Raw genomic sequence first — 115,343 nt, 5'->3', positions numbered from 1 at the left:
AAGCAGTTGAACCTGACTGCCCCACACTTTTTGATGCTTTCCGATAAGCTTGGCGTAGCAGCTGGTTGGGGCATCGCTTTCACGAACAAGTACGGCTCCCCAAGTTGACTCGCAAGTCGGTTGCCTCTATACTGCTCCACACTCGTTGATGCTCTCCACAAACGGGTCGGGAAAATCGCGGGCCAGCACCGGGTTGGTATAGGTGCGGGCCGCGGGTGTGCGCATAGCCAGCAAAGCCAGGCCAGCGGCCGAGCCGGTCAAAAAGTGACGATGGGAGAACATGTGCGGGGTGGGAGGGGGTTAGGAGAACAGTAGGACGATCTTTGGGAAAAGTACCGCTTTCTACTGCACCAATTCGGCTTGCCGAGCAACGCTCACGCCGCCCACGATGGTTGTCTGGTACATTTCCAGCTCGCGCTGGTAAAAGGCCAGAAAATCGGCCGCCATGCCCTCTATAAAGTTGCTCACGTGCGCGGCTTCCACTAGGTTGAGGGTGCAGCCGCCGAAGCCGCCGCCCATCATGCGAGCGCCTAGCACACCGGGCCGGTCGGTAGCCAGCGCCACCAGCTTATCCAATTCGGGGCAGCTTACGGCGTAGTCGTCGCGCAGGCCGGCGTGACTGGCGTACAGCAACTGACCCACGGCGTTCATGTCGTTGGTCATCAAAGCAGTACAAGCCTGCTTCACGCGCTCGTTTTCCTCCACCACGTAGCGGCAGCGCTGGTACACTACCTCGCCCAGGGTGGGGCGGCAGGCCGCCAGCTGCGCCAGGGTAGCATCGCGCAGGCTGGCCACGGTGGGGTAGGGGCGCTGCAAAATCGCTACCCCCTCGGCGCATTCCTGCCGCCGGGTATTATACGCCGACGAGGCTAGCGCGTGCTTCACGCCCGAGTTGCAGAGCACTAAGTGGTAGCGTGCGGCGTCGAACGGAAAATAGGCGTAGTCGAGTGAGCGGCAGTCGAGCCGCACCACCTGCCCCGGCTGCCCAAACAGGCTGGCAAACTGGTCCATGAGCCCACACTGCACCCCAGCGTACTGGTGCTCGGCCGCTTGCCCCAGCTTGGCCAGCGCCAGCCGGTCGAGGCCCAGGCTCAGCAGCTCATTCAGCGCGAAGGCCAACCCACACTCCACGGCAGCCGACGATGATAAGCCCGCACCCATTGGTATATCGCCGCCGAACACGCAGTCGAAGCCTGGCACCTCCACGCCACGTTGTTGGAGCTGTGCTACCACGCCCAGCAGGTAGTTGGCCCACTGCACTGACACGGGCTGCACATTGGCAAGGGTTACTTCGTACCACTCGTTTGGGTCATGTGCCAGCAGGCGAACAAGCGCGGTGCCATTGAGCCCAATAGCAAAAATAATTTCCTTGGCTATAGCGGCTGGCAGTACTAGGCCATTATTGTAGTCGGTGTGCTCGCCAATAAGGTTAATGCGGCCGGGGGCACGCACTACCAGCGGAGCGTAGCCGAAGCGTTGCTGAAAAAGCGCGGGAATAGTAGTGGAGAGCATGAACAAGCTCTGATGGACGGGTAAGATGGGTAAGCCACTGCGAGCGATTAAAGGTGAGGAGCAGCGATTGAAAATGCAAACGTTTGCACTTTATTGTTGGCTTACCGCCGCCAGATATATAGCTAAACGTGCTCGTGGCAGAATACACTGATAATTTGTAATAGGCTTCTAGTTAGTCTATTAAGACATAAAAACCATCCTTAATAAACTCGCATTTTCTTGGTGAAAAGATAAGATGCCCTCCCAGAAAATTATGCGAGCGAATGTGCGCTAGTACCAGCAATACGCGTCCTAGGCCACGTCTAAACCAGTAGTCAAACTGGGATAGCAAGGCGCTAAGGGAAACTGTTAACTTTAATTAAAAACTGTCGGGTTATTTTTTGTGAAAAAACTACAGCCAAAAGAAAAAAAAGCAGATTATCAAAAATTCTCTTTTTAGTATTGCTTTTTTCTAAAAGTCCGCTACTTTTACGCCGCAAAGTGCTGGGTAGTAGGTGTGCCTTTCGTCCTCGTAGTTAGTGCCGGAGCCAAACTAAGTACATTTAGTGAAGTCGTATGTGTTATCTCGACTACCCCGTCGCTAGCAGTTTAGGCTTCCCCACTAACTGCCTTTTGCCAGCGTCACCTTTTTTTTGCATCCCAATGCAAACGATTGCACAAAAAGGCTGATTCTGCTTGCGTTGCTCTTCATTTCCACTTCAATCCCACCCGTATGAAAAAGCTGATACCCCCTACTGGGCGGTTGCTGATTCCCGTTTTGGCGTGTTGCCTTCCGTTAGCGACGGCCTCCGCTACGCCCTGGTCAATACCCGCACCGCTGGCCCACGCCGGTGCCAAGCCCGCTGCCCCCATTACCGGCCGCATCACCGATGCAAAGGGCGAGGGTATTCCGGGCGTAACGGTGCTCGTGAAAGGCACTACCACCGGCACGAATACTGATGCCGACGGAAAATTTTCGCTCGATGCGCCCGCCGGGGCCACCCTGGTGCTGTCCTCCATTGGGTTTGTAACCCAGGAAGTACCGGCGCCGGCCGACGGCCGGGCCCTGGCCGTGACGCTGCAACAGGATAATAAGCAGCTCGATGAAGTAGTAGTGTTGGGCTATACCACTCAGGACCGGCAGAACCTGAGCAGCGCCGTGAGTACCGCCAACGTGGCGGAGGCCAAAAAAGCCCCTGTAGCCACCATCACCGAGGCTATTCAGGGCCGCGTGACGGGCGTGCAAATCAACAACGGCGGTAACCCTGGCCAGAACCCGAGCATCACTATTCGCGGCCTGGGCAGCATCAACGGGGGTAGCGCGCCGCTTTACGTAGTGGACGGGTTGTGGACGGACGTTATCCGTGACTTGAACCCGGCCGACATTGCCTCCCTCACGGTCCTTAAGGATGCCTCCGCGACGTCTATCTACGGTTCGCGGGGGGCCAACGGGGTGATTATCATCACGACCCGCAAGGGCAAGCCGGGCAAGCCCACGGTGGGCGTAAATGCCTACGCGGGCGTGCAAAACACGGTGAGCCGCTGGAAGCTAACCAATGCTGCCCAGTGGGCCGCCATTGAGCGCCAGGCGTACACCAATGCGGGCCTACCCTTCCCTGGTTCGGTGGCCAACCCCGAAAACTACGCCGATACCGATTGGCAGAGCGAGATTCTGCGCACCGGTACGGTGCAGGATTATAACGCCAACCTGTCGGGTGGCTCGTCGGGAGACAAGTACAGCACCAACTTCCTGATTTCGGGCGACGTGTTTAGCCAGAAGGGCGCGCTGATTGGCACCGACTTCAACCGCTACACGCTGCGCCTCAATTCGGGCCTGACATACGGCAAGTTCAAGCTGAGTGAGTCGATGCAGCTGGCGCACGCTTTTACCACGCTCGCCAACGGTCAGCCATTTCAGGATGCCATTCGTCTACTGCCTACCATTCCGGTATATAACCCCAACGAATCGCCCTACACGGCGGGTTACGGCTACGGCTCGCCGGCGGCCAATACCTTCGGCACCAACCCGGTAGGCTCGCAGACGATTGAAACCCGTACGCAGTATAATAATCGCCTGCAGGGCAGCGTCACCGCCGAGTATGCCTTCTTCGACTTTTTAACCTACCGCCTCAACCTGGGGGTAGAGTCGCTGGACTATACGGACCGCGATGCCCGGCGCTTCGGCCGCATCTCGCAGAACGCGCCGACTGACCCGTCGTTCCTAACCGAGAATCGGGGCGACAATACCTTCCTGCTGGCCGAGAATACCCTTAATTTTAACAAGCGCTTTGGCGACCACGGCGTGAACCTGCTGCTGGGCTACTCGGAACAGCGGGGTAAAAACACAAACGCTGGGGCCACTGCCCGTAGCTTCGTTAATAACGCGCCGGGCGCGCAGGATGGCTACGTACTCGACGCGGGCACCGGCACTACCAACGTGTTTGGCGGTATTCAGGAATATTCCAAGCGCTCCTACTTCACGCAGCTGGCCTACGACTACAAGAGCCGCTACCTGGTGACGGGTAGCTTCCGGCGCGACGGCTCGTCGCGTTTTGCCCCGGAAAACCGCTACGGCAACTTCGGTGCGGCCTCGGTGGGCTGGCGCATCAGTGAGGAAGAATTCTTCAAGCAGGCGGTGCCCGCCATCAGCAACCTCAAACTACGGGGCAGCTACGGGGTGAATGGCAACGACAACCTTGGTAACTACGCTTACCAGGGAGTTATTAACCAGAATGTTAATTACCCGTATTCGGGCCAGGTAGTCACCAACGGCCAGATTCAGACAGCCCTGCCCAGCACGGGTATCAAGTGGGAATCGCGCTATACCACTGACGTGGGCCTGGACATTGGGGTGCTCAATGACCGCCTGACGTTTTCGGCCGACTACTACAATTCGACCACCAAGAATGCGCTGGTGAACCCTACGCTGCCTGCTTACCTGGGTAATTTTGGGGGCAACCCGTTCGCCAACATCGGCAGCCTGCAAAACAAGGGCCTGGAGTTTCAGGCTACCTATCAGGAAAGCCGGTCGGCCTTCACCTACGGCTTCTCGGCTAACCTTTCGACTGTGAAAAACCAGGTGTTGCAGTTGGCCCAGGAAGGTCAGGTAATCGGCAGCGGCGCGACCCAGACGGCGGTGGGCCACCCGGTGGGCGCTTTTTTCCTGATTCCGTTCGACGGCATTTTCCAGACCCAGGACGAGGTAAACAGCTACACGAACGCGGCCGGTAAGGTGATTGAGCCCTTTGCCAAGCCCGGTGACGTGCGCTACCGCGACACCAACGGCGACGGTCAAATCAATGACGACGACCGGGTGTACTATGACACGGACATTCCGAAGTTCAATTATGGCTTCAGCGCCAACGCGGCCTATAAGGGCTTCGACCTGTCGTTCCTGATTCAGGGTTCTTATGGCAATCAGGTATTTAACGTGGCCCGCGCCACCATGGACCGTACCGACGACCCCAGCAACTTCCGGGCGGACTTCCAGCCCTGGACGCCTGACAACCCTTCGACTACTACCCCCCGCGCCCTGCAGGCCGGCGGGGCCACCAGCGACTTGCAGTCGGCGGCCGGCTCTAACTCACGCGGCAGCTCGCGCTTTTTGGAGGATGGCTCCTACGCCCGCCTCAAGAACGTGACCCTGGGCTACACCATTCCCAAGGCGGTGCTGGGCCGGGTGAAGGGCTTTAGCAGCCTGCGCGTATACGTGACGGGCCAGAACCTGATTACGGTGACGAAATACGGCGGGCCCGACCCTGAATTCGTCAACGGCAACTTCTTCGAGCGGGGGGTAGACTTCAGCGCCTTCCCCAACCTGCGCACCTATACCGGCGGCATTCAGCTTGGGTTCTAGCCCCACCAGTAGCTCAGCTTTCAACTTAATGCTTTACTCATCATGAATTTTTATAAAACAACCGCTACCCTGCTGCTCGGCACGCTGTTGCTGAGCACGGGGTGCCAGAAAGATTTGCTTGACAAAGTCAATCCCAACCAACCCACGGTGGGCAATTTCTGGCAAACCCAGGCCGACGCGCAGGCGGGCCTCACGGCGGCCTACTCGGCGCTCCAGTTTCCGGGTACCTACGCCCGCTGGATTCACTTCGCCAACGATATTCGCTCGGATGAGGGCTACAGCCTGAGCCCGTGGACGGACCTGGCCAACTTCACGCGGTTCGTGCAGTTCGACTACAACCTGGAGCCAACCCGCGTTATTTACGAGGACCACTACCGGGGCGTATACCGCTGTAACCAGCTGCTAGCCTACGTGCCGACCATCAAGATGGACGCTACGTTGCAGAAAACAATACTGGCCGAAGCGCACTTCCTGCGGGCCGTGTATTATTTCAATCTAGTGGAGCACTTTGGCAACGTGCCCATGCTGCTGGAGCCGTCTACCGTCACGACGACTACCACCCAGGCCACCGTAGACCAAGGCCAGGTCCAGGTAGAAAAGGATTTGCTGGCCGCCATTGCCGATCTACCCGTGAGCAACGACGTAGGCCATGCTACCAAGGGCTCGGCCGAGGGCCTGTTGAGCCGCCTCTACATGCAGCAGCATAAGTGGAAGGAAGCTTCCACGCTACTCGGGGCGATTATCGATTCCAAAAAGTACTCGCTAGTGCCCAACTACTTGGATAACTTTACGGTAGCCAACGAAAATAACAGTGAGTCGGTATTTGAGGTGCAGTTTTCGAGTGTGAACCAGGGCGGCGGGCAGGACGTAGCCGGCGCGAGCGAAGGCTTTGAGCGAGCCCAGTTCTTTGGCCCTCCCGGCATTGGTTGGACCGATGGCCGCGCCCGGCCCTGGCTGGTGAATGAAATTAACGAAATGACGGTAGCCGGCGTGGTGGACCCGCGCCGCGACATTACGGTATTTCACTCGCCCATGCTGCTGTTTAACCAAACCTACCAGCAACGTGGCGTGCCAACTACCGACACATTCTGGCACAAGTATGAGGATGACCGGACGCAGGATTTTGAGAACTACTTCTCGGGCATCAACTTCCGTCTCATTCGCTACGCCGACGTGCTGCTAATGCAGGCCGAGGCTCTCAATGAGCTTGGACAGACGAGCGCGGCCGTACCGCTCATCAACCAAGTGCGCACCCGCTCCTCGGTGAACTTGGCCCCGCTAACGGCCACTTTCGACCAGGCTGGAATGCGTACCCAGCTCATGCATGAGCGGGTATGCGAGTTGGCAGGCGAAGGCACCCGCTGGCTCGACCTCAAGCGCTGGGGCTTGCTGAGTACCCAGGCCAGTATCGACGTGCTGAAAGCGCCCAGCCACGACCCCGACTTCATCAACTACGTAATTGGCAAGTCGGAGTACCTGCCCATTCCGCGCAACGACCTCACGGCCGACCCCAAGCTGAAGCAGAACCCCGGCTACTAGCCGCCGGTGGGTAGCTTACCCAACCCCTAACGGGCCGCCGGAATTGCTGAATTCCGGCGGCCTTGTCATTAGTGGTACTTCCAGTCTTCTTAAAAAATGTGTATGGACTTATCATTTAGCAGGCGCGTCTGCTGGCTGGGCAGCGCACTCCTGCTGGCTGGCGCGGCCACGCCGGCCGCTGCCCAGCGGCAGGCCCGTGCCGCGGCGGGCCCCATCCCCCTTACGTACACCAACCCGGTATGGGACGCCGACTTTCCCGACCCCACCGTCATTCACGCCCGCGATGGGTACTACTACGCTTACGGGACCGAAACGCGCCGGGCGGGTAAAGTGCTCAACATCCAGGTGATGCGCTCGCCGGACCTCGTGCACTGGACGCTGCTGGGCGACGCGCTGCCGGTAAAGCCTACCTGGGCCCATACGACCGACTCGTTCTGGGCCCCGCACGTGAGCGAGGTGGGCGGTACCTACTATATGTACTTCTCGGCGAAGCCCGACAACGCGGTGGATGGCCTGAACCCCGGCGCGGGCCTGTGCCTGGCCACGGCCACTGCCACTTCGCCGGCCGGGCCGTTCCGGCCGACCGCCGAGCCCTTGCAATGCGGCCCAAGCTTCATCAACATCGACCCTATGCAGTTCGATGACCCCGCCACTAGGCAGCGGCTGCTGTACTGGGGCTCGGGCTTCGGGCCGCTGAAGGTGCGGGCGCTGGCCGCTGACCGCCTGCACTTCGCGCCAGGTAGCCAGGTCAAAGACCTGCTATTTCCCGATTCCAGCCGCCGGGCCGATAACTACCAGAAGCTGGTGGAAGGCAGCTGGGTGGTGCGGCGCAACGGCTGGTACTACCTCTTCTACTCCGGCGACAACTGCTGCGGCGACCAGGCACACTATGCCGTTCAGGTAGCCCGCTCGCACAGTGCTACCGGGCCGTTTGAGACACTGGCGCAGGCTACGGGGCAGCCGGGCAGCACCCTGCTGGTGCGCAACGAACGCTGGCTGGCCCCCGGCCACAACTCGGTGGTGACTGACGCGGCCGGCCACGACTGGCTGGCCTACCACGCCATCAGCGTGCGCAAAAAGACTTTTAACGCCGTGAACGACGAACAGCAGGACGCCCGCCGCGTGCTGCTGCTGGACCGGCTGGAGTACGTGGGTGGCTGGCCCCGCGTGGTGCCCAACAACGGCACGCCCTCCGTGGAGGCAGTACCCGCGCCGATTACCCGACCCTAAGGACGACACAGTTAATTACTTTCCTTTTCCCACTCATTCCTTTTCCATGAAAAATCTCTTCACTGGCCTACTGATGGTGGGCCTGGCGCTGGTAGCAGCCGTTAGCCAAGCCACCACCTTTTACCAAAGCGCACCGAGCAACAACTCGGCCTTCCAAGCGCTCGTCAATCAGGCGCAGGCGGGTGACATCATTATCCTGCGCGCGGGCAGCCACTACGTGACCACGCCCATCCAGCTGCCGCAAGGCAAGAATAGCATCACCATTCGGGGTGAGGCGGGCGCGGTAGTACGAAAAGCTGCTAACGCGTACAACGCCGCCGCCTTTGAAGTCACTGGCAACTACAATACGATTGACCTCATTGAGCTGGACGGGGGTAACCTGCCCGAGGCGGGCATTATTATTTACGGGCAGCACAACACGGTGTCGAACAGCAGCGTGCACAACTGCGGCAACTCAACGGCCGTGGGGGCGGGTATCCTGCTCGACGGGGGCCACACGGTGTGCGCCTTCAATACGGTGATTGGCTGCAAAGTGTACTACAACTACATGGTAGGCGTGTCGCAGTACGGCCATTCGGACGGTACCATCCGCGACAACCAGATTTACGAAAACGGAGCCGAGGGCCTGACCGTGGACGTGAACAGCCACAACGGCTACGTGTACAACAACTACATTCACCTCAATAACACCGGTAACCGGGGGGTAGGCGGCATTGGCACCGATGCCACTAACGGGACGCGCTTCGACAGCAACACCGTAGACTACACGCACTACAAGAGTGGGCTGACCTTTCAGAACAACATTGGTGGCTGCGACGGCGTGATTGTCAGCAACAACCACTGCAACAACAACGACGGCTACGGTATTCTGGAGCGCTTCACGCAGTATGCTGATACGCACATGACCTTCACCAACAATGAGTTGCTGAACAACAAGCTGGGCGGCCAGGCCATTCAGTACGCCGACCGCGTGACGCTGGCCACGGCTCCAGCCGCCGCGCTGGCTAGCCTGGGGCTCTACCCAAACCCTACGGCGGGGCCGGTACAGCTCGACCTGGGTGCTGACTTTACGGAAGCCCGCGTGAGCATCCGCGACTACCTGGGCCGGCTAGTGCGGCAGCACACGCTGCGCGGCACCGGCCCGCAGCCGCTGCCCGGCGCGGCCGAGCTGGCCAATGGCAGCTACTTCGTGACGGTAGCCACGGCCACCGCCACTACCACGCGTCGGCTGACGGTGGCGCGCTAGCCAGTGCGCAGGTTGCTATTTATTGATTTTCAAGTACCTATTATGTCAACACTGCGTACTCTTGCGCTGGGCCTGCTGCTGAGCTTGAGCCTGGGGGCCTGCCAGAAGGATGGCGGCTCTACCCCCGCCCCAGCCCCCGCGCCGCCTCCTACGCCGGTCAGCACCACGTTCACCAATCCACTGCTGGCTTCCGGCCCCGACCCGTGGGTGTACCAAAAAGATGGGATATACTATTTTCTGAGTACGAGCGGCGGTGACGTGCGCATTCGCAAAACGGCTAAGATGAGCGAGCTGGCCAGCGGTCCCATCGTGATTGCCTGGATGCCCACCAGCGCCGCCAACTCGCACGATGTGTGGGCCCCCGAGCTGCACTTTCTGGATGGCAAGTGGTACATCTACTTCACGGCCGGGCCGGGCAGCTGCTGCGGCGGCCAGCGCCTGTGGGTGCTCGAAAATGCCAACGCCGACCCCACCACCGGCACCTGGACCGAGAAGGGCCGCATCTACAACTCCACGGCCGATTTTTGGGCCATCGACGGTACCGTGTTTGAGCAGGGCGGCAAGCGCTACCTGCTCTGGTCGGGCCACAGCACCGATACCAACGATACGCAACGCCTCTACATCTCGGAAATGAGCAACCCGTGGACGCTCACGGGGCCGCGCGTGGAGCTGAGCAGTCCGCAGTATACCTGGGAAAGATCGGGGCCGCTGCCGGTGAACGAAGGACCGGAAATCATTCAGCACGGCGGCAAAACCTTCCTGGTTTATTCGGCCAGCCATTGCTTTACCGACGACTATTGCCTGGGGATGCTAACGATGAGCAGCACCGACGACCCGCTGAAAGCCAGCGCCTGGACTAAGACGCCCACGCCGGTTTTTAGCACCAACGCGGCGGGCGGGGCCTACGGGCCGGGCCACAATGGCTTCTTTAAGTCGAAGGACGGCACGGAGGACTGGCTGGTGTACCACGCCAACAACCTGGTGGGCCAGGGTTGTGGGGATAACCGCAATCCGCGCATCCAAAGGTTTGCCTGGAATGCCGACAACTCGCCCAATTTCGGCACGCCTACCCCCATTAACGTGCCGCAAATCCGGCCGGCCGGCGAGTAAGCGCGCTAGTTAATTAACTCATTATATTTCTGAGTGATGAACAAGTTTTTTCGTGGCCTCCAGCTGACTTGGTTGCTGGCGCTGGCCGGGGTAGCCCACGCCCAACAGGCGCTTGACCTGAGCCGGCCCAACTACTATCCCCGCGTCATTCGGCTAAGTCAGGGGGCCAACGCCGGCCGGCTGCTGGCCAGCTTCGACGCGGGCAAAGCCGGGGCCATTTACGAAAGCCCCGACAATGGCAAAACCTGGCAGCACCTCACCGATGTGGCCGAGCCTACGCCCCCGGGCATGTGCTGCTCGGGCCTGTTTGAAGTGCCTAAGCAAGTGGACGCCACTCCGGCTGGCACGCTCTTCTGGGCCACGTCGGTGGGTACTGATAAAGGCGGGCGCGGGCCGTGCAGCATCCGCCTTTACCGCAGCCTCGACGGGGGAGGCAGCTGGCAGTTTTTCAGCACGCCGGTTAGTGGCTTTATTGGGCTCTGGGAGCCCGAGTTTGGGCTCGATGCGCAGGGCCGGCTGGTAGTATACTATTCGAGTGAAGAGCGCAAAGCCAGTGGCTACAACCAAATGCTGGCGCACAAAATCTCGACTGATGGCGGCTTGACCTGGGGCGAAGAAGTCATTGACGTGGGGAAGGCCGATGGCCACCTGCGGCCCGGCATGGCTATCGTGCGGCGCCTACCTAGTGGCCGCTACGTGATGAGCTACGAAATCTGCGGCCTTGGTTGCGATGCTTATGTGCGCACCTCGCCCGACGGCGTGAGCTGGGGTGACCCCGCCGACCCCGGCCAGCGCATCGAGTCTACCGAGGGGCACCACTTTGCCCACGCGCCCACCGTGGCCTGGGCGCCGCAAAAGGGCAATCCCCAGGGCCAGCTACTGGCCATTGGCCAGATGCTGCTCAACAATACCGACAACGGCGTGGCCCCCGCCAACGGTCGCGTGTACATGGTGAACACCCAAAATGGTACCGGCCCCTGGACCGAAACGGCCGCCCCTGTGCCCGTGCCCGATGCCAAGGATAACCCCTGCCCCAACTACAGCTCGCAGCTGCTACCCGGCGTCGATGGCCTCACGGTGCTCGAAGTAGCCCTCAAGTTTGAAGGCTCCACCTGCCAGGCGTTTTACCAGACGGCCCCGCTGCCTGCCGCGCCCAAGCCCGCGCCGCCCGGTCGCAAGCGGCGCTAATATTCCGCTGACCTTTACCGTATGCAGCTTTCGACTATTTCCCGCACCCTGCTGGCGGGCGCGCTGCTGCTGGCAGTACCCGCCGCGGCCCAGCGCACTACTTCAAAGGCTAGAGTGTCAAAGCGCCTGGCCGCGCCTATCCCCACCGCCATTGCCAATCCCGTGCTAGCCGGTGACTACCCCGACCCGTCGGTGACCCAGGTGGGGAACACATACTGGGCCACGGCCACTTCCTCTAACTGGGGCCCCACATTTCCGCTGCTCAAGTCTACTGACTTGCAGCACTGGGCTTTAGTGGGCCACGTTTTCCCCGGCGTGCGGCCGGCCTGGGCCGACTACTACTTCTGGGCGCCGGAAATCAACTACGACGCGAATGGTAAAACGTACGTCTACTACACGGCGCATATGCGCGGTGGCAACCTGGCCGTGGGCGTGGCCAGCGCCGACCGCCCCGAAGGCCCCTACCGCGACCACGGCCCGCTAGTGGGCCAGCCCGACGGCAGCATCGACGGCTTCCCAATGCGCGATGAAAACGGCCAGCCCTACCTCATTTGGAAGGAAGATGGCAACAGCATCCATAAGCCTACCCCCATCTGGGCACAGCGCCTGAGCGCCGACCGCACCACTTTGGTGGGTGAGAAAACCGAGCTGTTTCGCAACACCGCCGCCTGGGAGGGCAACCTCGTGGAAGGCCCCAGCGTGGTGCGGCACGGCGGCTACTTCTACCTGTTTTACGCCGCCAATGGCTGCTGTGGCGCCGGCTGCACCTATGCCACGGGCGTGGCGCGCGCCAAAAACCTGCTCGGCCCCTGGGAGAAATACGCCCGCAATCCCATCCTGACCAAGAACGACGTCTGGACCTGCCCCGGCCACGGCACGGCCATCGAGCGAGGCGGCCACTGGTACCTGCTGCACCACGCCTACCAAACCGGTAGCTTCCAGAACGTGGGCCGCCAGGGGGTGCTCAGCGAGTTTACCTGGACCAAGGCTGGCTGGCCTGAATTCTTGAATAACAACACTACCCCCACTTTGGCGGCCAAGGTGCCCGCCACCATCGCCGATGAGTTTGCTGGCGCTGTCCTGGCGCCCGCCTGGGAATGGCCAGTAGAGGACAAGCCGCAGTTTGCGCTGCAAAACGGCCAACTCCGGCTCACCGCCCGGCCCGATAAGGGCGGCGCGGCCCTGGGGCGCCCCACGCTGGCTGCCAGCTACTCGGCTACCACTACCTTGCTCAACCCCAGCACGCTGTCCGCTGGCGTCACCGCCGGCCTGGCTGCCCTCGGCGACCCCAACAACTCGCTCAGTCTGCTAGCCGGCGATGGCAAGCTGCAAGTGCAGGAGCGCCGCGACGGCAAAACCCGCACCCTGGCCGAGGCTGTCCTACCCCCCGCCACAACGTTGCATCTGCGCGTGCAGGACCAAGGCGGCAGCCACTACCGCTTCGCCTACAGCCCCGATGGCCGCACCTGGACCGAGCTGCTGCCCGCTGGCGAAAGGGCCGATGGCCAGTTCCTACCCCCCTGGGACCGTGGCGTACGCGTGGGCGTGGTTGCGCAGGGGCCAGCTTCGGCCACAGCCACCTTTGAGCGGTTTGAACTTGATAATAAATAACCACTATTTACCAGGTGCAGCTGCACCGGTCAGTTTGTTGCTCAGCAGTTGCATAAAGTAGCCACCCACTACCGAGCGGGCCTGGAAGCCCGCCTGGCGGGCGTTGGTGGTTTCGTGCCAGTCGGTGAGGGGCACGCGGCTGGGCGTGTCGTTGGCAAACTGCCACACCGGATTGATGAGCGCTGCAAAATCGGCCTGGCTGCCGGCCAGCGCGGCGGTCCACAGTATCCAGTCCGACTTGGTATAGGTCTTGCGGCTGTCGAGCGGCAGGCCGTATTTCTGCTGGTGCCGCAGGTAGAAAGCCAGTTCCTGCTGCGCCACCTCGGGCGGAAACACATTCAGGACGAGTACTTTGTCCCAGACCAGGTTGTACTTCTGGCTCCACGAGCCGGCGGGCTTGTCGAAAGTCAGGGCGTAGTGGTCGCCGTCCTGAGCCATCGCCATCCAGCGCTTGGCTAGGTCGCGGGCCAGGGTCTGATACTCGTTGGCGGTTTTGGTGTCACCGAGCTGGCGGGCCAGCTGGCCGTAGCAAGCAATGCCCATAATGGCCTTCACTGAGAGGTTGGTGTTGCGAGCTAAGTGCCCGGCAAAGTCGTCGGTGCTGAGCTGGTTGGCCGGGTCAAAGCCATCGCGCTTCAAAAAGCCCACCCATTTGGTAAGCGTAGGCCAATGCTCGCGGGCAAAGTCGGCCTTGCCATCCATCTTCACGACAGCAGCCGTGATAATGAGCATGTTGCCGGCTTCTTCCACGGGCATATCCTCCCCATAGGTCTGACCATTGGCTAGGGGGTAGGTGCCCACGTCGTGGGCCGGGAAATCCTTTTTCCAGCGGCCCGACTCCGAGTAATCGAAGATGAAGCGCAGCATCCCCTTCGCCAACTCGTTATTCATAGAGCAGAAATAGCGGCGCTGAGGGGTAGGTGATGTCCACGGTGCCGATGGAGCCGTTGGAGAAATTCTCCTTTGAGAAAAAGAACAGCTCGCCCTTGGGCCCGGCCACGATGCTGTGCGCCGCAATGGCCTGGCGATAAGCCAGCTGGTACAGGTCGGCGTATTTCGGGCCACCCGCCGCCTGAGCATCGGCCACTAGCTTTTGGTAGAAGGCCGTGGCTTTCTGGCGCAGCCGGGGGTAGTCGGCCTCGGCGGCGGCCAGGGCTTTTTCCATCGTCATGGCCGGGTCGCGGCGCCACTAGGGCCGCAGGTTTTGGCCAAAGTACTGCACCGCATACTGCTCGTCGTAGCCTAGTAGTAGGTGCTGCTCGGCGGGCGTGGCGGCCACGGCCCCCAGGTCGAGCACGGCGGCCTGCGCCACGCGCTGGGCCTGGCCCTTTGTGGGCGAAGCGGGGGACAGGGTACCGGTTTTAGCAAAGGCGGTTTTGAGCGTTTGTGGGTCGCCGTTAGCCAGGGTGGCCGCGCCGGACGTGGCCAGATAAGCGTAGCCCCAGTCGATACGCAGGTTTTCGCCGGCCTTGGCCAGCATGGGCTGGGCGGCAGTGCCCACGGCCTGCCAGCGCAAGCTACCGGCCGCGCCGGGCCGGGTAGCCACCTCCTGGTAGGGCGTATTACTGGCTAGCGTGCCGGCCTCGGTCAGGAGCACCTGGGTAGGGTGGGGCTGGCCGTCGGCCGCCGTGGCGGTGCAGGTAACGTAGCTCACGGGCTGGGCCACGGTTTCCAGCTCGTCAAGCAGCAGCGGCGATAAAAAATTGACCGTCAGGGTCACCGGGCCGGCGGCGAAGGAGTAGGTCGTCTGGGTGGCAGTCAGCTTCACGCCCGTTTGGCGGGCCCGGGCCAGCGGGGCGGGCGTAGGCAGCGTTTCGTAGAGGCCGGCGTCCAAGTATTCGCCTCCATGCGGGCTGTTGGCGTGCAGTGCCAGCACGTTATCGCCCGCGCGCAACGCCTGCCGGGCGGCGGGCGAAATAGGAAAGAAAGCGTAGGTGCTATTGTAGCCGGCCTGCTTGGTTAGCAGCACGCCATTCAGGTACACTTTCGCGTCGTCGTCGTGCTGCATCAGCAGGCGCAAATCGCCGGTGGTTTTGGGGTCGGCCACGCGCACGGTGCGCCGCACCCAGATGTCGCCGCCGGTCCAGCTGGTGCCGTGCTCACTTTTATTATCGGTGAAGGGCGCGGGGCCTTCCAGCCAGCTGCTAGCCGACGCGAAAGCAGCTTTTTCCCAGCCCGCTGCCGGTTTTTTGAACGTGTAGCGCGCCCGGTAGGGCTGTTCGCGCACCGTGGGCACTACGGCCCGGTACTGCGGCCCGGCCTGGCCCAGAAACTGGTAGGCCTGCCCATCGACGCGTACCACGCCCTCCAGGCTCTGCGCCTCACCGGTCCAGTGCCGGGTGGGCGCCGCCGCTAGCTCCTCCTGAAACGCCCATACGCTGAAATACGGGTTGTGCGTTACGAGCGGGTAGGCGGGGGACGCAACGTTTGGGCCTGGGCCACGCCCACACCCAGCACGCTACCTAACCAGAGTAAACAGCCTGTCCGTAAAAGCATTGTTTGAGGAAATTGAGTACAAAGCCTGGCTGCTTCGATAGCGACCAGCAAGAGCAATTAGAGGGGTAGTGGGCCTAAACTGCCCTGCTACTTGCGCACCCCAAACCGGTATTCCGTTACCGAGCGAAACGTTTCACCCGGCCGTAGCACAGTACTTGGGAAAGTCGGCTCGTTGGGCGAATCAGGGAAGTGCTGGGTTTCGAGGCAGAAGCCGTAGTGCTGGGGGTAGGCCACGCCGCCCTTGCCTTTTAGATTGCCTTTCAAGAAGTTGCCCGAGTAGAACTGCACGCCCGGCTGGTCGGTGTACACCTGCATCGTGCGGCCGCTGGTGGGCTCGTACACGGTGGCCGCCAGGGCGGGAGCGCTACGCATGCTGTCGGCTAGTACCCAGTTGTGGTCGTAGCCGCCGGGGGCCGCGCCCGACACCTGCTTGATGCGCTCGCCAATGGCGTGTGGCTGCCGAAAATCCATCGGCGTGCCGGCCACGGCTTGCAGCTTACCCATCGGAATCAGCGTGTTATCCACCGGCGTAAAGCGCTCAGCGTTTAGCGTCAGCTCGTGGCCCAGGATGTCTTTATCCTGCCCGTAGTTGAGGTTGAAGTAGCTATGGTTGGTGAGATTAAGCACCGTGGGCTTATCGGTGGTGGCGGTGTAAGCGAGGCGCAGCGCACCCGAGTTGGTGAGAGTGTAGACTACTCTCACGCGAAGGTTACCGGGGTAGTCCTCCTCTCCATCCTTGCTCAGATAAGTAAGCGTCAGCGTTTCGCCATCGGCCGAGGTGCCGGGCATAGCCGTCCACACGCGCTGGTTAAAGCCGCTGGTGCCGCCGTGCAGCGAGTTGGGCGCGTTGTTAAGAGGTAGTTGATAAGGCTTGCCATCCAGCGTGAATTTACCCTTGGCGATGCGGTTGCCGTAGCGCCCAATCAGGGCCCCGAAATAGGGATTTTCCTTCCTAAATAGGTCGCTGGTATAGCCGGTCAGGTCGTCGAAGCCAAGTACTACATCGCCCATTTTGCCGTTTTTGTCCGGTACCAGCAGGCTGGTCAGCGTGCCGCCAAAGTTGGTAATGGTGGCCTTCAGGCCGTGCGCATTCGTTAACGTGAAGAGCTGAGCATCAATACCTTCCTTCGTTTTGCCGAATGGCGTGGAGGTAGCCACGGTAACGGCGTGGAGCGAGTCGGCAGTCATGGGGATAGTAGGGGTGGTAGCGGCCGTTTGGGAAGCAGGCTGTTGCGAGCAGGCAGTGGCGGTTAGCAGCAGGCCAGCGAGGCTGCCCGCCAGCAGCTGGCGGCGGAGGGGGTGGGACATGGAAAAAGGAAGAAAACGAGGCGTGACCAACCGGGTACGCCAGAGACAAGGTGGCGCTTTCGGCGGCGCAAGGTAGAAAATGATGTTGATTCATGCAAACGTTTGCATGAAGGAAATTTTTATCCCGTATTGGCCGAAGCTGCCTTATCCTGTGCAACCTTTGCATTAATCTTTGCACTAACTATTGCGGTGAGCGGCGTGGGCTACAGCCAGTGCGGCCTCACTTTACTTCTATTTCGTGGCTAAAAAACGCGCCTCCATTACGGACCTAGCTCAGCAGCTCAATATTTCCGTCTCGACGGTATCGCGAGCGCTCAGCGGCCACAGTGCCATCAGCGAAGCGACCGTTAAACGGGTAACCGACCTAGCCAAGGAGCTTGGCTACCAGCCCAATAGCCTGGCCTCGGGCCTGCGCAAAGGCCGCAGCAACATGCTGGGGGTGATGGTGCCACACATCGACGGCAATTTCTTTTCGCAGGTAGTCAAAGGCATTGAGGCCGCCGCTAGCAAGGCCGGCTACCACGTGCTCATCTGCCAGTCGAACGAGGATGTAGTGCACGAGCGCGCCAACGTGGAAATCCTTATGAATGCCCAGGTGGAAGGCATTCTGGTGTCGCTTTCGCGCACTACCCGCGAGGTAAAGCACTTCGAGAAAGTGCGCAAGCGGGATATTCCCCTGGTGTTTTTCGACCGTATTCTGGCCGGCTACGATGTAAATGCGGTGGTGCTCGATGACCGCGCTGGCGGCTACCGCGCCACCAAGCACTTACTGGAGCAGGGTTACCGGCGCATCGCGCATTTCAGCGGACCCCAGCATTTGAACATTTATAAATATCGCCGCCAAGGCTACGAAGACGCCCTGCGCGAGTACGGTCTGCCGGTGGCGGAAGAGCTTACCATCTTAGGCGATATGAAGATGGATGACGGCAGTGACGGGATGCGGCAACTGCTGGCCTTACCCCAACCGCCCGATGCGGTGTTTTCGTGCAGCGACCTTTCGGCGGCCGGCGCGCTGCAAGTGCTCAACGAGCGTGGCCTGCGCGTGCCCCAGGACATGGGCCTGGTCGGTTTCAGCAACGAACTATTTTCGTGCCTTACAGTGCCCCAAATTACCTCCATCGACCAACACTGCGAGCTAATGGGGCGCTCGGCTACCCACCTGCTACTGCAAGTAATGGAGGAGCGCGAACAGCACTATGCCCCGCGCCATGTGGTATTGCAGCCTGATTTATTTGTGCGGGCCTCGTCTTTGCGCCTCGGCCAAGAAGGATAGGACAACTAAGCTAGCCCCGGAGCCCTGGCGCATTTTTTCTGAAAAATGTGCAAACGTTTGCACTTGCGTTTGCTACCTTCGCGCTGTCTTTTCCCACTCGTCGCGCTTTTTTATGACTTATCCGCCCCGTGCCCGCTGGGGACTAGCTGCGCTAGTGCTGTGCGAAGCCAGCGCCGTGGCACAACCAGCTACCGCCCCCGCGCCGCTGGCCCCGCTAGCTTACCGGGAATTAGCGCCCGGTGCCATTCAGCCTGCCGGCTGGCTGCGCACGCAGCTGGGCATTATGCGCGACCACAGCACGGGTCACCTCGACGAAACCTACCCCAAGCTACGCGATAAAAACGGCTGGCTCGGGGGCACCGGCGACGGTTGGGAAGAAACTCCCTATTGGCTTGACGGTGCCATATCGCTGGCCCACCTGCTTCAGGATAAACCCTTGTTGGCCAAGGTACAGCGCTACGTGGACTGGTCCATTCAGCACCAGCGGCCCTCGGGCTACTTCGGCCCGCTGACCAAGGCCGAGCAAGCAGCCGGTAAGCTGCTTGATGTGCAAGGAACTCAGGGCGAGGATTGGTGGCCGCGCATGGTCATGCTCAAGGTGTTTCAGCAGCACTACCAAGCCACTCACGATGCGCGAGTGCTGCCTTTCCTGACCCGCTACTTTCGCTACCAGTTGGCCAACCTGCCGGCCGCACCGCTGGGCCAGTGGAGCGAGTGGAGCACCGTGCGCGGCGGCGATAACCTACTGGTGATCTATTGGTTATACCGGCAAACCGGCGAGCCGTTTCTGCGCGAGCTGGGCGAGTTGCTTTACCAGCAAACCACGCCCTGGACGGCCCTGTTCGCGGACCGCGACTGGGTGATGGAAGCTGCCGCCAACCAAACCGATGCCCACTGGATGAACCGCCACGGTGTGAACGTGGGCATGGGCTTGAAGCTGCCCGTGGTGTACAGCCAAGCCCACCCCGAACAGCCTGCGCTGCCGCAGGCGCTACGTACTGGCTGGCAAGACATTATGACGCTGCATGGCCTGCCCACCGGCATGTTTTCGGCCGATGAGGACTTGCATGGCAACTTGCCCACCCAGGGCACTGAGTTGTGCGCGGTGGTCGAAACCATGTACTCGCTGGAGCAGGCTGCCGCCATTACCGGTGACGCTACCTACCTCGACGCGCTGGAACGCATTGCCTACAACGCCCTACCTACCCAAACCACCGACGACTACGAAAGCCGCCAATACTTCCAGGTGGCTAACCAGGTGCAGGTGCAGCGGGGTGTACTCAACTTTTCGCTGCCCTTCGAGTACGGGATGAACAATGTTTTTGGGCCCTATGCCGGCTATACCTGCTGCACGGCCAACATGCATCAGGGCTGGACCAAATTTGCGACGCACCTCTGGTACGCCACGCCGAGTCAGGGTGTAGCGGCCTTAGAATATGCGCCCAACGTGCTGACGACGAAAGTAAATGGTAACGTGCCGGTGACCATTCGGGAAGAAACTGCCTACCCCTTCGGCGACGAAATTAACTTTGTTTTCGACCTGAAAAAGCCCATCGCATTTCCGTTGGTGCTGCGCGTGCCGGGTTGGTGTGCCGAGGCCACGGTGCTGCTCAACGGCCAATCGCTGCGCACCGACAAGGGCGGCCAGGTTATCACTCTGGCCCGCACCTGGCGGCCCGCCGACCACCTCACGCTGCGCCTGCCCATGCCGGTGCGCACCAGCAGCTGGGCCCGCAACTCGCGCACCCTGGAGCGCGGCCCGCTGGCCTACGCCCTTCAAATTAAGGAGCAGTGGCAGGAAGGCCAGCAGGCCCAGGAAGGTCGCTACTTTACTCTCACGCCCGGCAGCCCCTGGAACTACGGCCTGCCCCACGCCGTGGTCGAGGACCCCATTCTCGCCACTACCGTGGCCGCTAAGCCGCTGGCGGCCAGTGCCAACGGATTTTACTGGAACGCGGCCAATGCGCCCATTACCCTCACCGTCAGCGGCCGGCGCTTGCCCGCCTGGCAGCTCGATGAGGGGGTAGCCCCGCAACCCGTTACGCCCCGCGATGGCCTCTATAAGGGGCCCGTGGACTCCACCCTTGAAACGCTCACGTTTATCCCCTACGGTTGCACCAAGCTGCGCGTGGTGGCCTTACCCATTATTCCCTAGCCTATGGTTTCTGGTAAAATATTGTTCGTGAGCGCGTTGCTAGGTATTAGCCACCTGGCGGGCGCGCAGGCCCCGGCCCCACGCACCTTTACGAACCCGCTGAAGGTGAATGGCCCCGACCCGTGGATTATCCGCCACGGCGGCTATTACTACTACACCAATACGATGGGTAAGAACCTGACCCTCTGGAAGTCAAAACTCCTGGAAGGGGTGAAGGACGCGCCCGGCGCGGTGGTTTGGACGCCGCCGGCCACCGGCCCCAACTCCACCCAAATTTGGGCGCCTGAGCTGCACTTTTTCGCTGGGAAATGGTACCTCTACTATACGGCCTCTGACCAGGCCAAGGCGGGGGATGACACGCGCTACGTGTTTGTGTTAGAAAATGCCAGCCCTGACCCCACTACCGGCACCTGGGTAGACAAGGGCCGCGTGAACACGAAATACAGCGGCCTCGACGGCACCGTGTTTGAGCACGGCGGCCAGCGCTATTTTGTGTACTCGGCCTACGTGGGGCCGCAGAGTGTGCTGGCCATCGCGCCCATGAAAAACCCCTGGACGCTCGACGCCGCCCGCGAAACGACCATTGCTACCCCCACCCAGAGCTGGGAAAAGGGCGGCGGCCGCCAGATTTTGGAAGGCCCCGAGTTTCTGGCTGGTAAGAAAGGGCAGCTCTTGCTGGTGTATTCGGCCAGCGCCTGCTGGGACGATAATTACGCCCTAGGAATGCTCACGGCCCGGCCCGGCGCCGACCCGCTCCTGGCCGCCTCCTGGGTAAAATCGCCGGAGCCCGTGTTTCACCCATCGGCCGAGAATGGCGTGTGGGGCACCGGCCACAACGGCTTCACCACCTCGCCCGACGGCCGCGAAAGCTGGATTATCTACCACGCCAAGGCGGCGGCCGATGGCAAGTGTGAAGGCCGCAGCTCCCGCGCCCAGCGGTTCAGCTGGCGGCCCGATGGCTCGCCCGATTTTAGCGTGCCCGCTGCGCTAGCCACGCCCCAGCCCGTGCCCTCGGGCGAGTGAGCCCGCTAGTTTGCGCGGGCTACCGGTGAGCAGCTCGCAGGTTTCGGGCGTCTCCTTGCCACTACGCCGGGGCGCATTGCACCTACTTTATTTCCTACCCCCCTCTTTTTTCCTCTTCCCACATGAAAAAACTATCCATGCTGCTGCTGGGCTTGTCGCTGCTCGGCGCCCCGCTGGCCCAGGCCCAGAAAGTTAAGACCAAAACCAAGGGTACTGCCGCCATGCTTGCCCCCAGCCAGGCCGGCCGCTGGTCGGCCGACAAGGCCAACGCCTGGTACGCCGCCCGGCCCTGGATGACGGGCGCCAACTTCATCCCCAGCACCGCCATCAACCAGCTCGAAATGTGGCAGGCCGCCACGTTTGACCCCGCCACCATCGATAAGGAGCTAGGTTGGGCCGAGGGCATCGGCTTCAATACAATGCGCGTGTTTTTGCACAGCCTGGCCTGGAAAGAGGACCCTGCGGGCTTCAAAAAGCGGATGAACGACTACCTGGCTGTCGCCGATAAGCACCACATTGGCACCATCTTCGTCTTCTTCGATGACTGCTGGAACAAGGACTCGCACATTGGTACCCAACCCGCGCCCAAAACCGGTATCCATAACTCGGGTTGGCTACAGGACCCCGGCGACCCGGCCTCGCGCGACTCGGCTACTTTTATGCAGCTGCGGCCCTACGTGACCGACGTGCTCACCAGCTTCGCTCATGACAAGCGCATTGCGCTCTGGGACTTATATAACGAGCCTGGCAACCAGGGCAAGAGCACTGCCTCCCTGCCACTGGTGCGCAACACCTTTGCCTGGGCCGAGGCCGTGCGCCCCGACCAGCCCTTAAGCATGGGCATCTGGAACCTGGATTTCCAGGCTCTCAACACTTATCAGGCGCTGCACTCCGACGTGATTACCTACCACAACTACGACGAGGTGCCGGCCCACCAGCGCGAGATTGAACTGCTCGAAACCCACGGCCGGCCGCTCATCTGTACCGAATACATGGCCCGGCCCCGCAACTCGCGCTTTGTCAATATCTTACCCCTGCTCAAAAAGTACCGCGTAGCGGCCATTAACTGGGGCCTCGTGGATGGCAAAACCAATACTAAATACGCCTGGGATACACCCCTGGCCGATGGCTCGGAGCCCAGCGAATGGTTCCACGAAGTTTTTCGCAAAGACGGCACGCCTTACCGTCAGGACGAAACCGACCTGATTAAGAAGCTGAACAGCAAGCCCTAATAGCTGGTGCCCAGCAATAAGAAGCCCCTACCCTCCCTTTCGGTCAGGAAGAGAGGGTAGGGGCTTCTTATTGCCGGGCCACCGCCGCCCCAGCGCTCAGCTATACAACGCCTGCTGAAACGCGCGCCGGTACTGCAGGGGGCTGTGCTGCCGCTGCGCCTTAAAGAGCTTGTTGAAGTACGAAACGTCGCGAAAGCCGCTGTCGTAGCAAATTTCAGCCACCGCCTTATTGGTGCTCACCAGTTGCTGCGTGGCGTACTGCAAGCGGTACTCAATCATCACTTCGACGAAGGTTCTGCGGGTCAAATTCTTGAAATATTTGCAAAAGGCATTAGGAGTAAGATGGGCTACCTCTGCCACCTGCGCCAGGGTGAGGGGCCCCCGAAAGTGCTCGACCAGGTAGGCCATTACCCGGTGGTAGCGCTCGCGCTCGGCGGGTGCTAAGGTGCCCACCCGCTGCTGCGCGTCCAACACTTCGTAGTGCGGGGTACTAGCCAGCGCTTGCAACAGGCCCAGTAGGGCCTGCAGGCGGCGAAAAGGATCAGGCTCCTGCCCGAGTTGGCGTAGCGCGGGCCGCAGGTGCTGGCCGGCATCGGGAAAGTGTAGGCCATTGGCGCTGCGACGCAGCAGCTGCGCAATGGCGTGCATTTCGGGCTTGCCGAAAAACACCTCCCCCAGACACTCGTGGGTGAACTGCGCCACGACCGACACCGACGCGGCCCGCTGGAGGCCGGCCGGGGCCGTTTTCCAGCAGTGGGGCAGCTGCGCGCCGACCAGCACTAAATCGCCGGGGCCGTATTCGGCCACGTGGCTGCCCACGTAGCGCCGGCCCCGGCCCTGCACAATGAGGGTCAGCTCATACTCGGGGTGGTAGTGATAAGGAGCTGTGAAGACCTCCTCGGCAAAAGTGCGCACCGAAAAGGAAGAGGCCGCATTGGGGGCGACGGCCTCGTAAGCAGCTTTGAGCATGGGTGTAGAAGGGTGAGAAAATGGGGTAGGAGCGGGGCGTCAGGATAATATACACCAAGAAATGGCCAATAAAGTTATTTTTTTTCGGTGAGAAATGCCGGTGCTTTGCCTTGGTAAAACCCAAGCAATTCACTGGCTATGACTATTTATCCCGAAGACCTGCCCGCCCTGGCCGAGAGCAAGCGTCTGAGTACCACTCAAATTCAGGAATTCCGGACGCTGGGCCACACCCTCACCCGCGGCGTGCTCTCGCCCGCCGAGGTGGCCGCCTACCGCCCGGTCATTGAGCAGGCCGCCGAATGCTACAACACCGAGGCCCGGCCGCTGGCGGCGCGCGATACCTACGGCAAGGCTTTTTTGCAAATTATGAACCTATGGCGCGCCGACGAGCGGGTACGCCGCTTTGTGCTGGCCCGGCGCTTTGCCCAGCTGGCGGCCGACCTACTGGGCGTCGAAAACGTGCGTATCTACCACGACCAAGCGCTGTTTAAGGAGCCCGGTGGCGGCCCTACCCCCTGGCACCAGGACCAGCACTACTGGCCCCTCGACACCACTAACACCATCACCATGTGGATGCCGCTGGTGGACATCGATGCTGACATGGGAATGCTCACCTTCGCCTCGGGCTCGCACCGGCGGGGGGCAGTATTCGACCACGAAATTTCCGATACCTCGGCAGCCGAGTTTGACCGCTATGTGCGCGAAAACGACTTCCCCGTGACGCGGGCCGCCACCATGCGGGCCGGCGATGCCACCTGGCACTACGGCTTTACCATTCACCAGGCCCCCGGCAACCAATCTACCCAAATGCGCGAGGTGATGACCATCATTTATCTCGCCGACGGGGCCCGCGTGGTAGCGCCGCATCACCAGGCGCAGCACAACGACCACGCCCGCTGGCTCCAGCACCTGCCCGCCGGCGCGCTAGCAGCATCGGAGCTGAATCCACTGGTTCTGTAGGGTTTGGCGATTAAAAATTATCAACCAATAAGTTACAAACAAAGAACGTCGTGCAGCTCGTCTTTTTTTGCCCACACTGGGGCCAGGAGCACCTGCAGCCCGCCGAGTTTGTGGCCCGCGTGCAGGCGGCGGGCTACGACGGGGTGGAGATGGTAGTGAGTCCCAACCCGGCCGAGCGGGCACGCTGGCAGCGGCTGCTGGCCGACCACCACCTGCTCTTCATCGGGCAGGTGCTGGAGGCAGGGCGGGGCAAGGGCTTTACCGAACACCTGGCCGAAACGGAGCTATACCTGCGCAACGCCACTACTATGCAGCCGCTGAAAATCAATTCCTTCACCGGCCGCGATTACTTCAGCTTCGAGCAAAACAGCGCTCTCATCCGCCGCACTACCGAGGTGGGGCAGGCACTGGGCGTGCCGGTGGTGCACGAGATTCACCGGGGCCGCTTCACCTACAGCGCGCCGGCACTGCTGCCCTACCTGGCTGCGTTTCCGGACCTGCGGCTGAACGCCGATTTCTCACACTGGTGCTGCGTGAGCGAGTCGTATTTGCAAGCGCCCGAGCTGGCCCACTGCGTGCGCCAGGCTCTGGGCCGGGCTGATCACCTGCACGCCCGCGTGGGCCACCCACAGGGCCCCCAGGTGAGCGACCCGCGTGCCCCCGAGTGGGACGAGGCGCTGGGCATTCACCTGGCCTGGTGGGACGAGCTGGTGGCCCGGCACCGGGCGCAGGGCACCGCCTGCTTCACCATTACGCCCGAGTTTGGGCCCGCCCCCTACCTGCCCGCGCTGCCCCACACCCAGCAGCCCGTGGCCGACCAATGGGAGCTGAACGCCTGGATGCTGGCGCTGCTGAAGAGCCGCTACGCCCCCGAAACAGCCGTTCCGCTGCCCGCTGAAATAGTGAAAAAAGCGGAATCAGCTCCACTGGCCTTCCCCTAAGCGCCGGGCGCTGCCTGATTGCCTCTGGCAAACTCCCGATTGCCTTCCTACCCTTGCCCTCCCTTCCCACCCACCCTATGCGCAACTTTACGTTATTCAGGCTAAGCCTTGGCAATAAGCATTTTAACTTAATTAAAATCCTCACGGGCTGCTGGTTAGTGCTACTGCTGGCGGGCAGCCGGCCCGCACTGGCGCAGGCCGTGGCCCCGCGCTGGTCGCCGGAAAAAGCCGCCGCCTGGTACAACCAGCAGCCTTGGCCCTGCGGCTTCAACTACATCCCGGCCAACGCCATTAACTACACGGCCATGTGGGACAAGACTAGCTTCTCGCCTGAAGTGATTGACCGCGAGCTGGCGCTGGCCGCCACCACGGGCTTCAACTGCGCGCGGGTGGTGCTGCAATACGCCGTGTGGGCCGATGACCCGGCGTATTTCCGGCAGACCTTCGGCCGGTTTCTGGCCATTGCCGATAAGCACCACATCCGGGTGATGCCGACTTTGTTCGACGACTGCGTGTTCAACGACCAGGTGGACCCCAAAATCGGCAGGCAGCCCGAGCCCGTTATCGGCTGGTACGCCTGGGCGTGGTCGCCGAGCCCCGGCCACACGCTGGTGGCCGACACGACTTCCTACCCCCGGCTGGAAAAGTACGTGAAAGACGTAATGACCACCTTCCGCACCGATAAGCGGGTGCTGCTCTGGGACTTGTACAACGAGCCCACCAACGGCGGCCTGGGGGCCAAAAGCCTGCCGCTGGTGCGCGGCGTGTGCCGCTGGGCGCGGTCCGTGGACCCGGTGCAGCCCATCAGCATCGGCTACTGGTCGGACAATGCCCCGCTGCACCGCCTCATCGAGGCCAACGCCGACGTGACCACCTTTCACAACTACGGCACGGCAGCCAAGATGCGCGAGGAGATAAGCAAATTGGCCCAGCTGCACCGCCCCCTGATTTGCACCGAGTGGCTGAACCGCCCCCGCGGCTCGGACGTGGAAACCGTACTACCTATCCTCTACGAGCACAAAGTGGGGGCCCTAAGCTGGGGCCTGGTCAACGGCGAAACCCAGACCCACCTGCCCTGGGGGCACCGCCCGGGCGGTCCCGAGCCCACCGTGTGGCAGCACGACCTGTACCACAACGACCTGACGCCCTACCGACCCGAGGAGCTGGCCACGTTTGCCCGGCTCATACAGGATTCCAAAACCAAGGCTTACCGGCAGCAGCACGCGCAGGTAGCGGTGGCGCCAGGGGGGTAGGGCCCTCGCCGCCCTACCCCCTGGCGTGGGCGCTGCTTTAGTCCCGTTTTTCCCATTTCACCCTTCTTTCCCCACCCATTTATGAAAATAATTGTATCCGCCGTAGTGCTCCGCCTGAGCCACCCGCTGGCGGTGGGCGCCGCCCTCAGCGGGGGCCTAGGCCTGGTAGCGCCCCTGGCCGCCGTGGCCCAGACCACCCGCACGGTCAAGGGCACCGTAACCGACGAAACCGGAGCCGGCCTGCCCGGCGTGACGGTGGTGCTGAAAGGCACCTCGACCGGCGCCTCGACCGATGCCGAGGGCAAGTACTCCATCGCTTTGCCCAACGGCACGGGGGTCATCCGCTTTTCCTTCGTCGGCTACACCGAGCAGGAACTGGCCATTAACGACCAAACGACGGTGAACATCAAGCTCGTGGCCTCGTCCAAGGCGCTCGATGATGTGGTGGTGGTGGGCTACGGCACCCAGCGCAAGGAAGACCTGACCGGCGCGGTAGTCAGCGCCAATATCGAGTCTTTCCGCAACCAGCCCAACACCAACATCACGCAGTCGCTGCAGGGCACGGTGCCGGGCCTCAACGTGGGGCAGATAAGCGCGGCAGGCGCCAACCCCAGCATTCAGATTCGCGGGGCCACCACCATCAGCGGCAATGCCAACGTGCTGATTGTGCTCGACGGCATCATTTTCACGGGCGCGCTCTCGTCGCTCAACCCCGACGACATTGCTTCGGTTGACGTGCTCAAGGATGCCAGCTCCACGGCCGTGTACGGGGCGCAGGCCGCCAACGGCGTGCTGCTCATCACCACCCGGCGCGGGCGGGCCAATCAGAAGCCCCGCTTCAACTATTCGGGTTACATTGCCGGGCAGCGGCCCACCGTGAACCTGCACCCGCTCAACCGCGACCAGTACTTGCAACGCATTAAGGACCTGACGTATCTGCAGGCCTACCTGCCACCCGACTACACCACGCCCAACCCGGCCTACAACCTGGCAGCCAACGTGGACCGCTCGGCCCTGGATGCCAACAACCAGATATTGCCCAATGACTACGACTGGTGGGGGGCGGGCACCCAGACGGGCTACGTGCAAAACCACGAGGTGAGTATTTCGGGGGGTAGCGACAAAACAACCTACCTGTTCTCAGCGGGTTACAACAAGCAGCGGGGCTTTATCAAAAACGACGACTTCAACCGCAAAACTGTACGGGTGAACCTCGAAACGCAGGTAACCAATTGGTGGAAGCTGGGCACGCAGTCGTTTGCCTCCATCAACGACTACAGCGGGGCCGAGCCCTCGCTGGCCGACCTCGTGCGGGCCTCTCCCCTGCTCACGCCCTACGATGCCAACGGCAATATCATCCCGTTTCCGGACGGCACGGTGAACCCCAACCCGTTCAACACCTACAACGTGGCCGACTACGATAAGCGGCTGAGCTTTTTCGGGAATTTCTTTTCCGATATCAGCGTGCCGTTTGTGAAGGGCCTGAACTACCGTACCAACTTCGGCAACAACTATCGCAACGACAGCCACTACTACGCCAGCCAGTACGACGCCGGCCTCACCGGTCGCGCCTACAAGGATAACAACCAGTACTACGAATCCACATTTGATAACATCGTTACCTACAACCGCAACTTCAACGAGAAGCATGACTTCACGCTGACGCTGCTCTACAGCGCCATCAAGCGGCAGTCCAACCACACGCTGGCAGATGCCATGGGCTTTTCCAACCTCACGCTGGGCTACAACAGCCTGCAGCAGGGCGCCATCCAGCGCAACTCTTCCGATGGCTACCAGGAGACGCTGAACGGACAGATGGCCCGCCTCAACTATAAGTTTCTGGACCGTTACCTGCTCACGGCTACCATCCGGCGCGACGGCTTTTCGGGCTTTGCCACGAACAATAAGTACGGCGCGTTCCCGTCGGCGGCCCTGGGCTGGATTATCACCAACGAGCCTTTTTTCAAGCAGTCGTGGGTGAATTTTTTGAAGCTGCGGGCTGGCTACGGAGCCAGCGGCAACCTCACCAGCCGCTACTCCTCGCTGGCGCAGGTATCGGCGGGGGCCGCCTACGTGTTCGGCGACGGGGGCAGCACGCAGTTTGGCCAGCAGGTGCAAACGCTTTCCAACCCCAACCTAAAGTGGGAATCGACTAAGGGCTTCAACGTAGGCCTGGACTACGTGCTGCTGAAAAACCGCATTTCCGGCAACGTGGATGTGTACAGCACCAAGACCAGCGACCTGCTCTTCGACGTGAACATCCCCGGTATCACGGGCTTCCAGACGGTGCGCACTAACGTGGGGCAGGTCAGTAACAAGGGCATTGAGGTGACGCTGACAACCGCCAACATCGCTACCCCCGCCTTCAAGTGGAACACGACCTTTAACGTATCATCCAACCGCAACAAGATTCTGAAGCTGGTGGGGCTGGGGCTCGATGCCAACGGCAACGGCACGGAGCAGGATTTGGTCAACAGCAACCTGTTCATCGGCAAGCCCATCCAGACCATCTACGACCTGCAGGTGAACGGCATTTACCAGCTGGGCGACAACATTCCGGCCGGTTACTACCCCGGCACCTACCGGGTGGTAGATGCCAACGGCGACGGCAAGTTTACGCGCCTCGACGACCGCGTGTTTATTGGTAACCAGGAGCCCTCGTACCGCTTCAGCGTGCTGAATACGTTTGACTACAAGGGCTTTACGCTCACCGCGTTCATCAACTCGGTGCAGGGCGGCAAAGACAGTTACCTGGGGGCCAACTACAACGGCATCGGCAGCGTGCTCAGCGACAACTCGCGCCGCTTCAACTACTTCAGCGACATCGACTACTGGTCGCCGAGCAATCCCAATGCCGAGTACCCGCGCTCGGCCGTGGGCCCGGCCCTGGCCCCGACCGTGTACCGTAGCCGCAACTTCGTGCGCCTGCAAAACGTGTCGCTGACCTACCATTTCGGCAAGGCGCTGACCAGCAAGCTATCGGCCGACAATTTAAGTGTGTTTGTGAGCGGCAATAACCTGATTACCTGGACGAACTGGAAAGGCTGGGACCCCGAAACGGGCGTGGGCCTGGTCGACAACTTCGGCGCATTCAACAATGCCCGCCCCGTGCTGCGCACTTATTCGACCGGGGTAAACATCACTTTTTAACGGTTTAAAACCATGAAAACCCGCTACAAACTGCTGCTGCCGTTGCTACTGCTCAGCGCCACCGCCTGCAAAAAAGAGTTTCTGGACGAGCAGCCCTTGGACTTTCTCAGCACCACCAATTCTTACAACACGCTGGCCAATTTTCAGGCCGCCACCAACAACCTCTACAGCCTGGTTCGCATCGAGTTCTACACCCGCAACGAAACCGCGCCGATGGATTATCTCTACGGCACCGATATCGTGTTTGACGGCTCGCCCTCGGTGGACCGCTTTACCAACTACGCCGCCACACTCGACCCTTCAGCCACGCTCGCCAACACTCATTGGCAGGGGCTGTATAAAATTGTGGCCGAGGCCAATACGATAATCTCACGGCTGCCGACTTCAGCCGTGGGCGATGCCGACCAGAAAGTGGTGGAAGGCCGGGCGCGGTTTTTCCGAGCCTTCGCCTACCGCACGCTCACGTATATGTATGGCGACGTGCCGCTGGTGACGGCGGAGGTAACGAGCGCAGCCTATAACTACACCCGCGCGCCGCAAGCCGACGTGTATAAGCAAGCCATTGCCGACCTGACGATTGCGGCGGCTAACTTGCCTGGTCCCACAGCCGTGCGCGACGGCGAAATTAGCAACGCCGCCGCCCAGCACCTACTGGCCGAAGTGGCGCTGGCGGCCGGGCAGTACCAGCAGGCCGTGACGGCCGCCACGGCAGTTATTGGCGACCCAAATATGAAGCTGATGCGTGCCCGCTTCGGCTCGACTGCCGGGGTAATGCCCGGCGACGTGTACTACGACCTATTTCGGCGTAACAACCAGAACCGCTCGGCCGGCAACACGGAAGGCATCTGGGTGGTGCAGTTTGAAACCGACCTGCCGGGCGGCAGCGCCACCTCAACCGGTTTCCTGGGCTCGGCCCTCTATGAGCGGCACTTCGGAGTGGGGCTGGGTAGCTTCGTAACGGGTGGCGTATCGCCCTTCCGCTGGCCCACCGGCGACTTGCACGGCGGCCGAGGCGTGGCACTGGGCCTCTCGACCAAGTACTTCTCCAATACCATCTGGGCCAGTGACTTCACCACCGACATGCGCAATGCTAACCACAATTTTGTGCGCGTTTTCACCTATAACAACCCCGCTACCCCGGCCTACTACGGCAAGACGGTTTCGACTGAGAGCCCACCCGCCGACGTTGTTGTGCCCAGCCGGCCGTTTTCGGCCTACCAGTCGAAGGTGACGACGCCGGGCCAGCACCCGGCCGCTCTCTATATCGACCCGGCTACACTCTACCTCAAGTCGAGCGCCGGCGGCACCTACGCCGACCAGTACATGTTTCGGCTGCCCGAAACGTACCTGATACGCGCCGAGGCCTACCTGAAGCTCAACAACCTCACCGCCGCCGCCGCCGACCTCAACTTCGTTCGGGCGCGGGCCAATGCTTCGCCCGTGGCGCCCGGCAGCGTGAACATCGACTACATCCTGGATGAACGGATGCGCGAGCTGGGCGTGGAAGAAAAGCGCCGCCTCACGCTCATGCGCCTGGGCCTGCTCTACGACCGGGTGAAGAAGTGCAACCCGTACTACGCTGATATTCAGCCCCGATTCAATTTGCTTCCCATCCCGTCTTCGGAGATTGAGCGCAACCGGGAAGTGAAGCTGCCGCAGAATCCGGGCTACTGAGGGGTAGGGGCACTATTGGCCTAGGGCGCGAAAATATTCACAACTAAGTGCTTAGATGATAGTTAATTTTGAGTGGCCGCTTACTCGCCTGCTCCGGCTCCTGGTCAGCGCCACGCTGGCTTGCCTGGCCACGCCTACCCCCGCCCGGGCGGCCCCCGTGCGGCCCATCGTAGTCAACGCCACCACCGACGGCACGGCCTTCCGACTGGCCCAGGGAGGAAGGTCAGCCCCCATTTTTGTGGACACCGCCGATGCCGAAGTAGTGCATATTGCCGCCCGCTGCCTGGCCGCCGACGTGGCCAGCGTGGCGGGCACCCAACCCACCGTGTCAACCCAGCCGCCCAAGCCGGCCGATTACGCCGTTTTTATGGGCACGTTGGGTCGTAATGCGCTGATTGACAAGCTAGTAGTGACGCATAAAATTGACGTGGCCGGCCTGAAAGGCCAGTGGGAATCCTACAACATATTGACGGTGGAAAACCCCGTGCGGGGCATCAAGCACGGGCTGGTGCTGGTGGGCAGCGACCGGCGCGGAACGGCCTACGCGGCCTTCACGCTGGCCGAGGCCCTGGGCGTGTCGCCTTGGCAGTGGTGGGCCGACGTGCGGCCCGCGCACCAAGCGGCGTTGTGGGTGCGGGCCGGCGCGCACCCGCAGCCCGCGCCGGCAGTGAAGTATCGGGGTGTGTTTCTCAATGATGAGGACTGGGGCCTGCAGCCCTGGGCCGCCAAAACCTATGAACCCGAAACCAACGACATCGGGCCCAAAACCTACGCCAAGGTGTGCGAATTGCTGCTGCGCCTGCGGGCCAACTACCTGTGGCCGGCCATGCACCCCTCCACTAAGCCATTCAACTCGTTTCCGGGCAATAAGGTGGTGGCCGACCAGTACGCCATCGTGATGGGGGCCTCGCACCACGAGCCCATGCTGCGCAACACCTACGAGTACGACGAAAAGCAGCTAGGGCCCTGGAACTACGCCCGCAACCGCCAGCATATCTACGACTTCTGGGACCAGCGAGTCGTTACCAACGGCAAGTACGAAAACCTCTACACCGTGGGTATGCGCGGCCTCAACGACAGCGGGATGCCGGGCGAAAACACCACCGCCGCCAAAATCAAGGTGCTCGAAGAGGTGTTTGCCGACCAGCGCCGGATGTTGGCCCAGCACGTCAACCCCGACCCGACCAAAGTGCCACAGGTATTCGTGCCCTACAAGGAAGTGCTGGACCTGTACCGCAGCGGCCTTAAAGTGCCCGACGACGTGACCCTGATGTGGGTGGATGACAACCATGGCTACATCCGCCAACTCTCAACGCCGCAGGAGCAAAAGCGCAGTGGCGGCAGCGGCGTGTACTACCACCTCTCGTACTGGGGCGAGCCCGAAGACTACCTCTGGCTGAGTACTACCGCCCCCGCGCTGGTTTGGGAAGAGATGACCAAAGCCTATGACTACCAGGCCCGTACCGTGTGGTTGGTGAACGTGGGCGACCTCAAGCCCGCCGAAATCGGCACCGAGTTTTTCATGCGTCTAGCCTGGGACCCGGACCAGTTTCGCCACTTCAACCAGCTCCACTACTTGCAGGCGTGGGCCGCGTGCACCTTCGGGGCGGCGCAGGGGCCAGCTATCGGGCAGGTGCTGGACGAGTATTACCGCCTGAACTCGGTGGCGCGGCCCGAGATGCTGCAGCCCACCCGCACCGGCTTCAGCGCCGTGGCCTACGGCGACGAGGCCGGGCAGCGCCTCGCGGCCCTGGCCCGGCTGGTGCGGCAAACCGATTCGCTCTACGCCCAAACCGAGCCCCGGCTCAAAGATGCCTTTTACGAGCTGGTGGCCTACCCCGTGCGCGCCGCTAGCTTAATGAACGTCAAGACCTTGCAGGCCGAACGCAGCCGCCTCTATGCCGCTCAGGGCCGCGCCAGCGCCAACCGTTACGCCGCCGAAGCCGAAGCGGCATTCGCCCAAATCAAGCGGGAAACTCAGTTTTACAATACCCAGATGGCTGGCGGCAAGTGGAACCACATCATGTCGTACCAGCCTCGCGACCGGGCCGCCTACCAAATGCCGCCCGTGGGCCACGTAGCGCCCGGCCCGGCGGCCGGCCTCAGGGTGGCCGTGGAGGGCACCGAAGCAGTGGCTACCGCGCCCAGCACGCTACCTTCCTTCACCGCCGGGCTAGCCGAACAGCATTTCTTCGACGTATTTGACACCGGCCCCCCGCCGCTGGCCTGGCAAGCCACGGCCAGCGCGCCTTGGATTCAGCTCAACCCAGCCAGCGGCACCGCGGCCGACGAGGCGCGGGTATGGGTGCGCGTGGACTGGGCCCGCGCGCCCGCTGGGGCCACCCTGGCGGGCACCGTCACGGTGCGCGGCGCGGGGGCCAGCCGGGTAATCAGCCTTACCGCCAACCGGCCCGTCGGACTAGTTGATTTCAAAGGTTTTATCGAAGAAAACGGAGCAGTGGCCATTGAGGCCGCGCACTTCTCGCGGGCGCGGCCGGGCGCGGCCGCTGCCTGGACGGTAGTGCCCGGCCTGGGCCGCCTGGGCGATGCCGTGACACCGCTGCCGGCCACCGCGCCCAGCCTCGACACCACGGCGGCGGCCCTGCGCCAGGCCCCGCGCCTAGAGTATGACTTGCAGTTGTTTACGCCCGGTCCGGTGGCCATTACGGCGTATTGCCGGCCCACCCATACCATTCATGCCGGGCGCGGGCTGCGCTACGCCATCGCCCTCAACGACGAGCCGCCCCGCATTGTCAGCCTCGAATCGGAAGAATACAGCCAGGTGTGGGCGGGTAATATCCTGCGCACCGCCGCCCTGGGCCAGAGTCAGCACCGCGTGGCCGCGCCCGGCCGCCAGGTACTGAAAATCTGGATGGTGGACCCCGGCGTGGTGCTCGATAAGCTGGTGCTGCGCACGCAACCGCAACCGCTGCCGCCCAGCTTCCTAGGCCCCCCCGAAACAGCCTACCCCGCCGCCCGATAGCAAGTCAAGGGCGCGGCACCCTAGCGAATGGTTATTTTTAGAATCTTGGCATCCAATATGTTAATCAGAATAATTGCCTTCCTGATGCTGCTTGCGGGCGCGGCCCCGGCCGTGGCCCAGCAGCACCCGGCCATGTATTACAGCGACAGTACCCACCGGGCCAATCCCACCGCCAAAGACCCCAGTGTGGTACGCTTCCAGGGCCGCTACCTGCTGTATTATTCCGTGCCCGTCACGCCCGAGCAGTGGGGCATCGGCATTGCCGCCTCCACCGACCTCACCCACTGGACCAAAGTCGGGGAGATTCCGCCAACGCAGGAGTACGAGAAGAAGGGCCTCTGCGCGCCCAATGCACTAATTATTAATGGAAAGATAAATCTGTTTTACCAAACCTACGGGACCGGCCCCAAGGATGCCATCTGCCACGCCGTCTCTACCGATGGCCTGCACTTCGTCCGCGATGCCTCCAACCCGGTTTTTCACCCCACCGGGGCCTGGACGGTGGGCCGCGCCATCGACGCAGAGGTGGTCGCCTTCCGCAACCGCTACTTTATGTACTTCGCCACCCGCGACCCCGCATACCAGATTCAAATGCAGGGCGTGGCCGCCACCAGCAGCCTGCAAACCGACTTTGGCCATGCCGCCTGGCAGCAACTCGCCGACTCGTCCATCCTGCGCCCCCGGCTGCCTTGGGAAACCAAGTGCATCGAAGGCGCTACGTGCTTGCGGCGCGGCAAATGGCTCTACATGTTCTACGCCGGCGGCTATAATAATGAGCCCCAGCAGATTGGCGTAGCCCGCAGCCGCGATGGCGTGCGCTGGACCCGTCTCTCCGACCAGCCTTTCCTACGCAACGGCCCGCCCGGCTCCTGGAACTCCAGCGAGTCGGGCCACCCCGCTATTTTCCGCGACGACGACGGGCGCACCTACCTCTTTTATCAGGGCAATAATGACCATGGTCGCACCTGGTATTTTTCCAAAGTGGAAGTAAAGTGGCAGCACAACCAGCCCTATTTGGCGGATGCTGGGGCAAAATAGTCGCCCTGCCTGGTACCTCACCCCCGCGCAGTAAGATTCCTCTATATAAGTCCCCCCCAATGCGCCCAACCGCCCTCCTCCTGCTCCTCACCAGCACCAGCACCTTATTACTAGACGTGGCCCGCCCCTCCCCGCCGCTCTACAAAAACCCCCGCGCCCCCATTGCCGACCGCGTGCGGGACCTGCTTGGCCGCATGACCCTGGAAGAGAAGGTGATGCAGATGGTATGCATTAACTACGAGCGTAAGGACACGCTCTTTACCAAGGAGCGCCGGCTGGATGAGGGCCGCATCCGGCGCGGCTACCCCGACGGGCTGGGGCAAATCGCGGTGGCCAGCAAAATCCAGAATGTGGAGCTGGGCGCGGCCGAAAATGCGCGGGTCAGCAACGAGCTGCAACGCTACTTCGTGGAGAAAACCCGGCTGGGTATTCCCGTGGTGATTCACGAGGAGGGCCTGCACGGGCTGGCGGGCAAGGGCAGCACCAGCTTCCCGCAACCCATTGCACTGGCCGGCACCTTCGACCCCGCCCTGGTGCGGCAACTCTACGCCGTGGTGGGCCAGGAAACGCGCAGCCGCGGCGCGCACCAGATACTCTCGCCGGTAGTGGACGTGGCCCGCGAGCCGCGCTGGGGCCGTTGCGAAGAAACGTTTGGCGAAGACCCGTACCTGGTGGGCGAAATGGGCGTGGCCGCCGTCAACGGCCTGCAGGGCGACGGCACGTACCACGATAAAAAGCACGTGCTGGCCACCCTCAAGCACTTCGCGGCCCACGGCCAGCCCGAGGGCGGCACTAACACGGCCCCCGTCAACGTGTCGGAGCGCCTGCTGCGCGATGTCTTTCTCTACCCCTTCCAGCAGGCCGTGGAGCGCGCCCACGTAGCTAGCGTGATGGCCTCCTACAACGAAATTGACGGGGTGCCCTCGCACGCCAACCGCTGGCTACTGACCGGAATATTGCGTCGCGAGTGGGGCTTTAAAGGCTACGTGGTGGCCGATTACTTCGGCGTAAAAGAGCTGAACTGGGGCGACGGCCACGGCCACAAAGTGGCCGCCGACTTCGCCGACGCGGCACGGCAGGCGGTGAACGCCGGGGTCAATATCGAGCTGCCCAACCCCGAAGCCTACCCCTCGCTGGTGGCGCTGGTGCGCAGCAAAGCCGTGCTCGAAGCCCGCATTGATACGCTGGTAGCCAAGCTGTTGGAATACAAATTCCGGCTGGGCTTGTTCGAGGACCCCTACGTGGATGCCAAGGCCGCCGAGCGGGCCAACGGTACGCCCGCCGCCACCCAGCTGGCACGCCAGGCCGCCCGCGAGGCCATCGTGCTGCTCAAAAACGACCAGCAGGTGGCCCCGCTTGATTTGGCTAAGTACAAGACCATCGCCGTTATCGGCCCCAATGCCCGGCGCACGCTCTTCGGCGAATATAGCGGGCAGCAGCGCTACTTTGTGAACGTGCTCGACGGTATCAAGCAGCGCGTGGGCTCGCGGGCTAAGGTGCTGTACAGCGAGGGCTGCAAAATCACCGTCAGCGAGGGCTGGTTTGAGGATAAAGTGGTGCTGCCCACCCCCGAGGCCGACCGCCAGAGCATCGCCGAAGCCGTGAAAGTGGCGCAGGAGGCCGATATTATCGTGCTGGCGGTGGGTGGCAACGAGCAGACTTCCCGCGAAGCCTGGTCGCTCACGCATATGGGCGATCGCGCCGACCTCGACCTAATTGGCCGCCAGAACGAGCTGGCCGACGCGCTGGCCGCCACCGGCAAGCCCGTGGTGTCGGTGGTTATCAACGGCGCGCCGCTCGCCTTCGTCAACCTCAGCCAGAAGTCCACTGCCCTGTTCGAATGCTGGTATCTGGGCCAGGAAACCGGCAACGCCATCGCCGACGTGTTGTTTGGCGACTACTCGCCGGCCGGCAAGCTTAGTATGTCCATTCCGCGCTCGGCGGGCCAGCTACCGGTGTTCTACAACTACAAGCTCACGGCGCGGCGCGGCTACGCCTTTGCCGAGGTGTCGCCGCTCTACCCCTTCGGCTTCGGCCTGAGCTACGGGCAGTTTACGTTTAGCAAGCCTCAGCTGACCCGGCCCGAAATCGGCCCCGCGGACTCTACTACTGTGTCGGTAACGGTGCGCAACGCGAGCAACCGGCCGGCCACGGAAATCGTGCAGCTCTACATCCGCGACGAGGTCAGCTCCGTCACTCGGCCCGTGAAGGAGCTGAAAGGCTTTCAGCGCGTTACGCTGCAACCCGGCAAGAGCCAAGTAGTTACCCTGCCCATCACCCCGGCCCGACTAGGCTTCTACGACCTGAACTACAAGTACACCGTGGAACCCGGCGAGTTTACATTGATGGTGGGCAACTCGTCGCGCACGGAGGACTTGCAGACCACGACGCTGCGCGTACGCCTAACGGATAAGTAGCTCATCTACAGTCTTTAGTCCATGCTGTACCCAGCCGGTCCGATACACACATCAGAGTGCAGCGCATGGCAATTGCTAGGTCAGGAATGTTCCGGCCTAAATGCAGGGCGATTAGCTGTAGGCCAGTTAAAAAATAACGACGAATGAATGAATAATGTGGGTAGCTGGAGTTGAAAGAATAAGCTCCCAACGGCTACTGCACCAGCGACACTTGCTGGGCAGTGCTCACCCCACCCACGATGGTCGTCTGATAGGTTTCCAGCCCGCGCTCGTAAAAACCCTAAAAATCAGCCGCCATGCCTGCCACGAAACTGCCCACATGCGCTACTTCCACCAGGTTGAGGGTGCAGCTGCCAGAACCACTGCCTATCATGGGAAAACCACTGCCCATCAGAGGGTGTTGTAAAACAAATGGGGTAAAACCTCCGACTCAGGCGCACCGCTACTTAATTTTTATTATTAACACTCTGTTTGAAAACATGTTACCTGGTATGTGACCGAAACAATAGTCTTAACGTTCGTTTTAACTAGCTTTTTTCGATAGCATTAAGGGACGTGTAAAACTATCGTCCCCCGCGAACGGCAGAATCTGAACCAGCAGGCCACCCGACTTAAAACGCAACGGCATGCCTACCAGCATAGGTATCAGCCGGATGCGCGCACGCTGGACCGGTTAACGGCCCGAGTACAACTACTTGAGCAGCACTTGCAAGCAGTAGACCAAGACTAAGCCGCCCTGCTGGCTGCCGAACTGGAATTGACGCACAAGTTGGCTTACCTAACCAGCGTACCGGGTATTGGCCTCACCACGGCTATCGTGGTGGTCGCCGAAACCAACGGATAGAAAACGAGCGTCAACTAGCTTCCTACGCTGGGCTAGACATGGTGCAGCGCCAAAGCGGCCTCTCGGCTGGGGCCACGCGCATATCCTGCCGCGGTAATGTACGCTTGCATACCACCCTCTACTTGCCCGCCGTCAGCAGCCTACGCTTTAATTCGCAGCAAATCGCCTTTCACGCCCGGCTACGGGCGCGCCAGCCTAGTGGCAAGCCCTGTGTCATTGCCGTCATGCGTAAACTACTGTTACTCCGCTACTCACACTGGAAGAACGACTGTGCCTATGACCCGCATTATCATCCGGCCCATTGCTTAGAAAAAGAAGTAGCCCCGACCAGTTGAAAGGCCGAGGCTACACAGGATGAATCGACTGGCTCTCCTTAGAAGAATCTAACGGTAAAAAACTTGCCCAATTCTTTGCTTTTTATCACAGTATCTCCTATTGCACCCGACTACCTCATAATCAAGCTCAGCAGTGTTTTATGTACTAGGAGGGGGTGATTTCTAGCATTTATTAAACGAAGTACTACTTGCCGTTAGAAGCTGCTCTAGGAAGCTACTTCGCTACGGGCGTTAGCCGGATAGATTGGAAGAACGGTTCGCTTCGGCGCTGGGCCTGCAGAGGGGGAGTACCCGGTGCCGGAATAAACTGGAGCACGTAGGAGTTTTGGTCTACTAGCAAGCAATGGAAAAAGACAAGCTTAGCCTGGGAAGTATCTGGCCCGCCCATCAGGAGGGTGAAGTCAATCCCCTCATAGCTACTTAGCGTAAAGGGCGACCGCTCTTGCACTGTCCCGTTGCTACTCTTGCGGGCACCCTCCACCACCGAATCAAAGTAGTGCTTTCGTTGGGCCCCTTGAAAAGCTGCCCCTATTGGGGAGATAGTCACTTGGTAGGTACCGGAGGCATCGTGAGCCGAGCGCATTTTTGCCGGAGCGGGCACCGCCGTTTCTTGGGGCTGGGTGGGGAACAGCACCGAAACCCGCTCATCTAGTTTTACTACCACCAAGGTAGCAGGACGCCCGGCGAGCAGGCCGAAGCAAAGGAGCGCTAGCCAAGCTAGCGAAAGGCTGTTTTTCACGCGGTAAAAGTAGGGGTGAAGGCGAGTGGGGTGCGCTTATAAACAACTAGGGAAAAACCGCCGACTTGCACGCACAACCGCCTGATTTTCAGGAGTAGCGCTTTGTTTGACAATAGGTTACCTAGCATGCGGCGGAAACAGTAGTCTTACCGTTCGTTTTCGCTATTCTCTTTCGGTGTGTAATACTAGCGCTTTTTGCTGCTCTTACCGCGCTGTAGTACCCTAGCACGCGCAACTACCCTAGTCAGACTCGGACGCAGAGGTTTTCCCTATGTTGTTTACTAACACCCAATAAAGTGCACTTTCGGGGGCTCAGAAAGTAGCTCGCAAAGCAGGTGGCTCAGAAAGTCTGCCCAAGGTGCGTTTCCAGCGCGTGGCGGGGGTTAAGCCAGGCGAAAACGGGGGTATCAACATGGTGCACCTTCTTGACCGGCACTCTGCAAACCACTGGCTCATCTAAGCGCCAAGCTTACCGTCTGGACTCAGAATAGCTTCAAGTAAAAATTATCAACTTAGTTCAGGACAAGACATCCCAGCCCGTCCAGCTTTTCTCAGCCGATAGTTTCGATCCCTGCGCTCGTGCGAGCCGCATTGCACAAGCGCTTTAACTGCTTACGCGGCCTAAGCCCCACTCGAACTTAGGTTATCGCCGTGGCAAAAGAACCCAGCTATCTTTCCCCGTGACCAGACGCAGCTCACCCGCAGCCTATTCCGCCTGATGCCTGGTCCGCCACCGGGGCGCATCCATTACCAGCGTGACGAGCAGGGCGTGGGGCAGCGTAACGAGGGAGGCCACTACCAGCGCCAGGCTAAACCAGGCGGCCCCATTGGGCAGGCGGGAAGCCAGCAGGCGGCTCAGCACCAGCAGCGCCGCGCAGCTCAGCAGCAGCAGCGGGGCTGCCCGGCGCAGAAAAAATACCAGCTGCGGCCCCAGGGCCGGGCCGGCACCCCGGCCCGCGCCCGGCGCGTAGCCCAGCCAGCCCACCAGTCGCAACACGTGCTGCAGGCTGTGCCAGAACACGAAGTACACGCCCACCGAGAGCTGCGGCGGCAGCGCCAGCAGCAGGCCGGTGAGCACCAGCACTTCGGCAGCCTCCGTGCGCAGCAAAGCCCAGCGGTGCCGGCGGGCGTAGCCGGCCCACAGCGTCAGGTGGCCAGCCACTACTACCATGCCCAGGCCCGCCGCCGCCGCCGCAAACGGCCCCGCCGCCACGGTAGCGGCTCCGGCAAAGGCCAGCAACCCGTTGACGACGGCCCCCGTGGCGACGGGCCAGCCCCAGGCGGGCACCGCAAACAGCAATAAGCCACGCAACAGGCTGTGCGCCAGCCACAGGCCACCCGAGGTACGGGTTCCGCCCGGCATATCGGCCGAGCCCCAGTGCCATACTGTGAGCAGGAAGAACAGGCCCACGGTGCCCGCCGGCCAGCCCCACCACAGGCCCCCCACCAGGCCCGCCAGCCCCAGGTAGCCCGCCAGAAAGACCAGCCAGTACCGCCAGCCGCCAGCCGGGGCAGTGCGGGGCTGGCCGGCGGGCAGCACCAGCTGGTCGCAGGCCCCGTGGGCCACGCCCAGCAGCACCATGCCCACGGCCAGCGGCGGCCCCAACAGCGTCCAGGCCGCCGCCGGAAATACCGCGCCCAGGCCAGCCAGGGCCAGGACAGCCACGTAGGAGTAGCGCCGCTGGGGCCAGCTGGAGGTAAAGTCAGGGTCGGGGGCGAACATGGGGAAAGGGGGTGAAAACCACAACAGGCCGTTGCACGGCAAAAAAGCGGTGCAACGGCCTGTCGAATGGGGCCGCCTAAGAACAGCTAGGAGTTTAAGCCACAACTTTTCCCCTCGCCCCGGCCACCACGTCTTGCTGCGGGTGGGCCTGCACCACAGACTCGCTGCGGGCAATGCTATACACAACCAGGCCGAAACCGATTTTATTAATGGCGTCACCGAGGTTATAGATCAGGTCGAGGCTACTCGTCTTAAGCAGGTTGAGGCCGTCGGGCCCAAGCAGGCCGCCGGGCATGGCCATGTAGCCAATGGGGTAGATAGCCCAGCCCACGAGGATAAACCAAGACAAGTAGCGCACCCCTTTCCGCACGGCCACCGAATCGGACTTGGCCGCCAGCTGCGCAATCTCCCCGTACCAGGCCGAGTACAGGATGTAGAGGTAGCCCAGCGTGGAGAGCGACCCCCACAGGTTGGAATGAGTTTTGGAGCCGTCGGTGAAGGCCTCGCCGATGTAGCCGCACACGAGCATGAACACGGCCGCAAGGACCAGTTTCCAAAGCAGGCCGATTTTGGCCCCGGCGGAGCGCACCAGCAGGTAAAATTCTATTACCATGAGCGGCACAGTCAGCGTCCAGTCGATGTAGCGCAAGGCCACGGGCGTCGAGTGGGTACTGATGTAGTAATCGCGCATGTAGTAGTAATGCACGGCCGCGATGCCGGTAATCATGCCCGAAATAAGAAGCGAGGTTTTCCACTTATCGGCCACGGTACCGCGCTCAAACAAAAAGAACACCGAGGCGGCAGCCATGGCCATGTAGCCCGTAAAAAACGTGAACGCAACTGGGTCGTCAACCGGAATTTTCATGACGTCGAGTAATACGGTCTGCATGGGTGGGGAAGATTAAGTTGAGGTGTAGAATTATAATTGATAACTGAGGACCAATGTTTTTCACTCGGGTATAAAAATTATAAAAACACGACTTTCTGGTAAAATGCCGTAGTCTCTCCCCGTTTGGGCTCACGCAGCCGCGGCGCAGGTCCACCCGATTTGCCAGGAGCTCCTCGTCCCGAAAGTAGGCAAAGATTCTAGCCTTGGTTAAGCGTTTGGGCCAAGGATTGAGCGGTGAGTTGCGTGAGAGATACCTATTCTTACGAACTCGTCTGCACGTAGGGGCAAAAGGACCCAGTTAGCTTTACCTACGTCCCGGCTCGCCTTACGCTAAGACTATATAGCTAGCGTCAATGAACGTTAGCGCAGTTTCTAGATCAGTGTATGGACTTGCGGTAGCGTGGCGCCTCCCCTGGCCCCTTCTCCGAAAGGAAGAGGGGGGTCCCTAACGGCAACGGCCTGTTCACTGATTATAAATCCGCTCTAGGATCGTAATTTTGGCCCGTTGCTGCGTAGTCCATTGTCATCCACCGTACTAGATAGGTAAATAAGAAAACTTCGCGGCTGAGTCGAAGCTTTTCCCCTCTTTGTTTAACAACACCCAGCTATGGACGTTTTGCAAGAAAAAGTATTCGAGGCAGTACGCAAGCAGGCCTGGCACCGGCGTGACCTCGCGCTTACGCTCGCGACCAAGCTGGCGGACGAGTTGGAGTTTGACTTGTTGGCGCGGGTACAGCTGGGTATTCGCCTGGAATACAGCTTACGAATTGAAATTCCCGATACTCAACTAGGCCAGTGGCGCACCGTGGCCGACGTGCTGGCCTGCGTGCGGCGCCAGCTGCCCACTGGCTCCCCAACTGGAACCTAGAGCGGTTTCGGAGTATGTGTACAGTAGCGCGGACTTTTAGTCCGCGACTGAACGGGCTATTCCACTCGCGGACTGAAAGTCCGCGCTACTCCTGCCGCTGTACACTTAGCTTGACTTTGGCCTTTTGGGTCGCTTAACGAAGCTTGCCGAGCAGGGCGCATCTAAATTTAGGTAACCATACTCGAATCAAGATGCCATCCCTACCCAGCGAGTTTCTAGCCGTACTATTACCCTATACTGGCCTGTTCTGTCGCCGCGTCTTCGCCCACGCGCAACTACTGGTGGTCGGAGCGATTCTGGCGCCGGGCAAGCGCACCATTACCTCAGTTTTGCGCATTGTGGGCCGTCAGCACGCCCGCGCATTTGGTAAATACCATCGGGTCTTGAGCCAGGCCCGCTGGTCAGCACGGGCAGCGGGGCGGGTGTTGCTTACCCAACTGGTGGTCGCATTTGTCGGTACCGGCCCGGTCCTAGTCGGGCTGGATGAAACGCTGGAACGGCGCTGGGGTGCCCAGATTGCCGCCCGCGGCATTTACCGCGATGCGGTGCGCAGCAGCCGCGACCACTTCGTCAAGTGCAGCGGTCTGCGCTGGGTCAGTCTGGTACTGCTGGCGCCTATTCCATGGGCGGGACGAGTCTGGGCGCTACCCTTTCTGACGGCCTTAGCCCCTTCGCTACGCTGGGCCCAAGCCCAAAAGCGGCGCCATAAAACCCTCCCCGACTGGGCGCGCCAGTTGCTGTTGCAAGTCACGCGCTGGCTGCCAAGTCGAGCGGTAATTGCCGTGGGCGACAGCGGCTACGCCGTGCTTGATTTGCTCCACGCCGTGCGCCCTTATGTGACTTTCATTACCCGCCTGCGGCTCGACGCAGCTTTGTATGCGCCCGCGCCGCCGCGCCCGGCGGGACAGAAAGGGCGTCCCCGCCTCAAAGGCGCGCGCTTGCCGCTACTGCACCAGCTGGCCACCCATGCCGCCACCCGCTGGCAGGCGCTGGTGCTACCCGCCGATGCCAGGAGCCGAGAACGGGCTGTCGAAGTAGCCACTGACACCGCCCTCTGGTACCACGCCGGCAAGCCCCCGGTGCCCATCCGCTGGGTGCTGGTGCGCCAAAGTAGCCCACAGGGCGAGCAGCTGAGCGCCTTTCTGAGCACCGACCTCACCCTTGAGGCGGCCGCTATTGTCACCTACTTCAGCCGACGTTGGGCCATCGAAACCACCTTTGCCCAGGTGCGGGCGCACTTGGGCGTCGAAACCCAGCGCCAGTGGAGCGAGCAGGCGATTGCCCGCACCACGCCCGTGTTACTGGGCCTTTTTTCGCTCGTCACCCTCCTAGCCCATCGCCTCCACGCTCACGGCTTGCTGGTGGCGCAGACCAGTAGCTGGTATGTCAAACCGCACCTGACCTTTAGTGATGCGATAGCCGCCGTGCGGCGCCACTTATGGGCCGAATCCCTTTTTTCAACATCTGACGCCGACGCCGTCACCGTAAAATTGACTCGTCACCAGTTCAGCATCTGGCAGGAGGCGTTAACGTGGGCGGCGTAAGGCCAAAGTCAAGCTAAGTAAAGCAAGTATGGAGAGCATCAAACAGTGTGGGGCAGTAGGGGGCAGCCGCTTCTGCGGCTAACTTGGGAGGCCGTACTCGTCGGTGAAGACCATGACCCAACCACCTGCTGCTTCAACTCTTGACCGCCTGGCGGCCGTCTACCAACTCAAGATTCATCTACTGGGCATCAGCCCGCAAATCTGCCGGCGCGTGCTCGTGCAGGGCGATACGACCCTGGCCGAACTGCACCACGCCTTCTAAGTGGTGATGGGTTGGGAGAACTGGCACCTGCACTGCTTTCATCTCTGGGGCAAGGACTACGGCCTGAGCTACGCGGGCGGCACGTGGTATGTCGAGGATGCCCGGCGGGTCCACCTCGGCGATTTTGCGTGGCGGGCCAATGATAAGTTTACGTATACCTACGACTTTGGCGACTACTGGCAGCATCAGGTGCGGGTCGAAAAACTACTGCCGCCGACGGCCGTGCCGGCTACTCCGGGAGAGCATCAAAAAGTGTGGGGCAGACAAATCAGATTACCTTCCGTGGTACCTTGGCCATCATCATGAAGAACCTGGCCAATCGTTTATTGCCACCTAACTGCCCCACACTTTTTGATGCTCTCCAACTCAGGCGCACTGGGTAGTCACAGCTAATCCCGCGTGATAGGTGCCGGGCCGCCAACACGGCTGGGTGCCGCCGATATGGCGCAAAATAGCGCACGACCTCCGTGTTGTAAGTAGACGCTGCCACCTGAGCAGTATCAGACAGCAGGTGAATGATTTGCAGTAACTCCGTGCCCGGATGCACCAACACGCGGACTGGGGCAGAGGATTGTGCCTTGCTTGGCAGACCGGCGGGGAAGAGAAAACCCAGCGTAGCGGCAACTTGGAAAAAGCGCATAAGTAGGAAGCAGTTTAGGTGCTAGCGGGGATACCGAGTGAGCGGAGGTTTTGCTACCGCAAAAAATAAATAAAGTCACTCGGCTTCATCTGAAAAGGTATCATCCGGGTGGCTAGGTGAGCCGTTACCTCGATAAGAGTAAGTCAGCGGTTTCCCATGCCCCCCATAGAGTTACTCTTTAAGCTACTGTAAGACGGTCGGAAAGCCGCTGCACCTGCTTTTGGTTGAAGGTCCCCCCGCGCGGGGCCGTAAAGCCGAGCGCATTGAGTTCACTTGCCAACTGGCGAAAACTCACCCCCTGGGCCCGCCGGGACGTAATGAATGCCGCCGCTTGGCGTAGCCCCGGATGTTGAGTAATTTGCTGTCGCCGCACCAAGAGGCTCTGCTGCCGGGCCGCGGCCGTCAGATTGGCCGGCGTGCCCAACTGAGCCCCCCGTGCTTTCTTCGCCGCGAGCGCATCCTTCGTGCGTTTGGAGATGGTCTCGCGCTCGTGTTGGGCGAGCACGGCGAAGAGGCCCACGGTAAGGGTATTGGCATCGGGCATGTCGCAGCAAACGAAATCGACGCCCGAGTCGCGGAGCGCCAGGATGAAACTGGCGTTGCGGGAGAGGCGGTCGAGTTTGGCGATGAGCAGCGTGCTACCCACCCGCCGGGCGTCGGCCATGGCGGCGAGCAGCTGGGGGCGCTGGTTCTTCTTCCCGCTCTCCACTTCAATAAACTCCCCCAGCAGCTGAGCCGGGTCGGCAACGAAAGCGCGGACGGCGACTTGCTGCGCTTCGAGCCCCAAACCCGAGTTACCCTGCTTTTGGGTGGAGACCCTATAGTAAGGCGTGTAGGTCCGCAACGGGGTCATGGTACAAAAGGCAAGTACAAAAGGACGTCTCAGCCAGAATTCGCCCGAAGATAGGGGGTATAGTCATTTGTTAAACGCTCGTTTAAAGCATGTGAAATTAGGTAAACAAGGGGTACTTTTGTCCGAGTACTGCCTCGTTCATGAAATCCTACGTCAGCTACCTGCGCGTCTCCACCCAGAAACAAGGGCAGTCAGGGCTCGGGCTGGAAGCCCAGCGAGCGGCCGTGGGGGCCTTCGTCCAGGCAACGCCTTTAGCAGGAGAATTCGTCGAGGTAGAGTCCGGCAAGAAAAATGAGCGGTCCCAGTTGGCAGCGGCTATCGCCCTGGCCAAAGCGCGCGGCGCAACCCTGCTCATCGCCAAGCTCGACCGGCTCTCGCGCAATGCGGGCTTCATCTTCCAGCTCCGCGACTCGGGCGTGGACTTTGTCTGCTGCGACATGCCCGATGCCAACACCCTTACCGTGGGCCTATTCGCAGTGCTCGCGCAACACGAGCGCGAAACCATCTCGAAACGGACGAAGGATGCGCTCGCAGCCAAGAAGGCGCGGGGAGCCCAACTCGGTACCCCAGCGAATCTCACGCTGGCGGCAACCCAAAAGGGTCGGGACCGCAACCAGGCGAATGCGCTGACCAGTGAGCACAACGAGCGGGCGGCGGCGCACATTTTGCTGCTGCACGAGAAGGGGTTCAATTACTCTCAAATTGCCACGAAGCTGAATGCGCTACGCTTTCTGACCCGCACCGGCAAGGCCTTTCGGGCCGAGCAAGTCAAGCGCTTATATTGGCGGGCAACGGCTCTAACGCGGAATTCAGAAGAAACCTGAGCCGTGTTATCGCTCGAGCATAAACTAGATTTATGCAACTACTTCTCTTGCTTAACACTGAAGAAATAAGGCCTTATTCTGTCTGGCTTCACTCGACCACCTCGTTCCTAATTTGGGTGGGACGGGGCATATGCCATCTAGCTACTTAACTCTGCACTCTCGTCTATTTCTACAAGCTCTTCTATAATGCATTTACAACTGATGACTTGCCCGCTGCACTTAGGGCATTGCTCATGGTCGCAACCGTTTGTGTGATACATGGCCTTTTTTACTCCACAATCCCCGCATATATCTTGACTAAATAGCTCAAAATTATCGTCCTTACCAAAAGCTACTCTTTTAAATATTTGGGTTTCTATTCTATAACCATTAAAAAACTGAGCTTCTACAATTGATAATGGATGCTTGTTATCCATATCTTGACCATGATATATAATAAATCGCTTCTTAAACTTACTTAGTAATTCAGCTTCCGTATACCTCAGTTCTTTATCAATGATATCTTGCAAATCAGAATTTATATGTTTCCTATAGAAGAAGTGTATGAACTCAAATAATTCACAATATATTGCTTCTGCTTGTTTTTCATTTAAATCATATTCAAAATGGACAATACTATTTCTGTACTTAATGGCGCTTATAATAGCCCGTTTCTCTTTCTCCTCAATAGTAATTGAATCAAAAGAAATAAGCCTGTCTAGCCCTTGTTGTAGTGAAACTGTGTTTTTAGGATTATCAATGTTTTCATACACTAGCATTTTATGATTAGATGCTAACAAATGTTTAATCAGTAGTTCAAGTCCTTGTATAAGATGAAGAATTGCAAAAGACCATTTACTAGGTTTGTCTTTGGCTCTTTCAACATCATATATAGACTCTTCGATAAAATTCCGAGCATTTTCTAGTAAGTCGAATTTTCTTTCAAACACATCCATTTTAATGAAACTTGTTGAATGTTGCAAGACCTTTATTCAAACCGGATTCGACACCAGTTTATACAGTGTAAAAGGGTAAGTAGGCCAGAACGTTGAAGATAAGCAAATGGCTTTAAAAACACCCTCTCTCGCCCTGACTACTATCCGCTTTTACAGAACCACTCCACATATCACAACCAGGTAATTACTCAAGGAAATCTCCGTTGCTGTTACTAGTGTCATAGAATCCTTGGAAATATTTTTTGCTAATTTTTGTGGTAAAAAACTGTGCTGATGTCATATTCTCCACTATAATATTGTTGTCATCCACTGCCACAACGCCACTGCTTAGGTGTAGCGCCTCTCTTACAAAAGACTTATATCGGGCCTCTGTCCAGTTCCCAAGAATAGTATTGACAACCATTTTCTTGCCTTCTTTGGAAGTCAAGGCTTGAGTAATAATTCTATTAACGTGGTCATCTGCGAATCCATACCCTGCTACTAAAATCACATCTGCACCCAGGCAATATTCACGAAATTCATAAAGTGAGAACAAGTAGGGATCATAAGATTGCATTTTATGCTGCAACCCAAAAATTATTTCCAATTGATTAGTCTCTATTCCTGATGTAGAGTCTGAATAAGTTAGCCTTCCATCTTCTCTTCTCATCCAGTCAATGGAACCGTGAAGTTTGTAGAGGTAGATAGTAGGCGAAATTTCTAATTCTTTGGTCTGGAATCTAGTATAATCCCAGAACCGTTCATCAGTAAACCCCCTCTCAACACGTTGTCCTGGTCCCTTGCAATTCTCTTCTATACATAAATCGTAGTTTAAAGAGAATACCCGTAGAGGTTGTTCCAGTTCTTCCGCAAAGCTTACCATTTCTTTGTAATAGCTAGACGTTGATTTGTCTGCTAAAGGAATCCATTTGTCTCTAAGCTCCCTAAGAATTAATTCTTTAAGCTTAACAACATTTTCGAAATTAGTACCCACCGCCGAAGGCATATCCTTTTCCCAACTGCCAACAAACCCATATATGCCATGGCTTTTGTTTTTGATCTTCACAAGTTCGTTAAGGACCGCAACTAAAGATTCAATGTTAAAATTGACATCACCTTTAGCAGCCTGGGTTGAATAGATTAAGCTTTTAATATAATAATAGAGCTCTTTATAATCACTCCATGAATTATTGAGCTTTTCCTGAATCCGCTCAATCATCTTATTAGAATGAGGAATTCCAGCGTCTACACTAGCCCCTGCACCCAAGAGAACAATAATCTTATCTGAAGCGAAATGATAAGCCATATTACAAAAACCAAGGGAAATCGTTATCGAAACTTACCTTATCTAAATTATATTCTTCAAAGTGCTTTAGAAACTCTGCTATTTCTTGGCAGTAATACATTGAAACTGGGACATTCTTAGCCTTGAATCCTTTCCAGTTCGCACCCGATAAATTAATGCAGTCCTGAAGGTAAAGTTGCCGATGCTCTTCATTGAAGTCATTTATATTACTATGAAGAAAGCTAATTGATATTGGCCCTGGAACTCTTTTCGAAGCTTTGGGACTACCTTTTTTTAACCCTTCAAACCATATCAGGTATTCTCCCCCTGAAATCTTCACATAGCTGCTTTCGTAGGGAATTAGTGTATTGCCTTTAGTGTGGTATCCGAAAAAATCGTTTTTCTCATTTATTACAATAATTACTAACTCAATTCCTCTAATACTGCATTTTGCCGATAGCTTATCCATCGTTTCCCTATTCAATCTGAAAGGTGTATGAATCGCAATTTTAGTAAAACTTGCCATTGATTCTCCCAGGATGGATAACAAGTTTCTTTCCAGTTCACTCAAATATCTCTCATCTGTATTATTGGCTAAAATCTTAATCGACTTAAATATCCCACTAGAATCCGTTAGAACAGAATAAGCAAGAGTTTTTTTAATAACTCGTTGATTTTCTTTTGTTTCATAGCGGTAGGATTGGCCTAGACCTACTATCAAACAATTGTCATTACTGGGTTCTATTTTCCAGGGATATCCGCCTAGTTTGCAGAAAATCTGCAACGCAATATTGGCAATCGAGTATTCGAATGTTTTACCATTAGATATTACGGGTTTCGTAATAAGCTGAAGTGGCATTTTTTCATTCGTAAAATAGTACTTTAATAAATAATATTTTCTATTATTATCAGGGTGTTCTTTACTTGGTAAAATCCCTATAGTTATAATTTTACCACTGGCTGAAGCTCGTATTTCTTCTATCTTATTTAGGATACCCTCTGCGCTCCAATCGTGTAGATAGCTAGCTTTGAAGTTCTTACCGACAGGTATTCCAAAGAAATCCTCTATGCCGGAAAAAACGTTAGGAAAAGCAGATCCTTTAAGACCTTCGAGTACAGACTTAGCATACTCTCCTTCGCCCTGTTCATATAAAAAGTAAAAAGTCACTTCATCAGAGACCATTTTTAAAGGTTTTGCTTGCTTTTGCTTCAACCCTAAGAAAGGATTTAATACTTTAACATCATCACCTATCAGATATACTCGTTCATTTAATAACTCAGCATCAAATGTTGTAAGCTTATTAGAAAATGAAACGCCTTCCACCAAATCAGTAAGAATGGAACCAAAGAAATTATTTAAAAACCCCTTGATCTTACTTAAGTTATCAATGTAGTAATCCTTATTGCTAAACCCCCTAGCATCTAAACTCAAGCTTAACTGTTGAATTTTTCTGCTTGACTGCTCTGTCTTGTTAATGAACCTATAATTAATTAAAACCCCAAAGCTGTTTCCTGTACTCATGTGATAAGGGCGAATATCTATACATTCAGCGCCTTCAGGATAAAACTTTGTATAAAATAATACACCAATCCCAAACTTGCCTTTATGAGTGTCAAAATTCTTACCTCCATAAACTGAATCTATTCTTTCGATCAACTTGTATTCTATAAATCTATTAGTCAAACTATAGTTACTTGCACTGGAACATTGATAAGGCACAGACTTATCAAAACCAACAAAGCTTACCCAATATTTATCGTATTCGCCGTCGTCATTAGGCAAGTTGTAAGAGTATATTCCGTTAGCTTTCCTATAGTCAATATCAAAATCAAAGAGAATTTTTTCTACGATATAAATCGTAAAACTAAATTCTCTTTGCTCGATTCTGAGGAAATTCAGAGCGATTTTATAGTCTTCAGCTTGTTCCAATGCAGTCTAAACTTTTAAATTAATTAATCATCTTGAAATAAAACAATTACTGCCAAATTCCTAACTTAGCTTTCAGAACATTAATAGGGGTGCAAGCCACCTTATCCAGATTGACATAGCCACGATTCTTTTGCTCTTAATCAGTAAGCGTCTTGAAAATGTCTTTCATCACCCGTTCGAAGAGGAGCTGTCAGTGGCTGGCACCGTAAGGTTGAGGTAGAGGTGCTGGCAGGTTTTGAAATGCTGGGATATGGTCGGAAATAATTTAAAGTAGTTTTAGTTGGCAGTCCATTCGAACCGAGCTGCGATTTGCTGGTAATCAAACAGGTGTACGTGGAATCGAAACGGCTTTTTAAGACGTGATTCAAAGTCCCGAAGCAGGTTGCCGCGCCAAGTTAGCTCAGCTGCCAGCCGCTTCTGCTCCCTTGGCGGCAGCTGTTTCACATTGGTTTGGTCAGGCATCGGGTCGGTAGCGACTAGTAACGTTGCGCGTACTTCTAGATTCGGGTTGCGGAAGGCAGGCTCTAAACCACGTAGCTCGGACTGCTGCCCGTGGATGCCCGCAAACAAGCCCGCAAGGGTATCCAGAAAATTGCTCATTACCTCCACGCCCAGGCTGCCCGAAATCAAGCGCTTGCGGTTTTCTACTTCGTAGCCTCGAAAATCCTTAACTTCAATCAGCCATAAGCGGCTATTGTCGCCTGTAGCGGCCACAAAATCAACGGCCGTCATACCAGCCCCTATCGGCTTGATGCAGCGCTGGTAGAAATACGGGCCTGGCTGGTCGTATTTTACTACTACCCACGAATCGGGAAATGACAATTCTACTACATTCGACCCCTCGCCTTCTGTAAAATGTTGAGCCATGCTACTCGTCGTCGTTTAGCACGTCTAAAAACTCGCCTGCTTGAGCCAATTCTTCATCCAGTGCCACAATGTCGGGCAGTTCTGCAAAGTCATTGGTGGTAGTTACTACAGTGGATTCACCAGGCTGAGCATTGAGGCCGAAGTAGTGGATAGGCAATGGTATTGACGTCTTCTCATGATTGAGAATATGCAACTGCTTTAATAGAAATGAGCTATGCGTAGCGAGAATAATCTGGAATCCCTGCCGGGCCAACTCGGCCAGAACAGCAGCGAGTTTCTTTAGCAGGGCTGGATTAAGATTAGCTTCGGGCTCATCCCAGAATAAGGTGGATTTAAGTGTGAGCCTGCCGTTCGCCAGCAATTTTTGCAGGGTGCCAAACTTGCGCAAGCCCTCAGCCACCATATTCATTTCTAAGCGCTTTTCCTTTGGAAAAACTAAATAAAAACGGCCGTTATCTTCCTGCACTCCACCCCCGAGAATAGTGGTTAACTGTTGCAAAGCGGCTGCGGCGGCAGGTTCGGGCTTGCGTAAGGATAGACCACTTAGTTGTTTGAGTAAATCCAAGTAGGACTCATCCAGGGACAAAACAAGCTGGTCATAAGCTGGCACTATCCAGCCTAAGGTAAGTATTTCCTTTGCTGGAATCAACACGGGCGCAGCTAGGGAATCACTTACACGCATTAGAATGGGTGTAGTTAAATTTTCAAACGACGACCCATCTGACTCACCTGTTCCAAAATTTAAGTTGCCAGCTATAAGCGGCTCATCACTTAGGCTAAAGCGGATTGTGGCTTCTGCAGGCTCTGCACCACGTCGGACCAACTCACTCAAATCATTAGGAACTGGCCCAAATACCCCCTTCAACTTCTCCTCCAGCTTCACAAAATCAAAACTTCCTGAGACAGCAGTTTGCTTGCTGTGAGCAGCCATATTTCTTAACTCCTTCAATCGTGCTGCTGAGTTAAACAGCACAGCATATCCCAACTTCAGCACGTGGCTTTTGCCTGTGCCGTTGGTGCCTACCACCACGTTCAGCCCCGACCCAAACTCAAAGTTGGCCTCGGCGAAGACGGTGAAATTCTTGACATACAAACTTTTTAACATGAGTCAAAGCTAGTTAGTGGCCCACCTTATCCAATTGCTCATTCAGCAGCCGTTGAATGTCCTTTTCTTCCAGTGACTCATTGCGCACCATCTTCTCGTGGTAAGCTTTGAGCACCCCGTATAGCCACCCGGATGGGAGGCCGGCGTCATCGGCAAGCCGAGGGCACGAAAGGATAGGGTTGCTGTAACCGGAAAAGGGGCAAGATAACAGTTTGGCTACGCAAGTGCAGACGAATGATGCATCTTGCCATCCCAATGAGTGGCAGCCCTCTTTTTTATCCGTATGTCCCCGAATTCGGCCACTCCGGCCACCAAAAAGCGTAATTACTGGACGGCGCAAGTACAAGCCAGCCCGGAGGCATGGTCGCAGTTTCGCCAGCAGGGCGTGGTGCGGCCGCTGTTCAATCAGCTGCTGGCCAGCCCCGCTGCCGATGGTAACGGCGACGGCTCGCAGCTGCTGGCCCAGGTGCAGCCCGGTGACATCGTAGTGGTGACGCGGGGACCACGGTGGGTATTGGGCATAGGTCAAACCACCGGTCAATTTGCCCACGATAACGAGCAGCCGCCCCACTACTGCCCGGTAGAGTGGCTAGTGACCACGGGCGTGGAGTTGACTGGTACGCCCTTCAACACTGGCAGCATGGTCTGGAATCGCACCAGTCAGTGGGACAGCATCCTGGCGGCGTACGCGCAAGAGAGCCCACCCCTACCGGGCTTGGAAACCTTGGTGCAGTACGGCCCACCCGAGGCCAAGGAGCCGACCTCAGACTATGCTACGCCGCCGGCCGAACCGAGCTTTACCCCTAATTACTGGGCCATTGGGGCCGGCGAGGGCGGCACGTTTTGGAAAGCCTGGCAGGCCGAGGGCCACATGTCCGTCGGGTGGGAAGCCCTGGGCGACCTGCGCCAGTACCCGAACGACGAGGAGTTGCGGCAGGCGCTGAAACAGCACTACGGCGGCGATACTACCCACAACAACAATATGCTGGCTTGCTGGCAGTTTTGTCACGAAATCCGGCCCGGTGACTACGTAGTGGTGAAGATTGGTCGGCGTAAGATTCTCGGCATCGGACAGGTAACAGGTGACTATACTTTCGACACGGCACGGACTGTGCACAACAATATACGCCCGGTAAACTGGCTCCTAGAGGGCTGGATGGAGGACAAGGCCGGCCCCGGCGTGCCAACCAAAACGCTCACCAGCATTACCAGCTACCATACCTTCCTGAAACCCATACTGGCCGAGCTGGCTGAGGCAAAACATCTCAGGAAGATTGGCCAACCGCAGCTCCTGCCCCCGGTAGTGAAGCCAATAATGCCGCCCCCTCCCCTGCCCTACACCTTGGCCGAAGCAGAGCAAGACTTGTTTCTCACCACCAATCAGATTCAGCACCTGCAGGCGGCGCTTAAGCGCAAGAAAAACATCATTGTGCAGGGCCCTCCCGGCGTGGGTAAAACCTACGTAGCCCGCCGCCTGGCTTGGCTGCAAATGGGCGTACAGGACAACCCCCGTGTGCAACTCGTACAGTTTCACCAGAGCTACAGCTACGAGGACTTCATCCGGGGCTGGCGGCCGACCGCATCCGCCGGCTTTGAGCTGGCCGATGGCGTGTTCGTCGACTTCGTACAACGCGCCCACGCCGATCCTAAGCAGGAGTATTTCTTTCTCATCGATGAAATCAACCGCGGCAACCTGAGCAAGATCTTTGGGGAGCTGCTCCTGCTGCTGGAAGCCGACAAACGCAGTTCCACCTACGCTCTGCCCCTCACCTACCGCAAGCCCCACGAAGCGCCTTTCTTCATTCCGCCGAATCTGTACGTCATCGGCACCATGAACACCGCCGACCGTTCGCTGGCCCTGGTGGATTACGCTCTGCGGCGGCGCTTCACCTTCGTGGATTTAGTACCTATGCTGGGCGACAAGCTCCGCCAGCAGCTCATCGAAGCCAAGATTCCTGAAGAAATGGCCGCCGATATTCTAACGCGGGTGGCCGCCCTGAACCTAACCATCAAGGATGACAAGAATCTGGGTGCTGGCTTTCTGATTGGGCACAGCTATTTCTGCACCCCACTGGGCGACGAAACGCCGGCCGACTGGTGGGACGCCATTGTAAGCCACGACCTGGCCCCACTGCTGCGTGAGTATTGGTTTGATAGCGAAACTAAGGCCAGCAAAGCCATTGCGGCCCTGCACGGCCCGGCATGAGCATTCCGGTTCAGAACCTCTACCACCTACTCACCTACGCCTGGGACCAGCTCGACGAGGCCGAAGAAGTAGCCGTAACGGCAGAGCCCGCTGACTCGATGCTCGACCTGCTGGCACGGGTGCTGGTGCAGGGCACTACGCACGTGCTCAAGCGCGGTCTGGCCCGCGACTACGTGCCCGAAGTGGAGCTGACCGGCCGGCTGCGCGGCAAGCTCCTTCTCAGCGAATCCATCCGGCAGCAGACTCTGATGACGGCTCGGGGTTGGTGTGCCTTCGACGATCTGAGCCACGACGTACCTGTGAACCGGCTGCTAAAGTCCGCCCTGCATCACCTACTCACCGCTGAGGAGCTAAATAAGGGGCTGCGTCGGGAGATTCGGGCTTTATATATCCGCTTAGCCGATGTGAGCCTGATAATCGTGCCCGATATCCGGATATATGATCAGGTAGTACTACACAGACATACGGCCCACTACCGGTTACTGCTCAGCATCTGCCAGCTGGTGCACGAGGAAGTGTTACTCACGCAGGAAGCTGGCGAACGGCTGTTCCGCAACTTCACGGGCAACGACAAGCGCATGGCAGCTTTATTCGAGCGGTTCGTGCGCAACTTCTACTTGCGGCGTCAGAAGCAGTACACCGTAGCCGCAGAGACGCTGAAGTGGGCAGTGAAGCCGGCCACCAAAGAGGCTAAAGCAGTGCTACCCATCATGCAAACGGATGTGTCGCTCACCAGCCCCACTCGCAAGCTTATCATGGACTGCAAGTACTACCGTAAGGCCCTTAAGCAGAACTACAACAAAGAGAAGATTATTTCAACCCACCTCTACCAGCTTTACGCGTATGTGCAGCACGCCCAGCGTCAGGAGCTTAGCCGGCCCGTAGATGGTCTCTTGCTTTACCCCGTGGTAGATGGGGAACTGCGCCACTCCTATCAACTCCTCGACACTGCCCACCGGCTTCGGGTGGCCACGGTAAACCTGAACCAAGGCTGGCAAGCGGTAGAGGCAGAACTACATGGTCTGCTGGATTGGTGACTGTTACAGAAAATCAACTGCTTATTCAACCCCATAGGGTGTTTCTTTACTTTCTTAACTGCTAGCCGCATGCCCACCAAAAAACCTGCTTCCACCAAGAAAGCCACTCCTGCTGCGGTCAAGAAATCTGTCCCCATCAAAAAGGCATCTCCTGCCAAAAAAGTCCCGCCAAGAAAGGCAACCGTTGCCCGCACTGATGTATTCATTAGCTACAGTCAGCGCGACAAGGCTTGGATGGAACGCTTGAAAACACACCTCAAACCACTAGAACGAACTAATCTGAACGTGTGGGTGGATACTAAACTGCGAGCTGGAGATAAGTGGCGGGTCGAGATTGAAAAGGCGCTTGCGCAGACCAAGGTGGCGATTCTGCTTATCAGCCCCAATTTTCTCGCGTCCGACTTCATCGATACCAACGAGCTTCCCCCTCTATTGAAAGCAGCCGAAAAAGAAGGCACTACTATTTTGCCGTTACTCTTGAGTACCAGCATGTTTCCATTGACCGCGCTAAGTGAGTTTCAAGCCATAAATGGTCCCGAGCACCCACTGGATTTGCTTTCGGATGGTCAGATTAATCAAACACTGTTTCAGGTAGCGAAGCGCGTGCACGAGATTTTTATGGCTCCTGCCAAAAAGCCCGAGGTCAAGTCCGTAGCCAGCGTTAAAAAAGCCTCAGCCACGTCAACAGAGCAGCTGGACGCAGCAGTAAAGAAAATAGCCGCTTCCTCTTCCTCAAAATCAGCTTCAAGGCCAGCATCGCCCAAGTCGCCCGCTGCTAGCATATCGGCCACCCAGCAGGCACTATTGGTGCGCCGTAGCGGGGAATGGGAGGTCATTCCGGTCCACCAAGCCAAGATTGGCAAACAGTTGGAAATGGCCCTACTACCAGCTACTTCATCCCAAGTGGCTTTTCTCACCACCTTGCGCCAGTCTTCGCGTGATGGCCTGGCCAGCCTGGTCTTCCGGGGCCACTCCTACCGTTGTACCCAGCAAGATTTGCATGCCGTCACCGAGAATAACCGCGAAACGTGGCATCTGACTGCTGATATGCAAGAACTGCTCGCCCATACAGAGGTTACTTACAGCAATCTCACACCCGATATGCAAGCGCAAGTCCGCGCCGAATTGCTCTTGCTAAACTCTCAGCCCCCGGAGCAAAGTCCCATGCGGTGGCTTTCTAATAGCGGGTTTACCGATTTAACTGCTTCACCATTGCCAGCGCTTTTTCAGCAGGTGAGAAGTTCCCCAGCCCGCTTCAAGCAGGTGGCCCCCTTGGTTATTACATGGTTTCTGCATTTCACCAACACGGTGCAGCACATTAAGCGTTTGATCCTAACCTTAAAAGGCCGAAACTTAGTTATCGATTTTGAGGGCCAACGTGATGCAGTCCACCGAGAGGCACCTATCATCATTCGCGTAAAGGGTAACTGCTCACTTGGCGGAGCTACAGAAAATGCTGTCCTTCTCGGGCCCGTCCGCTCGTATTGACCCTCATGGCTAGTACTTAGAAGCACATTCGGTTAGGAAACCTGGCAATAGTAGTAAAGTAGCGCTGGAAAGAGCCAAACCACTTGCTAAATTTCGATGTGTAAGCCCTGATGCAAAAGTACAGTCGTCCTGACTGCTCCTCCGAATACCAGCCGTTGTGAGCAGTCCAACCCTACCTGAAAGTACAGCCGAAGAGCATTCCAATAAAGGTCAGGAAAATACGGCTCAAAAAAGTGCCTCCAAGCGCTGGAAACGCCCTTGTTAAAAGCATCCAATAAGGGCCCAATTAGATGGTTCGTGACTTTTGCTAAACCATTAAGTCCAAGCGGGAAAATACCTTTGCTCGCCAGTTCAGTGCCACCTTGTTGCCTATGCTTCGTCCCATCATGTTTGTCGGCACCGCTTCGGATGTGGGCAAGAGCACAGTAACGGCCGGCTTTTGCCGGATATTCCGGCAGGACGGATATTGTCCGGCGCCTTTCAAGGCGCAGAATATGTCGCTCAACAGCTACGCCACGCCTGAGGGCCTGGAAATCGGCCGGGCGCAGGCGGTGCAAGCCGAGGCAGCGGGCATCCCGTGCCACGTGGATATGAATCCGGTGCTGCTCAAGCCTACCTCCGACCAGGCTTCGCAGGTAGTGCTCAATGGCCGGCCCATCGGCACGCAGTCGGCCTACGACTACTTTCGGGCCAATGACCGGCACGAGCTGTTTGCGGCGGCCACCCAGGCGTTTGACCGGCTGGCGAGCCGCTACTCGCCGGTGGTGCTGGAGGGGGCGGGCAGCATTTCGGAGCTGAACCTCAAGCGCCGCGACATCACCAACCTGCGCATGGCCCAGCACGCTGGGGCCGCCACCTACCTTATTGCCGACATTGACCGCGGCGGCGTGTTTGGGAGCGTCTACGGCACGCTGGCTCTGCTGGAGCCCGAAGAAAAAGCCTGCAACAAAGGCATCATCATCAATAAGTTTCGGGGCGATGCGCAGCTGTTTAGCAGCCAAGGACCAAGCGGCTCCTTTCGAGAGGACGCTCCTGCCCCGGCCTTGGTTCGAGTGTCAAGTTGCGCATACTTTTACCGGGACTGAGGCTCAGGCCGCGCACGCCACGCCGGCGGATGATGGTCCGCTACTTCGCCAGCGGATGCCGCAGCCATAGCAGCCCCAAAGGCAGTAGCAGAAAGGGGATTTCCAGGGCCGCAAGGCGGAGATTGCCCGTCTGCAGGGCGTAGCCCATAATTAGCAGAATGCCGGCGGCATTGAGCAGGTTGCCCGCTAGAAAAGTCGCGGGAAAGAGCAGCAGCCCCGCCGCCAGCAGGTTTAGCCAGCTCAAGCCCAGCATGAAAGATTGGCTAACTCCCAAAGGTTCAAAAAATTGCTTGGTTTGGGGGGTGATAGTACCGCTCACGCTCGCCCATCCGTGCCGCAAATTCAGAACTACGGAGAGGAGCAGTAGGAGGCCGCTAATGACTTTTATGAACATCCTGGTTGACTACTTGGTGGCGAAAAAGGGGTAGTTGCCCGGGGCCCCGGTTTGGGGCGGTTGGCCTAGGACCGCCTGCGGCTGGCCATACTCTTTCTCGACCAGCTTGCCCAGTTGGCCGAGCAAAAACTGCGGGGTCAGCCAGCTCACGAAGCGGATGACTTTGGCCAGGCCGGGGTAGGCTTCGGGCTGGTCGTGCCGCACGGCACGCAGCGCGGCCGCCACGAGCTTGTCGGGAGCCATCAGGCCGGAAGTCGTCCCCAGGCGGTCGGCAAGCGGCGTTTTCGCGGCCGGGGCCACCAGCTCAAACACCCGCACGGGCGTGTGCTGGAGCTGCACCCGCAACGACTTGGTGTAGGAACGCAGGCCCGCCTTAGAGGCCCCGTACATCGGCGTCAGGGGGAAGGGCGTCAGGGCCAGCCCGGAGGTCACGTTCAGAATGGCCGCCGCCTTTTGCGCCTTCAAGTGGGGCAGGAATTGCTGCACCATGCGAATGGGACCCAGCAAGTTGATTTCCACCTCCCGGGTCAGGTCGAGCAAATCCAGCGCCGGGTCGTTCAGGTTGAGCTTGCGCATCTCGCCGGCGTTGTTAATCAACACGTCGAGCGCGGGAAACTGGGCCAAGACTTGCTCGTGCAGCTGCGCAATGTCGGCGGGGTTGCGCACGTCGCTTTGGAAGGTGTGCACCTGCGGCAGGAGTTGCTTGGTCGCCGCCAGCTTGGCCGAGTCGCGGCCCGTAATGAGCACCGTGTTGCCCAGGGCCAGCAGCTGCCGGGCAAATTCAAAGCCCAGGCCGCTGGTGCCGCCGGTGATAAGGATGGTGTGGTGACGTAAGTCCATGACGTGGGGAGGCTTGGTTGACCGGACAAAGGTCCCCTACGGTTGCCACCGCTCGTTTGCGTCCGCCAATCCATCTACTGCAAAAATCAATCATGGCTCTAGGCCCGGAACGCCCCCGGCGAGAGCTCGGTGTGGCGCTTGAAGAAATTACAGAAATGGGCCACTTCCGCAAAGCCCAGGCTGTCGGAGACTTCTGAAACGGTCCAGTTCGTTTGCTTGAGCAGCAACTTGGCTTCCTGGACGACACGGCCGCCAATCAGCTCGGTGGTGGTGCGGCCGGTGCTCTCTTTCAGTACTTTGTTCAGGTGATTGACGTGGACGGCCAGGCGGTCGGCGTACGCGGTGGCCGTGCGCAGCTGCAATCGCTGCTGCGGCGATTCGATGGGAAACTGCCGCTCCAGCAGCTCGCCAAACAAGGAACTGACCCGGGCCGAGGCACTGTGGGCGGGGTAGAGGGCCGTGGCGGGCTGAAGCTTCTGCCCGAAATGAATCAGCTCCAGCACGTAGTTGCGCAACAAATCGTACTTGAAGGCATAACCCGAGCTGATTTCTCTCGTCATCTTCTGGAAAATGGCCTCGATTTCCACGCATTCCTCGTCCGTGACCGTAAAAACGGGGTAGCCGCCTGCTCTAAAAATCGGCAACTCATCCAGGACCACCCCGCTTTTGGCCGGTAGCAGAAACTCGGACGTGAAGATGCAGAAGTAGCCTGTCTGGTCCATCTCCAGGGGGAGCCAATGGTAGGGCACCTTGGGGGTAGCAAAGAGCAGGGCATTCTGCTCAATGTCAATTACTTTGTCGGCATACTCGGCCCGGCTGCGCCCGCGATTTAGGCTGATTTTGTAATACGCCCGCCGGTTGTAGGGGCTGGGCGGCGTCTTCCCTTTTCCGAGTCGGCGGAACAGGTCGGCCACGTTAAAAATATTGAAATGCCCGATTTCCCGCTGGATATCCGGCGGGAGCAGCGTGCTGGGTTCGGCATCAACGGCCGTGGCCACCGCGGTATAAAAATCGGCGAGGGAGGGACCTTTCATGACGGGTGGCGGTTGCGGAATTCAAAGATAGGGGGGGCACCACATAGCCTTAAATGGCACTAGAGCAAGCTCAGAGCGATGTTTAACACGTCTTCAAAAGCTAGTTTGCCTGCCCCGGCCTGGGCCATCACGCGCAAGCCAGTCAGGGTGACATGGAAAGAGCGGGCCAGCGCCCGGGCGTCGTGCTGGCTGCGGATAGTGCCCAACTGCTGGGCTTTGCGGAATGCTAGGAAGAAGGCTTCCTCCACGGCCTGCATACTCGCGCGCACTAGGGTGCCCACGGCCAGGTCGTTCGTCGCCAGTTCGGTGGTGGAGTTCACCATCAGGCACCCGCCTTTCTCTCCCAAATGCTCGTTCTGCTGGATAACCAGGTCAAACAGCTGACGCAGCGTGGCGGGCAGGTCGTCGGCCAGGGCTAGCAGTTCGATGATCGGCACGAAGGCGCGTTGGTTGTACTGCCGTAAGGCTCGCAGAAACAGGCCCTGCTTGTCGCCAAACGTATCGTAGAGGCTGGATCGACTGATGCCCAGCGCCGCCACGAGGTCCTGGGCTGAAGTACCGTGGTAGCCCGTGGCGGTGAAAAGCTGAATCGCTCTCTCCACTATCTCGGTTTCGTCAAATTTCTTACCGCGTGCCATGCTGAAAAGCTCCGTAAAACTACCCTGCAAAGCTACCCCGCCGCTCGGCGTTGCGGCCGGGCAGCCCCAGGGTTCGGAGTACCCCGCCCGTCCTTAAAAGAAAAACTGCTCCTGCACAATTTTCCCGTCCGCCACCTGGTAAACGCAGATTTCGCTCACCTGCTGGCGGCCGGGGCCGCGCAGGGTCATATCCATTTGCATGGCCACGCTGAAATACCGCTCCCCCAGCAAGGGGGCCGAAACGACCAACTCGTGCATCGTTTCTACCAAGTTCAGGAAGGCGGCCCCTTCCGCCTGAATGGCCTCCAGGCCCCGCACGGGGCGGAAGGTGCCGTTTTCCGGCTTGAGGCTCACGGCCGTGTCGGCGTACAGCTCGGCGCGGGCCTGCGCGTTCAGGCCCTGCCGGCAAAGATGCACGAGGCGGTCGGCCAGTTGTTGGGTGGTCATATGAAAAAACGCTAAGAAACTGATTTAAAGGCTATTTTGGCTACTGATTCGTCCTACGTCAGCGAGATACCCCCGTCCACAGTCAACTCGGTGCCGGTGATGAACGTGGAGTCATCCGAGGCCAGAAATAAGGCCGCTTCAGCAATCTCGACTGGCTCCCCCATGCGGCTGAAGGGCACCTGCACCTCGTAGCCCGCCACCTGTCCCGGCGTCAAACCGGCCACAATGGGCGTGTTAATGGGGCCGGGGCTGATGACGTGGAAGCGAATTTTGCGGCTTTTTAACTCCAGCGACCACACGCGGGCAAACTGATGCAAGGCCGCTTTGCTGGCGCTGTACGCGCTCAGGCCGGGCACCGCTTTGGTAGTGGCCATTGTACCAGTCATGATGACCGAAGCCCCGTCCTGCAAAAGCGGCAGTGCCTTTTGCACGGTAAAAAGCGTGCCTTTCGCGTTCAGGTTAAAATTTTGGTCGAAGTGCGCTTCGGTGATGGTGCCCAGTGTGGGGCCGGGCGCGGCATAGCCCGCGCTGGCAAACAGGATGTCCAGCTTGCCCCGCTCGCGCCGCACAGTCTCAAACAGTCGGTCGAGGTCGGCGAGGTTGGCCGAATCGCAGCGCACGCCGGTTACGTCGTGCCCAATGACTTGCACGGCTGCGTCTAGTTCCGGCTGCCGCCGCCCTGTGATAAACACGGAGGCTCCCTGTTCCACAAATAATTTCGCGGTGGCCAGGGCCATACCGCTGGTAGCGCCTGTGACGACGGCCACCTTGCCGTGGAGTTTTTTCATGAACTGTTGGAATGTTTGTTCCACAAAGCTAATTTATTTGGAACGATAATTCCTAATTGGTTTTAAGGATTGCTTTTTGAAAAAAGGCGGATTTGCACGTTAAGATGCCACACTGGAAAAATACCACATTGTTCCCACACAGGTCGGCAATCGGAAACCGCACATATTTCCAGAGTTGTCCGGGAAGCAATCTTACGTTAAGGAACTTTTCTCAGAATTAGGAGGGGAAAATGCACCTACAACTACCCCAAAATCCTGTTTATCTAGGCCGAGAAATTGCCGGTAAGTACTCAGAGCCTGATGCATCTGGAATTAAGGTTCTCGCTATAACGGGGCGGCAAGTTCCGCTATCCCCAACCCAACCGTTTTTTAAGCTAACCGGCTGCTGGGCGACCAGCGCATGCTTTTTGGCCAACTAACAACTTTCGGCCGGTTGGCTTGCTTTTCTAGCTATGAAAGAGTTCTTCGCTTATTTACTGCAATTCGGCCGCTTGACCCAGCCCCAGCAAGACCTAATAGCTCACCAAGCTTCCCGCGTTACCTTGCGCAAAGGCGACTATTTCGTGGCGCAACAGGTGGGCTTCGTAGAGGCGGGCGTGCTGCGGGTGGGTTCCTATACCGAGCAGGGGGAAGAGCTTACCAGCTACTTCATCGAGGAGCAGCACCCGCTGCTGGACATCCGGCCGCCGGAAGCCGCCGGCACCCCTTCGCCCTGCTTGGCGCAGGCCCTCACCCATTGTCAGCTCGTGGTCTTCTCTGCGCAGCAGTGGCAAGCCTTTGCTCAGCTTATTCCCGGCTGGGAGGTTATCACGCAGAAAATTCTTGCGCAGGCGCTACGAGTGAAGATGGAACGCGTCCTACCCCTGGTGGTCCAGGATGCCGCCGCCCGCTATCGGTCTTTCCTCATTACGTATCCGCACCTCGCTAACCGCGTGCCGCTGGCCTACGTGGCCGCTTATCTGGGCATGACCCAGTCGTCCCTGAGTCGGATAAGAAAGAACATCTAGCAGCAATCCTTTTGCCATTTGGCAAAAAGTCGCTTGATTGGGGACGGGACCTTTGCACCGCTACTTCAGCTTAACCAAGTGACCCTCACGAAGCCGGTCGCGTTACCCCAGAACCATATATGCACCCCCAACTTGTTGCCCTGGTTACCGGGGCCAACCAAGGTATTGGCCTCCAGATTGCCAAGGACCTCGTAGCGCACGGCTACACCGTACTGGTGGGCTCGCGCAGCCTCCAAAACGGCAAAGACGCGGCGCAGACCATTGGCCCGGCGGCTCATGCTCTGCAACTCGACGTGACACAGCCGGCCTCGATTGCCGCCGCCGCGGCGCGTATCCGGCACGCGTTCGGCCGGCTCGACGTGCTTGTCAACAACGCCGGTATTGCCCAGGCGGGCCAACCAGGCCGCTCGAACGAAGCAATCATGCAGGATAGCCGTGCGAGCAGCGCCTCGCTCGACGAGGTACGGGCCGTCTTCGAGACGAACGTGTTTGGGGTAATTGCCGTCACCCAGGCTATGCTGCCGCTGCTGCGGGAAGCGCCCACCGCCCGCATCGTCAATGTCGGGAGCCCGCTCGGCTCGCTTACCTTAAACGCGGACCCGGCCTTCCCGTACCGGCAGGCGTACAGCGTGGTGTATGCCGCCTCGAAAACCGCGCTCAATGCCGTGACGCTGGCCTTCGCCATTGACCTGGCGCAAACCAACATCAAAGTCAACATAGCGAGTCCGGGCTCGACGAAAACGGCCATGAACAGTGCCGGCACTGATACGGTTGAACAAGGAGCTCAATACATCGTGCGCGTGGTTCTCGACGAGACCGAGCCGACCGGCACCTTCACCGGACCGGGTGGCTCGCTGCCCTGGTAGCCGCTGCTGTTCCGCGACGACCATTGCCGATATGGTCAGCTGGCCTGCCCACGCCGCTTGCGGTCTACTTTCGTGGAGTACTCAATTTGGATAAGTGATAAAAGCCCTGCTCGGCAAGCTGTCAGTGGGGCTTTTTAAGTGGTGTTTTTTGAAATAGTCCATCAACCCAGTATTCCTTAGCGTTGTTTTACGCACCCAGGGTGTTGTTAAACAAACAAGCCACCCCCCGACTCGGCCACTCATGTGTGCGCTTATCTTAATTATTATCTTGTCTGACAATGTATTGCTCAGTGAACAAATAAAATGCTACTCTTGACGTTCGTTTTCGCTAGCCACTTTCAATTCCGTTAAAGGGCAGGTAAAACCATTGAAAAACCGATGGTTTACAGCGTTTTGGCTCCTTATCAGGAGCGACCATGCCATTTGGCCACGGACTCGGAGGTTTTACCCTACTTGTTTCATAACACCCATGGATTCCCGCCCCCGCAAACCCTTGGCCCCTGCCTCGGGTTAAGCCGTTGGACGTTCGACTTGGTGTACTGAAGTAATTCGATGGATAGATCAGTAAACGTGAACGACGGAACCCTGGGGAGTGACGCGCGCCTGTTCCGCCTCGTGGCGCCGGTGGCGTGCCTCGTCTACCCGGCGTTGGTGTCGCGCATCTCGGGCGTATCACCCTTCTTTTTAGTGCCCGTTCTTCTCGTTCCGGTTTGTTGCGCGTACGTGGCGTTTCGCACCGCGGGCACTGGATTCTTGAACGCGACCGCAATTGCCCACTTCGGCGTTGGTGCGCCGGCCTTGTACTCGCTCATGGGGCAGTGGCTCGACTCCCAAACGCTATGGGCAATCCACGCCGATGAAGCATGGCTCGGCCTGTGGGGTTTGTTGACAGCCGTGTGCTTCCTGGATAAGCCAGCGGTGTGCCTTCAAGCCGAGACCTCTTCTCGTCTCGCGACCATGCACGGGGTTTCGGCGCTGCCAATCGTGCTCTTCGCGTTGCTCCACCTAACCAATCACTTGGCCGGGGTGTGGGGCGGGCAAGCGCACGCGGCCTTCATGCTGCAAGCCCGTCGTCTTTACCGCTACCCACCGCTTGAAATCGCGCTGGTCTGCTGTTTTGTATTTCAATTTGTTACCGGGCTCGTGTTGACGTGGCGGGGCATCGCCAGGGAGCTCGCCGACGATTGGCTGAAACGACTCCAGAGGATATCGGGCGCCTATCTGGCCGTCTTTCTCCTGTCGCACGCCAGTGCCATCGCCCGTGCCCGGTACCTTCAGCACACGGATACCAACTGGGTTTGGCTTACTTCCTACAACCTGCTAACGGATAAGTGGAGCGCTCGGTTGACGCCCTATTACTTCCTGGGCATCGTTGCCTTGAGCCTACATTTAGCCTGTGCTGCGCGCTTCGTGCTGCTGGCCCACGGCACAAAATCAACGGCCGCCAACCGGGTCTTTGGCCTCGTCGCGGGGACAGGAGCTATTGCGGCGGTCGCCATCATGGTCGGCCTCGTTCGAGGGTCCATCCACGTGTGACGGTTACGCCCTTGCGCACGACGGGCACGGCTATAGGGCGGGCCCGTTTGGTAAGCACTGGGCGATAGCGAGCCGATGCAGGTGCTTTGCCGCGTGCTACACGCCAGTGTGGCCGGCTATTATTAGTGGCTGGGTCGGGCAGACCGACCGGCACCTGGTTGGGAGCACGCGGCTACCGCGGCCTTCTCGCGCCACGCCCAGCGCTACGGCACCCGGTGCTTACGGGCAGAATTGCGCACCGGTGGCCACGCCGTGGGCGGTTCTGCGTTGGGTACCTGGCTGCGTCGTCGCGGTCTACGCGCGTTGAGCACCCGGCCGCACCACCCACGCACGATGGTGGCCGACCCAGCGGCTATCGTGGCTGAAAATCTGCTGTTCGGCCAGCCGGCACCCACTGCCTTTCATTAAGTGTTTTTAATGGGCCATCCCAATCTTGGTTAAGAGCCTGTTAAAATTTACGGATGAGGTGTCGGATACTGGACAAATACATGATTGCCTCGGTACTGCTGGTTTCGCATTCGAAGTCGCGACTTAAGCGCCGGTCCCATTGCAGCCAGCTAATGGAGCGCTCGACGACCCAGCGCACTGGTTGGGGTATGAAGCCGCCGCGGCCGGTTAGGCCCGGTGCCGTTTCCAGCCGCCAGCCGCAGTGGGCCTGGACCCAATCGGCCAGCGGGCGGCCGTCATAGCCGGCATCGGTGAGCACCAGCCTTAGCCGTTTAAATTCCTGCTGGTGTAGTTTTTCGAGTACCGCCCGGCCGCCGGTGCGGTCGTTCTCATTGGCCGGCCCGACGTGGGCGGCCAGCAGGCGGCCGCCGGTATCGACGGTGAGTTGGCGCTTGCGGCCTTGGATGTATTTGTGCCCATCAAAGCCCTTGTCGAGCACGCCGCGTTCGCTGCATTTGACCGACTGCGCGTCCACGATGGCCACGCTCGGACTGGCCTGACCCGAGGGAGCCGACTGCTGGCGGTCCTGCTCGACCAGCACTTTATTGAGGCCGGCCCAGCGCCCGTCGGCCTGCCAGCGGCGGAAGTAGTAAAAGCAAATTGGGTAGGGTGGAAAGTCGTGGGGCAGCAAGCGCCACTGGCAGCCGCTCTTGGCCAAATAAAGCAACGCGTTGACAATGAGGCGCAACGAATACTTGCGGCGGCGGGCAACGGGCAAAATAGTTTCCATAACTTGCCACTGGGAATCAGTCAGGTCCGTTTCGTACATCTTCGGTCGGATGAAGAAATTACGGTAACCTGGCTGGTTTCTTTTTGTCTAACAGCTACTTGTGAATTTTAACAGGCTCTTATCTGTCGTCCGCTTGTCGAGTAATACATGCAACGAAGCGGTAGGGCGGCTTCGACAAGGGGCTGGTACACCACCGGCATCGACCCGCTGGCCACGCGCAACGAAGCGGTAGAAATGCTTCGACAAGCGGACGCCGGAGGAGTAGAACAAATCACAAAAAATCAAGCATTTAGCCGTAAATTACGTCTGCGCTGGTACGAATTTGCGCTTCCCCCTCATGACCGACCTTAAAAATCAAATTGTTTTAGTCACCGGGGCCACTTCTGGCATTGGCGAAGCCACGGCCACCGAGCTGGCCAAAAGGGGCGCGCACGTCATTATTTTGGCCCGCAATGCCGAGAAAGCCGCCGCCACGCAGCAGAAAATCAAAGCCGCCGGCCCGGCCCCGGTCGACATTTTGCTGGCCGACCTGGCCGACCTGGACCAGGTGCGCCGCGTTGCCGCCGAGTTCAATGCCCGCTACCCGCGCCTCGACGTGCTGGTGAATAACGCCGGGCTGATTCTGGGAGCCGAGCGCCAGGAGTCGCCCCAGGGCTACGAGTTGGGCCTGGCCACCAATCACCTCGGCCCATTCCTGCTCACCAGCCTACTTTTTGAAAAGTTGAAGGCCAGCCCGGCCGGCCGCATCGTCAACGTGGCAGCGGTGGTCTACGGCATGGCCAAGCCCAATTTCACCGATTTTCAGTCGATGGAGAACTACGGGGCGCTGGCGGTGTACGCCAACACCAAGCTCTACAACATCATGTTCACGCAGGAGCTGGCCCGACGGATGCGCGCCCACGGCATTACCAACGTGACCACCAACGCGCTGCACCCCGGCGTAGTGGCCAGTAGCTTCGGCAGCGGCGCCCATGGCTTGTTGAGCATCTTCGTGAAGCTGGCCCGGCCCTTCGGGCTTTCAACCGCGAAAGGGGCTGCAACCAGCCTTTACTTAGCTTCCTCGCCCGCTGTTGCCACCACCAGCGGCGGTTACTTCAACGAGAAAAAGCCAGAGGCGGTGAAGCACCGCTTTAACACACCCGAAAATGCCCGCCGCCTCTGGGAACTGAGCGAGGCGCTGACGGACACGAAGCTGCTGGACTAAGCGTCCATCCGAAAAGGAGCCAAGGGCGGCCCGAGGAAGTGAGCGGGGAGGCCCGGTCCATGGCTTTCCGCCCGCTTACCGTTCGAATACGCGCTTCGCCGCCTCCAGCCGGGGCACGCTGATGTGGAGCCGCCGCGCTTCGGCCAAGACCTCCACGCAGCACGACTTGGCTTCCGCTACTGCAATCGGGCCGGCAAAGGCGGCCTTAAACGGCGGGCTGATTTTGAGCAGCGCCCGCAGGGCCAAGCTCGCCAGCCAGGGTGGTAGCCGGTAGAGAAAGGATTCCGAGGCATTGTTGCTCATGTTGACGCCCCGCGCGGCTACCACGCGCAGCAACTCCTGGATGTGCCGCACGGCTGCCTTGCCCTGCGTAGGGGAGGTCATCACTTGCGCCACTGCCCCTCCGGCGAGCGCTTGCGCGTAAAAACCGGTGATGATGGCAAAATGCAGCCACAGCCAGCCGCGAAAATCTGCATGTTCCTCCAAGGTGAAGCCGCTGTGCCGAAACAGTTCGCGCACGACTACTTCCCGTGCCGTAGGGACCGTGCCGAATGTACCAAAATGCACCTTATTGAACAGCGCCCCCACGAGCTCGCCCTTCGCCGTGATGCTCCCGCCGGCCTGCGGAAAGCCCCAGGCCAGCTGCCCGGCGGGCAGCGCCGACGCTGCTTGCTGCGGCTCCTGCCAGAAATTATTGAAGACAAGCACCGTCGCGTTGCCCACCTTCGGAGCCAAAAAAGTAGCTGCTTCGCTGAACTGGTAGTGCGGCACGCTGAGGACAATTAACTCGTAGTCGTGGTCGCCCGGCAGGTCTTCGCGCAGGCGAATGGGCCAAGGCTGGGCCACGCGCACGCCGCTACTTTTGGCACGGGCATCCAGCAGGTCAAGGGTCAGCGTGGGGCCGAAGTGCGCGGCACGGCCCGGCCGGACATAGAACTCCACGGTGTGGCCGGCTTGTTCCAGCGCCCAGCCGTATTGCGAGGTGATAACGCCTCGCCCAAACAATAGTATTTTCATAAAGACTTTCGTTGCGTCGCCAAGTTGGACTTACCCGCAGAGGCTATCTGGGTGGGCCAGCGCTATACCTGTCAAGCTGGACAGCCCGCTCCGTTTTGGGCGGCGATCTCAAAAGTATCTTAGCCGCCAGTTGCCGGCAAGAGGGCACCCGGCCGTCTATTATGCACCAACTGGTAAGAAATGAGCGACAACGCGGTGAACGACCTAAAAAAAAGCGATTATTTTGAAAATTTGCAGCAACGCTTAACCAATCGCTGCGAATCAGCGGACGGTGGGGCCTTGCAGGAGGCCTACGCCTTTCTGGCCCACAAGTGGACGCTGCTGGTGCTGGGCGCGCTGGCCCACGGCCCCCGGCGCCACGGCGAAGTGCAGCGGCAAGTAGTCGGCATTTCGCCCAAGATGCTGACCCAAACGTTGCAAAAACTGGTGCAGTACAACCTGGCGACGCGCACGGTCTACCCGCAAGTGCCACCGCGGGTGGAGTACACCTTAACTGCGTTCGGGGAAAGCACCGCCGAGCCCATAACGGCCGTGCTAGCATGGTACACCCGCTGGGAAACGGAAATTCTAGCGGGCGTCCAGCCAAAAGCCGCCTAGAGAGCGGCTCGCGCTTGTTGCCTCACGCCGTCGCGCCGGTGCGCCGAAGTCTTAGCTTTTCCATGCACGTTTCCAAGGTCTTGGGGTTGACGTCGAGTCGCCGCGCCTAAGGCCTTACTTCTGTGCTCGCCGGTGCGGCCTAGGGCCGCCAAAGTGTAAGCCTGCTCCTGCTTGCTAGGGTTTGCATAGCGGCGAGGTCTTCGGCACAACGCACGCGTGAGGCCCCCCACTGTACGGGAGAGTAGGGCGAGCGCCGCGTAGCTGACCCCGTACTAAGGCTGCGCTGCTCGCGGGCTTAAATAATCATTTTCGAGATATTGGCGCTATTGTTTGTGCCCGGATGTGTGGTAATAGCCCCTAGAATAACCGCTCACTTCGAAGAAAATGACGGCCTCGTGTACAATTCATCTACAACCCCTACTTGCTTAATAGTACCCTTTGCGTTTTTATTTTAGAATGATTGTTCCATTATTAAAATTGTCTCGTACGTTTGCAGAACGATTGTTCCAAATTAATCTCCCTTTTATGAATCGTTTACAGGGCAAAGTAGCCGTCATCACCGGCGGCAACAGCGGCATTGGCTTCGCCACCGCTCAAGAATTTATTGCTGAAGGCGCGCGGGTCGTCATCACCGGCCGTAATGCGCCGGCCGTGCAGCAAGCCGTGGCCCAGCTCGGTAGCTCGGCCGTCGGCATCGTCTCCGACGCGGTAAGTATGACCGACTTGCGGCAGCTCGCCGGCCAAGTACAGACGCACCACGCCCGCATCGACGTGTTGTTTGCCAACGCCGGCGTCTCGTACGCTGCCCCGCTGGTCCAGGTTAACGAGGCGCATTTCGATGCGCAGTTCGACATCAATGTCAAAGGCGTCTATTTCACCGTGCAGCAGCTGTTGCCGTTGTTCAACGACGGGGGCTCCATCATTTTAAACGGTTCGACCACGGCGCACCGGGCGTTTCCCGGCATCTCGGTTTACTCGGCCACGAAGGCGGCCGTGGTGGCCCTGGCCCGTAACCTTTCGCTGGAACTGCTCGACCGCCGGATTCGCGTGAATGTCCTTAGCCCCGGCCCAGTAGACACGCCCATCAACCACAAGATGTTCACTAGGCTTGGGATGTCGCCCGAAGCCGCGCAGCAGGCGGCCGCCAGCTATGCGGAAGTAGTACCCATCAAGCGCGTCGGCCAGCCGAAGGAGATTGCCACGGTGGCCACCTTCCTGGCGTCCGATGATTCGTCGTTTGTGCTGGGCGAGGAAATTATCGCGGGCGGCGGCATCGCTACGCTTTAGCTCCGGGAGCCTGGCTTGGAGGTCCGCCAGATGCACTGGCCCAGTACCGCCCCTGCTACGCCAGTGCATCTGCGCGTGGGGGTAGCTTTCGGCCTCAACGAGTGATACAACCTCTTTCGGCACAGTATCTTCGGCCCCATGGTTTACTATTTGACAAGACCGCCTGATGGCCCGTCCCCGCGCGTTTGATGAAGCCGTAGCGCTGCAAAAGGCGCTCGACACGTTCTGGCACCGGGGGTACAGCGCCACGTCGATGGAAGACCTGGTGGCGGGCACGGGGCTGAACCGGGCCAGCCTCTACGCCACGTTTGGCGACAAGCACCAGCTATTCATGCGGGCCCTGCGCCAGTATCAGCAGCAAGCCTACCAGAACTTGACGGCGCTGACGGCCGACCCCGACGTCCCGGCGCTCGACCACGTACGCCAGATTCTAGCGCTAACGGCGGGTCTGTGCTTCGCGGACGAGCAGCAAAAAGGCTGTTTTATGGTGAACACCATCACCGAACTGGTGCCCTACGATGCCGAGGCCCACGCGGTAGCAAGCCAGTACCAGCAGTTTTTTGAAACCCTACTGACCACCATCCTGAGCCGGGGCCAGCAGCGCGGCGAAGTGCGGCCCACCGCCCCGCCCCAGGCGCAGGCCCGTCTGCTGCTGAGCGTGCTCAACGGGCTGCGCGTGCTTTCCAAGGCCAATTCCGACCCTCAGCTGCTACAGGATGTACTGAACACGGCCCTGCTGGCTCTGGCCTAGAAGCTACCCGTACCTGACAGCGCTGACGCTGGCCAGGCGCCCAGCCACCGCCCCGGCATCCGGCGGCGCCACGCCCCATTCCGTGCTTTCCTGCCCTGCCCATGCGAGGCAGGCCAGGGAAAAGCGGCGTTAAATCTCATCAGCGAATGCCTTTGCTGCCCCGAACGGCTGCCTAGTGGTGGCGGGGCGTGTTATAAAATCACCTTTTACCCCACTCAAACCATTATGGAACTACGTCATCACACTACTCTGATAACTGGCGGCAGCAGCGGCCTAGGCCTGGAGTTTGCCCGGCAGCTACTGGCTCTGGGCAACACGGTGCTCATTACGGGCCGCGACCAGACCCGGCTGGACCAAGCGAAGCAGCAGTTGCCGCAAGTGCACACCTTCCGCAGCGATGTGCGCGACCCCGCCGCGATTGCGGCTCTGCACGCACAGGTGGTGGCCCGGTTCCCCGCGCTCAACATCCTCGTCAACAACGCGGGGGAAATGCGTAAGCTGAACCTGAACGACCCCACGCTGTCGTTGCACGACGTGACGCAGGAAGTAGAGGTCAACCTAAGCGGGCCGATTCGGATGGTGCAGCAGTTTCTTCCGCACCTCAAAACCCAAAAAACCGCCGCCATTCTCAACGTAAACTCCGGGCTAGCACTAGCTCCCTTCCCGATTTCGCCGGTGTACGGGGCCACCAAAGCAGGGCTTCACTCCTACACTCAATCATTGCGGGTGCAGCTCAAACCAACAGCCGTGCAAGTGTTTGAGCTCGTCGCTCCGGCGGCCAATACCCCCCTTAACGACCGGCTGGGCGACGTCGTGGACAAGAGCCAGCTGATGGGCCTTGGTTAAAAGTTTGGTACAAATGTTACATGGGTTGCGTTGGGTCATCCGTTTCCCACTCGACGGTCAGCAACGCGTCTAAATCAAACTGCAATGCCTGCGTGAGGGCCTCGTCGGAGAAGTCGAACTCACCTTGCAGATTGATATGCTGCCAGCTCACGGGCGACATGCGGGTGATGACATCGGCCAGGGCCTGCCGCTCGGTCGGCGAAGCCTGAAAGAGTTGCTGATTGAGGTAGAGGCAGTTCCAGCACACAATCACATTCTGCACCAACCGTTTGCAGGCATCAGCTACCTGCTGTTCTTCCTTGCCAGCGTAGCGAAACTGGCCGTTCTGGCCGTAGAACACGGCCCGGGCGAAGGTATGCGTGCTTTCGAGCTTGTCTAACTGGTCGTCGATGCGCTTGCGCAGGTCCTGGTCGTCCATGTAACGCAGTAGGAACTCGGTGCGCACGGCCCGGCCCAACTCCCGCAGGGCCAGGTAGAGCGGGTGGTGCTGGGAATAGGAATTAAGGCGCTTGAGCACGGTGGAGGCTGTCACATGCTTCTGCTTGAGGCTGACGATAAGCCGCAGGATGGTCTCCCACTGCGCCTCGATAAGCCCCCGGTCCAGCGGCTTGCCTAGCCGCAGGGCGTAGGCGGTCAGGTCGGGCACGGCCATGCCGACGAAGGCGTAGAATTGCTGGTCCTGAAAGGATTGAATGCGCGGGGCGAAGGCGACTTTAAGCAGATACGTCACGGCGAAGTTGACCTCAGTAAAGCCGTGGGTATCGGTGCTGTGAATGGTGGACTCCACGACCTCGTTATACAAGAGTCCGTCGACCATATAAGGCGCTTCCCGTGTTGCGGACGTGAACGTGGTTGAGTAAAACAGCCGGTGCCGGTCATCCAGGAACCCGTACGACACGAGGCCTTTTTCCTGCCCGAAGTACTTATAGGAGTAGGTGGCGTGAATGGAATCCACGGCCACGTGGTATTTCTGGCCATCTGACGAAGTGTGCGTCTGGCCGGGGGCGCGTTGAAAGAGGCGGCTGATGGGCAGCTTGCCCATTAGGGCCAGCACCGCGTCGTTGGCCCGGCGCAGGTTGTCGAGCGAGAAGTACCAGTTGACCGTGTTTTCCAGCGTGGACTGCGCCACGTGCTTGGTGGCGTGGGCCATGCGCGTCAGGCCCAGGTTGCAGCCGTAGGCCATGACGCCGGCAAAGAACACCCGGTCGGCCGGCCGGGGCGGGCGGTGGCGCGGGCTCCAGTGGTCGAGGCAGTCGGTGAAGCGGCATTGCTGATTGACCGTGTGCAGCACTTCGTGTAGCGAAATCTGGCCCGCGCCAGGAAACAGGGGCCGGGGAGCCGGGGCTTCCTCGTCCGGCGGCCGGGCCGGGGTCAGGAAGCGCGGCCGGCCATCGGCCCGCTTGCGCACGGCCGGGTTGGTCCCCGCGTTCAGGCGCTCGAAGGTGTGGGCGAATGCGGCCGCCAGTTTGGCTTGCAGCGCGTCCAGGAAAGGACCGGGCTCCCCTAGGTCCAGCAGATTGGTTTGAAACAGTAGTTCCGCTCGCTGGGCGGCCCAGGTAGTGGCATTGAGCAAATAGGTGTCGAAGGGCCGGTAGCTCAGCGAGTGGACCAGATTGAGTTTACCCGCCTTCAACTGGTCGGCCACGTGGCCTGCCAGCAAGGCTTTGTAGAGGGAAATTGTGCTTTCCGCTTGGTCCAGGGCCGTGCGCTCGGCCGCTTTCAGAAAAGAGGCCGGGAGCTTGCTGCCCAAGCTCCCGGCCCGGTCGCGGTACTGCGCCAGAGCCTGGTCCAGGGGGCTATTGAGCACTCCTTCGTACCGGACTAAGCGCAGAATATCGCTTAGTCGGTGTTGCAGGGCGCGGGAGCGCTCCTCCACGACCTGGTAGTACGGCCCGGCCACGTTGCCCCCGCCGCCCTTGCGCAGCTGCTGGGCGGTCTGGCGCAACTGGGCAAACGCTGTCACGGCCGGGGATTGCAGCCAGCCCAGTAGCGCGGTGACTTTTTCCGCGTTGGTGCGGGCAAACGAAAAGGCGACCTGCTCCAACTCGACCAGCGCCGTGCCGTGGGTCAGCACGCCGTCGAGGAGTTCCCGCAGCTGGCCCGCCGTGTCCTGCTGCTGGCGATACACGCGCTCCTGCGTTTCCCGCTGGGCCGCATTGCGGTGGGTTTGTACGGCCTGCAATAGGGTCTCCGTCAGCAGGTCGCCCACCTGGTAATACTGCTGCACCACGAAGCAGAGCACCATCAGGTATTTCTTGTCGGTTTGCTGCTGCACCTGGAATACCTGCGCCCGCTCCACGTAGCGGGCATAGTAGCGCACCAGTTCTTCGGATAAGTCCAACGCTGCTACCACCGGCTGCACCTGCGCAAACAGGGCCTGGAGCACCGCGTAGTCCCGCACGTTGGCCCGAATAGCCGCCGGGCGCATCAATTCCAGGCTGCGTTTGAGCGTGGTCAGCCGGTAAGGTCGGTGGGCGTGCGCCGGCTCGTCGGCTTCGGTGGTGAACAACGCATCCAGTTGCTGGCGCAGCGCCGGGGTCAGCAGGTGGGCCACTTGCGTGGTCAGCTGCTGCTCCACGGTGCGGAAAGCTTCGGTGACCACGCCCGCCAACGCCGCGTAGGTCGGCACCTCCCAACGGTGGGCCAGCAGGTAATCGGCCGCCGTGCGGAATACGGCCACCGGATTCATCTGCTGCCGAGCGAAATGGGTGACCTGCTGCACCACCTGCGACTGGACTTCTTCAAACGAGGCGACGCCAAAATGGTGGAGCAGCAAGGTCCGGTGCCGGAAGCTGGCCACGCGTTCGTACCGGGGCCACGCTACCTCGCCCAGCGCATACCGGTGCTGCACGTAGGCGCGGTCGGCCGCCGCAAACCGCTCGGTGGAAAAGAAGCGCCCGCTGGCCTTAAAGTAGCCCAGCTGTAACAGGAAGCCCCCGCGCATATGCGGAACAGTCATCGTGCGCAGGAGCGGCTCGGCCCATTCAGGGAGCGAAAAGAAGAAGGACCGCTGCGGGGTGGTGAACTTGGGGGGAGAATCAAACTCGCGACGCTGAGCCGCGTCGAGCAGCGGGAGGGTACGGGCCATAGGAAAGGGGGGGTAAACAAACGTCCCTTTTCCGGTACCACCCGCCCCAGCGCTCAATTGGCCCCCGGTACAAGAAAAAGCGGTACCTGAAACTGGTTTCCGCAATCAAGATACCCTAAATTTGCTTTTCGCTTCTTTCCGGTACCACCGAGAGCGATTTGTTGCCCTTGCCTCTCGCAAGCCTATCTGATTACTTTCATTTCGAGTGCCCCATGGAAACCCTGGACTGGACGGCCCAAACCAATCAATACGACCTGCGCGTGCGCCGGCCCGGCGGGCCCGTTGAAGTCAAAATCATCTTGGACCGGCCCCGGCAGGGAGTCGACGCCGATTTGGAGTTTGCTGCCAACTGGGCGACGGCCGATGCGAATGAGGTCAGTGAAAACTGGCACATCCTCTCCGTTACCGATATGGCCCTGCTCGTGACTTATTTGCCTTCCACCCTGGCGGATTATCCGGCGGGTCCCTTCTTTTATAACCGGGACCATTACGTCGTGCCGGACCGGCAAGACAACCCCCGCTTCTACGAGGCCACGCTCCTGCATAAGCAACAGCCCGGCCTGCAGCGCGGCTATAGTTTCGTTGTCAACAATCCCCTGCTGCACCCCAGCAGCATCGGCGAAGAGCTGCGGCAGCACGGCTTATTGCGGGGCGATTGGAAATTAGCGCCCGGCAGCATCCAGGAAATCGGGTTGGAGCAGCACCACTACCTCACTTGGCAGCGCCAGCAACTGCCGAATTATTACCGCTGGCAGGAAGCCCTGGCCGAGCCGCCGTTGACCCTGACGAAGCAGCAGACCGCTTTACTGTTGAACTTAGTGCGGGCGGGCTATCTCTTACGCCATGGCCCCCACGGCTGGGAAGTAGGCCAACTGACCGCGCCAAACAAATCCGCTGAAAGCACCTATCAGACGCTCGTTATCGGACAGGCCACGCCGGCCGAAGCCATTGTGGAAGCGACGAAACGCTTGTTGCCCTCCTCCTAAGCGAGCCGCTACACCTTCTACGCTTTCCCCATGAAACTTGGCTACGCCCGCGTCAGCACCAGCGAACAAGTGCTGGACCTGCAACTGGATGCCCTGCGCCAGGCCGGCTGCGAGCACCTGTTCACCGACACCGTTTCCGGCATGCAGGCCCATAAGCCCAGTTGGGCGCAACTGCTGGCGTACGCCCGCCCCGGCGACACCGTCGTTATCTGGCGGCTGGACCGGCTGGGCCGCTCCACCAAGCACTTAATTGACGTCGTCGAGGACTTGAGCCGCCGCCAGCTGCACCTCATCTCGCTCCAAGACCCCATCGATACGACCTCACCGGGCGGGCAACTGGTGTTCCAGATTTTCTGCGCCCTGGCCGAGCACGAGCGCAACGTGCTCGTGCAACGCACCCACGCCGGGCTCCAGGCGGCCCGCGCCCGGGGCCGACAGGGCGGCCGGCCGCCCGGCCTGGCCCCGCGCTACCAGAAAATTGCGCCGGCGGTCAAGGAACTCTACGAAGCCGGTCAGCAATCCACGCGCCAGCTCATGGCTTATTTTGAGATTGGCTCGCGCCGCACCCTCTACAAAATCCTGCGCTTTGCGGGTTGCCAGATTAATGAACAGCCACTGCTGCCGAAGGGCCAGGCAGTCGATGCGCCGTGAGCGGTTCGTAGGTAGGCCCCAAGCCCCTTTTAGGGGCGCCCGAGCCTGGAAGCAGAAAACCCCGCTCCGGAATGTTAGTCCGCGTCGGCTGGGAAAAGCAAGGGCCTTATCTTGCTGGCGCTAGCCTCCTCGTTATGTCCCCCACTGCTTCCGCTGGCCCTGGCCAGCCCGTTTACGCCACCGACCCGGCGCAGCTGCCGGCCCTGTTGCAGCAACTGGTCACGGACCTGGCCGTCCCAACCATCTCGTACCTGCTCGGTGGCCACTACTATGACCGGACGAATCACCCGCGCACTCGGCACTTTCCCGCCGTGTTTGCCCTGCGGCAGGACGAAGTAGCGAACGTGGAAATAGGGTCGGATTTCGTGGCCTTCGATGCGGAGCTGGTCCGTTACCCCGAACGAGGCGAACCCCACCACCCTGGGCCATGGGCCGACCACTTCCGGGCCACCGTGCCTTTCGCCCAACTGTATCAGCTGTGTCGGAAGGTGCTTTCGCCGGTTGAGGAAACGGCGGACGAGGTAAACTACGGGCCCGAGACCATTATTTATTATAACGCGGAGGTCTATCAGCGCTATCCCACCCCGGCTGACCTCAACCAAGTCTACGCGGCCGCCCCTGCCTCCGGGGAACACCCCCTGGTGGCCGTCCTGACGGCGGTGGAAGCGGGCCTGGCGGACCCCGGCAACCACTACCTGATTCATACCACCGCTTTTGAGAGCCCAGCCGGCCCGGTGTTGCTTGGTGTGCTTCATTTACAGGCCGATACCGTTCAGGACCTGGTCGTAGAAGCCGATGGCTTCACCTGCTCGGTGCACCTGGACCCGGATGACCGCCGGCGGTGGTCGCCGGTACGCGTAGCCTTTGCCCAAGTCTGGCAGGTGCTGCGCAGCGATAGCCCCCAGGTAGATATGGAGGAAGTCGAGGAAGCCGGGGGCCTGCTCTACGACGCTCCCGACGTACTGAGCGCGTATGCCCGGCAGGGCCGGGCGGCTTAACTTCTTTGCGGATTTCCAATGGAAGAACTCCTGCAACCTCGCCACCCCCTCGACCAATATCACCAGTCGCAGCTGGCCCTTTTGGCGACACTCCCACCCGAACAACGGGCTTATCATGCCCGGCTGTTTCGCTTGGGCAACGCCAGCTACCGCTACCAGCAACAGGCTGAGGGGGAGGTGACGGAAGACGATTTTCACGACTGGCTCGAAGGCTTGCCCGAGAAGATGCGGGCAGCCTTGGTGCGTGCTGGCTTCGAAGCGAGCAAAAATAGCTGGCCGCTCCGCCGACACGCCTTGGAACGGCGCGACCTGGGCCAGGATGCTTTTTTGCAAGCCATCCTCTCGCCGGAAGATTGGGCCTATCAGCAGCAGCTAGCCCTGTCATCAGCTCCAGCGAGTGAACAACAGGAGGTGACAGAAACGGACTGAACCATTGTCGCACCTCGAATCTGGGCATGTAACATTTGTACCAAACTTTTAACCAAGGCCAGGCCTGCGCCAGCGGAAGGACTGCCTGCGCCTCGACCAGCCGGGCATTGGCGGCCGTGAGCGTTTCCACCCGCATGTAGTTTTGCTGCACCCACCCCAGGCGCGCCAGCGTCAGGGCCGGCACCTCGGGCCGGGCCACCGTTTTCAGGCCGATGTTGCAGGCCTGCGCCAGCAGCACGGCGCAAATACTCAGCGGCAGGTCGGCCGCGGCGAGCTGACCATCAGCGACATGGGTAAAGGCACTGGCGAACCCGGTAAACGCTTCTACTTCCAGTAGCAGGGCCGCCAATTCGACCTGGGGCAGCGCGTTGGCCACCTGCGCACGCAGGCGCGCCAGACTGGCGGGCTCGGCTTGCGCGGGCAAGGGGGTGAGCACGACCGTCGGCGTTCCCTCCTGCTGCACCAGTTGCAGGGCCGTGTTATGGGCTAAGTTCTCGCTCACTTCCGTGTACGCCGCCCGGAGCTGGTGCTGGAGATGCGCCAGTTCCACGGCCGGGTCGAGGGAGCGGTCCAGGGCCCGCGCCACCGCATCCCGCGCCGTTTCCCAGGCCACCCCGCGCAGCAGTTCGGCTCGCGGGTCCGCGTAGCGCTCGCTGGCTGGCACGAACACTTCCCGGCGGCGCAAGGCCTGGTGCAGACGCTCCAGTACGCACAAGGTGTAGGCCTGGACGTTGACTTCTGCTTTGGCCGGAAATACCCGTCGGGCCCAACTAGTGGGCACGACCGCGCGCGGGGCCGCTGCCCACTTTGGGCGACCCCGGCCGCCGGCCTCTTGTCGCTGCAAAAACGACCACGCTTCCAGCAGGGGCTTCGCGGCGGGAGTGCCCTCGAAGGTGACGCCCGCCAGCAAAGCCGGTAGAAACCGGCGCACCGTGGCGTAACTGCCGCTCAGGGCTTCCAGCAGCGGGTCATCGCCTGGCGTAGCCAACTCCTGCACGGTCGCCGCCGCGGCGCGCAACCGCTCCTCGCCAACGGCGTCGAGTACCTGCTGGCGTAGCTCCCCAGCCGGGAGGGCGTCGTCGAGTAGCAGCAGCACCGCTCGTTGCAATACCAATGCCGCCTGGTCCAGGTCCTTGAGGGAGCGGAGGCGTTCGCGTCGGCGCTTCGTTTCCCCGCGCAGGGCCAGGGAGGTCAACAAGTTGTCGAACAGGTCCAGCAGGTCATCCGTGGCCGTGCGCTCCAGCGCCTGCACGAAGACCAGCAGCGTGGCCAGGCGGCGCTCTTCGCCCATCCGGACCAGGGTCTGCGCCCACACTAAGTGGGCCTGGCGGGCCAGGCGCGCCAGCCGGGCTTCCGGCAAGTCGGCTACCGGTATGGCACTGACCCCGAGCGCGCGAATCTGGTCCACGCGGTGCAAGGCGGCCACCAGGGCGGGCGCAGAAACGCGGGTCGGCGGGGTACGCAACAGCTCTAGCTTAGTAAGTCGCTCCCCGGCCGGCACGGTCAGGAGCGCTTCCAGCACCGTTCGCTGGGACCCGGTGAGGCGCGCGTGCAGCTGGCGGTAAAGGTGACGGCCCGTGCGTTCGCGCACCCGCGCAATCAGACGGGCCAGCACCGTCACGCCGGGTAAGACGACCCGCTGGGCAATCAGGTGCGCCGTGGCCAAATCAACCAACACGCTGGGCCGCACCGTGCTGGTCAAGGCCTGCGCGTAGAGCCACCGGGTGAGCCGGAAGGACTGCCGGACGTCGTAGGGCTGATAGCCCAGGTGCGCCAGAATGAGAGGCTGGTGCTCGTGCCAGGTGTTAGGGCGCTTGCGATAGCCGGCCAGTTCGGCGGGGTCTACGCCCAGCTGGATGGCCAGAACCTCCACCACGACGGCCGGTACCTGGGTAGGCTCGGGTAGAAACGTGCCCAGAAACCGGAGCGTCCCCAGTTGAACGGCACAGCCCAGCTTATTAGCTGCCCGGCGGCGCTGGGCCAAAAACTGCGCATCGGCCGGGCTGAGGTAGAAGTAGCGGGTGAGCTGTTCCGCGTTCGGGTCCGCTTGGTAGCGCCCGTAGCGGGCCGCTTGCTCGTCGCTGAGAAACTCTACGGGCATCGCAGTTAGGGCTTAGGCGATGGCTGGTGCTGGTACCTCTTGCTGCGCACGGGGCAACAGCCGGTAGACGGTGCTCTTGCGAAAGAGCTGGCCCCGCCGGGTCCGGTAGCCGTGGGTATTCAATTCGTCGGCGATGGCCGCCAGCGTCAGGCCGTCGCGGCGCAGCAGGACCGCCAGCCGCCGGGCTTGCTTGTTGGCCACGTGCTCCCGGGCGTTGCGCTGCACGGCCGCCCGGCCCAATGCCCGCGAGTCGCTGGTAAAGTTCTGCGGGTTACCCAGCTCAAAGCCGCGCGCCTTCTTCGCGGCCAACCCGCGTTTTGTGCTATCGGAAATATCTTTAGCCGCTTTCTGCGCCACGGCCGCCAGGATGTTGATGGTGAACTCATCGGCATGGGGAATGTCGCAGGCCTTGAAGCGGACCTTCTCCTCCATCAGCTTCGAGGTGAAGTAGACGCTACGCGCCAGACGCGACATTTCAGCCACCAATAGGATGGCGCTGGCGGTGCGCGTGTCCACGATGGCCTTGGCCATCTCCGGCCGGTTATTCTTACGCCCGCTCTCCACCTCGATGTATTCGGACAGGATGCGGTCACCGGGCTGCAAAAAGCGGTGCGCAATCAGCCGTTGTCCTTCCAGGCCCAGCCCGCTCAGGCCCTGGCGCTGCGTGGAGGCCCGTAGGTAAAGTACATAATCCATTAAATTCGCTGGTTCTTTTTCAACACGTGCTGCGTAATCTGCTCACAGCGAGTCGAAAACAGGGCAACCTATTGAGGTCATCGGTTCTAGTATAAGGGGTGGTCGGAACCGCAGGATGCGTCGGAAAGCCCAAGGGGAGCGTAGCGGGCGGGCTCATCGCTGGGTTAACCACGCTTCCGCTGCCGGCTCGTTCGGTAGTTCCTGCCACTCAAAAGCGCCCCAGTCTACCTCCGCCGGCAAACTGGCCTGCCAGTCGGCGAGGGAAAGGGGCGGGGCCACAACCGCCACCCGGAGGGCCGCATCCGGCGCGAGTTGCAAGCTCGCCTGCACGAAGCCATCCACCAACCCCCGGCGTAGCAGGGGCACGTTGATGTTCTCCACGTGCCGCAGGTTGACCAGCCAGCGGGCGCAGCCATGCTGCAAGGCCAGTTGCCGCATCGTGTTACCCAGTTCGCGGACTTGGTAGTTCGACGTATAGCGGCCCAGCGAGCCCCGCACCACCCCTAGCTTTGCCGAGTAAGACGCCGTAATCTGGAGGCGGTTGCGCTGCCACGCTAGTTTGCCGTCTACCAGCTCGACTGCTTGCCAGAGGCAGTATCGGCTCCAGTCAGCCGGCGCGAGCTGCTGGCGCAGATACCAATCCCGCACGTAGAGGCGCCAGCTCGCGTAGAGGTTGCTGCCCCAGCGAACCGATGCCCGAAGGCCGGCCACCGGTGGGGAATCGGGTAGGCCGCGCCGCACCCAGTCCTGCCGTTGGACGGGTTCCAGGTAGATGGCAAAGGGCGAAAAGCCCGTGCGCAGCGCGTACTGCCAGTGCGCGAATAAGCCGGCCGGGGGCGCGTGAACCAGCGCCCGAGCCTGCTCGTCCAGTTGCTCCAGGCGCGTTACCAGTTCGGGGGGCAGCGGCCCTGGGTCCGCCGCAGGCACGTCGGGATGGGCCACCACGTTGGCGGCATAGTGTTGGTAGTAATAAATGCGGCCCACCGTCGTCAAGCCATATGTTGGCCACCCCTCCACCAGGCGTTCGTGATTCGCTTGCCCGAGCACCTTTTGCACCGGGACGCCCCGTTCAAGCCGGTTAAACACGTCGCTGTTGGCGTAGTCCGGCGGCTGGTGCGTAGCATTCGGGTCGCGCTGCCACAGCTGTCCCAACAGTTGCCAGGTAGCCCGGGCCAGCACGTTGCCCGGCTTCTTGGCCCGCACTTCGCCCACCAGCTGCCGGGCCAGCTTACGGCCGGCCAGGGTCAGGCGGATATGCGGCAAGTCATAGTGCATGCCCTCGGGCAGGTCGGCAACCAGGTAAGGCACTTGGTCTTCGACTTCCAGCAGTCCTCGCTGGGCCAATGCCCGCCAGGTGCTGCCGGCACCCTCACTGATGAGTTTGGCGTCGAGGCTCGCCAGTTGTTCCCGTAGGGGCGTGGGTGGCCGACCCATCCAGTGTTCCCAGCACCCGTAGGGCAGCCAACGCCATTCGGCCGCCGGCCGTCGGTCGTTGGTGCCACGTAGGTAGTCGCGCTTGCGCTCGGCTTCCGTCTGCTGGTCGGTCTGGTAGGCCGCCAGCAAGTATTGGCACTGCCGCTGGTTGAGTGCCGGCGGGAGAACAGGAGGTTTTTTAGCAGCCATCAAGGGCTAAAAGTAGCAGGTTTCATGCTAAGGACGACCATCCTTAACATGAAACTTTGGCCCCAAAACGCTATAGCGTCCCCCAAAACTAGTCGTCGACCACTGGTTTTTCCCTTCTCGCGGCGTCAGTGCTCGGGGGCCGGGGGTTGCGCCAATTCCTGCTGGTAGGCCCAATCCTCGGGCGAAAGAATGGATTGCAGGAACGCATCGTAGCCCAGGTCGCGGCGCTCGAGCGCGTGCCGCCGCAGCGGCAAGCTGTTCTTGCTCGCCTCGAAGCCATCGCGCTCCATAGCTACCCGCATCTTCTCGGGTAAGCCTTCGAGCCAATGGTGGAAGTCGTCTTCCGTTACCTCGCCCGCGGCCTGCTGCTGGTACCGGTAACTGGCGTTGCCGAGCCGAAACAGCCGGGCATGATAGGCCCGTTGGGCTGGTGGGAGGGTCGCCAAAAGGGCCAGCTGCGACTGATGGTATTTGTCCAGCGGGTGGCGCGGGTGCAGCAATTCTTCCATAGGGAATTAGCAAAGAAGTTAAGCCGGCCGGCCCTGCCGGGCATAGGCGCTCAGCACGTCGGGGGCATCGTAGAGCAGGCCTCCGGCTTCTTCGACTTCTTCCAGGTCCACCTGGGGACCATCGCTGTGCAGCACCTGCCAGACCTGGGCAAAGGCCACGCGTACGGTCGACCACCGCCGGCGGTCATCCGGGTCGAGGTGCACCGAGCAGGTGAAGCCATCCGCCTCCATGACTAGGTCCCGGACGGTATCGGTCTGTAAATGGAGCATGCCGAACAACACGGGGCCGGCGGGGCTCTCGAAAGCAGTGGTATTAATCAAGAAGTGATTGGTGGGGTCCGCCAGGCCCGCCTCCACCGCTGTCAGGACGGCCACCAAGGGGTGTTCCCCGGAAGGTGGGGCCGCCGCGTAGGCCTGGTTGATGTCGGCCGGGGTGGGATACCGCTTATAGACCTCCGCGTTATAGTAAATAACGGTGTCGGGTCCGTAGTCAACCTTTTCTGCCGTTTGCTCTACGGGCGTGAGCTGCTTGCGGCAGAGCTGATACAGCTGTGCGAAGGGCACCGTGGCCCGGAAGTGGTCAGCCAATGGCCCGGGGTAGTCTGGTTCGCCTCGTTCGGGGTAACGGACCAGTTCCGTATCGAAGGCCACGAAATCCGACCCGATTTCCACGTTCGCTACCTCACCCTGCCGCAGGGCAAACACAGCAGGAAAGTGCCGGTAGCGCGGGTGATTCGTGCGCTCGTAGTAGTGGCCTCCCAGCAGATAGGTAACGGTGGGGTCGGCCAAGTCCGCGATGAGCTGCTGCAACAGCGCGGGCAGTTGAGCAAGGTCCGTGGCGTAGGCAGGCTGGTCGGGAGAGGTGTACATAATGGAGATGCTGGCGCTAGCAAGATAAGTCACTTGCTTTGCTCAACGGACTACCAACTACAAGAACCTGCCAAAATTCCTTAGCGGGGTTTTCTGTTCCTACTCTAGTGCGACCCCGATTATCAGCCACATAGTTATTCGCAATTTCCGTTCTCTGGACGAGTGTCTGCTAGAGCCCCAAGACTTAACACTACTAGTTGGACGCAACGACGCTGGTAAATCCAACGTGCTGCGGGCGCTGAATTTGTTCTTCAACAACGAAACTGAGCAGGGTAAAAGCTTTCTTTTTACCCGTGACTACTGCGCCTTTGCCCGAGAGCGAGTTAACAAAGCAAAGGAAATTATTATTAAACTGACGTTTATCCCACCTAGTCACTTTAAGAATGCCAAGCCTATCAATTGGCAGAAGGTTTGGCGTATAGGGGGGCTACATAGTAGTGAAATCAATTTTGCCGATGGCGGCAGTTTGCCTAGCAGGGGCAAGCTATCTACTTGGTTGAATAACATACAGTTTAAGTATGTACCGGCTGTGAAAAGCCAGGCGTATTTTCAACAGTTGCTAGGTGATTTACATGATACACTCACATCTACTATAGAGGCAGAAATCAAGGATGCTGGCACACAGTTTATTGATAAAATTCGGGATAATACAACTCAAATAACGGCGGCCACGACGCAGCGCTTGGGTATGGAAAGTATTATTGGATTGCCAAGCGACTTGAAAGGTTTGTTTACAACGCTTGATTTTCAAACCGTAAAATCCAATACTTCTTTCTCGTTAGACACACGGGGAGACGGTATTAAATCTAGACACATTCCTATTATTTTGCATTTTTTAGCTGAACAAGCTAATAAGAATAAGTTGCAAGGCTCAGTCAAGGTCAGCACCGTATGGGGCTACGAAGAGCCAGAGAACAATTTGGAGCTAATGACTGCATTTGCACTCGCCGAGGAATTTTTGGAGTATGCCCAAACTATTCAATTGTTGGCTACTACCCACTCACCCGCGTTTTACTCTTTGGCTGGTCGCGAGCACGCCTGTGGGTATTTGGTTGAAACTACTGAGACTAATTGCAGCCGGATAACATCACTCGTCGCCGGCACAACAGAGGTTGACCAGCATATGGGCTTGTTGCCTCTGATTACGCCATACATCAAAGAACACGCCGAGAAGGCTATTGCAGCTGCTACGAGCCTAATCCAAGCGCAGGAACGCATTGAACATTTGGAGCGGCCAGACAAGTCCACACTATTTTTAGAGGGTGTGACTGACCAAACTGTACTTGGCCATTACCTACCTCTGGTGCCGGGTGGCATCCCCGATATTGAATTGCATTCAGAGCACAGTGGTGGCTATAATTGGGTGGCCGATATGCTGCTGGCCTGGGCCTACTCGCGCAAGCCTCAGCAGGCAGGCGGTCTACTGGATGCTGACCGTGATGCAATAGCCTGCAAAGAGAAGATTCGCAAGGACGTAAAATTTAGCACCCAACAGCAAAATCGGCGGGTGAAGCTTTTTGGTTTCGTGAAGCCACCACATATTAAAGAAATATATCGCGCAGGCTTTGAGCTACCGTATGCCCTGGAGGAATTATTCCCACCTGCCGTATGGGATTATGCTGAGCAGCACGGCTGGCTTCAGGAACGGCCAAATTGGCGAGATATAATACCAGCAACCAACGCTTTCGACAAGTCTCCACTTACCCAGTGTCTGGAGAAAGGGTTGTCCGAAAACCAGGTGCGATACATCCGCTGCTGTGTAAAACCGGAAGATAAAGTAAAGTTTGCTCGTTATGTCACCACATTATTAGCTGATGACGCAAGCCATCTGTACTTCTTACAACACACCGCTACGCAGCTGGCCAGGGACCTGACAGCTTTTTTCAACATACCAACCGCTGCTTCATCGACTACTTCACCATCCACTTGATTAGCTACCAGTGTCACTAACTAGTCATTCGTAACCGGCTCTTGTAGTCCCGCTATCTGTAAGTATTTCATAACTAGGCCACTTCAGAGCCCCCTACCGTTTCGGCCGTCGACGCGTCGCCTTGGGGGCTTCTATCTGCTGCACTTCCGTGGTCGGCACAGTCTTTCTTCTTGATTCTCCTGCCGGAGCTGGGGGTATCACGATGAGCTGCTGGCTCTGGCCAGCATATAGTAGCGCAGCCTGGTCGATGGCACGGCTAAATCGGTCAAGCTGCGCCTGGCCGTTTCCAACCTTAGCTGGGGCCTGCGCGGCATCCTCGACCTGCCGGTGTAGCGCGGGGGCTAGCTGGGCAAGGGCTTCTGGCTTGGGGGTAACATGGCGCTGAAGGTTCATGAAAAGCGCGTTGTGCAACGGGTCGCCCTCCTTAGTCCGGCGCAGCTCGTTCAACCGAATATTCACGGCCTGGCTGGCGGCTTTCAACTCGCGCAGCGCCTCAATGCGGACTACTGCAAGCGTGGGCTCAGCCAGTGGCCGCGCCTGGCTCGGGTGCCGGGCTAGTTCGGCTTCCTTCCCAGCGCGGGGCTGCACGAGGCGGGCCAGCAGACCTTCCAAGCGCCCCATATTGTTGCGCAGGTTGGTAGATTCCGCAATCAAGGCAGTATCGCGGGCAGGGTTGAACTCGCGGTACTCCGGGGTAAGGTCCAACTTATAGCCCGCCTGCTTGCCTAAGTCAAAAAACATCGCCTGCACCGTGCGGCCATTGCCCTCTCGGAAAGCGTGAATGTGGTTGTAGTGGTCCATGTAGTAGGCGGCCCGCTTCACAAATTGGTCTTTGTCAAGCCCTTTTAGGTTATTCTCCTGGCTCAGCTGTGCCGATACGGCCGCCAGGTCGGGGCTAATCTGCCGGTAGTGCGCGTAGCTCATCAGGTAACCCTCGCGGTCGCCCTTCTTCTGGCCCTGAAAATTGCGGTCGGCGCGGGTTTCGCCGGCCCACGGGTACACATCTTGAAACAAGTAGCTGTGTATGTGCCGGGCGTACTGCTCGTTGAATACGGCCGGGGTCGACGGGGCGGGTACGTCGGGTGCCGGTGCGTTGCTCTTAGGAAACCTGTACTCGGTAAACCGGCCAATAGAAAGCTGCTTCTCTAGGTGGTCAAGGTGTGTTTGGCTAGTAGCCCCTACGATGTTGTAAAGCAGCCCATCGGCGGGGTTAGTGAAGTCTAGCGGCGGCTCGGGGCTATTCATACGCGCGAAAAAAGCCCGGCTAGGGCCGGGCTAGCTAATGGGGGTCAAGCGGCTAGCCAATCCAAGGTTGCTCCATGTCTATCTGCTCATACTGCTGCGGGGCGGTCTCCACGAGCACCGGATAGTAGCGGTCGGGCTGGCCGTCCTTGTAGCGGGGGTCCGCCGTGGGCTGCTTCGGATAGAGGCGGGTAAGCTCAGCTCGGATAAAAGCCAAGTCAATTTCACCGGCGATGTAGCGTTGGTACAACGCGGCCAACTCAGGCGACGCGCTGCCGCCTTGGCTCATGGCCACGCCCACGGCCCACTTCACACCCTCGCGGCGCTGCTGCGGGGTGCGTTCGTCTTCGGAGAATTGGGGGGTGTAGCTCATGAGGGTAGAGGGTAAATCGGGTACTGGGGCAGTGTACCTGGGCTTCGACAATGAGCTTGGTTCTACGGCGGAAACAGCTAGCCCGCCAATAACTCGTGGCTAGGCGTGCATCAGCACAAACTCGGCGGGAATGTGCAGCTTGGTGTACAGGCGCCGGCCCAAATCCATGTTCACGGCTCGCTTGCCATTGAGCACCTCGCTTAGGCGGCTGTTCGTGATGCCGAGCAGCTGCGCCAGTTCGTGCTTTTTCAGTCGGTGCTCAAACATATATCGCTCCATGCGGAAAACGAGCGAGTCTGGCCGTACCGGCGCGTGCCCGTGGCTGTCCTCAAATGCTTCGAGGGCGTTGCCCAACGCTTCCATCTCGGCGAGGTTAGCGGGGTTGTTACTATCGAGGGCTTCCAAGCGGCTCATACCCACTTGGTATTCTGCATCAGTTTGGATAGTCATTTTACGGTTTTCTAAAGTTTTACAGTTGACTAGGAGGCAACTCCTTGGCTTATAGATTCGCTATGTCGGCAATGCGGTCATACTCCGCGTGGGTGCCGATGAAGCGGATAAAAATCTGGCCGGTAAAGGCGGGTAGTTGCGAGTAGTTAATCTTGACTACCACGCGGTAGCGGTTGCGCAGCAGATTGAAAACCCAGCGGCCGTTGCCTACGTGGGTGGCGCTCGGGTCAAAAGCCTTTATCTCCGCCGCATTGGCCCAACTAGCAGCTTTCATATCGTCGTAGAGTTCCAGAATGGCAGTTGCTACGTCTAGATGCTCAATAGCATATCTTCTTATCTTTTCTTTAGTCAATACATTCATAATCTGTCTATTATTTTACCTCCTATCTCATAGCTAGTTTTTTAGTGGCTAACACGACAAAGGTGCAATAAATTTACCATAATCGAAAATAATTTACTACTAGCAAAAATGTCTGCACTTATTGTCTACCTCGACTGCGGCTTATCGTTTTGCAATTGCAAAGCACTTCACTGCGCATCCTGACCAGGAGTCTGCAACTGCTGCTGCATAAATTCCCAATCCTCACGGGCTAGCATTAATTGCATAAACTCGCCATAGCCGATGTTACGCCGCTCCAGGATGTGGCGGCGAAATGCCCAGCTACCCGCTGCGGCCTCCAAGCCGGCCTGCTCCATCTGCTCCTTCATGCGGGGCGGTAGCCCGGCCAGCCAGTGCTTAAAATCGGCGGGAGTCTGGTGGCCATCGGCCAGCGCGTGATAGCGGTAGGCAGCATTACCCAAGCGCAGCAGCTGCGCCTCGTCCTCACGCTCCTGCTCGGGCAGGCCCGCCAGGCGCGCTAGCTGCTGCTGGTGAATAGCTGCTTCGGGATGGGATGGCTCTAAAAGCTGCTCCAGTTCCATATAAAAGTCGTTTAAATCGGAAATGATTGAGGCAGGAGTTAGGCTAGCCAGCGCTAGTGCTGACGCGCTGGGCGACCTAATATGGGCGCGGGCGGCTCAATTGGGTTGTTGATTTGGTACTCGGCCAGCGCGGCCACCACCGAAAGGTCAACGTGAGCCAGGCCAGCCACCTTCAGCAGCTCGCCCACGGTGAATGTGGCTGGGTCCTGCATCCGGGTGAGCAGGGTGCGCGGGTTGATTTCGAGGGCCTTGGCCGTTTTGCCGCGCTCGCCCAGCGAATGGATAAGCTCGGCCAAAGTATCAAAGGGGACTTTTTTAGTAGACATCGCGCAGAAAAGCAGGGATAATGTTGCTGAAAATCTATGTATTTTTAGCAACATTACGGCCTACCTGCTCCACGGTTCCGCCTATTCAAAAAAGGAGGGGGCCGCTAGTCGCACCAGCTCCTGCCCATCCGGCTCGGTGATGCGGTCAAGGTACACCAGCACGTTGCCCTGCCGCGCCTGGCGCTCGTCAGCTCGCTGCCAAATGGCGTACAGCGCGGGGTAAGGGAAGAAATTCATCTGGTCGAAACCGCTGGCAAAGCCCTGCATCATGTCCTGCACGCGCTCCCGCTCCTCATGGGAGACGTGGTTGTACACCCAGCGTAGAAAATCCACGGTATCGGCTGGCAAATCGAAGTAGGCCAGCGTTTGCGGCACGGTGTGGCTACCCATGTACAAAAGCAGCTCCCAAAGCGCGTAGTGAGCTTTTTCGGCCTGCCAGTACGGCACGATGTCTTTCCGGCCCTTCCCAACCGCTGCTCCCCCAAACGTCATCGTGCCGGGGTCAGCTTCGAGGGCTTTGCGGAAACCATAGTCGGTCACCCAGTCTTTTTTCGGGAGGCTTTGAAAGTTGTGCATGGACTGAGGCGGGGAGAAAGGGGAATACTACAACTGAAAAACCACTTTTTATAAGCGCTACTCGGAACTTGTATCTTCCAAAGCCGGGGCTAGCGCTTTCCAATCGCGGTAGCGGGTGGTATGGCGGTCGGCAACAATAGCCAGTCGCCCGGTTTGGTCGTCACGCTTTAGCCAGACGTGACTGCTGCCGCAGTGGACCAGGTAGCCCTCCCCCATCACCTCGCGGGCTAGGCCGGCAAAATCCCGTAGGTCCGCTACCTCGGGTGCGGCCTGAATAAGCTGCCGTAGCCGCGTCAGGCGCTCTGCTTCGGTTTCGTCAGCCGGTTGCTGCTCTACGGCTAGATAAGCCGACTGCGGGGCAGAAATGGGGGTAATTGGGGCATTCTGACGGGTGAGGCTCATAGCAAAAGGAACAAAAGGAACAAGAGGGAAAAGACTACTCGCCCTGGGTCGGGGTGCCGGCCAACGTTTTAGCCAAGTACATTACCTGGGCGTTGTGGAATGCTTGCCCGAATAACCCGCGCTGGTAGTCGGCAGCGAGCTGGCCCACGTCGGTAAACTGGTAGTCGAGACCAGTAGCACCGAGCGGCAATAGGAACTGGTCGGTCTCGTAGGCATTGAAGCCGCCGACGTTGCGCCCGTCGCTCAGCAGTAGGCCCACGCCGGGACGGGCTTGCGGCCCGTCAACGTAGGTGTAGGTTTCGTAAATGATGCCAACGGCTCGTTTCCGCGCATAAAAAACGGCTTCGCCTACGGCTAGATTGTGGGGCGTTTCCATTGGATAAAAGCTGATTTTAGAAAAATGGTAGACTGCAACGAGAAGATAAAAATTAGAGCAGCAAGGCATACTGGCCGCCTTGCTGCTCGCGGGTCCTGCGCAGGCCTTCGCGGGCAATGGCGCGGGTAGCCTTCACGAGCTTAAGCAAGGCCTCATATCCATCAGGGGTATCAATCGCTATCCCTAGCCGCTTGGCTACCTCCTCAGTCAGCACCTCGGAATTGATGCCTTTATCCCGCTGCTGCATCAGCACTTCCACGTCGGCAATTGCTGCTATTATGCGGCCCCGGTAGGCGTTCCACGTCGGGCTTTGAATGGTAGGGGCTTCGCTGGCTTTCATGCTGCTTAACTATTTGACGAGGGCCTGCGCTAGCGCCTCCCACAAGATTAAAACGTCGGATTCTGCTTGTGCCAGTTCGCTGCTGGCCCCTTCCGTACACTGCTCCAGCTGCTCTAAATAGTGCCGGCGGTCCCAACCCGTCCCCCACTAATTGCGTGAGACCTGGCTCAAAGCTTTCGCGGTACGCATGGCCGCGCCGCAGTCTTTCAAAAATGCGTTTACGGCGCTGTGCAAGGTTTTCAAGTCGGCACCCATTGAGGTATGGATTAGGAATTAATAGGACAAATGGAGTCATTTTCACTAGACAGATAGTCAGTGTGTTAATCCATTTTTTTCTTTAAAAGCCTCACCTAACTGAAAATGCTCAATGCGGCACTTCAAGGCAGATTAGAAGAAAAGGCTGGCCTGGGCACTAGCGTAAGCTTTGCCTTGGGAGAGTACCAGAGCCGCGGCGCTGTGAATCGAAGCCTGGTCCTCAACGCGGAAAAAGTGGCCGGCTTGGTATGGGTTGTAGGATATGGGCTCGGTGGCCGTGGGCTGCGCGGCGCTGGTGTAGGTGCCGATGGCGTAGGCGTGAACGTTGCGCTGGCGCTGGGCAAGTACCCGCTGGCGGGCGCTCTCGCTCACTTTGAAGCTCACGCCGCGAAGCTGCACCGTGGTAAGGTGGGCCACTACTACCCCCCCGAACTGCACCGAAAAAAGGCCATTTTCAGGTTTCTATATACTTTCACCTGCTGGCCTTCTAGGTCGATGGTAAGGGCTCGGGGGGCTGGCATGGCGCGGCGCTTAGAGGTGGGTATCGTAGCCAGTAACCGACGTAAAGAGGGCGGGCAAATCCTCGCCGTATACCATTTCAAACGTCTTTTGGTGGCTGATTTTCGGCTCCCAATCGACGAGTACCTGGCGGTAAAATTCCACCGTGTAGGTATCGTTAGGCATGAGCGTAATTTTCAGCCGGTTTACCTGGGCCTGGTTCTTGCGCAGATCCATGCGCAGCCAGGGGTTCGGGTTGTGCTCCGTCCGGCCCGCTGCCATCAGCTTATCGGCTCCGGTCATTACCAAAAACTTATTGCCGCCTAGCTGCATCAGAATGGTATAGGCTTCTTCAACTATTGCGGGCTTGGGGCTGGGCGTGGTGCTCATAAAAAAGGGCTCTGGTATGCGTTGCTGATACTTATTAAACGCAAAACACTCCTATAATGTTGCATAAAATACATCTTTATTTACGCATTTTTTACACTTTTTTCTGGCACGGAAGATGGGTTTTTTTCCTTTTGTTCCTTTTTACAATTGCAACGCGGGGCAGTTCGGCCGGCCTACCCACTAACTTTTTACAATTGCAAATTCCTCTTGTTTGCGGCCCCGCCCGGCCTGGCCCCTCTCCCCCCGTAGGGGGGGCAACTGCCTTATGCCAGCCAGCTACGCTCTGCCGCCTCAAATTCGTGGTCGGTGCGGTCCTGGCTGGGGTCGGCTAGCCATTGCATCTCGGCGGCGTAATACTCGCGGTCGGTTTCGTCGGACGTGGCCACCGGCTCAACCACTGGCGCGGCCTGGGTGCTGCCGGCGCTACGGGTGCTCAGTGTCAGCTCGTCGCCAACTTTGGTAAGGCGCACGGTGTAGCCCTGCACGGTCAGGGCCTCGGCAAACCGCTCTAGGTCGCCGTGGCTGCTGGTGCTGCTTACGGTGTAGGTATCGGCGTTCTCGCCCCAACTCGTCTGCATCTCGTAACGCTGAGCGCGGTGCCAGCTCTCGAACGCGGCGAACTGCTCGGCCAGCGTTGGGGCCTGGCACAAGTTCAGCGAGTTCAGGAAAAAGCCATAAGCTGGCGAATAACTGCGGCTCTCGCTAATGTACTTGGCCCCGTAGCTCATGCGAAAGAGTTTGCCGGTGCTGTCGATAGTCGTTGCCTCGCGGCTGTACTCGTAAATTTCCTCCTGGCTGTTGTACTGGCCACTCTCTAAAGGAGCGTACACTTGCTCTACCTGCCTGCGGCTCGGCCCGTCGGTGTAAGCAATGCTTACGCTGGTGCCGTTGGCGAAGCTATCTGAGGTTACGCTGAACTTCACGCCTGGAAAAGCTGCTTTCAGGGCCTCGCGGATAAGTTGCGCGGTGCCGGTGACGGTGTAGCTGCGGCAAGTTACCTCGCCCTCCTGGCGGTCATGGAAGGGGGCGCGGCTCTTCTTGCGGTCCTCAGCCTTCAGCGCGGCCACCTTGCCGGCCTGGGTTAGTAGCTCGATGATACGCTGCTCAGCCTGGGCCTCGTCCTTGGCGCTGTAATGCTTGGCGGGCTTGGCCTGTTTGCCATAAAAAACAGCATAAGAAAACTGGTTGCCGTAGTGGCGCACGTAGCCCACCGCTACTGCGTCGGCTACCCCTTCTACCTGCACCTGCCGGGCATTATCGGTGAAATACTTGCGAAGTTGAGCAAGGCCTTGGCTGGTGGCTTTCATAACTTAAAAGACTGATTTTGTGCTTGCTACTTATATCTATTAAACGCAAAACCCCTCTTCAATGTTGCATAAAATACATCTTTATTTACGTATTTTTTACATCTTTTTATTAGTGCGGTTGATGTTTTTCCCCTTTTGTTTCTTTTTCTGGTCAGTTTAGGGCGTTGTCGCCACTAATTTCTGCCGTTGGTTGGGGCTGGTGCGTTTCCTTTTGTTCGCGGCAGGGATGGCTAGGGAGTTACCAACGGGAGTTGTCTGAAGGATTGGAGCGCCGCGCAGCCCTGGATAGTCTGGCTGCTCGCTCAACTTATTCTCAAGTACAAAGCACTAGCTGGAGATGGGTACTAACCAATATTAAAATAGTAGCACAAAATAGTAGAAAAGTGCAATCCCGGTTTTTGCGGTTTATACTAATTTGGACTGTTTTGTTTGTTCTTTTTCCGAGGTTATCCACACTTCTTAATGCCCCTTTTTTTTCGAGACTAAATAGTTAGGAAAAAAACTTGATTGTCTTTTAAAAACGACAAAATAGTTTTACTATAAGGAGTAAATGGCATTAAAAGGACAAATACAGTCATCCTAGGTGGGTATTAAAAGGACAAACACAGTCATCCTAGGTGGGTATTAAAAGGACAAACACAGTCACTTTCTTCCGATTAAAAGGACAGATGCAGTCACTATTTAGGACAAGTGATTTAGCTTGTCCTTTTTTACTACTATCTTCGCCTTGTCCCAGGAGCTTCGGCCTCTCTGGTTTCTATCTATCCCACCCAGATTCAATCCGCCATGAGCAACAAAAACAGCTCCCTTGTTACCCTCCCCCTGGGTCTGGTTTATGAGCCGGTGCACAAGCATCTAGTCAAGCAGCACTGGAATGTTACGTTCTCGCGGCAGAGTAAAATGAGCGTCGCGGCCAAGCGGATAATGGCGCGGGTGCTCGACCAGATTAGGGACGATGATTACGCCTTGCGGCCCTTCTACCAAATGCGGATAGAAGATGTGGTAGAGCACACTGGCATCACGCGGCGAGCAGTTTACAATGAGGTGCAGGGGGCCATCGTGGAGCTACTCACGACGGTTTGGTACTTTGAGAGCCCCGACAAGAAGGAGTGGCGGGGCCGGCACCTGCTGGATACGACTAAGGAGGAAACGGCGGGTTACAAAGATTCCATAATTACCATACCACTGAACCCGGCGCTGGCAGACTACTTTATCAACGTCGCGCACTATACTTCCTACGAGTTGACGCAATACATGCGCCTCAAAAGCTGGTACTCGATGCGCTTCTTCGAGATATTGTCGGCCTTTAAGGACACAGGATTTTGGGAGGTAGATATCGAGGACTACCGCCTGCTCATGGACTGCGGCCCGGTGCTCGACAAGCGCCGGCAGCCTAAGAAGGACAAAGACGGGCAGGTGCTAATGAAGTACCCGCTGGTGAAAGACTTGATTCTACGCACCAGCACCGAGCCGCTCGCAGAGCTGGCCGATACCGACGTGGCTTTCACGATGAAGACCATTTCCGAAACCGGCCGAACGCTGCGCGGCCGGCCGAAAATCGTGCGCCTGCGCTTCGAGCTGGTACATAAGCAGCAGAATAGAATCCCAGATTCCTGGCTCAACAACCCCACTACCAAGAGCATCATCGAACGCCTGCGGTCTTGGAAAGTGACGGATAAGAACATCGCCCGCTGTGCCCCTACCCTAGGCCGCGAGGGTGTGCTGAAAATCCTGCACGAATGGGATTTGAAAGCAACTCACCCGACCGACCGAATCAACAGCAAGGAAAAATACTGCAATACGGCTCTTACACGGGCCGCGAAGCAGGTTCTGGACCAACAGAAAGCCGAAGCGCTGGAAGTGCGACAGGAATTGCAGCTGGGCCTGTTTGGTGAGGCTGATGAGACGAATTAATTTAGTATATTATATATAATCAGAATACGCACAAACTCCAGATTAGTCATTAATCGGTTTTGAATTTGTATCCGAGTCCGAATGAAAGCCACCATTTTCCTTGATATGCCCAGTTATTTTGCTTATCAATCATGGCATCACGACCTGCAAACAATCCTACGTTAACTTTATTTATTGTCCATAAAAGACCTCCAGTATAATAAGTTATGGCTACCCCATCTTTTTTATCAGAATAAGTGCCGTCACTTTTTTGGTAAAAGTATTTCGTAGAACCTAATCCAAATCCATATGGTATAATCGTAAAAAAGTTTTGCTTATATGGTATTGAGCTGGTTTTTAGGCGTAAGCCGAAAGTATATCCCACCGTAAAATCTGTTGTAATGGATGCTCCGTCTCCTTTATCTTGCAGTCTCAGTTTATAAGGAAAAATAAGGGGCGTACCAACAATTTTTTCGCTCAATATAATTTTTTGATTTAAACCAAAATCCTTCGATTTTATATAATATACATAGTTCGCTGCATTATCATCTTCATTGGATGGGTCTTCAGCCGTGATAGTATTATCACTATTAATCTTAACTATTGGTAATAATTCGATTATTGTATAATCACCATCTATACCAGCAATTTTATACCTGATAGTTAATCCAGACGTAGGTTTTAAAACAACTTCTTTTGGCACGTCCAATAATTTACCATCATCATCAGAGAATTGAGTTAATTTCAAATCTACTTTAGTATAGTATACATTAGGATTTAAGAAAATGGCTCTTAAGTACGGAATGGTTTGTGAGTAGGCTAAATTAGAAACGAGTAGCAGTACCAGAATCAGTAAGCTTTTCATAGTTACAAAAATTATTAGCCAAAATTATTTCTGGCCACAATGCTCTGCATCAGTGTCAGCACTGAATTTTAGACATGATTCTTTACGGCTGATAATGGGGGTTCTCGTTACAACGGGGCGAGAAATTACGGTAAGGGTCTCGTTATCTCACTAAGGAACCCCGAGGTGACTCGTTGATTTGTGAGACGGCAATAAAAAGCATAATACAAGCCACTTTTTTTCCTAACTACTCCGCGCCTCTTAAAACGAACGTTTTCTGAGGTATTAGCAAAATGAGTTGATAAACAGTACTTTATGGATTATGATAATTTTTCGGTCCGTTGCAACGAGAACCCCTACCTGCTGCTGGCGCATACGGACTGAAGCGTGGGCGAAATTGCGTACAGCTTAGGGTTCGAGTACCCTACCTACTTCAACAATTTCTTTAAAAAGCATACCAGCGGAACGCCGCTTACCTTCCAGCGGGCACAGGTACCGGTAGCCTAGGAAGCAAGTAGCTAAGGTTTACCACTCAACAAAGCCAGGCCGCCAGCGCTCACCTGCCTGCAAACTTTCCATCAGCTCCGCGCTTGTCAGAGAATCAGTATGATAGGCTGCGGCAGTAACTCGCCCCGGTAGAGGCGCTGGCTGGGGTTTTCCTCTATTTCGACGCGGGCCGTGGGTTTGCCCGCGTCGTAAACCCGGTAAATGGCATAGTGCTCCTGGTGCGCAAACAGCCACTGCCACTCCGCCGCCGAGAAGTAGCACTCCGCCTTACTGGGCGACGGGGTGCCTTTTACTTCCAGGAATTTTTCTACGCCGTTTTCGACTACCCGGAAGTCGTAAGGTAAGCTGCTTTCCGCGTGTTCATTCACCCACTCCACGACGCTGTAGCGGCCCGGCTCACGCACGAGGCGGTCCCGCACGAACTCCTCGCTCCAGCGGCCGATGGCGTTGCGGTCTTCTTCGCTGGTGAGCCGGTCGCTCGGGTAGCTGACACCGGCGGGCTCCGGTAGGTCAACCATAGCTGAGCGCCAGCTGCCTGCACTCATTGGCCCACCGGCGCTGGCTGCTTCGCCGGGGGTGGCAGCGGGCTGGAACGACCAGCCTGCTACGGCCGGGGGCGGCGGTGGTAGGGCGGCCTCCGCTCCCGACACGGCTACGTAAGCGGGCACGGGGGCCATCACTGCTTCCACGGTGGGTGCCTGGGCTGCTACCGCCAGGCTGCGGGCCAGCAAGGCGATGACTTCGATGCCCTGCGCGGCCAGCCAGGGCTGGGCTTCAGTAGGCGAGAGTTGGAGCAACAGGTGCAATTCCTGGCGCAGGTGGGGCAGCAACAGCAAGTTTTCCAATTCGGGGAGCAGCCAGTACAAAGCCAGCGGACTTTGCCAGGGAGCCGTGAAAAAGAACGCTGGCGGCTCATGCAGCACATCCAGCGGATTGCTTTCTATAAGCTGTCCTTTGTTGGTAAAGCACAGCCGCACCGAGGTAGCCTGGTAGAAGGTAGTGGAAAGGAGTTGCTGCCGGGCCTGCTGGTAACTTTCCGTAAAGTCCACGTAGCGCTTTTTCTCGTGCAGGGCGACGAGCGCGGGCAGAATCGCCAGCAGCTTTTCCCGCAGGCTGAACTCGGGCTGGGCGCCCAGCACGTTGGGCGTGTAACTTTCCACGATGCGGATGTCCAGCGCTTCCAGCAACGCGGCAAACTCTTCCGACTCCTTCTCGATGGTCGTGGGCACGTACACGCTTTTTACCTGCCCGGCCAGGTCAGCAAAGCCGGCCAGCCTGATGAGCAGCAGGTCGGCCGGCCGCTCGAAGGCCAGGGCGCTGCTGAGCAGGCGATTCTGCTTCGCCCATTCCCGGATGGTAATCTGGGTGTCGGGCGTGCCGCTGTGCGCGATGCGGCCGAGTTCCTTGTACACCAAGCCGATAATTTTGAGCACCCGCGAATTCGGGGGGCGCTGCTCGCCTTCGGTGGCAATGCGGCTGAGGATGGTGAGATAGTCAGTGGTCTGCAGCTGCACGCGCAGCTTCAGCACGTCGCGCCAGTGCTGATTAGGGCGGATGGTGCAGTCGAAAATGGGCAGGTAGTGCCGGCCTATTTCCTCAATGTCTTTGTTATTAATCAGCACCTCCCGCGCCGGCCGCAGCTCGCCCAGGGTAGTGGGTATGCACGGCTGCTCGGCTACAAACCAAGTGAAGTACGTGTCGATGGCGGCGGGATAAGAATTTTTTCCCCGGCCCATCCCGTAGTAATATGTCACCTTGGCGATGAGCGGGGCGGGCGTAGCTTCCTGTTTGAGCAGGGTTTGCCAGAACAGCTTGCTGTAAGCCAGATTGCTGGCGGTCAGGTTCAAGAACGACGGCAGGCGCAGGCCCGTAATCTGGTTATGCGGGCCAAATCCGAAGCCGCCGTAGGAGCTGCGAAAGGCCTGTGCCTCGGCGGCAGTCAACCAAGCTTGGTTGGTAATGGGTGCCAGCGCCGTCAGCGTGTTGTTGGCCGTGATGGCCTCCAGTTCGATGCGGTCCTTGACTTTTAAACGCCGGAAAAACTGCTGCCACTCCAGCCAGCCGGCTCCGTTAGCCATGTAATCGTCGCTTACAAACTCCAGGTCTTCGATAACCGGCTCCAGCGCCAGCAGTGGGTGGTAGGCGCTGGCCAGGTAGCAAAGCTGCGCCGCGACGAACTGCCCCTCGTTGGTTTTCAGCGGCAGTTCGCGCAGGGCCTCTACCAACTCGCTGCTCAGCTTGCCTTCCTGGTTGAGGCGCAGCAGGTAGTTGGTTACCGCTAGGTAGTTGTCGGCCGTAACTACCGTCTCGCCGGCCCGCAGGGCGGGCACCAGCACGTTCGTAATGTAGGCCAGCTCGGAGGGCCGCTGCACGCCTAGCTTTTCCAGCCACTTGTGCAGCGGGGCATCTGCTTGCAGCTGGGCAGCTACCAGCGGGTGAATAACGGGAATGGCTCCCAGCTCGGTGGAAGCAGTACCGACTTCGGCCGGAAAGCACACCCCCGTAGCCGGTACGCGCAGTACCTGGTTCTCATCGTAAATGAAGGGCAGCTCGGGCAGTGTAGCCAGCCAGTCGCCCGTGGCATCCGCCTCGGCTTTCTGCTTGAAGTAGGCAATCAGGGCAAAGTTGTCGGCGACGACATGCTGCGCCGTGAAGGCGGCCGACCGGAAGAACGCCTCAACGTGCTCTAACTGAAAGCTAGCCAGACCAGAAGTCTTCAACCGGGTGGCGTGCGCAAAATCAGCGTGCACGAGGCTGACTGGTGGGGCATCGCCGGCCGTGTGCGCCGCCCAGAAAGTAAGCAGCGTCGCCGGCGCTAAAAAAGGCAGCGTGGCCAGGCCGGTTTCATCCAGCAAGCTCTCCTTAATCGTGCTGGGTTTTAAGTCAGTCCCTACCACCAGCTTCCGGTGCCCAATCGCCCCCTCAATCCCCTGGTCGAAGCGCTGCTTGAGCACCTGGCCACCGCTGTTGAAGCGCTTGGGCAGCAGGGTAAGCAGTTGCAGGGCGTAATCAGTGCGGGCCAGCAGCTCCAACCAGTCGAGCAGCTTGACGGCCAGCACGCCGAACAGCCACTGGTTCCAACGCGAGTCCGTGTGCAGCGCCTGCCGCGAGGAGGTGGTCAGAAACGTACCGTTGGCTAAAAAGGGAAAGCCAAAACCGAGTTCCTCGGTGGGCAGGTACGTGTAAAGGCGGCTCTCGTCGGGGGGCAGCGCCACCAACTGGCCGTCCGCTACCCGAGCGGCAAAGGCCACTTCCGTCATGGTAGCCAGCCGGAGCTTTTCCGGCGTTTTTTCGTCCTTGGCCAGCAGCTGCCGCAAGTCGGCTGGCACCGGCAGCTGGTCAAAGGTCTTCAGCAGCCAGGTGGTCGGGCGCTGCTGCTGGTCGAGCAGCTCCAGTTGCTGGTAGGCCGGCAGCGTCTGGACGCAACGCCGCGTTACCGCGTAGGCAGGCTGCCCAGGGACCGCTACCGAGATGCGCCGCACCCGCCGTAGAAACAACAACAGTTGCGGGTCAAGCAGCCGGGCTAAATCAGCCTGCAAGTCGCTGGTGTCGGCCAGCGCCAGGCAGGTGTACACCGAGTAGCTGCCCTGCGCCACAAAGCCCGCCAGCTCCGTGGGCAGTTCGTCGGCCTCTACCCAGATGGGAATGACCTGCCAGGGGTAACCCGGTAGATTGACCTGCTGGTCGAACTTGAATTGGTAGCCGCCCGACCAGATGAACACCTGCTTGGAGCGGGCAAACACCGACTTGAAGCCGATGCCCTTGTAGCCCGTCTTGGTCGGATCGGCCGCCTTGGTGCTGGCATCCGCATCGGTGATGGCCTCAATATCGGCCTCGGCAAACGGCTTGCCCCGGTGGCAGGCCACCAGAAATCCTGGCAGGAATTCAAAGTGTAATTCGTTTTCCGCCCCCAGGGCCGCATCGTCGGCGTTCTGAATCAGCTCGAACAGGAAGCGGTAGCTTTCCGAGTAGATGTCGGCGGACACCGTTTTGAGCATGCGCGCGGCCGTGTAAGCCTGGCTGGGGTATTTGTAGTCGGAGCGCTGGTTATAGATTTCTTGCAGAAAAGCTTGCTGGCTCATGCTCAATAGGGTCGGATTAACAGAACGGAAAAGCAAGTATAACCATCCCGACCAGTTGGCGCGGGCACAGGAGCCGCCCAGCACTGCTGACAGTAGCTTGACTATATGCTACGTAGCCATCAGTACGTTGGGCGGCTCCCTGCCGGTTGCCGCGCCCTGGCCCTACTGCGCGGGTCCCACGTCGTAGCGCAGCCACACGTAACCGCCGGGCAGTTGCTCGACATGGCGCAGGCGCAGCGGCACTGGTGGGCTGGGCGGCTAGTTTATAGTCGTCGTTGAGCAACGAAAATAAAATTGTTCCGACTTGTCACATTCAAAACTGCATTTCCAGCACGTAGAGGCACATACTAGAACTAAAAACTGCTCTTATACGCTGGAAATGCAGTTTTTCTTGTCCTATTTTCCCTCCTTGGTCGTGTATTCTTTTGTGGTGCCTTTCACTAAATGGGCAACGCATGAAAACACGAGCAAACTGGAAAAATCAGATAGAACTACTCGCTAAAATAGCGGCTGGGCTAAAAGACCTAGCTACCTTAGGCGCTTTGTTGTGGGGGCTATTTAGGCATCATCATTGACCTGTCCGGATAGCCTTCTCGCTACCGCCTCATTGTTCAGCATGGAAAACGGTTACACCTTCGCGGATGCCGCCCGCATCATTCAGCACTACTACCAGCGCCTAATCGGCAAGCAGGTGCGAACCGACCGCACGCCGAATCTTCACTGGTTGGAAGGTACTGTACAAGGCTTTGTTGCCTTGCCCTTCCACCCAGCCACAGAAAGCTATGAAAGCTTCTTGCTGAGCTACCAGATAGCTCCTCATAAGGAGGACTGGCTGAAAGCTCGCCAACGGGAGTCACATCGCTGGTTACCTTTTATCAATATAGCTGGTCAATACATTCCCTTGGTACCCGTACTGCTAGGTTTGCATCTTTGGGGCGATGAGTGGCGAGCGCAACTTTAATCGCATTAAAACCGCCAAGATTCAGTTCTAAGTCACTACTCGCCTTGGTTCTTGCGCCTAGCGGCAATTACGCTAGCGGCGACTGCGGCCAACATGGTAGCACCGCTGAACATGGCCAAGTGTAGCATGATAGGCTTCGGCCCGTACAAATTCTGCATTTCCTTAAACAGCTTCTTGCCCTGCTTGGGGTTGGCACTCATCCAGTGGGCCACATCGGTGGCGGTTACGAGCTGGCCCCCAACGATAATTTCCATGCTCGGGCTCAGGTCGGGGGCCGGGGCCTCGGCCGGCTGCTGGCGTAGGCTGACGAATACCGCGCCCGCGCCCTGGGGGTTGGGGTCGGTGGTTACCCAAGTATCAGTGCCGGCGCTACCGTAGCCCTGCACCATCGCGGCGGTGTAGCCCGCGGTGGCCGCTATGCTGCCTGCCTGGCGGCTGGCCTCGGCTACGAGCTGCGAGCTGGTAAAGAACTCGTAGGCGGCCGGGAACTGGTACGGCAAGGGGTGCTGGCTGCTCAGGCGCAGCTCGCCTATCAGATTGCGGCAAGCGCCGCCCATCCAAACGGCCTGCACCTGGCCGTTGAGGCCAGAAAACTCACGGATGGGCGCGGCCGTGTCGGGGGTGGCGGTGCTCATGTGAACGTAGGCACCAACGCGAAAGCCTTTCTCAGCAGCTTTGGCCGCTAGTTGCTGGGGGGTGGGGTAAGTCATAACGAAAGAACAAAAGGGAGAAAAGAGGTGAAACACTGTCCGCTGGGGCTAGGCGGCAACCTTCGCCGGCTCGGCCATAGTGTGGGCCTCGGGCATAGGCGGGTGGTTGCCTGGCGCTTCTTCGTAGAAGTAGTGCCACTGCGTCTTGCCGTAGTTCAGCCGGTCCTTGTACAAAGCCAGCCCGCTTACCGTGTGGGGCGCGGGGCCGCTGTAAAAACGTACCCGGTGGCCCACTAGAAACTTGGGGGCCGGGTGCTGCTTGCCGGTGCTCACGTAGGCAAGCTGGCCAACGATGCTGCTCACGGCCTGCCCGCGCCAACGCAGTTCGTCCACCGGGCCGGCCTCGGCCCGGTGATTCAGATACTCGACTTCGCGGGCCTGGTCGCGCAGGCCGATGGTGGCCGCGAGTAAGGCAATGGCCTGCTCGGCGCTATCGGCAAAATATATCCGGTCGCCCTCCTCTGGTAACAGCACCTCGAACTTGCCGCTAAGTACCTGCTGGGTGTTCGTGTTGACGTAGTTAAAGCCCTGGTGCGTGGTCGGGGAAAGTAGTTCGTACTGGCCCGCTTCGTCGCTGTAGCGGTTATTTACCTCGATGGTGTAAGCGTAGCCGTTCCAATAAATGGCGGTCACTAGGCCCTGCACGTCGCGGTAACGAGTGCTGCGCACGGTGGCCCCAAGGACGATGCGGCCGGCGCGGGTTTCGATGGCGGGAAGGTTCGGTAACATAGAGCTGTGTTTTTGCAATTGTAAAAAGTTGGGCTAGGCGGCCTGCTGGTGGGCCTGGGGCGCGGGCTGTTCCTGCACGGCGCGGGCGGGGGTGAGTCGAAAAGCGGCCCGGATGGCTTCGCTACGAGTAGCAGCTGAGCCGGCGCGGCGGCTGGTAGTGGCCCCGCGCCCCTGGCGCACTTCCCACGTCCACCGGCTACCCTGCCAGCGAACGTGGGCGCGGAATGGCAGCATCGGTTAGTCGCGCTGCTCGTTCTGCGGGTGCTCCGGGTGTTCCTCGCTGTCCTGGGGCGGGTAGTCGGGTATCCAGTCGTCCGACCGATTAATGCCGGGGTCGTTGCCGTTGGCTTCCTCGGCCAACTCGGCTGCTCGCCTGGCGGTGGCTGTGGCTTCAATGGCCCACGCTAGCACCTGCAACGCGGGGGCGCAATACGATTCGCGCAACGCCTGCTGGCTGGCTTTTGGGAAAATCGTTTTAGCCTGGCGCTGCTGGCTCTGGTGGTTTTGGCGGGCGGCTTTTTCGCGGGCCTCGCAAACCGAAAGCTGCTGCGGCTCAACCTGGCGGGGCTCTAGCTCAATTCCGAAAAAGTGCCCCTGTGTTACGCCGTGGGCCTCCAAACGAGCGGGCATCTTGTCCGGCTGGCAGATTACGCCCAAATAGCCGTCGGCGTGAAAGTAGGCTTTCACCTCGGCCGGGCCGAAGCTGTTCATGTGGATATAAACGCGGGCACCGATGGCTGGCACCTCGCCCTTGCCCGACCAAATAAGGTCGGCGGGCAACCCGGTACGGGTGGGAAAACCCACAAACTTGGGGCACTGGCCGGGGTCGCCCACCCAATCTAGGGGGCTGATTTGGGGCTGCTGCGGGGCGGGGGTTATCATGGCTAGGTTTTGCAATTGTAAAAAGTGGGGGTGCGGCTAGCTAGTAGTCCTGGCCCTCGTCGTTGTCTTGCTGCAAGTGGTACTGGCGCAACCCTTCGGGCATCCGGTCATAGGCCAGCACGTAGGTAAAGAGGCCCAACCCGGCGAACATGATTAGCAGGTCGCCCTTTTCATTTGCCCACTGCGAGTAGCGTAGCCCGTCCGGGCTGGTAACCCCTCCTCCGCCCACCTGGGCAAAGCTGGCCGGTACATCAACCTGGCCCAAGCAGGTAGTAATCGTGATAAAATGGCTATGCTGTATGTTCTCCTGGGCCAACTTAATAGCCTGGTCGAAGGTCAGGGCGCGGGTTTGGGGCTGCATGGCGGCGGGGTAATAAGGGGGTAGGAAAAGGACTAAGCCACTAGGGCCAGCTGGCTGCCGAACACGCACCCGGCGCGGGGGCTGGGCTTGCGGCTGGCCCGCTTCACCGGCTGCTGCACCTCGACTACCAACCCCAAAAAGCCCGCTGCGTGGCAATAAGCCTTTACTTGGGCCGGCTGGTTGTGGCCTTCGCGGCTCACGGTAACCGTGGCCCCTACCTGCGGGGCCTGGCCCTGGCCCGACCAATGCAGCCCACCGGGCAACATCGTAAGCCGGGGCACGGCCTGAAACTCAGGCGTAGGGCTCACGAGCTGGACTAGTGCATCTTGGCGGGCTAGAAAAGCAGCCTCGCGGGCCTGAGCGGCGGCGGCGGCTTTGGCTCTCACGCGCTCCAAACGGGCGGTGGGAATACGACGGGCGGGGCGGGTGGTGGCTTTCATGATGCGGGACTGGTAAGGAGTAGGAAAAAAGAGACTAGAACCAAGGGTTAGCTTCCCATGCGGCCACGTCGGCGGCGCTTACCTGGGGCGGGGTTTGGTCGGCTGCGTCGGCTGGGTCGTGGCGGTCGGCTGACACTTCACCGGGAGCGAGTTCGCAAAAGTCAAAAGCCATAGCTAAAATGCTGTTTATTTGCTGGTTGCTTATACATATTAAACGCAAATAGCCTCGTTAATGTTGCATAAATTACACTATTATTTACGCATTTTATACATCTTTTTTATGACATTAAGGGTGGCATTTTCCCTCTTGTTTCGCTTTTACAATTGCAAAATCATTTGCTGCCGGTGGCATACATTCTACTTTTTGCAATTGCAAATTCTTCTTTTCCGGCCACCCTAGGTCCGGCCGGACTGCTGCCCCTAGCCTACTCGGGGGCCTCGGTGGTCTCGGCTGCCTCGCCGGCTTCGTAGCTGGGCACTACCCCTAGAATGTGGTTTGCGGCCTTTTGCGCTTGGCTGGCGGCGGAAATAATCAGACGCTTATCGTTGCGTAGGGCCTGCAACCAGTTAGCTATATAGCTGGCGCTGCTGGGCAAGGTCAGGCTCATATCAATACCGGCCGCGTTGCCCAAAAAAGCGGCGCTCAGCTCGGCTACAAGTTCTTCCTTGGCATAGGACTCGCTCCCAAAAGCGGCCTTCTCGGTAAGCGTGGCGCGGTCAAGGCGCTTGCTATGGCCGGTGCTGTGGGCCAGCTCGTGAAAGAAAGTCAAATAGTAGTCTTCGGCCGTGTGGAAGTTGCTCGCCTCGGGCATGGTTACTAGGTCGGTGCTCGTGCGATAAAAGGCTTCGCTACCGTCGTGGTTGATGCGGGGGCCACCCACGTAGCCGGCTAGTATTTGCTCGGCGGCCTCCTGGGGCGTGTGCTCCCGGCTGGGTAGCTCGGGTAGTTGCCACGCTACCCCGTCAATCTGCGCAATGTTAAAGACGGTGGAATACTGCAAGATGGCTACCTTTTTCTCCTGGCCTTTGGCGTCCTCCTTCTTGCCCACTTTGTAGAAAACTACCGGCATTCCCTTCTCGCCCTTGCGCACGCAGCCGCCCAACTCGCGGGCTTGGTTAAAGGTGAGAAAATACGCCTGCTCGTATTTCAGCATCCCCAACAGAAAGGCGTTGATGCCCTGGTAAGCGTGCTTACTCCGGTAGTTGCGGGGCGCGTTGTGGGCTGCGTTCCACCCCTGTTTCCACGGTGTAACCCTGTTTTCTAGGGCCAAGATAATGCGGTTAGTTATTACTTCGTAAACATCGGCACGGGGGGCGAAGGGAGCGGCGCTTTTCATGACTTAAAGAGTTGGTTTATTGCTTGCTGCTTATATTATTTAAACGCATGCTGACTCTTTATTGTTGCACAAATTACATCTTTATTTAAGTAATTTTTACATCTTTATTGTGGCACGATGGGTGCATTTTTTCCCTTTTGTTCCTTTTAAAAAGCACAGTGCTTTGGTCTGGCTTGCCGCACATCGGTAAAAGCATGGTTAATACTCGCCACCAGCGCACGCTGACCGAAAATATGCGGCTGACTGTGCGGGTATAAAAGCTTAAAGCACCGCTCACCACTCGTTAACATCACGTTGCTAAGCTTTCCATTTTGTTCGCGACAGGGATGGGAGGGGTTTAGTCCATAGGACCGTAGGCGCAGCCGGAGCCCCGCACAGCCCGGCCCGCAGGGAGTCGCTCAAACATCTCCAGCAAGTACATTTAGCTGCTCTTTGCGAAATTCACCTTGTTGGTACTGAGTTTGCCCAAACTGCCTGTAGAAATTAATAGCGATGAATCTTACGGCTGAGCAAACCGCCATTTTGGCTTTTCAAGGGCACCTGAAAATCAACGCAGTAGCCGGGAGTGGAAAAACCACTACGATGGTAGAATACGCCCGCGCTCAACCCGTCACGGCGCGCATCTTGTACTTGGCTTTTAATAAGACGGTGCGGCAGGAAGCCATTCGCAAGTTTCAGGCGGCCGGGCTACCTAACGTGGTCGTTGAAACCGCTCATTCGCTGGCTTTTCGCTACGTGATGCGGGGCAGCCGCTACCAGGGGTCCTCTCAGAAAACGGAATAAATAGCACGTTAAGGCCTGTGAAGGGGCCGTAGGGGCTGAAATTTGCCAGTCGCCCGTTTGGTGCGCCACGAATAATCCCCGGTCAGGTTGATGTGCTCCCAGCCCAGCGGCGATAAGTAGGGCAACAGCGCGTCGTCCACGGGCTGGCCGTGGGCGCGTAGGGCCTGCACGGCGCGCTGGAGATACACCGTGTTCCACAACACGATGGCGGCCGTAAGCAGATTCAGGCCACTGGCGCGGTAGCGTTGCTGCTCGAAACCCCGGTCCCGGACTTCGCCCAGCCGGTGGAAGAAGACGGCGCGGGCCAACGCATTGCGCGCTTCGCCCTTGTTGAGCCCGACCTGCACGCGGCGGCGCAAGTCGACGCTTTGCAGCCAGTCCAGAACGAACAGGCTCCGCTCGATGCGACCCAGTTCGCGCAGGGCCACGGCCAGCCCGTTCTGGCGCGGGTAGCTGCCGAGCTTGCGCAGCATGAGCGAGGCCGTCACGGTACCTTGCTTGATGGAGGTGGCCAGGCGCAAAATTTCTTCCCAGTGGGCCAGGATGTGCCGCACGTTAAGCGTCCCGCCCAGCAGGGGCTGCAAGGCCTCGTACGCCGGGGAGCCCGGTGGCACGTACAATTTCGTATCGCTCAGGTCGCGGATGCGGGGGGCGAAGCGGTAGCTCAGCAGCGGCATCACGGCAAACAGGTGGTCGGTAAAGCCGGCCGTATCGGTGTAGTGCTCGGCAATGCGCAGGTCGGATTCGTGGTAGAGCAAGCCGTCGAGCACATAAGTCGCATCGCGCACGCCGACGTTGATGACCTGGCTGCTGAAGGGCGCGTACTGGTCCGAGACGTGGGTGTAAAACAGCCGGCCCGGCTCGGCCCCGTACTTGGGATTGATGTGGCCGGTGCTCTCGGCCCGTCCCCCGGCCCGGAACCGCTGCCCATCCGATGAAGAGGTGGTGCCGTCGCCCCAATGGGCCGCGAACGGATGGCGCAGCTGCGCGTTGACCAGTTCGGCCAGGGCCAGCGAGTAGGTATCATCGCGGATGTGCCAGGCCTGGAGCCAGGACAGCTTGGCAGGGGTACTACCGGGACAGGACTCGCCCATTTTGGTTAGGCCCAGGTTCAACCCATCGGCCAACAAGGTCGTCAGCAACAGCGCCGGGTCTTTGGCTGGAGTCCCGGTTTTCAGGTGCGTGAAATGGCGGCTGAACCCGGTCCACTCGTCGACTTCGAGTAGCAGGTCCGTAATCTTGACGTGGGGCAGCAGGCGGGCCACCTGGTCAATCAAGGTCTGGGCCGCGTCCGGCACGGCCGCATCGAGGGGCGTAATTTTCAGGCCGGCCGCGGTCAGACTCGCGTCCGGCAATTCGCCGGCGGCGGCCAGGCGATTGACCGTTTCCAGCTGCTGGGTCAGGTGCGCGAGTCGCTGGTGCAGGTACCGTTCCCCGCTCGGTTCCACAGCCAACGGTAGCTCGCCGGCCCGGAGCAGAGCGGCAAACGGCTCTGCCGGTACCAGGTACTCCTCAAAGTCCTTGAACTGGCGCGAGCCCAGCACCCACATATCGCCCGAGCGCAGCGCATTTTTGAGTTCGGCCAGAGCGCACAGCTCGTAATAGCGGCGGTCCAGCCCCTGGTCCGTCAGTACCAACTTCTGCCAGCGCTTGCTGATAAAGGCCGTCGGCGCATCGGCCGGCAGCTTGCGGGCCCCCGTCGCGTTCATCGAGCGCAGTATATCAATTGCCGCCAGCAGACTCCTCGCGGCCGGGGCCGCCCGCAGCGGCAGGGCGGCCAAAAATGCGGGGGCGTAGCGACGCAGGGTGGCGTAGTGCTCGCCCACGCGGGGCAGAAAGTCAAAATCGGCCGGTTGGGCCAGCTGCTGTGCTTCGTCTACGCTGGCAGTGAATTCCTCCCACGGCAGCACCGCTTCGATGGCCGCGAACGGGTCCGTACCCGTCGTGCGGGCCGTGAGCAGGGCCTGCCCAATGCGCCCGAACAGGCGCACTTGCTGGTTAATGGCCTTGCCGGAGGCCTGAAACTGCTGCTGGTGCTTGTTTTTGGCCGCGTTGAATACCTTGCCCACAATGCGGTCGTGCAGGTCGAGCAGTTCGTCCAGCACGGTGGCCGTGCCTTCTAGGGCGAGGGCCACCAGCGTGGCCAGGCGACGCGCTGGCTCAAACTTGGCCAGGTCCGCCGGTGTCATCTGTGCCCCTTCCCGGGCGATTTTGAGCAGCCGGTTTTGGTGGACCCGCCGCGCCAGCTCCGCCGGTAGGCCCAGCTGTTGCCACGCCGCCAGGCGGGCCAGGTGTTCGAGCAGCTGCCGCGAAGTGGGGGCGGCGGGAGCTTGCCGGAGCCACGCCAGCCACGTCAGGGCACTGCCCTCGCGGCGGGTGAGCAGGGTTTCCAACGCTTGCCGGGTTTCCGGGGTCAAATCCTCGGTCAGCGTCTGATAAAGCCAACGATTGGCCCGCGTTAAGGCCTCCGCGCTAAGGCGTTCGAGAACGGCAATGGAAGGCAACAGGATGCCCTGGCGGCGCAAGTGCCCCAGCAGCGCCTGGACCAGCACCACGCCTTTGTCCGTTTGCCGGGCAACTTCGGCGAGCCACGGTACGGCGGCCCGGTAATGCGGCAAACCAAACGTCTGGAACCCAAACGCTGCTTGCAGTTCCAACAGGTGTTCGCGCCGGGTTTGCTCGCGTTGGCCATACACCGCCCAATCGGGTACCGTCAGCTTCAACTGGGGGGCCACAAACGCGAGCAAGGAGGGGGCCGGCAACTGGTCCGTGCCCAGCACCACGCCCGGAAAACGGAGGTAGCAGAGTTGCACGGCAAAGCCCAGGCGATTGGCCGCGCCGCGGTGTTGATTAATCAGCGACAGGTCGGCTTCACTGAAGGTGTATTGTCGGATGAACTCCTCGGGGCTTTCGGGCAACGCCAGCAGGTGCTCCCGCTCCGTCGCCGAAAGAATAGAACGACGAGGCATGGGCAGCGGGAGCGTGGGGTAATCGGTCGGCTAAAGGTGGTAATTCCGTTCCATTCGGCCAATACGAGCCCGATTAGCCGCTACCCACCCGTATGCAGTTGTTCAAAAAACAACCGTTTCACTGAACAGGATTTCCCCTAAAAACGAAAATTATAAGCTCCCTCAGTATACCATAACGGTCTCTTCCTGGTTATAGTAGGAGATAAAAACTGTTGCTTCACTACGATGCCCTTGCCGCTAAAAGTATTGTCCCGCAAAGACGAGATAACCGCCGATTTTACCCGCTTGGTTGCCCAACATTTCGATGACGTACTGCACGACCGGACCGACACTATGCTGCATACGAAGGAGTTTGCCGACCGGCTCTTTATCCATCCCACGCACCTGAGCAACACGATTAAGCTGACGCTGGGCACCAGCCCTTGCGACTTCATCGAAGCCCGGCTATTGGCGGAAGCCCAGCGATTTCTGTGCGAAACGGCGCTCTCGGTAGCCGAAATCGGCGAGAAGCTGACATACAGCGAGCCCACCAACTTTGTGAAGTTCTTCAAGCGCCTGAGCGGCACTACACCCCTGCGCTACCGCCGGGCTTGGCTGGCGCAGGCAGCACAATAAATACTGAGAAGCAGACCATTTTTCGACGGCCCCGGTGTCGGAATTTTGCAGAAACTAAAATTCTCCGCAACATGACCCCAACCTCCCTTGTCGCCCTCGTTACCGGCGGAAGCCGTGGCCTCGGCAAAAACATGGCCCTCGCTCTGGCCCGCAAGGGCATTGACGTACTGCTCACCTACAACAGCCAGCAGGCCGAAGCCCAAGCCGTGGTGGCCGAAATCGAGCAGCTAGGCCGCAAGGCTGCCGCGTTGCAGCTCAACGTAGGCGAGAGCCAGAACTTTGCTGGCTTCTTCGCCCAGGTGCAGGCCGTGCTGCGCAACACCTTCCAGACGGACAAGCTCAACTTTCTTATTAACAACGCGGGCATCGGCATCCACGCGCCCTTCGCCAGCACCACAGAAGCGCAGTTTGACCAGCTGGTGAACATTCACCTCAAGGGGCCCTTCTTTCTCACCCAGCAGGCGCTGCCGCTGCTGGCCGATGGCGGCCGCATTATCAACATCTCTACGGGCCTGGCCCGCTTCGCGCTGCCCGGCTACGCGGCCTACGCGGCCATGAAAGGGGCCGTGGAAGTGCTGACGCGCTACCAGGCCAAGGAGCTGGGCATGCGCGGCATCACCGTGAATACGGTGGCCCCCGGCGCCATCGAAACTGATTTCGGCGGCGGGGCCGTGCGTGACAATGCTAACATCAACCAGTTTCTGGCCTCGCAAACGGCCCTGGGCCGCGTGGGCCGGCCCGACGATATTGGCGGCGTGGTGGCCTTCCTCTGCTCGGAAGAAGCCGGCTGGGTGAATGCCCAGCGCCTGGAAGCCTCGGGCGGCATGTTTCTGTAAAAAATTTATTAATTATATCAATAATTAATAACGAGCAGCACCCACCTTGCGGCAATACGTTCAGCGTATTGCCGCAAGGTGGGTGCTGCTCGTTGGATTTTCGGGCGATGCCGGGGCCTACCACACGGCTATGCCGCCGTCCATGATGATGACCTTGGTTAAAAGTTTGGTCCAAAAGTCGAATCTGTCGCCCCTTGGAATGCTCTATGGGGGTCGCCCTAAAGCAGGAACGGAAAACAACTCGAAGGCCAAGTGGGCGAATTTTGGCGGAGCAGCGGGGATTGTTAAGCAGCCAGGGGAAAACCTGCGACTACCTTCCGCGCTTGCCTGGCGAGTAGCTGCCCGCTTAGGGGTTATTGTTGCAAACGGGCGGATTTATACGTTAAGCGATTAATTAACTGATTCAGTGGTTGTTGGCAACAATAGATTCGACGCTCATCACAAAGGAAATCCTTTTTGCTGAGCTTGTCACCCCACCTCAATTGCTTGGAATCGGCCTTTTTAGAGCCGTTTTAGAACTGCCCTTAAGGATAAGGTAAGACTGGATGGCCTAGCGAACGATGCCCAGGGTATTCACGCCGCGCTGCACGGGGAGAGCGTACTTCGTTTTGACTAGTTGCAGGCGCTCGGGGCCATGCGCCTCGCCCACCACGCGCCAGAAGTCGAGGCTGCCGGCGGCGGCGGGGTCGTCCAACTGGCCAAAGTTGGCCACCGCCAGCCGCCGACTGCTGTTATCAAACACGGCCGACTCGGGCAGCAGCCCATCAAAGGCAAAGTCGCCGGCCGCCGTTAACTCCCCGGTCGTGGCCTCGAAGGCGAACAAGGACAGGGAAGCGTACCGGCTACGCCCGGGCGTGCCGAGGGGGTCGGTCGTTTGCTCCAGGTTCACGGTCACCAGCAACTGGCCATCGGGGCTCACCGCTAAGCCTTCCGGTAGGATGCCGGTTGGGGCGCGGGACGTCACCAGGTGCACGGGCTGGCCGTGCGCGTCACGCTGCGCCTCCAGGCGCACGCTCAGCACCGCACCCCGCGGCATGCGGTAAGGCAGCGCCGGGGCCGCCCCCCCGGTATAGGTAGCATTGGCAAAGAAGTAGTGCCCGTCGGGGCTAAAACAGGTCAGAAAGGGGCCCTGCTCCAGCGCGACCGGCTCGCCCCAGGGCACCAGCTGCCAGGTGCTGCCCACGGCCTGCACCTCGGCGAAGAGCACGCGCGCCCGGGTTTGGTTGGTGAGCGCCAGCAGGGGCCGGCTGGGATGAAACAGCGCGTTCACCAGCGTTTCCCCGGCCGTCCAGCCGGGAATGGCCACCGCCACGCCGCCCGAGAGCTGCCCCTGGGCCAGGTGGTAGAGCCAGAGCGGCGTACCCGTGCCATCGCCCCTGGGATTGACGGCCAGCGCGACCAGCGCGCCATCGGCGCTGATGGAGACGGAGCTGACGCGGGCCGGGCCCGGGAGGCGCTGCACCACGCGGGGACGTTGCGGGTCGGCCAGGTCCACTACTGTCAGGGTCCGGCCGTTGGGCAGGTCGGCCAGGGTAGCCTGGGCGGTCGGGCGGGGCCCCAGCACCTCGGCCAGGATGGCGTAGCGCCCGTCGGGCGTAAGGGCCAGAGAGGCCGGCGGCCCCACCACGGAGTTGCTAATGGGTAAGGTTTTGACGCTGACCGGTTGCGCTCGGTGCCCGTCAAAGGCGGCCACCGTCAGCGCGTCGGCACCGGCCGGGGGGCCCAGCTGACCGGTGACGTAGGCGGCGGGAATCATGTCGGCATCCGAGAGCGCGAGGAGGGCTTTGGCTTGAAAGGCATCGCTAGGCAACGCGGCTGGGAGCAGCGCCTGCGCGGCGGCCACCTGCGGTAGCAACCCCACCACTAGCACTAGATGAAGTGAAAAGAACATGGCGAACGGGAAAAAATAGTAGGCGGTAGTTGGTGCGGGGGAAGCCGACAGCCTAACCTACCCCCTTAAAAGTTACCTAAGTTAGGGTAGTGAACAGCTACTTGGTAGAGTGGCCGTTTTGCCTGACCATAACTAACTTGTTGGGGGGAGGAGTAA

Annotated in this window: 99 protein-coding genes and 2 pseudogenes; 45 read left to right on the top strand and 56 right to left on the bottom strand. The window is 58.9% G+C overall.

Translation table 11 applies throughout. The features are described 5' to 3' along the window. Positions 1-126: 126 nt before the first annotated feature. Positions 127-282, bottom strand: coding sequence for a hypothetical protein (locus LC531_RS21600; RefSeq protein WP_223654235.1), 156 nt, complete (start codon positions 280-282; stop codon positions 127-129). 60 nt (positions 283-342) lie between these two features. Continuing rightward, on the bottom strand, positions 343-1,512 hold the full coding sequence (gene galK / locus LC531_RS21595; protein WP_223654232.1) for a galactokinase: 1,170 nt from the start codon (positions 1,510-1,512) through the stop codon (positions 343-345). Positions 1,513-2,224: 712 nt separating this feature from the next. Here galK and LC531_RS21590 point away from each other — a divergent pair. The 7 genes from LC531_RS21590 to LC531_RS21560 all read left to right on the top strand — a co-directional run bounded on the left by LC531_RS21590 (position 2,225) and on the right by LC531_RS21560 (position 13,271). Then, positions 2,225-5,347 (top strand): SusC/RagA family TonB-linked outer membrane protein, encoded by a 3,123-nt coding sequence (locus tag LC531_RS21590; RefSeq protein ID WP_223654230.1) that lies wholly within the window; start codon positions 2,225-2,227, stop codon positions 5,345-5,347. A 42-nt stretch (positions 5,348-5,389) separates the two neighbouring features. Then, positions 5,390-6,886, top strand: coding sequence for a RagB/SusD family nutrient uptake outer membrane protein (locus LC531_RS21585; RefSeq protein WP_223654228.1), 1,497 nt, complete (start codon positions 5,390-5,392; stop codon positions 6,884-6,886). A 102-nt stretch (positions 6,887-6,988) separates the two neighbouring features. Next, a complete protein-coding gene (locus tag LC531_RS21580; RefSeq protein ID WP_223654226.1) occupies positions 6,989-8,116 on the top strand; it encodes a glycoside hydrolase family 43 protein in 1,128 nt (375 codons plus the stop codon). Between the two features lie 46 nt (positions 8,117-8,162). Then, on the top strand, positions 8,163-9,362 hold the full coding sequence (locus LC531_RS21575) for a right-handed parallel beta-helix repeat-containing protein (RefSeq protein ID WP_223654224.1): 1,200 nt from the start codon (positions 8,163-8,165) through the stop codon (positions 9,360-9,362). 42 nt (positions 9,363-9,404) lie between these two features. After that, a complete protein-coding gene (locus tag LC531_RS21570) occupies positions 9,405-10,472 on the top strand; it encodes a glycoside hydrolase family 43 protein (RefSeq protein WP_223654222.1) in 1,068 nt (355 codons plus the stop codon). A 36-nt stretch (positions 10,473-10,508) separates the two neighbouring features. Further along, positions 10,509-11,660, top strand: coding sequence for a sialidase family protein (locus LC531_RS21565; protein WP_223654221.1), 1,152 nt, complete (start codon positions 10,509-10,511; stop codon positions 11,658-11,660). Between the two features lie 21 nt (positions 11,661-11,681). After that, complete coding sequence (locus LC531_RS21560) at positions 11,682-13,271, top strand: family 43 glycosylhydrolase (RefSeq protein WP_223654218.1); 1,590 nt, start codon at positions 11,682-11,684, stop codon at positions 13,269-13,271. Positions 13,272-13,274: 3 nt separating this feature from the next. On the opposite strand, the gene LC531_RS22810 is transcribed toward LC531_RS21560, so the two are convergent. The 5 genes and pseudogenes from LC531_RS22810 to LC531_RS21535 all read right to left on the bottom strand — a co-directional run bounded on the left by LC531_RS22810 (position 13,275) and on the right by LC531_RS21535 (position 17,075). Beyond that, the gene (locus tag LC531_RS22810; protein WP_262903476.1) at positions 13,275-14,162 is read right to left on the bottom strand and encodes a glutaminase domain-containing protein; all 888 of its coding nucleotides are present in this window, start codon (positions 14,160-14,162) and stop codon (positions 13,275-13,277) included. After that, positions 14,155-14,436: a glutaminase domain-containing protein gene (locus LC531_RS22805; RefSeq protein WP_262903475.1), complete on the bottom strand. Its 282-nt coding sequence runs from the start codon at positions 14,434-14,436 to the stop codon at positions 14,155-14,157. The genes LC531_RS22810 and LC531_RS22805 overlap by 8 nt, the downstream gene beginning before the upstream one ends. A gap of 24 nt (positions 14,437-14,460) precedes the next feature. Further along, on the bottom strand, positions 14,461-15,279 hold the full coding sequence (locus LC531_RS21545; protein WP_223654289.1) for a DUF5127 domain-containing protein: 819 nt from the start codon (positions 15,277-15,279) through the stop codon (positions 14,461-14,463). Positions 15,280-15,564: 285 nt separating this feature from the next. After that, positions 15,565-15,633, bottom strand: a pseudogene (locus tag LC531_RS22800) (hypothetical protein); the annotation flags it as partial. Positions 15,634-15,854: 221 nt separating this feature from the next. Beyond that, a complete protein-coding gene (locus tag LC531_RS21535) occupies positions 15,855-17,075 on the bottom strand; it encodes an aldose epimerase family protein (protein ID WP_223654216.1) in 1,221 nt (406 codons plus the stop codon). Positions 17,076-17,313: 238 nt separating this feature from the next. Here LC531_RS21535 and LC531_RS21530 point away from each other — a divergent pair, with 238 nt between their 5' ends. The 4 genes from LC531_RS21530 (at position 17,314) to LC531_RS21515 (ending at position 22,758) form a co-directional block, all read left to right on the top strand. Continuing rightward, a complete protein-coding gene (locus LC531_RS21530; RefSeq protein WP_223654215.1) occupies positions 17,314-18,348 on the top strand; it encodes a LacI family DNA-binding transcriptional regulator in 1,035 nt (344 codons plus the stop codon). A gap of 112 nt (positions 18,349-18,460) precedes the next feature. Then, positions 18,461-20,503, top strand: coding sequence for a beta-L-arabinofuranosidase domain-containing protein (locus LC531_RS21525; protein WP_223654213.1), 2,043 nt, complete (start codon positions 18,461-18,463; stop codon positions 20,501-20,503). 3 nt (positions 20,504-20,506) lie between these two features. Beyond that, entirely contained in the window at positions 20,507-21,526 is a 1,020-nt protein-coding gene (locus LC531_RS21520) for a glycoside hydrolase family 43 protein (protein WP_223654211.1), read from the top strand. Between the two features lie 122 nt (positions 21,527-21,648). Then, complete coding sequence (locus LC531_RS21515) at positions 21,649-22,758, top strand: glycoside hydrolase 5 family protein (protein WP_223654208.1); 1,110 nt, start codon at positions 21,649-21,651, stop codon at positions 22,756-22,758. A gap of 96 nt (positions 22,759-22,854) precedes the next feature. Here LC531_RS21515 and LC531_RS21510 read toward each other — a convergent pair whose 3' ends face one another. After that, entirely contained in the window at positions 22,855-23,727 is an 873-nt protein-coding gene (locus LC531_RS21510) for an AraC family transcriptional regulator (RefSeq protein ID WP_223654206.1), read from the bottom strand. A 138-nt stretch (positions 23,728-23,865) separates the two neighbouring features. Here LC531_RS21510 and LC531_RS21505 point away from each other — a divergent pair, with 138 nt between their 5' ends. The 9 genes from LC531_RS21505 (at position 23,866) to LC531_RS23055 (ending at position 39,322) form a co-directional block, all read left to right on the top strand. Then, the gene (locus LC531_RS21505; protein WP_223654204.1) at positions 23,866-24,687 is read left to right on the top strand and encodes a phytanoyl-CoA dioxygenase family protein; all 822 of its coding nucleotides are present in this window, start codon (positions 23,866-23,868) and stop codon (positions 24,685-24,687) included. Positions 24,688-24,737: 50 nt separating this feature from the next. Next, positions 24,738-25,628: a sugar phosphate isomerase/epimerase family protein gene (locus LC531_RS21500; protein WP_223654202.1), complete on the top strand. Its 891-nt coding sequence runs from the start codon at positions 24,738-24,740 to the stop codon at positions 25,626-25,628. A 77-nt stretch (positions 25,629-25,705) separates the two neighbouring features. After that, complete coding sequence (locus LC531_RS21495; protein WP_223654201.1) at positions 25,706-26,881, top strand: glycoside hydrolase 5 family protein; 1,176 nt, start codon at positions 25,706-25,708, stop codon at positions 26,879-26,881. A gap of 81 nt (positions 26,882-26,962) precedes the next feature. Further along, complete coding sequence (locus LC531_RS21490; protein ID WP_223654200.1) at positions 26,963-30,031, top strand: SusC/RagA family TonB-linked outer membrane protein; 3,069 nt, start codon at positions 26,963-26,965, stop codon at positions 30,029-30,031. A gap of 12 nt (positions 30,032-30,043) precedes the next feature. Further along, the gene (locus LC531_RS21485) at positions 30,044-31,705 is read left to right on the top strand and encodes a RagB/SusD family nutrient uptake outer membrane protein (protein ID WP_223654199.1); all 1,662 of its coding nucleotides are present in this window, start codon (positions 30,044-30,046) and stop codon (positions 31,703-31,705) included. Between the two features lie 55 nt (positions 31,706-31,760). Next, positions 31,761-34,688, top strand: a complete 2,928-nt coding sequence (locus LC531_RS21480) for a glycosyl hydrolase 115 family protein (RefSeq protein ID WP_223654198.1) — start codon at positions 31,761-31,763, stop codon at positions 34,686-34,688. Between the two features lie 57 nt (positions 34,689-34,745). Next, positions 34,746-35,726, top strand: a complete 981-nt coding sequence (locus LC531_RS21475) for a family 43 glycosylhydrolase (RefSeq protein WP_223654197.1) — start codon at positions 34,746-34,748, stop codon at positions 35,724-35,726. Between the two features lie 59 nt (positions 35,727-35,785). Then, a complete protein-coding gene (locus tag LC531_RS21470) occupies positions 35,786-38,143 on the top strand; it encodes a glycoside hydrolase family 3 N-terminal domain-containing protein (protein WP_223654196.1) in 2,358 nt (785 codons plus the stop codon). Between the two features lie 882 nt (positions 38,144-39,025). Next, positions 39,026-39,322, top strand: coding sequence for a transposase (locus LC531_RS23055; protein WP_416139092.1), 297 nt, complete (start codon positions 39,026-39,028; stop codon positions 39,320-39,322). Between the two features lie 214 nt (positions 39,323-39,536). On the opposite strand, the gene LC531_RS21460 is transcribed toward LC531_RS23055, so the two are convergent. The 3 genes from LC531_RS21460 to LC531_RS21450 form a co-directional block, all read right to left on the bottom strand. Beyond that, on the bottom strand, positions 39,537-40,061 hold the full coding sequence (locus LC531_RS21460; protein WP_223654195.1) for a hypothetical protein: 525 nt from the start codon (positions 40,059-40,061) through the stop codon (positions 39,537-39,539). Between the two features lie 706 nt (positions 40,062-40,767). Then, positions 40,768-41,784, bottom strand: coding sequence for a Brp/Blh family beta-carotene 15,15'-dioxygenase (locus LC531_RS21455; RefSeq protein ID WP_223654194.1), 1,017 nt, complete (start codon positions 41,782-41,784; stop codon positions 40,768-40,770). A 94-nt stretch (positions 41,785-41,878) separates the two neighbouring features. Further along, on the bottom strand, positions 41,879-42,673 hold the full coding sequence (locus LC531_RS21450) for a bacteriorhodopsin-like (protein WP_223654191.1): 795 nt from the start codon (positions 42,671-42,673) through the stop codon (positions 41,879-41,881). Positions 42,674-43,280: 607 nt separating this feature from the next. On the opposite strand from LC531_RS21450, the gene LC531_RS21445 reads away from it, so the two are divergent. The 3 genes and pseudogenes from LC531_RS21445 to LC531_RS21435 all read left to right on the top strand — a co-directional run bounded on the left by LC531_RS21445 (position 43,281) and on the right by LC531_RS21435 (position 45,653). After that, positions 43,281-43,541, top strand: coding sequence for an acyl carrier protein (locus LC531_RS21445; protein WP_223654190.1), 261 nt, complete (start codon positions 43,281-43,283; stop codon positions 43,539-43,541). A gap of 191 nt (positions 43,542-43,732) precedes the next feature. Continuing rightward, positions 43,733-45,085 (top strand): IS701 family transposase, encoded by a 1,353-nt coding sequence (locus tag LC531_RS21440; RefSeq protein ID WP_223654188.1) that lies wholly within the window; start codon positions 43,733-43,735, stop codon positions 45,083-45,085. A 112-nt stretch (positions 45,086-45,197) separates the two neighbouring features. Further along, positions 45,198-45,653 (top strand): annotated as a pseudogene (locus tag LC531_RS21435) (plasmid pRiA4b ORF-3 family protein). A 512-nt stretch (positions 45,654-46,165) separates the two neighbouring features. Here the strand turns inward: LC531_RS21435 and LC531_RS21430 are convergent. Then, positions 46,166-46,840, bottom strand: a complete 675-nt coding sequence (locus tag LC531_RS21430) for a recombinase family protein (protein WP_223654186.1) — start codon at positions 46,838-46,840, stop codon at positions 46,166-46,168. A gap of 140 nt (positions 46,841-46,980) precedes the next feature. Here LC531_RS21430 and LC531_RS21425 point away from each other — a divergent pair, with 140 nt between their 5' ends. After that, the gene (locus LC531_RS21425; RefSeq protein ID WP_223654184.1) at positions 46,981-47,664 is read left to right on the top strand and encodes a recombinase family protein; all 684 of its coding nucleotides are present in this window, start codon (positions 46,981-46,983) and stop codon (positions 47,662-47,664) included. Positions 47,665-47,801: 137 nt separating this feature from the next. Here LC531_RS21425 and LC531_RS21420 read toward each other — a convergent pair whose 3' ends face one another. The 5 genes from LC531_RS21420 to LC531_RS21400 form a co-directional block, all read right to left on the bottom strand. Beyond that, positions 47,802-48,599, bottom strand: a complete 798-nt coding sequence (locus LC531_RS21420; protein WP_223654183.1) for a hypothetical protein — start codon at positions 48,597-48,599, stop codon at positions 47,802-47,804. 184 nt (positions 48,600-48,783) lie between these two features. Continuing rightward, positions 48,784-49,884 carry an SIR2 family protein gene (locus LC531_RS21415; RefSeq protein WP_223654182.1) on the bottom strand — a complete coding sequence of 367 codons (1,101 nt, stop codon included), beginning with the start codon at positions 49,882-49,884 and terminating at the stop codon, positions 48,784-48,786. A gap of 1 nt (position 49,885) precedes the next feature. Beyond that, a complete protein-coding gene (locus LC531_RS21410) occupies positions 49,886-51,793 on the bottom strand; it encodes a Piwi domain-containing protein (RefSeq protein WP_223654181.1) in 1,908 nt (635 codons plus the stop codon). Between the two features lie 276 nt (positions 51,794-52,069). Then, a complete protein-coding gene (locus LC531_RS21405) occupies positions 52,070-52,660 on the bottom strand; it encodes a hypothetical protein (RefSeq protein WP_223654180.1) in 591 nt (196 codons plus the stop codon). Position 52,661: 1 nt separating this feature from the next. Then, on the bottom strand, positions 52,662-53,765 hold the full coding sequence (locus tag LC531_RS21400) for an AAA family ATPase (RefSeq protein ID WP_223654178.1): 1,104 nt from the start codon (positions 53,763-53,765) through the stop codon (positions 52,662-52,664). 283 nt (positions 53,766-54,048) lie between these two features. On the opposite strand from LC531_RS21400, the gene LC531_RS21395 reads away from it, so the two are divergent. From LC531_RS21395 to LC531_RS21380, 4 genes are all read left to right on the top strand, one after another. Next, positions 54,049-55,971, top strand: coding sequence for an AAA family ATPase (locus tag LC531_RS21395; protein ID WP_223654175.1), 1,923 nt, complete (start codon positions 54,049-54,051; stop codon positions 55,969-55,971). Then, positions 55,968-57,008 (top strand): 5-methylcytosine restriction system specificity protein McrC, encoded by a 1,041-nt coding sequence (locus LC531_RS21390; protein ID WP_223654174.1) that lies wholly within the window; start codon positions 55,968-55,970, stop codon positions 57,006-57,008. The genes LC531_RS21395 and LC531_RS21390 overlap by 4 nt, the downstream gene beginning before the upstream one ends. 69 nt (positions 57,009-57,077) lie before the next feature. Beyond that, complete coding sequence (locus tag LC531_RS21385) at positions 57,078-58,496, top strand: toll/interleukin-1 receptor domain-containing protein (protein WP_223654172.1); 1,419 nt, start codon at positions 57,078-57,080, stop codon at positions 58,494-58,496. A 371-nt stretch (positions 58,497-58,867) separates the two neighbouring features. Beyond that, on the top strand, positions 58,868-59,581 hold the full coding sequence (locus LC531_RS21380; protein WP_223654170.1) for a cobyric acid synthase: 714 nt from the start codon (positions 58,868-58,870) through the stop codon (positions 59,579-59,581). Positions 59,582-59,621: 40 nt separating this feature from the next. Here the strand turns inward: LC531_RS21380 and LC531_RS21375 are convergent, their stop codons facing one another. From LC531_RS21375 to LC531_RS21350, 6 genes are all read right to left on the bottom strand, one after another. Beyond that, positions 59,622-59,834 (bottom strand): hypothetical protein, encoded by a 213-nt coding sequence (locus LC531_RS21375; RefSeq protein ID WP_223654168.1) that lies wholly within the window; start codon positions 59,832-59,834, stop codon positions 59,622-59,624. 150 nt (positions 59,835-59,984) lie between these two features. Next, on the bottom strand, positions 59,985-60,815 hold the full coding sequence (locus tag LC531_RS21370; RefSeq protein ID WP_223654165.1) for an SDR family oxidoreductase: 831 nt from the start codon (positions 60,813-60,815) through the stop codon (positions 59,985-59,987). Positions 60,816-60,913: 98 nt separating this feature from the next. Then, entirely contained in the window at positions 60,914-61,849 is a 936-nt protein-coding gene (locus tag LC531_RS21365) for a helix-turn-helix domain-containing protein (protein ID WP_223654163.1), read from the bottom strand. 59 nt (positions 61,850-61,908) lie between these two features. After that, the gene (locus LC531_RS21360; protein ID WP_223654161.1) at positions 61,909-62,487 is read right to left on the bottom strand and encodes a TetR/AcrR family transcriptional regulator; all 579 of its coding nucleotides are present in this window, start codon (positions 62,485-62,487) and stop codon (positions 61,909-61,911) included. Positions 62,488-62,580: 93 nt separating this feature from the next. Next, complete coding sequence (locus LC531_RS21355) at positions 62,581-62,934, bottom strand: nuclear transport factor 2 family protein (RefSeq protein ID WP_223654159.1); 354 nt, start codon at positions 62,932-62,934, stop codon at positions 62,581-62,583. Between the two features lie 53 nt (positions 62,935-62,987). Continuing rightward, positions 62,988-63,722, bottom strand: a complete 735-nt coding sequence (locus LC531_RS21350) for an SDR family NAD(P)-dependent oxidoreductase (RefSeq protein ID WP_223654157.1) — start codon at positions 63,720-63,722, stop codon at positions 62,988-62,990. Positions 63,723-64,174: 452 nt separating this feature from the next. Here LC531_RS21350 and LC531_RS21345 point away from each other — a divergent pair, with 452 nt between their 5' ends. The 4 genes from LC531_RS21345 (at position 64,175) to LC531_RS21330 (ending at position 67,539) form a co-directional block, all read left to right on the top strand. Then, positions 64,175-64,729, top strand: a complete 555-nt coding sequence (locus tag LC531_RS21345; RefSeq protein ID WP_223654155.1) for a Crp/Fnr family transcriptional regulator — start codon at positions 64,175-64,177, stop codon at positions 64,727-64,729. Positions 64,730-64,848: 119 nt separating this feature from the next. Further along, complete coding sequence (locus tag LC531_RS21340; RefSeq protein ID WP_223654153.1) at positions 64,849-65,595, top strand: SDR family NAD(P)-dependent oxidoreductase; 747 nt, start codon at positions 64,849-64,851, stop codon at positions 65,593-65,595. 570 nt (positions 65,596-66,165) lie between these two features. After that, a complete protein-coding gene (locus LC531_RS21335) occupies positions 66,166-67,131 on the top strand; it encodes a hypothetical protein (protein WP_223654151.1) in 966 nt (321 codons plus the stop codon). 231 nt (positions 67,132-67,362) lie between these two features. Beyond that, the gene (locus tag LC531_RS21330; RefSeq protein ID WP_223654149.1) at positions 67,363-67,539 is read left to right on the top strand and encodes a hypothetical protein; all 177 of its coding nucleotides are present in this window, start codon (positions 67,363-67,365) and stop codon (positions 67,537-67,539) included. A 40-nt stretch (positions 67,540-67,579) separates the two neighbouring features. Here the strand turns inward: LC531_RS21330 and LC531_RS21325 are convergent, their stop codons facing one another. Further along, complete coding sequence (locus tag LC531_RS21325; protein WP_223654147.1) at positions 67,580-68,347, bottom strand: IS5 family transposase; 768 nt, start codon at positions 68,345-68,347, stop codon at positions 67,580-67,582. Between the two features lie 298 nt (positions 68,348-68,645). Here LC531_RS21325 and LC531_RS21320 point away from each other — a divergent pair, with 298 nt between their 5' ends. Further along, the gene (locus LC531_RS21320; protein ID WP_223654146.1) at positions 68,646-69,512 is read left to right on the top strand and encodes an SDR family oxidoreductase; all 867 of its coding nucleotides are present in this window, start codon (positions 68,646-68,648) and stop codon (positions 69,510-69,512) included. Positions 69,513-69,587: 75 nt separating this feature from the next. Here LC531_RS21320 and LC531_RS21315 read toward each other — a convergent pair whose 3' ends face one another. After that, complete coding sequence (locus LC531_RS21315) at positions 69,588-70,529, bottom strand: ketopantoate reductase family protein (RefSeq protein ID WP_223654145.1); 942 nt, start codon at positions 70,527-70,529, stop codon at positions 69,588-69,590. A 231-nt stretch (positions 70,530-70,760) separates the two neighbouring features. Here LC531_RS21315 and LC531_RS21310 point away from each other — a divergent pair, with 231 nt between their 5' ends. From LC531_RS21310 to LC531_RS21295, 4 genes are all read left to right on the top strand, one after another. Then, entirely contained in the window at positions 70,761-71,126 is a 366-nt protein-coding gene (locus tag LC531_RS21310) for a winged helix-turn-helix transcriptional regulator (RefSeq protein WP_223654144.1), read from the top strand. 525 nt (positions 71,127-71,651) lie between these two features. Then, entirely contained in the window at positions 71,652-72,413 is a 762-nt protein-coding gene (locus tag LC531_RS21305) for an SDR family oxidoreductase (RefSeq protein ID WP_223654143.1), read from the top strand. Between the two features lie 166 nt (positions 72,414-72,579). Next, complete coding sequence (locus LC531_RS21300; RefSeq protein WP_223654142.1) at positions 72,580-73,164, top strand: TetR/AcrR family transcriptional regulator; 585 nt, start codon at positions 72,580-72,582, stop codon at positions 73,162-73,164. 225 nt (positions 73,165-73,389) lie between these two features. Further along, positions 73,390-74,010, top strand: coding sequence for an SDR family oxidoreductase (locus LC531_RS21295; RefSeq protein WP_223654141.1), 621 nt, complete (start codon positions 73,390-73,392; stop codon positions 74,008-74,010). A 16-nt stretch (positions 74,011-74,026) separates the two neighbouring features. Here the strand turns inward: LC531_RS21295 and LC531_RS21290 are convergent, their stop codons facing one another. Beyond that, entirely contained in the window at positions 74,027-77,098 is a 3,072-nt protein-coding gene (locus LC531_RS21290) for a Tn3 family transposase (protein WP_223654140.1), read from the bottom strand. Positions 77,099-77,310: 212 nt separating this feature from the next. Here LC531_RS21290 and LC531_RS21285 point away from each other — a divergent pair, with 212 nt between their 5' ends. Then, positions 77,311-78,084: a hypothetical protein gene (locus LC531_RS21285; protein ID WP_223654138.1), complete on the top strand. Its 774-nt coding sequence runs from the start codon at positions 77,311-77,313 to the stop codon at positions 78,082-78,084. A gap of 30 nt (positions 78,085-78,114) precedes the next feature. Continuing rightward, complete coding sequence (locus LC531_RS21280) at positions 78,115-78,735, top strand: recombinase family protein (protein WP_223654136.1); 621 nt, start codon at positions 78,115-78,117, stop codon at positions 78,733-78,735. 801 nt (positions 78,736-79,536) lie between these two features. On the opposite strand, the gene LC531_RS21275 is transcribed toward LC531_RS21280, so the two are convergent. From LC531_RS21275 to LC531_RS21255, 5 genes are all read right to left on the bottom strand, one after another. Continuing rightward, positions 79,537-82,263 (bottom strand): Tn3 family transposase, encoded by a 2,727-nt coding sequence (locus tag LC531_RS21275; RefSeq protein ID WP_223654134.1) that lies wholly within the window; start codon positions 82,261-82,263, stop codon positions 79,537-79,539. Between the two features lie 12 nt (positions 82,264-82,275). Further along, on the bottom strand, positions 82,276-82,959 hold the full coding sequence (locus tag LC531_RS21270; protein ID WP_223654133.1) for a recombinase family protein: 684 nt from the start codon (positions 82,957-82,959) through the stop codon (positions 82,276-82,278). A gap of 153 nt (positions 82,960-83,112) precedes the next feature. Next, a complete protein-coding gene (locus tag LC531_RS21265; protein ID WP_223654131.1) occupies positions 83,113-84,582 on the bottom strand; it encodes a hypothetical protein in 1,470 nt (489 codons plus the stop codon). 125 nt (positions 84,583-84,707) lie between these two features. Then, complete coding sequence (locus LC531_RS21260; protein ID WP_223654129.1) at positions 84,708-85,091, bottom strand: hypothetical protein; 384 nt, start codon at positions 85,089-85,091, stop codon at positions 84,708-84,710. Positions 85,092-85,109: 18 nt separating this feature from the next. Beyond that, positions 85,110-85,961, bottom strand: coding sequence for a hypothetical protein (locus LC531_RS21255; RefSeq protein WP_223654127.1), 852 nt, complete (start codon positions 85,959-85,961; stop codon positions 85,110-85,112). 67 nt (positions 85,962-86,028) lie between these two features. Here LC531_RS21255 and LC531_RS21250 point away from each other — a divergent pair, with 67 nt between their 5' ends. Continuing rightward, entirely contained in the window at positions 86,029-87,891 is a 1,863-nt protein-coding gene (locus LC531_RS21250; protein ID WP_262903478.1) for an ATP-dependent nuclease, read from the top strand. A gap of 93 nt (positions 87,892-87,984) precedes the next feature. Here LC531_RS21250 and LC531_RS21245 read toward each other — a convergent pair whose 3' ends face one another. The 13 genes from LC531_RS21245 to LC531_RS21185 all read right to left on the bottom strand — a co-directional run bounded on the left by LC531_RS21245 (position 87,985) and on the right by LC531_RS21185 (position 95,347). Next, complete coding sequence (locus tag LC531_RS21245) at positions 87,985-89,136, bottom strand: Fic family protein (RefSeq protein WP_223654125.1); 1,152 nt, start codon at positions 89,134-89,136, stop codon at positions 87,985-87,987. A 52-nt stretch (positions 89,137-89,188) separates the two neighbouring features. Beyond that, positions 89,189-89,506, bottom strand: coding sequence for an antitoxin VbhA family protein (locus LC531_RS21240; protein WP_223654123.1), 318 nt, complete (start codon positions 89,504-89,506; stop codon positions 89,189-89,191). A 99-nt stretch (positions 89,507-89,605) separates the two neighbouring features. Further along, positions 89,606-89,956: a hypothetical protein gene (locus tag LC531_RS21235; RefSeq protein ID WP_223654121.1), complete on the bottom strand. Its 351-nt coding sequence runs from the start codon at positions 89,954-89,956 to the stop codon at positions 89,606-89,608. A 49-nt stretch (positions 89,957-90,005) separates the two neighbouring features. After that, positions 90,006-90,317 (bottom strand): type II toxin-antitoxin system HigB family toxin, encoded by a 312-nt coding sequence (locus LC531_RS21230; RefSeq protein WP_223654119.1) that lies wholly within the window; start codon positions 90,315-90,317, stop codon positions 90,006-90,008. A 167-nt stretch (positions 90,318-90,484) separates the two neighbouring features. Beyond that, complete coding sequence (locus LC531_RS21225; protein ID WP_223654117.1) at positions 90,485-90,877, bottom strand: hypothetical protein; 393 nt, start codon at positions 90,875-90,877, stop codon at positions 90,485-90,487. Between the two features lie 53 nt (positions 90,878-90,930). Further along, the gene (locus tag LC531_RS21220; protein WP_223654116.1) at positions 90,931-91,203 is read right to left on the bottom strand and encodes a hypothetical protein; all 273 of its coding nucleotides are present in this window, start codon (positions 91,201-91,203) and stop codon (positions 90,931-90,933) included. Between the two features lie 81 nt (positions 91,204-91,284). Continuing rightward, positions 91,285-91,779 carry a hypothetical protein gene (locus LC531_RS21215; protein ID WP_223654115.1) on the bottom strand — a complete coding sequence of 165 codons (495 nt, stop codon included), beginning with the start codon at positions 91,777-91,779 and terminating at the stop codon, positions 91,285-91,287. A 57-nt stretch (positions 91,780-91,836) separates the two neighbouring features. Continuing rightward, complete coding sequence (locus LC531_RS21210; RefSeq protein ID WP_223654114.1) at positions 91,837-92,181, bottom strand: hypothetical protein; 345 nt, start codon at positions 92,179-92,181, stop codon at positions 91,837-91,839. 34 nt (positions 92,182-92,215) lie between these two features. Next, complete coding sequence (locus tag LC531_RS21205) at positions 92,216-92,557, bottom strand: hypothetical protein (protein ID WP_223654113.1); 342 nt, start codon at positions 92,555-92,557, stop codon at positions 92,216-92,218. Positions 92,558-92,609: 52 nt separating this feature from the next. Beyond that, complete coding sequence (locus LC531_RS21200; RefSeq protein WP_223654112.1) at positions 92,610-92,897, bottom strand: hypothetical protein; 288 nt, start codon at positions 92,895-92,897, stop codon at positions 92,610-92,612. 387 nt (positions 92,898-93,284) lie between these two features. Then, the gene (locus LC531_RS21195) at positions 93,285-93,590 is read right to left on the bottom strand and encodes a hypothetical protein (protein WP_223696466.1); all 306 of its coding nucleotides are present in this window, start codon (positions 93,588-93,590) and stop codon (positions 93,285-93,287) included. Positions 93,591-93,683: 93 nt separating this feature from the next. Next, positions 93,684-94,040, bottom strand: coding sequence for a hypothetical protein (locus LC531_RS21190; RefSeq protein ID WP_223654110.1), 357 nt, complete (start codon positions 94,038-94,040; stop codon positions 93,684-93,686). Positions 94,041-94,303: 263 nt separating this feature from the next. Beyond that, positions 94,304-95,347 carry an LPD29 domain-containing protein gene (locus LC531_RS21185; RefSeq protein ID WP_223654109.1) on the bottom strand — a complete coding sequence of 348 codons (1,044 nt, stop codon included), beginning with the start codon at positions 95,345-95,347 and terminating at the stop codon, positions 94,304-94,306. A 786-nt stretch (positions 95,348-96,133) separates the two neighbouring features. Between LC531_RS21185 and LC531_RS21180 the strand changes: the two genes are divergently transcribed. Further along, positions 96,134-97,261: a replication initiation protein gene (locus tag LC531_RS21180; protein WP_223654106.1), complete on the top strand. Its 1,128-nt coding sequence runs from the start codon at positions 96,134-96,136 to the stop codon at positions 97,259-97,261. Between the two features lie 49 nt (positions 97,262-97,310). Here LC531_RS21180 and LC531_RS21175 read toward each other — a convergent pair whose 3' ends face one another. Together LC531_RS21175 and LC531_RS21165 are read right to left on the bottom strand one after the other, a co-directional pair. Beyond that, positions 97,311-98,105: a hypothetical protein gene (locus LC531_RS21175; RefSeq protein ID WP_223654105.1), complete on the bottom strand. Its 795-nt coding sequence runs from the start codon at positions 98,103-98,105 to the stop codon at positions 97,311-97,313. Positions 98,106-98,677: 572 nt separating this feature from the next. Next, a complete protein-coding gene (locus LC531_RS21165; RefSeq protein WP_223654103.1) occupies positions 98,678-102,673 on the bottom strand; it encodes a sacsin N-terminal ATP-binding-like domain-containing protein in 3,996 nt (1,331 codons plus the stop codon). Between the two features lie 616 nt (positions 102,674-103,289). Between LC531_RS21165 and LC531_RS21160 the strand changes: the two genes are divergently transcribed. Beyond that, on the top strand, positions 103,290-103,634 hold the full coding sequence (locus tag LC531_RS21160) for a hypothetical protein (protein ID WP_223654101.1): 345 nt from the start codon (positions 103,290-103,292) through the stop codon (positions 103,632-103,634). Between the two features lie 35 nt (positions 103,635-103,669). On the opposite strand, the gene LC531_RS21155 is transcribed toward LC531_RS21160, so the two are convergent. The 8 genes from LC531_RS21155 to LC531_RS21120 form a co-directional block, all read right to left on the bottom strand. Next, positions 103,670-104,344, bottom strand: a complete 675-nt coding sequence (locus LC531_RS21155; RefSeq protein ID WP_223654099.1) for a hypothetical protein — start codon at positions 104,342-104,344, stop codon at positions 103,670-103,672. A gap of 48 nt (positions 104,345-104,392) precedes the next feature. After that, positions 104,393-105,073, bottom strand: coding sequence for a hypothetical protein (locus LC531_RS21150; RefSeq protein WP_223654098.1), 681 nt, complete (start codon positions 105,071-105,073; stop codon positions 104,393-104,395). A gap of 33 nt (positions 105,074-105,106) precedes the next feature. Then, positions 105,107-105,307 carry a hypothetical protein gene (locus LC531_RS21145; RefSeq protein WP_223654096.1) on the bottom strand — a complete coding sequence of 67 codons (201 nt, stop codon included), beginning with the start codon at positions 105,305-105,307 and terminating at the stop codon, positions 105,107-105,109. A gap of 3 nt (positions 105,308-105,310) precedes the next feature. Continuing rightward, positions 105,311-105,955, bottom strand: a complete 645-nt coding sequence (locus LC531_RS21140; RefSeq protein ID WP_223654094.1) for a hypothetical protein — start codon at positions 105,953-105,955, stop codon at positions 105,311-105,313. Between the two features lie 40 nt (positions 105,956-105,995). Next, positions 105,996-106,316, bottom strand: a complete 321-nt coding sequence (locus tag LC531_RS21135) for a hypothetical protein (protein WP_223654092.1) — start codon at positions 106,314-106,316, stop codon at positions 105,996-105,998. 32 nt (positions 106,317-106,348) lie between these two features. Next, a complete protein-coding gene (locus tag LC531_RS21130) occupies positions 106,349-106,756 on the bottom strand; it encodes a hypothetical protein (RefSeq protein ID WP_223654090.1) in 408 nt (135 codons plus the stop codon). A 34-nt stretch (positions 106,757-106,790) separates the two neighbouring features. After that, positions 106,791-106,928 (bottom strand): hypothetical protein, encoded by a 138-nt coding sequence (locus LC531_RS21125; RefSeq protein WP_223654088.1) that lies wholly within the window; start codon positions 106,926-106,928, stop codon positions 106,791-106,793. A 253-nt stretch (positions 106,929-107,181) separates the two neighbouring features. Continuing rightward, positions 107,182-108,093, bottom strand: coding sequence for an ArdC family protein (locus tag LC531_RS21120; protein WP_223654086.1), 912 nt, complete (start codon positions 108,091-108,093; stop codon positions 107,182-107,184). Positions 108,094-108,585: 492 nt separating this feature from the next. On the opposite strand from LC531_RS21120, the gene LC531_RS21115 reads away from it, so the two are divergent. Then, positions 108,586-108,876, top strand: coding sequence for a UvrD-helicase domain-containing protein (locus LC531_RS21115; protein WP_223654078.1), 291 nt, complete (start codon positions 108,586-108,588; stop codon positions 108,874-108,876). Between the two features lie 8 nt (positions 108,877-108,884). Here the strand turns inward: LC531_RS21115 and LC531_RS21110 are convergent, their stop codons facing one another. Further along, positions 108,885-111,845 (bottom strand): Tn3 family transposase, encoded by a 2,961-nt coding sequence (locus LC531_RS21110; RefSeq protein ID WP_223654076.1) that lies wholly within the window; start codon positions 111,843-111,845, stop codon positions 108,885-108,887. Between the two features lie 225 nt (positions 111,846-112,070). Here LC531_RS21110 and LC531_RS21105 point away from each other — a divergent pair, with 225 nt between their 5' ends. Beyond that, on the top strand, positions 112,071-112,460 hold the full coding sequence (locus tag LC531_RS21105; RefSeq protein WP_223654074.1) for a helix-turn-helix domain-containing protein: 390 nt from the start codon (positions 112,071-112,073) through the stop codon (positions 112,458-112,460). A 71-nt stretch (positions 112,461-112,531) separates the two neighbouring features. Further along, on the top strand, positions 112,532-113,296 hold the full coding sequence (locus LC531_RS21100; RefSeq protein ID WP_223654072.1) for an SDR family oxidoreductase: 765 nt from the start codon (positions 112,532-112,534) through the stop codon (positions 113,294-113,296). A 550-nt stretch (positions 113,297-113,846) separates the two neighbouring features. Here LC531_RS21100 and LC531_RS21095 read toward each other — a convergent pair. Continuing rightward, positions 113,847-115,187 carry a hypothetical protein gene (locus LC531_RS21095; RefSeq protein ID WP_223654070.1) on the bottom strand — a complete coding sequence of 447 codons (1,341 nt, stop codon included), beginning with the start codon at positions 115,185-115,187 and terminating at the stop codon, positions 113,847-113,849. Positions 115,188-115,343 lie beyond the last annotated feature (156 nt).

The sequence above is a fragment of the Hymenobacter psoromatis genome, from assembly GCF_020012125.1.
GTDB classification, from domain to species: Bacteria; Bacteroidota; Bacteroidia; order Cytophagales; family Hymenobacteraceae; genus Hymenobacter; species Hymenobacter psoromatis.
The sequence above is the reverse complement of the archived record's forward strand: the minus strand, read 5'-3'. Positions and strand labels throughout refer to the sequence as shown.

Excerpts from the sequence above, each read along its gene's own strand:
- LC531_RS21320 (WP_223654146.1), top strand. The coding sequence starts at position 68,646 with ATGACCGACCTTAAAAATCAAATTGTTTTAGTCACCGGGGCCACTTCT.
- LC531_RS21255 (WP_223654127.1), bottom strand. The coding sequence starts at position 85,961 with ATGTACACCTCTCCCGACCAGCCTGCCTACGCCACGGACCTTGCTCAA.
- LC531_RS21190 (WP_223654110.1), bottom strand. The coding sequence starts at position 94,040 with ATGAGCACCACGCCCAGCCCCAAGCCCGCAATAGTTGAAGAAGCCTAT.
- LC531_RS21570 (WP_223654222.1), top strand. The coding sequence starts at position 9,405 with ATGTCAACACTGCGTACTCTTGCGCTGGGCCTGCTGCTGAGCTTGAGC.
- LC531_RS21580 (WP_223654226.1), top strand. The coding sequence starts at position 6,989 with ATGGACTTATCATTTAGCAGGCGCGTCTGCTGGCTGGGCAGCGCACTC.
- LC531_RS21230 (WP_223654119.1), bottom strand. The coding sequence starts at position 90,317 with ATGAATGTATTGACTAAAGAAAAGATAAGAAGATATGCTATTGAGCAT.
- LC531_RS21200 (WP_223654112.1), bottom strand. The coding sequence starts at position 92,897 with ATGAAAGCCAGCGAAGCCCCTACCATTCAAAGCCCGACGTGGAACGCC.
- LC531_RS21525 (WP_223654213.1), top strand. The coding sequence starts at position 18,461 with ATGACTTATCCGCCCCGTGCCCGCTGGGGACTAGCTGCGCTAGTGCTG.
- LC531_RS21360 (WP_223654161.1), bottom strand. The coding sequence starts at position 62,487 with ATGGCACGCGGTAAGAAATTTGACGAAACCGAGATAGTGGAGAGAGCG.
- LC531_RS21260 (WP_223654129.1), bottom strand. The coding sequence starts at position 85,091 with ATGGAAGAATTGCTGCACCCGCGCCACCCGCTGGACAAATACCATCAG.
- LC531_RS21115 (WP_223654078.1), top strand. The coding sequence starts at position 108,586 with ATGAATCTTACGGCTGAGCAAACCGCCATTTTGGCTTTTCAAGGGCAC.
- LC531_RS21185 (WP_223654109.1), bottom strand. The coding sequence starts at position 95,347 with ATGAAAGCCACCAGCCAAGGCCTTGCTCAACTTCGCAAGTATTTCACC.
- LC531_RS21125 (WP_223654088.1), bottom strand. The coding sequence starts at position 106,928 with ATGGCTTTTGACTTTTGCGAACTCGCTCCCGGTGAAGTGTCAGCCGAC.
- LC531_RS21180 (WP_223654106.1), top strand. The coding sequence starts at position 96,134 with ATGAGCAACAAAAACAGCTCCCTTGTTACCCTCCCCCTGGGTCTGGTT.
- galK (WP_223654232.1), bottom strand. The coding sequence starts at position 1,512 with ATGCTCTCCACTACTATTCCCGCGCTTTTTCAGCAACGCTTCGGCTAC.
- LC531_RS21270 (WP_223654133.1), bottom strand. The coding sequence starts at position 82,959 with ATGGATTATGTACTTTACCTACGGGCCTCCACGCAGCGCCAGGGCCTG.
- LC531_RS21600 (WP_223654235.1), bottom strand. The coding sequence starts at position 282 with ATGTTCTCCCATCGTCACTTTTTGACCGGCTCGGCCGCTGGCCTGGCT.
- LC531_RS21160 (WP_223654101.1), top strand. The coding sequence starts at position 103,290 with ATGGAAAACGGTTACACCTTCGCGGATGCCGCCCGCATCATTCAGCAC.
- LC531_RS21165 (WP_223654103.1), bottom strand. The coding sequence starts at position 102,673 with ATGAGCCAGCAAGCTTTTCTGCAAGAAATCTATAACCAGCGCTCCGAC.
- LC531_RS21300 (WP_223654142.1), top strand. The coding sequence starts at position 72,580 with ATGGCCCGTCCCCGCGCGTTTGATGAAGCCGTAGCGCTGCAAAAGGCG.
- LC531_RS21110 (WP_223654076.1), bottom strand. The coding sequence starts at position 111,845 with ATGCCTCGTCGTTCTATTCTTTCGGCGACGGAGCGGGAGCACCTGCTG.
- LC531_RS21405 (WP_223654180.1), bottom strand. The coding sequence starts at position 52,660 with ATGGCTCAACATTTTACAGAAGGCGAGGGGTCGAATGTAGTAGAATTG.
- LC531_RS21430 (WP_223654186.1), bottom strand. The coding sequence starts at position 46,840 with ATGACCCCGTTGCGGACCTACACGCCTTACTATAGGGTCTCCACCCAA.
- LC531_RS21350 (WP_223654157.1), bottom strand. The coding sequence starts at position 63,722 with ATGAAAAAACTCCACGGCAAGGTGGCCGTCGTCACAGGCGCTACCAGC.
- LC531_RS21415 (WP_223654182.1), bottom strand. The coding sequence starts at position 49,884 with ATGGCTTATCATTTCGCTTCAGATAAGATTATTGTTCTCTTGGGTGCA.
- LC531_RS21245 (WP_223654125.1), bottom strand. The coding sequence starts at position 89,136 with ATGAATAGCCCCGAGCCGCCGCTAGACTTCACTAACCCCGCCGATGGG.
- LC531_RS21295 (WP_223654141.1), top strand. The coding sequence starts at position 73,390 with ATGGAACTACGTCATCACACTACTCTGATAACTGGCGGCAGCAGCGGC.
- LC531_RS21135 (WP_223654092.1), bottom strand. The coding sequence starts at position 106,316 with ATGCAGCCCCAAACCCGCGCCCTGACCTTCGACCAGGCTATTAAGTTG.
- LC531_RS21575 (WP_223654224.1), top strand. The coding sequence starts at position 8,163 with ATGAAAAATCTCTTCACTGGCCTACTGATGGTGGGCCTGGCGCTGGTA.
- LC531_RS21100 (WP_223654072.1), top strand. The coding sequence starts at position 112,532 with ATGACCCCAACCTCCCTTGTCGCCCTCGTTACCGGCGGAAGCCGTGGC.
- LC531_RS21390 (WP_223654174.1), top strand. The coding sequence starts at position 55,968 with ATGAGCATTCCGGTTCAGAACCTCTACCACCTACTCACCTACGCCTGG.
- LC531_RS21450 (WP_223654191.1), bottom strand. The coding sequence starts at position 42,673 with ATGCAGACCGTATTACTCGACGTCATGAAAATTCCGGTTGACGACCCA.
- LC531_RS21325 (WP_223654147.1), bottom strand. The coding sequence starts at position 68,347 with ATGTACGAAACGGACCTGACTGATTCCCAGTGGCAAGTTATGGAAACT.
- LC531_RS21105 (WP_223654074.1), top strand. The coding sequence starts at position 112,071 with ATGCCCTTGCCGCTAAAAGTATTGTCCCGCAAAGACGAGATAACCGCC.
- LC531_RS21485 (WP_223654199.1), top strand. The coding sequence starts at position 30,044 with ATGAAAACCCGCTACAAACTGCTGCTGCCGTTGCTACTGCTCAGCGCC.
- LC531_RS21470 (WP_223654196.1), top strand. The coding sequence starts at position 35,786 with ATGCGCCCAACCGCCCTCCTCCTGCTCCTCACCAGCACCAGCACCTTA.
- LC531_RS21225 (WP_223654117.1), bottom strand. The coding sequence starts at position 90,877 with ATGGAACTGGAGCAGCTTTTAGAGCCATCCCATCCCGAAGCAGCTATT.
- LC531_RS21365 (WP_223654163.1), bottom strand. The coding sequence starts at position 61,849 with ATGAAAGGTCCCTCCCTCGCCGATTTTTATACCGCGGTGGCCACGGCC.
- LC531_RS21340 (WP_223654153.1), top strand. The coding sequence starts at position 64,849 with ATGCACCCCCAACTTGTTGCCCTGGTTACCGGGGCCAACCAAGGTATT.
- LC531_RS21380 (WP_223654170.1), top strand. The coding sequence starts at position 58,868 with ATGCTTCGTCCCATCATGTTTGTCGGCACCGCTTCGGATGTGGGCAAG.
- LC531_RS21280 (WP_223654136.1), top strand. The coding sequence starts at position 78,115 with ATGAAACTTGGCTACGCCCGCGTCAGCACCAGCGAACAAGTGCTGGAC.
- LC531_RS21565 (WP_223654221.1), top strand. The coding sequence starts at position 10,509 with ATGAACAAGTTTTTTCGTGGCCTCCAGCTGACTTGGTTGCTGGCGCTG.
- LC531_RS21175 (WP_223654105.1), bottom strand. The coding sequence starts at position 98,105 with ATGAAAAGCTTACTGATTCTGGTACTGCTACTCGTTTCTAATTTAGCC.
- LC531_RS21585 (WP_223654228.1), top strand. The coding sequence starts at position 5,390 with ATGAATTTTTATAAAACAACCGCTACCCTGCTGCTCGGCACGCTGTTG.
- LC531_RS21275 (WP_223654134.1), bottom strand. The coding sequence starts at position 82,263 with ATGCCCGTAGAGTTTCTCAGCGACGAGCAAGCGGCCCGCTACGGGCGC.
- LC531_RS21130 (WP_223654090.1), bottom strand. The coding sequence starts at position 106,756 with ATGAAAGCCACCACCCGCCCCGCCCGTCGTATTCCCACCGCCCGTTTG.
- LC531_RS21455 (WP_223654194.1), bottom strand. The coding sequence starts at position 41,784 with ATGTTCGCCCCCGACCCTGACTTTACCTCCAGCTGGCCCCAGCGGCGC.
- LC531_RS21385 (WP_223654172.1), top strand. The coding sequence starts at position 57,078 with ATGCCCACCAAAAAACCTGCTTCCACCAAGAAAGCCACTCCTGCTGCG.
- LC531_RS21345 (WP_223654155.1), top strand. The coding sequence starts at position 64,175 with ATGAAAGAGTTCTTCGCTTATTTACTGCAATTCGGCCGCTTGACCCAG.
- LC531_RS21520 (WP_223654211.1), top strand. The coding sequence starts at position 20,507 with ATGGTTTCTGGTAAAATATTGTTCGTGAGCGCGTTGCTAGGTATTAGC.
- LC531_RS21590 (WP_223654230.1), top strand. The coding sequence starts at position 2,225 with ATGAAAAAGCTGATACCCCCTACTGGGCGGTTGCTGATTCCCGTTTTG.
- LC531_RS21285 (WP_223654138.1), top strand. The coding sequence starts at position 77,311 with ATGGAAACCCTGGACTGGACGGCCCAAACCAATCAATACGACCTGCGC.
- LC531_RS21535 (WP_223654216.1), bottom strand. The coding sequence starts at position 17,075 with ATGTCCCACCCCCTCCGCCGCCAGCTGCTGGCGGGCAGCCTCGCTGGC.
- LC531_RS21140 (WP_223654094.1), bottom strand. The coding sequence starts at position 105,955 with ATGATAACCCCCGCCCCGCAGCAGCCCCAAATCAGCCCCCTAGATTGG.
- LC531_RS21495 (WP_223654201.1), top strand. The coding sequence starts at position 25,706 with ATGCGCAACTTTACGTTATTCAGGCTAAGCCTTGGCAATAAGCATTTT.
- LC531_RS23055 (WP_416139092.1), top strand. The coding sequence starts at position 39,026 with ATGGTGCAGCGCCAAAGCGGCCTCTCGGCTGGGGCCACGCGCATATCC.
- LC531_RS21315 (WP_223654145.1), bottom strand. The coding sequence starts at position 70,529 with ATGAAAATACTATTGTTTGGGCGAGGCGTTATCACCTCGCAATACGGC.
- LC531_RS21205 (WP_223654113.1), bottom strand. The coding sequence starts at position 92,557 with ATGGAAACGCCCCACAATCTAGCCGTAGGCGAAGCCGTTTTTTATGCG.
- LC531_RS21480 (WP_223654198.1), top strand. The coding sequence starts at position 31,761 with ATGATAGTTAATTTTGAGTGGCCGCTTACTCGCCTGCTCCGGCTCCTG.
- LC531_RS22810 (WP_262903476.1), bottom strand. The coding sequence starts at position 14,162 with ATGAATAACGAGTTGGCGAAGGGGATGCTGCGCTTCATCTTCGATTAC.
- LC531_RS21215 (WP_223654115.1), bottom strand. The coding sequence starts at position 91,779 with ATGCACAACTTTCAAAGCCTCCCGAAAAAAGACTGGGTGACCGACTAT.
- LC531_RS21355 (WP_223654159.1), bottom strand. The coding sequence starts at position 62,934 with ATGACCACCCAACAACTGGCCGACCGCCTCGTGCATCTTTGCCGGCAG.
- LC531_RS21305 (WP_223654143.1), top strand. The coding sequence starts at position 71,652 with ATGAATCGTTTACAGGGCAAAGTAGCCGTCATCACCGGCGGCAACAGC.
- LC531_RS21425 (WP_223654184.1), top strand. The coding sequence starts at position 46,981 with ATGAAATCCTACGTCAGCTACCTGCGCGTCTCCACCCAGAAACAAGGG.
- LC531_RS21505 (WP_223654204.1), top strand. The coding sequence starts at position 23,866 with ATGACTATTTATCCCGAAGACCTGCCCGCCCTGGCCGAGAGCAAGCGT.
- LC531_RS21490 (WP_223654200.1), top strand. The coding sequence starts at position 26,963 with ATGAAAATAATTGTATCCGCCGTAGTGCTCCGCCTGAGCCACCCGCTG.
- LC531_RS21545 (WP_223654289.1), bottom strand. The coding sequence starts at position 15,279 with ATGCAGCACGACGACGACGCGAAAGTGTACCTGAATGGCGTGCTGCTA.
- LC531_RS21420 (WP_223654183.1), bottom strand. The coding sequence starts at position 48,599 with ATGGATGTGTTTGAAAGAAAATTCGACTTACTAGAAAATGCTCGGAAT.
- LC531_RS21220 (WP_223654116.1), bottom strand. The coding sequence starts at position 91,203 with ATGTCTACTAAAAAAGTCCCCTTTGATACTTTGGCCGAGCTTATCCAT.
- LC531_RS21400 (WP_223654178.1), bottom strand. The coding sequence starts at position 53,765 with ATGTTAAAAAGTTTGTATGTCAAGAATTTCACCGTCTTCGCCGAGGCC.
- LC531_RS21235 (WP_223654121.1), bottom strand. The coding sequence starts at position 89,956 with ATGACTATCCAAACTGATGCAGAATACCAAGTGGGTATGAGCCGCTTG.
- LC531_RS21395 (WP_223654175.1), top strand. The coding sequence starts at position 54,049 with ATGTCCCCGAATTCGGCCACTCCGGCCACCAAAAAGCGTAATTACTGG.
- LC531_RS21145 (WP_223654096.1), bottom strand. The coding sequence starts at position 105,307 with ATGCTGCCATTCCGCGCCCACGTTCGCTGGCAGGGTAGCCGGTGGACG.
- LC531_RS21375 (WP_223654168.1), bottom strand. The coding sequence starts at position 59,834 with ATGCTGGGCTTGAGCTGGCTAAACCTGCTGGCGGCGGGGCTGCTGCTC.
- LC531_RS21445 (WP_223654190.1), top strand. The coding sequence starts at position 43,281 with ATGGACGTTTTGCAAGAAAAAGTATTCGAGGCAGTACGCAAGCAGGCC.
- LC531_RS21510 (WP_223654206.1), bottom strand. The coding sequence starts at position 23,727 with ATGCTCAAAGCTGCTTACGAGGCCGTCGCCCCCAATGCGGCCTCTTCC.
- LC531_RS21475 (WP_223654197.1), top strand. The coding sequence starts at position 34,746 with ATGTTAATCAGAATAATTGCCTTCCTGATGCTGCTTGCGGGCGCGGCC.
- LC531_RS21560 (WP_223654218.1), top strand. The coding sequence starts at position 11,682 with ATGCAGCTTTCGACTATTTCCCGCACCCTGCTGGCGGGCGCGCTGCTG.
- LC531_RS22805 (WP_262903475.1), bottom strand. The coding sequence starts at position 14,436 with ATGGAAAAAGCCCTGGCCGCCGCCGAGGCCGACTACCCCCGGCTGCGC.
- LC531_RS21240 (WP_223654123.1), bottom strand. The coding sequence starts at position 89,506 with ATGAGCTACACCCCCCAATTCTCCGAAGACGAACGCACCCCGCAGCAG.
- LC531_RS21370 (WP_223654165.1), bottom strand. The coding sequence starts at position 60,815 with ATGGACTTACGTCACCACACCATCCTTATCACCGGCGGCACCAGCGGC.
- LC531_RS21290 (WP_223654140.1), bottom strand. The coding sequence starts at position 77,098 with ATGGCCCGTACCCTCCCGCTGCTCGACGCGGCTCAGCGTCGCGAGTTT.
- LC531_RS21095 (WP_223654070.1), bottom strand. The coding sequence starts at position 115,187 with ATGTTCTTTTCACTTCATCTAGTGCTAGTGGTGGGGTTGCTACCGCAG.
- LC531_RS21440 (WP_223654188.1), top strand. The coding sequence starts at position 43,733 with ATGCCATCCCTACCCAGCGAGTTTCTAGCCGTACTATTACCCTATACT.
- LC531_RS21515 (WP_223654208.1), top strand. The coding sequence starts at position 21,649 with ATGAAAAAACTATCCATGCTGCTGCTGGGCTTGTCGCTGCTCGGCGCC.
- LC531_RS21150 (WP_223654098.1), bottom strand. The coding sequence starts at position 105,073 with ATGTTACCGAACCTTCCCGCCATCGAAACCCGCGCCGGCCGCATCGTC.
- LC531_RS21265 (WP_223654131.1), bottom strand. The coding sequence starts at position 84,582 with ATGGCTGCTAAAAAACCTCCTGTTCTCCCGCCGGCACTCAACCAGCGG.
- LC531_RS21155 (WP_223654099.1), bottom strand. The coding sequence starts at position 104,344 with ATGACTTACCCCACCCCCCAGCAACTAGCGGCCAAAGCTGCTGAGAAA.
- LC531_RS21120 (WP_223654086.1), bottom strand. The coding sequence starts at position 108,093 with ATGAAAAGCGCCGCTCCCTTCGCCCCCCGTGCCGATGTTTACGAAGTA.
- LC531_RS21210 (WP_223654114.1), bottom strand. The coding sequence starts at position 92,181 with ATGAGCCTCACCCGTCAGAATGCCCCAATTACCCCCATTTCTGCCCCG.